Below are 115,343 nucleotides of genomic sequence, written 5' to 3'. Positions count from 1 at the left end.
CGCGCGCCGCGTTCGAGATCTGCTCGCCCGCCTCGCCGGACGGGGCGCCCGCCCCGCCCGATCCGACAGCGTTGGCGGGCGTGGTGCGCCCGGCCAGCAGCTCATTGTGGCGACGCGCCTCGATCAGCTGCTCGGCGGCGATGCGCTGCGGCGAGACCGCGACCGTCCCCGCCTCGATGCGGTCGCACAGCCGCTGGAGCCTGCGGTCGAGACTCGAATGCCAGCGGCGGTCGAAGACGCGCAGGATGATCGACGACAGCACGCCGCCGATCGACGTCCAGAATTTCGCGGCGGTGATATGGAGCAGCGCGACCAGCGCGACCTGCATGTTGGCCGGGTCCGCACTCGCCCCCATCGCCTGCACCGCCTTGAGCAGCGCCGCGACGATGCCGAGGAAGGTGAAGGTCAGGCCGATCGCGACGAAGATATTGGCCCACCAGGCGAGGACGCGCGTCTCGTCGCCGAGATGAAGGAAATAATCCTCGGGCCGCGCCGTCGTGCGCAGCGGGATCTCGCCCGGGTCGAGCAGCGTGCCGCGGAACTGGCGCCAGGCGTGGCGCAGCCCGCTGCCGCCGGGGCCGCCCGCCGACATCGCCGCATCGACCTGGCCGAAGGCGACCGCGAAGGCGCGCTGCGCGCTGGCGTCGTCATCGGCCTCGGCGACAAAGCCGGTGACCTCGAGCCGGTCCGACAACTGACGCGAGAAGGGGGCGTAATGGCGGCGGTAATTGTAGACGATGATCCACGCGCACCAGGCGAGCAGCCCCGAGGCGAACCACAGCGCGATATTGTTGATCGAGAACAGCGCCTCGACGCCCGCATCGATGCCGTCGAACAGCGAATTGAAAGGGTTCATGCGGTCCTGCGGCGGTTGAGCGTGCCGTCGACCTTAGCCGCTGTCCCGGATCGGGCCACGTCTTTTCGCGTGCCGCTAGCGATGCCGGTGCGCGAACAGCGCGATCGCGACACCGATCGAGACGGCGGCGCCGAGCGCGATGCCATAGGGGCCGAAGCCCGGCAGCCAGCGATCGATGGCATGGCCGAAGACATAGCCGGCGAGCGTGAAGGCCGGACCCCAGACCGCCGCCGCCGCGAGATTGAGCGTCACGAAGCGCGCGACCGGCACCCGCGATGTCCCGATCGCGACCGGCGCCACCGCACGCAACCCGTAGGCGAAGCGGAAGAATAGCACCGACGTCACCGGATGGCGCTCGATCACGCCGAGCATGCGGTCGAACGCCGGGCGCCTGCGCATCTTCGCCACCCAACGGCTCGATCGTGCATAGCGGCCGAGGAAGAACCACATCTGGTCGATCAGCAGCGACCCCGCCGTCGCCGCCGCGATCGCCGCCGATAGCGGCACGAGATGGCGATGCGCGAGGAACCCGCCCGCGATCGCGAACGGCTCGCCCTCGACGCCGGCGCCGACGAATATGGCGGGGAGTCCGAAGCGGACGATGAGCGCGTCAAGGGCCATGGCGGTGGCGTTAGGACGTCGCCGCCGCGCTGACCAGCACGCGCGTTCAGCACGAGCGCGCTACACGCTAAGCCGTCATCCTGAACTAGTTTCAGGATCCCGCACGCCACAGGCGAGACGCTTCGAAGGACGGGGATGCTGAAACAGGTTTAGCATGACGGATGGTAGCGCATTGGGATATCCATTTGCTGCCAGCCGGCCGACATCTAAGGATATCCGTGCTCAAACTCTTCTTCGACGGCGGATGCCGCCCCAATCCGGGCGCGATGGAGGCGGCGGTGTCCGTGCGCGGGGTCACGCATCACTGGCCAGCGCTCGGCCTCGGCGACAATAACGACGCCGAATGGCACGCGCTGATCCACGCCGCCACCCTTGCCCGGTCGCTCGGTGCCGCCGACGTCGTGCTGGTCGGCGATTCCGCGCTGGTGATCGCGCAGGCGAAGCGCGTGCAGCCCTGCCGCGCGCCGCGGCTCGAGGCGCACCGCCTCGCCTTCGATGCGGTCGCGACCGGCTTCGATCGCGTCCGCTTCCGCCAGGTCGCGCGCTCGCACAATCTGGCGGGCAGCGCGCTCGAACGGATCAGGGCCGGTCTTTTGGACGCGACCCTGATCGTCCACGGCTGAGGTTCAGGCCGCCGCCGTCGCGCGGTCCGGCAGTTTCCAGCCGGGCCGCGGAAAGTGGCAGGTATAGCCGTTGGGGATGCGCTCGAGATAATCCTGATGCTCGGGCTCGGCCTCCCAGAAATCGCCCGCGGGCGAGACCTCGGTGACGACCTTGCCCGGCCACAAACCCGACGCGTCGACGTCGGCGATCGTGTCTTCGGCGACCGCCTTCTGCTCGGGCGACCGATAGAAGATCGCCGAGCGATAGCTCGCGCCCATGTCGTTGCCCTGGCGGTTCTTGGTCGACGGATCGTGGATCTGGAAGAAATATTCGAGGATCGCGCGGTAGCTCGTCGCCGCGGGATCGAAGACGATCTCGATCGCTTCGGCATGGTTGCCATGGTTGCGATAGGTGGCGTTGGGCACCTCGCCGCCCGAATAGCCGACGCGGGTCGAGAGCACGCCGGGCTGTTTGCGGATCAGATCCTGCATCCCCCAGAAGCAGCCGCCTGCCAGAAGCGCGGTTTCGGTGGTCATGCGATTTCCTCCACTTGGGCCAGATAGGCGCCATAGCCTTCCGCCTCCATGTCCGCGCGCGCGACGAAGCGGAGCGACGCCGAGTTGATGCAGTAGCGCAGGCCGCCACGATCGCGCGGACCGTCGGGGAAGACGTGGCCGAGATGGCTGTCGCCATGCTTCGAGCGCACCTCGGTGCGGAGCATGCCGTGCGTCACGTCGCGCAGCTCGGCGACATTGGCGGGCTCAATCGGCTTGGTGAAGCTCGGCCAGCCGCAGCCGCTCTCATATTTGTCGGCGCTCGCGAACAGCGGCTCGCCCGAGACGATGTCGACATAGATGCCGGGCGCCTTGTTGCCGAGCAGCGGCCCGGTACCGGGACGTTCGGTGCCGCTTTCCTGGGTGACGCGATATTGCTCGGGGGTCAGCGCGGATACGGCTTCGGGGGTCTTGCGATAGTCAGCCATTTTAGGTCTCCCGTTCGATCCCCAAAATGGTGCGCCGCTGTGCGCTTGTCGAGGTCGTGCGCGATCAAAAGCTGTTCCCCGGCGAAAGCCGGGGCCCAGAGTTGCAAGCGCGGCGCCTGAAGCGCTGGACCCCGGCTGTCGCCGGGGAACAGGACTCAGGCCTTCTTGGTCGACGCCGCGTAAATCTCGTCGATCGCGGTCTCGAGCGTCGCATCGAAGGTTGCATCGTCCTGGTCGACGCGCAGATCGCCAAGCAGCGCGCGCGAGAAGCTCGCGATCATGCCGTGGTTCTCGGCAAGCTTGGCGCACGCATCGGCGCGCGAATACCCGCCCGAAAGCGCGACGACACGCATGACATTCTTGTGCGCGATCAGCGGCGCGTACAGATCGGCCTGCTCGGGAATGGTCAGTTTGAGCATCACCTGTTCGCCCTCGGGCAGCGCATCGAGCCCCTTCTTGAGCTCGGCGCAGAGGATCGCCTCGGCGCCGGCCTTGTCGGGGCTCTTGATCGAGACTTCGGGCTCGAGGATCGGGATCAGGCCGTGTTTGGAGATCTGCGCGCCGATCTCGAACTGCTGCCTGGCGATCGCGGCGATGCCGGTCTGGGAGGCCAGGCTGATCGTCGAGCGCATCTTGGTGCCGAACACGCCAAGCCCGACCGCGCGCGCGAGCAGTTCGTCGAGCCCCGCAATCGGCTTCATCAGGCTGACGCCGTCGGCCTCGGCCTCGAGACCCTTATCGACCTTGAGGAAGGGGACGATGCCGCGCTGTTCCCACAGATAGGTCGGCACCGGCGTGCCGTCCGCCTCGCCGTCCATGGTGCGCTCGAACAGGATCGCGGCGATCACCTTGTCGCCGGTGAAGGCCGGCGCGGTCATGATCCGCACCCGCATCGCATGCATCAGCGCGAACATCTCGGCGTCGCCCGAATAGCTGTCCTCGGGAATGCCGTAGAGCTTGAGCGCGCCCGGCGTCGAGCCGCCACTCTGATCGAGCGCGGCGATAAAGCCGCCCTTATCGGCCATCTGGCTCGCCATCTTCTGCGTCGTCACGTCATTGGTCATGAGGGTCATACTCGCTTGAGATGGGGCTTTTTGATGGGCCCGGGAGAGGATCGCGGCTCTTGCACCAAAACTTGCCGCACCGCGCAAGCGCCGATCGTATCGGCAACGCTGTCATCAGATCGGTAGTGAAATGGAACTGACTTATGTCGTCAGCTATTGTGCAAAGGGTCGTGACGACGGCATAACGACGTCCGCGGCTCGCACCGGTGCCGGTAAGGAGAGACTGCCCGATGGACCCTGGACGCAAGGCGTTGCTGGGCGAGCTGATCTCCGAGGCCGTGGCGATCCTCATCGTCATCAGCTTCGGCTGCTCGGTCGCCGGCATGTACATCCTCTACGACCCCAGCCCCTATAAGACCGCCTATTGGGGCGTGTGCATCACCTGGGGCATGGCGGTGTCGATCTCCATCTACGTCACCGGCGCGGTGTCGGGCACGCACGCCAATCCCGCGGTGACATTGGCGCTCGCGGTCTATCGCGGCTTTCCCTGGTGGAAGGTGGTGCCCTATTGGTGCGCGCAGGTGATCGGCGCCTTCCTGGGCGCGGCGCTGGTCTATGCACTCTACTACAACGTCATCGACCATTTCAACGCGACCGAGCACCTCACCCGTGCCGCGGGTGGCGCCGCCGGCGTGTTCTTCACCGCGCCCGGCACCGCGGTGACCCCGATGAAGGGCTTCATCGACGAGATCATTCTCACCGGCTTGCTGATGTTCGGCATCTTCGCGGTGACCGACGAGTTCAACACCATGGCGCCGCAGGCCAATTTCGGTGCGCTGGTGATCGGGCTGCTGGTCGCGATCATCGGCGCGTCGGCGGGCTATCTCGAGGCGTGGGCGCTTAACCCCGCGCGCGATTTCGGGCCGAGGACCTTCGCCTGGCTGATGGGGTGGGACGCGTCCGCCTTCCCCGGTGTCGGCAATTATTGGTGGGTGCCGATCGTCGCGCCGCTGATCGGCGGGCTGATCGGCGGCGGCGCGCAGCATCTGCTGATCCGCCCCTTCCTGCCGCGCGACAAGCCCGCGGCCGGCCCGCAATGATCCAGGAGAGCTAGACCGTGAGCGACACCATCATCCTGGCCATCGACCAGGGCACAACCTCGACACGCAGCATGACCTTCGGCACCGACGGCGTGCCGCGCCACAGCGAACGCCACGAGTTCGAGCAGCATTATCCCAATCCCGGCTGGGTCGAGCACGACGCGGAGGACATCTGGCGCGACACGGTGGCGACGATGAAGGCGGTCGCCGAGAAGGACGGCGGCACGATCGCCGGAATCGGCATCACCAACCAGCGCGAGACCGTCGTCGTCTGGGATCGCAAGACCGGCGAACCCGTCCACAACGCGATCGTCTGGCAGGACCGCCGCACCGCGAAATATTGCGCGCAGCTCGAGGCCGACGGCTGCGAACCGCTGGTCCGCGAGCGCACCGGGCTGATCCTCGACCCCTATTTTTCGGGGACAAAGCTCAAATGGATCCTCGACGAGGTCGACGGCGTGCGCGCCCGCGCCGAGAAGGGCGAACTCGCCTTCGGCACGATCGACAGCTTCCTGCTGTGGCGGCTGACCGGTGGCAAGGTCCATGCGACCGATGCCTCCAACGCCTCGCGCACGCTGCTGTTCGACATCCACAAAGGCGCGTGGGACGCCGATATGCTCAAGATGCTCGACATCCCCGAGAGCCTCCTCCCCGAGGTGAAGGACAATTCCACCATCTTCGGGGAGACGACGTCCGATCTGCTTGGCAAGAGCATCCCGATCGGCGGCATGGCGGGCGACCAGCAGGCGGCGGTGGTCGGCCAGGCCTGTTTCGCGCGCGGCGACGCCAAGTCGACCTATGGCACCGGCTGTTTCGTGCTGCTCAACACCGGCGACGAGGCGGTGACCAGCAAGAACGGCATGCTCACCACCATCGCCTATCAGCTGGACGGCAAGCGCACCTATGCGCTCGAAGGCTCGATCTTCGTCGCGGGGGCTGCCGTGAAATGGCTGCGCGACGGGCTTGGGCTCATCAACCGCGCCGCCGACACCGACGACATGGCGACCAAGCTTGACGGCAACGACGGCGTCTACATGGTGCCGGCCTTCGTCGGCCTCGGCGCGCCGCATTGGGATCCCGACGCGCGCGCGTCGATCACCGGGCTCACCTTCGCTGCGACCGGGTCGCATATCGCCCGCGCCGCGCTCGAATCGGTCGCCTACCAGACCGCCGACCTGATCGACGCGATGGTCGCCGACGGCGCGCGCGACGCCCGCCAGATCCGCGTCGACGGCGGCATGGCGGCCAACGACTGGTTCTGCCAGTTCCTCGCCAACATGCTCGACACCGAGGTCGCACGCCCCGCCAATATCGAGACCACCGCGGCGGGCGCGGCGTTCCTCGCCGGCATGGCGGTCGGCGTGTGGAACGGCATCGACGAGATTTCTGCGGCCTGGAAGGGCGAGCGGACGTTCACGCCCGACATGACCAGCGACGCGCGGGCCGGGCTCAAGGACGGGTGGCAGGAAGCGCTGAGCCGGACCCGCTCCAAGATCGAGGCGTGACCAGCATGAGCGATACCGATTTCGATCTGCTGGTGATCGGCGGCGGCGTCAACGGCACCGGCATCGCCCGCGATGCGGCGGGCCGCGGCCTGCGCGTGCTGCTTGTCGAGCGCGACGATCTGGCGGAACATACTTCGTCGGCGAGCACCAAGCTGATCCACGGCGGCTTGCGCTATCTCGAATATTACGAGTTCCGCCTCGTCCGCGAGGCGCTGGCCGAGCGCGAGAAGCTCCTCGATGTCGCCCCGCATCTGATCACGCCGATGCGCTTCGTGATGCCGCTTGCCAAGGGGATGCGACCGGCCTGGCTGATCCGCATGGGGCTGTTCCTCTACGACCATATCGGCGGGCGGACGCGGCTGCCCAAGTCGATCGGGGTGCGCCTCGACAAGACCAAATGGGGTGCCGGGCTCAAGCCGATCAGGCGCGGCTTCGTCTATTCGGACGGCTGGGTCGACGATGCACGGCTGGTCGTGCTCAACGCGGTCGACGCCGCCGAGCGCGGCGCCGACATCCGCACCCACACGAGCTTCGAGCGCGCCCGGCGCGAAGGCGATCGCTGGGTCGCGACGCTGGGCGACGGCAGCACCGTCACCGCGAGCGCGATCGCCAACACCGGCGGGCCGTGGGTCGGCAAGGTGCTCGAGGACATGCCGCAGGCGCATGCCGAGAACCCGCCGCGGCTGGTCAAGGGCAGCCACATCATCGTGCCCAAGCTGTTCGACGGTGCCCATGCCTACATCCTCCAGAACGAGGACAAGCGCATCGTCTTCGCGATCCCCTACCAGGACGATCTCACGCTGATCGGCACCACCGACAAGCCGTTCGAGGGCGACCCGTCCGCGCCCAAGATCGACCCCGACGAGACCGACTATCTGTGCGCGAGCGTCAACGCCTACTTCACCAAGCAGGTCGGGCCGGCGGACGTCGTCGGCAGCTATTCGGGCGTGCGGCCGCTGTTCGACGACGGCCACGCCAACGCCTCCGAGGTGACGCGCGACTATGTGCTGCGGCTCGGCACCGAGGAGTCGCCGCAGGTGCTATCCGCCTTCGGGGGCAAGATCACGACCTACCGGCGCCTGTCCGAACATGCGCTCGAGAAGCTGGCGCCGTTCCTGCCCGCGATGGCGAAGCCCTGGACGGCGGGCGTGCCGCTGCCCGGCGGTGATCTGCCCAACAGCGATTTCGCCGCCTTTCTCAAGACGGTGCGTCAGCGCTGGCCGTTCCTCGACGAGATCAGCGCGACGCGGATGGCGCACGCCTATGGCACGCGGATCGATCGCGTGCTGGGCGAGGCGACGTCGCTCGACGATCTCGGCCACGGCCTCTCGACGCGCGAGGTCGACTATCTGGTCGAGCACGAATGGGCGCACAGCGTCGATGACATCCTGTGGCGGCGGACCAAGCTTGGCCTCCACGGCGGCGACACGCTGCGCGCGGCGGTGAGCGCCTATCTCGCGCGCCGTGCGAAACAAGCCGCAACGCCCCTGTAATCAGATCCGTTCGCACTGAGCGACGTCGAAGTGCGTGTTGCGAGCGCAGCGCGCGAAACATGTCCTTCGACTTCGCTCAGGACGAACGGGTGTTTTGTGAAAGCGTATACCGTGTCTGATACCCTCTTCCCCGACCATCGCTTCGCCGCTTTCCTGTTCGACATGGACGGCACCATCCTGAGCTCGATCGCCTCCGCCGAGCGCGTCTGGTCGGCATGGGCGCGCGATCATGGCCTCGACGTCGCGGCATTCCTGCCGACGATCCACGGCGTGCAGTCGGTCGAGACGATCCGGCGGCTCGGCCTGCCCGGGGTTGATCCGGTCGCCGAGGCGGCGGCGATCACGGCGACGGAGATGGACGATGTCGACGACATCGATCCGATCGCGGGGGCGGCGGCCTTCCTCGCGTCGCTCCCTGCGGATCGGTGGGCGATCGTCACCTCGGCACCGCGCCTGCTCGCCGAGCGACGGCTCGCCGCGGCGGGCCTGCCGTTGCCGCCGCTGTTCATCACCGCCGAGGATGTCGAACGCGGCAAGCCCGCGCCCGACTGCTTCTTCCTCGCCGCCGAGCGCCTCGGAGTCGCGGCCGAAGACTGTCTGGTGTTCGAAGATGCAGCGGCGGGGATCGCCGCGGCCGAGGCGGCGGGCGCCGCTGTAGTGGTGATCACCGCGACACATGCGCATCCGATGGCAACGGCGCATGTGGCGATGCGCGATTATGAGGCGCTCACCGTGGACATGGATGCGGCTGGGACGCTTGGACTCGTCGAAGCCTGACCGTTCCCCGGCAATCCTAGAACAGCCCCTCGATATGCCCCGCGCTATCGATGCGGATCGTCTCGGCGGCGGGTTTGCGGGGGAGCCCCGGCATCGCCATGATCTCGCCGCAGATCGCCACGACGAAGCCCGCGCCTGCTGCCAGCCGGACCTCGCGGATCGGCACGACGTGGCCGACCGGCGCGCCGAGCGCCGTCGGGTCGGTCGAGAAGCTGTATTGCGTCTTGGCCATGCACACCGGCAGATGGCCGTAGCCCGCCTCTTCCCAGGCGCGCAGCTGCGCCAGGATCGCGGGCGACGCGCTCACCGATGCGGCGTGATAGATGCGCGTCGCGACCGCCTCGATCTTGGCGAGCAGCGGCAGTGCGTCGGCATAGAGCGGTGCGAACTCGGCGTCGCCCGCATCGGCCAGCGCAGCCACCGCCTCGGCGAGCTCGGCGGCACCCGCGCCGCCTTCCGCCCAATGCCGGCACAGGATCGCGCGCGCGCCCTGGACCGCGGCGCCATGCTGGATCACCGCGACCTCGGCGTCGCTGTCGGTGACGAAATGGTTGATCGCCACCACGACGGGCACGCCGAACAGCCGTACATTCTCGATGTGGCGGAACAGATTGACCGCACCGCGTCGTACCGCCTCGACATCCTCATGCGCCAAGTCGGCCTTGGCGACGCCGCCGTTCATCTTGAGCGCGCGCACCGTCGCGACGATGACGACGGCTGCGGGCGCGAGCCCCGCCTGCCGGCACTTGATGTCGAAGAATTTCTCCGCGCCCAGATCGGCGCCGAAGCCTGCTTCGGTGACGACATAGTCGCCGAGCGCCAGCCCGGCGCGCGTCGCGATTACCGAATTGCAGCCATGCGCGATATTGGCGAACGGCCCGCCATGGATGAAGGCGGGCGTGCCCTCGAGCGTCTGGACCAGATTGGGCTTGATCGCCTCGGCGAGCAGCACCGCCATCGCGCCGTCGGCCTTGAGGTCGCGCGCGGTCACCGGGCGCTTGTCGCGCGTATAGGCGACGACGATGCGGCCGAGTCGCGCTTCCATGTCGGCCAAGTCCTCGGCAAGGCAGAAGATCGCCATCACCTCGGAGGCGACGGTGATGTCGAAGCCGGATTCGCGCGGGAATCCGTTGGCGGGGCCGCCGAGCGACTGGACGATGTCGCGCAAGGCGCGGTCGTTCATGTCGAGCACGCGGCGCCAGACGACGCGGCGCACGTCGATGTCGAGCGCATTGCCCCAGTGGATATGGTTATCGAGCATCGCGGCGAGGAGATTGTGCGCGGCGGTGATCGCGTGGAAGTCGCCGGTGAAGTGGAGGTTGATGTCCTCCATCGGCGCGACCTGTGCATGGCCGCCGCCGGTGGCGCCGCCCTTCTGCCCGAAGCAGGGCCCGAGCGAGGGTTCGCGCAGACACAGCACGGCGCGGCGTCCCGACAGCGTCAGCGCATCGGCAAGGCCGACCGAGGTGGTGGTCTTGCCCTCGCCCGCCGGCGTCGGGTTGATCGCGGTGACCAGGATCAGCTTGCCCGGTGTCACGGTCGCCTGCTGCTGCTGGAGCCAGCCCCCGTCGATCTTGGCCTTGTAGCGACCGTAAGGCTCGATGGCCTCGTCGGGGATGCCAAGCTTTCCAGCGATCTGCGCGATCGGCTGGAGGGTGGCGGCACGGGCGATCTCGATGTCGGTCGTCATGGCGCCCGCTTAATCGGGGCTGGCCGCCAAAGCCAGATGCCGCACGCTCAGGGTTCGAGAATCGCGACCGGTGTGTCGTCGTTGCGTCCGCGCCCCGCGAACAGCAATCCTGCGATGCTGAGGACCGCCGCGCCCGCCAGATAGCCGCCGACCGGCGCGAGCCCCCCCCTGTCGGCGATCATCTTGGCAAGTGCCGGGGTGAGGCCGCCGCCGATGATCCCGCCGATGTTGAAGGCGAGCGAGGTCCCCGTATAGCGCACCTGGGGCGGAAACAGCCCCGGCAGCCAGGCGCCGAGCGGGCCGTAGACGAAGCCCATCGCGAGCAGCCCGAGCGAGAGGAAGGCGAACACGCCCGTCATCTGGCCGCCGCCCAGCAGCGGCGACAGCAGCGCGCCGACGAGGATCGTAGCGAGGCAACCGACCGCCAGCACGCGGCGCGGACTGAAGATGTCCGACAGCCAGCCCGCCGCGACGATCCCCACCGCCATGAACAGGATCGCGCCGAGCTGCGCCTTGAGAAAGGCCTGGCGTGCATAGCCGAGCGTGGTCGTGCCGTAGCCGAGCGCGAACGCGGTCGCGATGTAATAGAGCGCGAAGCAGGCGACGACGCCCAGCGTCCCCGCGACGGTGACGCGCAGATGCCCGCGCAGCACGTCGGCGATCGGCACGCGCGGCGGCGGCGACTCCTCAAGCGCGGCGGCGAAGGCGGCGGTCTCGGTCAGCTTGAGCCGCACCCACAGGCCGAGCCCGACGAGCAGCGCGCTCGCCAGGAAAGGGATGCGCCAGCCCCAGTCGCGAAACTGGTCGGGAGTCAGCCAGGCGCCGAGCGCGAGGAAGAAGCCGTTCGCAGCCAGGAAACCGACCGGCGCGCCGATTTGCGGCGCCATGCCGAAGCGCCCACGCCAGCCCGGCGGCGCATTTTCCACCGCGAGCAGCGCCGCCCCGCTCCACTCGCCGCCGAGCCCGATACCCTGGCCGAAGCGCAGCAGGCAGAGCAGCGCGGGCGCGATCCAGCCCGCGGTCGCGTAGGTCGGCAGCAGTGCGATCGCGGCGGTCGAAAAGCCCATCAGCAGCAGCGAGGCGACCAGCGTCGACTTGCGCCCGATGCGGTCACCGAAATGGCCGAACAGCGCGCCGCCCAGCGGCCGGGCGAGGAAGGCGAGGCCGAAGCTCGCATAGGAGGACAGCAATTGCGCCGAGGGCGAGCTGCCCGGGAAGAACAGCGGCCCGAACACCAGGCTGGTCGCGGTCGCGTAGATGTAAAAATCGTAGAATTCGACCGAGGTGCCGACCAGGCTCGCCAGCAGGATGCGCTTGATCTGTCTACCGTCGGTCACCGCATCCACGCCCGTCGCCCCCGTTGCCGTTTCGACCGGATTGGGGACATCGCGCGCGCGCGTCAATCCGCGTGGCCGATCATCGCCCTGCTGCCGGTCACCGGCCGGCCGCTAGACATTGGTCGCAGGCGCGCGGCAACAGTGACCAACCGTTAATCCCGATGATCGCAGACCGGTGGCAACGGCAATCGGGAGATGGGCCCATGAGCTACATGCACGCGCGACGGGTCCTGATCGTCGAGGACAATGCCATGATTGGCGAGCATATCTCGGCGATCATCGAGGAAGCGGGCGGCGTCCCGCTAGGGCCGGTCTGCACCACCGAGGAAGCGCAGGACGCGATCGATAACCGGACGCTGCTGTTCGATGCCGCCGTGCTCGACCTGCGGCTCGACGGCATGTCGCTGATGATCGCCGACCAGTTCCGCAAGCTCGGCGTCCCGTTCGTGTTCGCGACCGGCAGCCGCAACGAGATTCCGTCCGCCTATGGCGACCATCCGGTGTGCGAAAAGCCGTTCACGGCGATCGGCCTGCTCGATGCGCTGGAAACCGCGATCGAGGCACGGGCCGCGGTGTCGCTCGCCGTTCTCGATAAGGGTGCAGATTCCGGCCGCAAAGCTTCCCCTTCGTCGTCATCCCGGACTTGATCCGGGATCCATAGCGCAGCGCCCATTGATCGAGCGCTGCGCGTATGGATTCCCGCCTGCGCGGGAATGACGGGTCACAGGGCAACGCTACTCCGCTGCCACTGCCGCGACCTCGTCGCTGAGCGGATGCGAAAGCCGCGTTACCATCTCCTTCGGGCAGACCTGCCAGATGCGCTTGCGCCAGTGTGCCCAGTCGGCGAGCACGGTGTGCGCCCATTTGCTGTCGGTGCGCCGCGCATGCTCTTCGACCATGTCCTTGCAGACCCCCTCCCAATGCACCGAGGCGAAGCGCTGCCACAGGATGGAGTCGGGGTTGGCGTGGCGCTCGAACGCGCCGTCCTCGTCGAGCACGAACGCCATGCCGCCGGTCATGCCGGCCCCAAAATTCTCGCCGACATGGCCGAGGATCACCGCGACACCGTTGGTCATATATTCGCAGCCGTTCGCGCCGCAGCCCTCGACCACGACCTTGGCGCCCGAATTGCGCACCGCGAAGCGCTCGCCCGCCTGGCCTGCCGCGAACAGCGATCCCGCGGTCGCGCCGTAGAGCACGGTGTTGCCGACGATCGCATTCTTGCGGCTGTCGAGCGGCGAGGAAACGGTCGGGCGCACCGCGATGATCCCGCCCGACAGCCCCTTGCCGACATAGTCGTTGGCGTCGCCGAACACCTCCAGCGTCACCCCCTTGCACAGGAAGGCGCCGAGCGACTGCCCCGCCGAGCCGCGCAGACGGACATGGACGTGGCCGTCCGCGAGATGGCTCATGCCGAAGCGGCTGGTGATCTCGGACGAGAAGCGCGTGCCGACCGCGCGGTGCGTGTTGCGCACCGAATAGGTCAGCTGCATCTTCTCACCGCGCTCGAACACCGCGCGCGCATCCTTGATCATCTGCGCGTCGAGGCTGTCGGGCACGTCGTTGCGGAAGGTCGCGATCGCGAAGCGGCGTTCGTGATCGGCGGCATCGACCTTGGCGAGAATCGGGTTGAGGTCGAGATCGTCGAGATGCTCGGCACCGCGGCTGACCTGGCGGAGCAGCTCGGTGCGGCCGATGATCTCGTCGAGCGAGCGCACGCCGAGGCGGGCCAAAATCTCGCGCACTTCCTCGGCGATGAAGGTCATCAGGTTGATCACCTTCTCGGGCGTCCCGACGAATTTCTGGCGCAACGCCTCATCCTGCGTGCAGACGCCCACGGGACAGGTGTTCGAGTGGCACTGGCGCACCATGATGCAGCCCATCGCGACCAGCGACAGCGTGCCGATGCCGAACTCTTCCGCCCCCAGGATCGCGGCGATGACGATGTCGCGCCCGGTCTTGAGGCCGCCGTCGGTGCGCAGCTTGACGCGGTGGCGCAAGCCGTTGAGCGTCAGCACCTGGTTGGTCTCGGTAAGCCCCATTTCCCACGGCGTGCCGGCATATTTGACCGAGGTCTGTGGGCTCGCGCCGGTGCCCCCGACATGGCCGGCGACGAGGATCACGTCGGCATGCGCCTTGGCGACCCCCGCCGCGACCGTGCCGATACCCGCCGACGACACCAGCTTGACGCACACGCGGGCGCGCGGGTTGATCTGCTTGAGGTCGTAGATGAGCTGCGCCAGATCCTCGATCGAATAGATGTCGTGATGCGGCGGCGGCGAGATCAAGGTCACGCCGGGCGTCGAGTGGCGCAGCTTGGCGATAAACTCGGTGACCTTGAAGCCGGGCAATTGCCCGCCCTCCCCAGGCTTGGCGCCCTGCGCCACCTTGATCTCGAGCTCCTCGGCCGAGCCCAGATATTCGGCGGTGACGCCGAAGCGGCCGCTCGCGATCTGCTTGATGACTGAGTTGGCGTTGTCGCCATTGTCATAGGGCTTGTAGCGGCTGCTGTCCTCGCCGCCTTCGCCCGACACGGCTTTCGCGCCGATCCGGTTCATCGCGATCGCCAGCGTCTCGTGCGCCTCGGGGGAGAGCGCGCCGAGCGACATGCCCGGCGTCACGAAGCGCTTGCGGATCTCGGTGATCGCCTCGACCTCGTCGATCGGGATCGCCTCGCGCGCCCAGTTGAACTCGAGCAGGTCGCGCAGATAGACCGGCGGCAGGTCGCGCACCCCGCGCGAGAATTGCAGATAGACCGAATAGCTGTCGGTCGACACCGACGACTGCAGCAGGTGCATCAGCTGCGCGGAGTAGGCGTGCGTCTCGCCGCCCGCGCGCTGGCGGTAGAAGCCGCCGATCGGCAGCGTCGCGACCGCCGCATCCCACGCCTTCTCGTGGCGCAGCAGCGCCGAGAGCTGGAGCGAGGCATAGCCCTCGCCCGAGATCTTGGCGGGCATGCCGGGGAAGAGATCGTTGCACAGCGAGCGCGAGAGCCCGACCGCCTCGAAATTATAGCCGCCGCGATAGGAGGAGATCACCGCGATCCCCATCTTCCCCATGATCTTGAGCAGCCCGTCGTCCATCGCCTTGCGGTAGCGCGCGAGGCAGTCGTCGAGGCTGCGCTCGCCGAACAGCCCGCGGGCTTGCCGGTCGGCGATCGCGGCCTCGGCGAGGTAGGCGTTGACCGTGGTCGCACCGACCCCGACCAGCACCGCGAAATAATGCGTATCGAGGCATTCGGCCGAGCGCACGTTGATCGACGCGTAGGAGCGCAGCCCCCGCCGCACGAGATGCGTGTGCACCGCGGCGGCGGCCAGGATCATCGCGATGCCGCAGCGGTCCGCGTCGGCATGTTCGTCGGTGAGGAAGAGTTCGGAGCGCCCCTCGCGCACCGCCTGCTCCGCCTGGCGCCGGATTTCGGCGATCGCGACGCGCAGGCCATCGGGCCCGCCTTCGGGATCGAAGGTGCAGTCGATCTCCGCCGCGCTTGCGCCGAAATGGCTTTTCAGCGTCGCCCAGTCGCGCGAGGTCAGCACCGGCGAGGGCAGCACCAGCACGTTCGACTGCACCGGCCCGGTGTCGAGGATGTTGGCGAGATTGCCGAACCGCGTCGACAGGCTCATCACCCGCGTCTCGCGCAAGCTGTCGATCGGCGGGTTGGTGACCTGCGAGAAGTTCTGCCGGAAAAACTGGCTGATCAGCCGCGGCTTGTCCGAGATCACGGCGAGCGGCGTGTCGTCGCCCATCGATCCGATCGCCTCCTTGGCCTCGTCGACGCAGGGCGCCAGGATCAGCTCCATGTCTTCCATCGTCATACCGGCCGCGACCTGGCGGCGGATCAACTCGGGCCGCGCGTAGCTTGCGTCGGCCGCGTCCTCGGGCACGGGGAGGTCGGCGAGCTGCTGGAATTCCTTCACATATTCGCCGAACGGATGCTCGGCGGCGAGCCGGTCCTTGAGTTCGGAGTCGGTGAACAGCTTGCCCTGGTCGAGATCGACCGCGATCATCTGCCCCGGCCCGATCCGGCCCTTGGCGATGATCGTGCTTTCGGGGACGACGACCATGCCGGTCTCGGAGCCCACGATCAGCAGGTTGTCGGCGGTCAGCGTCGTGCGGAGCGGACGCAGCGCGTTGCGGTCGACGCCGGCGACGACCCAGCGCCCGTCGGTCATCGCGAGCGCGGCGGGGCCGTCCCACGGCTCCATCACCGAAGCGTAATAGGCGTACATGTCACGATGCGCCTGCGGCAGGTCGACGGCGTTCTGCCAAGCCTCGGGAACGAGCATCAGCTTGGCGGTCGGCGCGTCGCGGCCGGCGCGGCAGATCGCCTCGAATACCGCATCGAGCGCGGCGGTGTCGGAGGCGCCCGCCGGGATCAGCGGCTTGATGTCTTCGCTATGCTCGCCGAAGGCGATCGCGGCCATCTTGATCTCGTGGCTCTTCATCCAATTCTTGTTGCCGCGCACCGTGTTGATCTCGCCATTGTGCGCGAGCGTGCGGAACGGCTGCGCCAGCCACCATTGCGGAAAAGTGTTGGTCGAATAGCGCTGGTGGAAGATCGCGAAGCGGCTGACGAACCGCTCGTCGAGCAGATCGGGATAGAAGGCGGACAATCCCTCGGCGAGGAACAACCCCTTGTAGATGATCGAGCGGCACGACAGCGAGCAGATGTAGAAGCCCTGGATCTGCGCCTCGATCACCTTGCGCTCGATCCTGCGGCGGATCAGATACAGGTTCTTCTCGAACTCGGCGGCGTCGACCGCTCCGGGCAGCGGGCCCTGGATCATGATCTGCTCGATCTCGGGGCGGGTGAGCATCGCCTTGTCGCCGATCACTGAGACGTCGACGGGCACCTGGCGCCAGCCATAGATGGTGTAGCCGAAATCGATGATCTCGCTCTCGACGATCGTGCGGCAGCTCTCCTGCGCGCCCAGATCGGTGCGCGGCAGGAAGATCATGCCGACGCCGAGCCGGCCCTGACCGGGCTTGTGCCCGCCATTCTCGATCGCGTCGTCGAAGAAGCGCACGGGCAGCTCGACATGGAGGCCGGCGCCGTCGCCGGTCTTGCCATCGGCATCGACCGCGCCGCGGTGCCACACTGCCTTGAGCGCATCGATGGCCGCCGAGACGACACGGCGCGAGGGCTGGCCGTCGGTTGCGGCGATCAGGCCGACGCCGCAGGCATCGCCCTCGAATTCGGGGCGATACATGCCGTGCTCGGCGAGGCGGGCATGTTCGGGGGTGGGGAAATGGGTCATCGGTTCGTTCGGATCCCGGAAGATGTCGTCGCTCATGCTGCCACCGCCTCCAGCTTGGCCGACTTGGCCTTTTCCTTGAGCCAGGCGTGCATCCGCGCGCTGACGTCGCGGCCGTCGCGCACCGCCCAGACGACGAGGCTCGCGCCCCGTACGATGTCGCCCGCGGCGAACACGCCGGGCATCGAGGTCTGCATCGTCTTGTGGTCGACGCGTAGCGTGCCCCAGCGCGTCACCGAAAGCTCGGGCGCGCCGAACATCTGCGGCAGGTCCTCGGGATCGAAGCCCAGCGCCTGGATGACCAGATCGGCATCGAGCCGGAACTCGCTGCCTGGATCGAGCTCGGGCGCGCGGCGGCCGGAGGCGTCAGGCGCACCCAGCCGCATCCGCGAGGCGCGCACGCCGCTGACCTGCTCGCCCGCCTCGAACGCGTCGGGTGCGGAGAGCCAGACGAATTCGACGCCCTCTTCCTCGGCATTGGCGACCTCGCGCTGCGAGCCGGGCATGTTGGCGCGGTCGCGGCGGTACAGGCACTTCACCGACTTGGCGCCCTGGCGCACCGCGGTGCGCACGCAGTCCATTGCGGTGTCGCCGCCGCCGACGACGACGACATGCTTGCCCTCGGCGTTGAGGGCACCACTGTCCCACTCGGGCACGCTGTCGCCGAAGCCCTTGCGGTTCGACGCGATCAGGAAGTCGAGTGCCTTGATCACACCCGGCGATCCGACCCCCGGCGCCTTGATCTCGCGCGCGCGGTAGACGCCGGTCGCGATCAGCAGCGCGTCGTGCCGCTCGCGCAGCTGCGCCATCGTCGCGTCGCGGCCGACCTCGAAACCAAGATGGAAATGGATGCCCGCCTCGCGCAGCCGCTCGAAGCGGCGCGTGACCACCTCCTTCTCGAGCTTGAAGCCGGGGATGCCGTAGACCAGCAGCCCGCCGGCGCGATCGTGGCGGTCGTAGACATGCACCTTATAGCCGTGGCCGCGCATATATTCGGCGGTGGTGAGGCCTGCCGGGCCCGCGCCGACGATGCCGATCGACTGGCCCTGTCGGTCGCGCACCGGCACGATCGGTTCGACCCAGCCTTCCTTCCATGCGGTGTCGGTGATGAACTTCTCGATCGCGCCGATGGTGACCGCGCCGTGGCCAGAAAACTCGATGACGCAATTGCCCTCGCACAGCCGATCCTGCGGGCAGATGCGGCCGCAGATCTCGGGCATCGTCGAGGTCGCCGACGACAGCTCATAGGCCTCGCGCAAGCGGCCTTCGGCGGTCAGCCGCAGCCAGTCGGGGATATGGTTGTGCAGCGGACAATGGGTCGAGCAATAGGGCACGCCGCATTGCGAGCAGCGCCCCGCCTGTTCCTGCGCCTTCGCATCGATATAGGCGCGCGTGATCTCGGCGAAATCCTCGGCACGAATGTCGGGCGCGCGCTTGTCGGGATAGGCTTGGCCTGTCCCCACGAACTTGAGCATCGGATTATCAGCCATTCGAACCCTCCATCGAGGGCACGAAAAGCATAGTCCGCGGGGTTAGTCACGACAGAATCGAGACTTAGGACAGGATAGCTGTCCCACTTTGCTCGTAATAGTCTCCGGGTGTTTGCGACGCTACCATAAGCGCAACCTGATAATACCGGTTCGGACCTATTGTGTGGTGAGCCAGATCAAAGCCGCCGTCCCGGCGATGATCCGGTACCAGGCAAAGGGGCCGAAGCCGCGCCGCGAGACGACCGCGACGAACGCCCGCACGACAACCAGCGCCACAAGGAAGGCGGTGACGAAACCGATGGCAATCTCGGCCCCGCCGACATGCGCGACTCCGACGGCCGCAGGCGGCGCCTTCTTCGCTAGTTCCACCACCGTGGCTCCCAGCATCGTCGGGATCGCAAGGAAGAAGCTGAACTCCGCCGCGGTGCGTCGTTCGACGCCGAGCGACAATGCTCCCAGGATCGTCGCGCCCGAGCGGCTGACGCCCGGAATCATCGCGAGGCACTGGATGAAGCCGATGCCGATCGTCGTCGGAACCGGAATATCCGCGACGCCGACGATATGCTGACGCTTGGCAAGCCGCTCGACAATCAGGATCGCGATGCCGCCGACGATCAGGGCGACGCAGACCAGCTTGGGTTTGGTCAGCAATAGTTCGATCTTCTTGTGCAGCGCCAGACCGATCACCGCGGCGGGGACGAACGCGATCAGCAGGTTGCGCACGAAGCGCCACGCGCCCGGCGTGCGATGGACCAGTCCCGTGAGCACCGCCCAAAAGGTCCGCCAATAGAGCACGACGATCGCCAGGATCGCGCCGAGCTGGATGACGATGTTGAACGTCGCCCATTGGTCGGGGTCATAGCCGAGCAGCGCGCCGGCGAGAATCAGATGCCCTGTCGAGGAGACCGGCAGGAATTCGGTCACCCCCTCGACGATGCCGAGCAGGATGGGCTGGAGAATCATCATCGGCACGGATCTCGTTCGCTGGAGTCGAGAAAGGAGGAGGACCGGCGCACAAGCCGGTCCGTGATCGGATCAGGACGCCTTGCGCTCGGCGCCGAAACGGCCCGACCGGCGATAGCGCACCAGCCAGGTCGGCGCGACGCTGTCGAGCGGGGTCGGCTGCAGCCCGAAGGCGGCGAAACCCTCGGCACCCGGCGTGACGATATTGTCGCGCTGGAGCATCAGCCACTGGTCCTGCGTGATCGGCGCGCCGGGCAGGAAGCCGGCCTTGGCGATCATCCCGCCGAGGCTGTCGGGGAGCTCGAGGAAGGTCGGCGCGCGACCGATCATCTGCGCGATGCGGCGGAGCAGGTCGCCCATCGCGATCACCTCGGGGCCGCCAAGCTCGAAGGTCCGGCCTGCGAACGTCTTGCCGTCGAGCGCAGCGGCCGCGACCGCCTGGGCGACGTCGGCGGCGAACACCGGCTGGAAGCGCGTGCCGGCGCGCAGGATCGGCACGGCGGGGGCGACCTCGATCATCCGGGCGAAACGGTTGACGAAGGCGTCTTCGGCACCGAACACGATCGACGGACGAACGATGATCGCGCCGGGAAAGGCCGCGCGCGCCGCCGCTTCGCCTTCGGCCTTGGTGCGGCCATAGAGCGACTTCGATTCGGGATCGGCGCCGATCGCCGAAATCTGCACCAGCGTCTCGGCGCCAGCCGCGCGCGCCGCGTCGGCGACGTTGCGCGCGCCATCGACATGCACCGCCCGCAAGGGCCCGGCGAGCAGCCCGACCAGATTGATCACCACATCGCTGCCCTGGACGGCGCGGTCGATGCTCGCGCGCTTGGTGACGTCGCCGGCGATGAACTGGGTTTGGCCGAGCCCACCCTGGGGTTTCAGGAAGAAGGCATGCTTGGGATCGCGCGCCACGATGCGCACCCGCGCGCCGCGCTTGAGCAGCGCTTGCGCGACATAGCGCCCCAGAAATCCGCCGCCGCCGATCAGCGTCACCAATTGCGTCATCGCGCGCGTCCATCCTCAAAGAAGCTTTAATTCGTCGTCGGCCGCTCTGCCTCTGCGCGCGACGCAACGCAAGACCGCCATTGACAAGCCGCGCGACCCGCCGCTATCGGCGCGTCTCCCCGACCTGCCCAGGTGGTGGAATTGGTAGACGCGCTGGCTTCAGGTGCCAGTGACCGCAAGGTCGTGAAGGTTCGAGTCCTTTCCTGGGCACCAGGGCCCCCTTCTCAGGGGGTCCCAAAAGCTCCCCCAAATGAAGATGATGCGTCCGCCTTGGGTACGGTGCTCGGGTCGGGCCGTCGCGGTCATAACCGGGATTTCAGCGGTGACCGCTGGCGGACGTTTCGTGTCTCACCGTCAGGGCAAGCGCGACAACCCTATACGCGAGAACACGCTTAATTTGGCTCTGCAGCGGCATGGTTTCGGGGGGAAGCATGACCCCCATGGCTTCCCCGCAATGGCGAGCATGCTTCACAACGAAAGCGGCGCGTGAACTCTGGGCGCGATCAAGAGGCAGTTCGGCCATATCGATGGAAACAGCGGACGGCGCGTTTACCTGGCGCAGGCCCTACACGATGGCGTGGCAGGCTCGCACCGCATCATCGGCGACTGCCGGGCAGTGGATGGTTGCGACGCGCAGAGGGCAACCGATTCCGGCGCAACGTCAGGGCGGAAGCAGCTCGAACCGCCCGTCATCGCGAGGCGCGCAGCGCCGTGGCAGTCCAGATGCCGGGCTGGATTGCTTCGCGGCGCTCGCAATGACCGCTGTTGGGGCGAAAGCCGTCCGGCAGTTCCGCGGCGGCGCAGCCCCATAATCAGACGTTCAGGCCCCTTTTTGACACGTTCCAGGTTTGAACATCCATTCAGATACAAACGCTCATAATTTGTCGACGGCGGCTGTTTCCGAGGACGCAAGAGCATCAACACTAGGCTGGGACGCTGGTAGGAAGGACGACCGCCGACCATTTAGCCTACGCCAATGATCCATAATATATGAGGTTAACCGGATGCGCCCACCATTCCCATGGTAGCCAAATAACGGACGGTTTCGAGTTCGAGGTCAATCGACTCAATCGGCTACGCCACAGGGCGCGAGTAGGAATGACGACAAGCAGCAGACAGGCCAAGATATGGTCTAGCAAAGTTGCACCTATGATAAGGATTCACGTCTATCGAAGACGTGGCAATATGGATGTTTCTGCCCGTTAATTTCAGCAATATCCGCCGGACGAGCAAGAGAGGGATAGCAATCGAACCGCACGGCACCAGATCACGGCGGCCAAGACCCAAATCCGCAGACCCCAGATTTGCTCGCAGCTGCGCAGCTTTCGACATTCATGCATGCCGCCCTCTTGTTTGACCGAGACCTCGCGCGCATCGTGTGTCGTCCGTTTGGAGGTGCTGCATGAACCCGACCATCACCGGCTTCGCGCAATCGCCCGATCGCGGGCGGGGATTGGCGCGAGATATGGCGGTCCGATGGGCGCTCGAGGAGGTGGGCCAACCTTACGATGTCCGCCTGCTATCCTTCGCCGCGATGAAGGAGCCGGCGCATCGTAGGCTGCAGCCGTTCGGGCAAATCCCGACGTTTGAAGACGGCACCCTTACGCTTTTTGAGTCGGCGGCGATCGTGCTCTACATCGCGGACACGCGTCCGGGGCTGTTGCCCGGCGATGCCGATGCCCGCGCGCGCGTGATCGCATGGATGTTCGCCGCGAAGAGTACGCTGGAGCCCCCGGTGGTCGAACGGAGCATGGCGTTGTTGTTCGAAGCAGATCGACCGTGGCATGCGGAACGTCTGAAGATGCTCGACGACCGTGTGCGCACGCGACTGGGGGATCTCGCGAACTATCTGGGAAGCCACGACTGGCTGGAGCGGGAATTCAGCGCGGCAGACGTCGTGATGGTTACCGTTCTTCGCCGGCTGGGTGGATCGGGGCTGCTGGAAGAAGAACCGACGATCTCCGATTACGTAGCGCAAGGTGAGGCGAGACCCGCATTTCAGCGCGCGTTCGAGGCACAGCGCGCCGTCTTCACTGCTGCAACGACATAAAATGAGGACGGGATTCACCTTGTACCCACATCTGTGGTTCATGCTATAAACACAAAAAATTATTCACCAGCGGTCATCCGCGAAAGTTCTCTTACTTTTCTAAAGCAGCCACTCGCTCATGTCGTGGTCTGTCATCATAATTTGCACGGACGGTAGAAAGCTCAATCCAGACCGGACGCTCGCCGATTTTCATAACTGCAACCAAACAAGCGACGTGGCGCTGCGCCACGCCCCGCGCGAACTGCTTGCCGGCTGGTTGCCCGGCACGATCTTCATGGCGGCGTGCTTCGGCCGATTATGGGCACTCGGCGGGAATCGCATCGCGGTGGGTCATTGGCGCCACGCCTTCCCAACCCTCGTTCGAAGCCTGTATTTCAGCCGTGCTCGAGGAATTAGCGTTCCGCCGACGCACGCGCTGGCGTCGCTGTCGTTCAAGGCGGCAAGCTATTCGGGCATGTTCGCGCCGCTGACCGACGAGGGCCGTGCACGTCATGCGAGATCTCGCGCCGTGCGACCAAGATGATCGAGCGCGAAACGATCGTCCCGCGGCCCGACCCGCGCGGCTTCGGTCTCTACGGCGTCGGCGAGCGCATTATGGTCTCGCCTCGCGCAGCGGGAAAGGAAAGATCGTGGGCGATATTCGGACACCAGCGGAACCATCGCTCGACCAAGCCGAAACAAAGCCCGACATTTGAAGGGTGAATGACCACTAGCGGACCTTCAGAGATCCGAGACCGCTCCTCAATTCCTGCCGTTCGTTCGGATTTCGATTCCGGCGAAATCATGTTCATGCCGGACGCGGACCGCATTCGCGGCTAGTCTCTCAATTGCCATCGGCGTCGACCATGAACACGATCGGCCTACCGCGTGACGTCGGCTCCCAACCAGCCGCCAAAGCGGCGCGCACGCACCGCGAGATCGTGGCGTCATCCAGTTGGAGACGACCGCGCGGCAACCCCTTCAACAGCCGCTTGGGCGGCGGAAATTCCAGCAATGCTTCGCGCTTGGCATCCCGCTGGAGAATGGAAATCGTCATTCCCTTCCAGCCTTCCTCATCCGACAGATGCGGTTCGCGCTGAAGGTACCAATCGTACGATATGCCATCGACATCTACGGTGCCGGCATTGCCTGGGGAGTTCGCCATATCGTCGGCATTAGCATGCCAACCGCACCGAAGCACAGGTGCGGGCTCCCCCCCGAGGCGCTGGCGATGCCCGCTTGCTGACCGACGCGATCGCGGCGCGCTAAGCCGCGCCTTACTCCGGCACCCTAGCATCGTCGATTGACGGATGTTTGGGCCGATCACTCAACGGCCGACCCTAGCTGAAGCAGGAAAGCCGATTGTCGGCTTCCGAGTGATGCTAGCGGGCGCTGCCTCTCCAGCTGCGGTGTGAGCCTAGAGACATAGCCGCAACCGACCGATATGAGCCCAGGATGGCTCGGCTGCTCCTGTTCAACAAACCCTCCGGGGTCTTGTCGCAATTCACCGACCGCGGATCGCCAACGGTTCGGTCGACCTTGTCGGACTTCATTGCGGTAAAGGGCGTCTACCCCGCCGGCAGGCTCGATCGGGACAGCGAGGGCCTCCTGCTGTTGTGCGACGACGGGCGGCTGCAGGCGCGGATTGCCGATCCACGCTTCAAGCTGCCCAAGACCTACCTCGTGCAGGTCGAGGGCAATCCGCAGGAGCCCGATTTGGAGCGCCTGCGGCAGGGCGTCCGGCTCAAGGATGGCATGACCCTGCCGTCCGATGTGTCCCGCATCGACGAGCCCGCCCTGTGGCCGCGCGATCCGCCGATACGCCAGCGCAGGGCCATCCCCGACAGCTGGTTACAAATCACGATCCGCGAGGGGCGGAACCGGCAAGTGCGCCGAATGACGGCGGCGGTCGGGTTGCCAACCCTAAGGCTGGTGCGCTGGTCGATCGGCGACTGGGCTGTCGCCGGTATCGCGCCGGGCCAGTTCGAGGAACGGTCTAGTCCGGACGAGAGCAGCAGTGGCACGCATGACCGATGACGCAGTGTGGCCAGCGAGGTTGAGCCGGTTGGCGAGGGTGCGGATCAAGGCCCCACCGTCCGCCGTTGCCGCCGCTCATGTGACTAGAGGTCGCACAGAAGGCCTTTGACGCTTTCCGCCTGACCCGTACGAGCGCCGGATTGGTTGCTTCCATCGTTTCGCGTTCGGGGCTTCCCCCCGCAGTTCGTTCAAAGGCCAATCGGCAGGGTTTTCGACTCCAATGAATTATCGTCATTCCTTCCATGCGGGCAACAGCGCCGATGTTGTGAAGCATAGCCTCTTGATCGCTCTCGTCCGGGCCTTGCAGCGCAAACAGGGGGCGCTGACCCTGATCGACACCCATTCCGGTTGCGGGCTCTACGACCTTGACGGCGATCAGTCGCAACGCACCGGCGAGGCCACGCAGGGCGTGCTGCGGATCTTTGCCGACGCGAACCCTTTGCTCAACGACTACCGCGCCGCCGTGCAGGCGGTAAACGTCGAGGCCGAGCCGCAGCTCTACCCCGGATCACCGCGCATTCTCGCGCAATGTCTGCGGCCGGAGGACGTTCTGATCCTCAATGAGAAACATCCCGAGGACGCCCGGGCCTTGCGCAGCGCGATGCGCGGCACAGCCGCTGCCGTCCATGAGCGCGACGCCTATGAGCTTTGGCTGGCGATGCTCCCGACCCGCACCGGGCGCGGCGTGGTGGTGGTCGACCCTCCGTACGAGCAGACCGACGAACGCGCCCGTAGCACAGCCACCCTTGCCGCCGCTTATCGCAAATGGGCGCATGGCGTGACGGTGATCTGGTATCCGCTGAAAGACCCCGCGACGCATTGGCGGTGGAAGGAACAGTTACGTACGCTCGGCATCCCCAAATTCTTGACCGTGGAGCATTGGCTGTATGACAGGGTTCAGCCCGGCCTCTACAACGGCGCGGGTCTTTTCATCGTCAACCCGCCATATGCCTTCACACAAGCGCTGCCGCCTCTGTTGGAAGCCCTCCGCGCCGCGCTGGCGCTGGAAGGGCATAGCGGCGAGATAACAGCTGAGTGGCTGGACGATTAAACTAACCTCGCATCGCTGCCTTGTCCCGAAGGAGGAATTACGGATCGCCTGATTCAATCGACAGACTCCGCTGCGGCTGGCGTTCTCTCAGGCGGCGCTGAACGACTGACTGACCGCTAGCTGCCGCAACTGGATAGGATCCACAACCGGCCATTCTATTGCAAGCCAGCCGTTTTCTAGAACCGGACATTGGTCCATCTAGGTTTCATAAGCAAAGTTTGACCTGCCTTGCTGTCCTATACCCGCTGCCATCCGGACGACGATGGCCGCTACAACGTCGTCATCGGGCCCTATGGCTATTCTGACTCCGGGCGGGTGGTCTCGACGACCTGATCACCCGCGACAGCGCCTGACGATGCCCTACGATCACATGATCCGGTCCCGTCCGGCGATTCGCGATAGACACGATGGTCGCGGCCGACATCGAACGCCGTGAACTAACGGTGCGCACATCAGGGCGTCTCGGCGGTCTCGCCGGCGGCCGGCCGGCGCCGCTGGGCAGGTAGGACAATACGCGCTGGCAGGGTTTGGTCAACAACCCCAAGCGCGCGTCACCGAGAACGCCGCGCCGCGCGTCGTACGGTCTCGACACGGTCCTCTGCGGCAAGCTTGCGCCAACGGTCGAACCGGCTCGCCGTCAACGTGCCGTCGCCGATCGCTGCCCTGACCGCGCAGCCCGGTTCGCGCTCGTGGGCGCAGTCCGAGAAGCGGCACTGTTGTGCGACGAGCAGAAAGTCGTCGAAAACCTCCGATATGCCGGCGGCCGCGTCGGACAGCTGGAGTTCGCGCATGCCGGGCGTGTCGAGCAGCCAGCCGCCAAGGGGAAGGCGATGCATTTCGCGCACCGTCGTCGTGTGCCGCCCGGTATCGTCGCCAGCCCGGATCGCCTGGGTCGCGATGCTGTCCGACCCTCGCAGGCTGTTGACGAGCGTCGACTTGCCGACCCCGGAGGAGCCCAGCAGCGCGACGGTGTCGCCCCTGCCGCACCAGGCCGCAAGACGCGCTACGCTGGCCGGATCCCGGCCGTTGACGGTTTCGACGAGCAGGCCCGGCTCGATGGCGCGCGCAGCGGCGGCGAACCCGTCTGCGGCATCGGTCAGGTCGGTCTTGGTGAGGACAACCACGGGATGGACATCCACCTCCCGTGCCAGGACGAGATAGCGTTCCAGCCGCGCAACGCTGAAATCCAGATTGCACGAGGCGACGATGAACAGCGTATCGATGTTCGCGGCGATCATCTGCGACTTGCGCGGATCGCCCGGCGCACGGCGCGTGAACAGGTTGATCCGGGGGAGGACGCGCACGGCTTGCAGCGTGTCCGCGTCGATCAGCAGCCAGTCGCCGACCGTCGGATGATCGTCCTGTGGTCCGGCACCGGCGATATAGGGCACGATCGAATGCCGTGACCCCGCGCCGGCGACATCGATCTTGCCGCGATGCACCGCCATCACCCGGACAGGACGGCAGGCCGCCGCCTCCTCGTCCGAGACATGCGCGCTGAACGGCGCCTTCCACCCCAGGTCTTCCAGGGTCTCGTTCGTCGCGATCATAAGGCGGCAACATCTTTCATTGGCGTCCACTCGGCCGATCGAAGGTGAGCACCATGCCCGACTCCCATCATCATCCCGCCGACATACACCCAAAACGTCGAAACAGGGCGGACAGCATTGCGGGATCCGGATGCGAACCGCATTGAGCCAGCATCCGACAACACCGCTCGCTACGCAGCGGGTCGCGTCCCCAGCAGGAGCGGCTGTGCGGTCGCCACCTCGCCGCGAAGCCAGCCGATGAATGCCTCGATCCGCGCCAGCCGCCGCATGTCGCGGTGCACGACGAGCCAGAACGACCGCTTGATGTCGGCAACGTCGCGCGTGACGCGGACGAGCGCGGGCAGCGCGTCTCCGATGAAGCAGGGCAGGATGCCGCACCCCGCCCCGCTCGCAATCAGGCTGGCCTGCGCATTGATGCTCGAACTGCGAAGCGAGGGCTCCAGCTGTCCATCGACCTCGGCGAGATAGCGCAGTTCGGGGGCGTAGATCAGGTCGGGAACATAGCCGATCAGCCGGTGCGCGCGCAGCGCCTCGATGCTGTCGATGGCACCGGTCACGCGCAGATGATCGCGCGCGGCATAGACGCCCAGCCGATAGTCGGTGAGCTTGGCCGCGATCAGCGGGCCGCCGCGCGGCCGCGCGAGCATCACCGCGACGTCTGCCTCGCGGCGCGAAGGATTGAGAAAGCCGGTCGAGGCGATCAGGTCCACCGCGATGCCGGGATGCGCGGCCGCAAATCCGGCAAGCCGCGAGGCGACGAAATGCGTGCCGAACCCTTCCGAGACACTCAGCCGGATCGTGCCTGACAGCGCCGCCCCTTCGCTTGCCTCCTGCTGAATCGCGCGTGCTTCGACTTCCATGGCCTCGGCATGCGCGAGCAGTCGGTGGCCGGCATCGGTCAGCATCAGGCCGGCGCGACCATGTTCGAACAGGCTTGTACCCAGAGCGCGCTCCAACCGTTGCAGCCGCCGCGACACGGTGGTGGCATCATTGCCGACGGTCTTGGCTGCCGCCGCCGACGATCCTGACGCCGCAAGCGCCAGGAATATCCTCATGTCATCCCAATTCACCTCTGCGGCCATACGGCAATTCTACAGAAGCTGAATGAAAAAGCGCGCGGCTGCAGGCAGCAATGCCGAGGCTGCGGCGAACAAGGGATCAGGCGGGGCCGGTCCTCGAACGAGGCCACGAGGATTCGGGCGGGATCGCGTCGGCCGGCGCACGCACACATTGACCCTCATGGTCCGCGGCCCTGCCGACTCTTCCGCGCGCGCCGAGCCGATCGTCTTCGTGGTGAGCAAGGCGGTCATCCGCGCTTCCGGACAATGGCCCCGTCAGTCCCGCCGGCCGCGCCCGCGACCCCCGTTTCGCCGTCGCGGAGTCGGCGGTCATCCGCGTCATAACTCCGCACGCTCGCACCATAATGATAGGCTGCCCAGAAACCGGTCAGCGACAGCGCAAGCAGTGCATAGCGCAACGACTCGGCATTGCTATGCAACCGCCCCGACAGATGGTCGCTGATCGCGCCTACGACGAGCGGCGCGACGATCAGATTGGCGACATTGGCGCACAGCAGGCTGATCGCCATGCCCTGCGCGCGCATCGAAGGCGGCAGGAAGTTGAGCAGCAATGCCATTTGCGGCCCGGTATAGAGATAGACCGCCGGCACGACGAGCCACAGCATCGCGGTCGCGATGCGCAGCGAATGCGTCCAGTAGATCGCGAAGGACGGGATCGTCGAACAAAAGACGATCACGGCGAGGAAATAGGCGATGCGCCGCGGCTCGCGCATCGCCGGCAGCGCAAGGACCGCACCCGTCGCCAGCGTCGCGGCAATCCCGGCCCACAGATAGATCGTCCCCACACGTGCCCCCGCCTCGGCGGCCGTCAGACCGTAGGCGCGCTGCAGGAAGGTCTGCGTCCAGTACATCAGCCCCCAGCCCCACAGGCAGATCACCGTGCCGGCGGCGTTGATGTGCCAGACCGACCGATGCGTGCACAGATAGCGGATCGTGTCGCCGAGCGGCGCCTGCCGGGTCGCCGCCGGCGCGATCGTCTCATAGCGGCCCCGGCGCGGCTCGCGGATCGTCAGCAGGACGAGCAGGCCAAGCAGCACGCCCGGCGCGCCGAGCACCAGGAAGGCCGACCGCCAGCTATGAAATTGATCGACGATCCGGCCCGCGACGGTTGATCCGAGCCACGCGCCGAGCGGCGAGCCCAGCGCAAAGATGGTCAGCGCCAGCGCGCGGCGATCGCGTGGAAAATAGTCGGCGATGATCGACGTCGAGGGTGGCGTGCCGCCCGCCTCGCCGACGCCGACGCCGATCCGGATCGCCATGAACTGCCAGAAATTCTGGGTCAGCCCGAGCAGCGCGGTCATCAACGACCACAGCATCATCGCTGCCGAAATGATGTTGCGCCGGTTCGCGCGATCCGCGAGCTGCGAGATCGGCAGGCCGACCAGAATGTAGAACAGCGCGAGCGACACGCCGGTCAGCCAGCCGACGCCGGTATCGGTCAGGTTGAACTCGCGCCGGATCGGCTCGAGCACGGTCGAGACGACGTAGCGGTCGGCGATGTTGAGCGCATAGACCAATCCCAGCACCGTCACGACATACCAGCGGGCGGCGTCGGGCCGAGGCGCCGTCGCCGCGGCGACTTCGGGACCGGGCAACGTCGCTGCGGCTGGGGTCATGTGGATCCGATCGGCGCCATGGGCAAAGCAGGAGATACGCTGACGCTGTCGGCACCGATGGCGTTGCGCCACAAATCGATGAGTGCCGGGGCGTAGCTCGCCGCGCAATAGACGTCGCAGCGATCCTCGCCGGTGACCGCGATCCGCACCGCGACATGATGGAGGACCGTCGCGGCGACGGCACCCGGACCGAAGCCGGGATCCTCGGCGTCGAACAGTCCGGCGACCATCAGCAGGCCGCGCCACCCCGGCCCGGTGATCGTCGCACGGACCAGTCCCCCACCGATCGGTGCTAAGGCGCCGCGATCGGCGATGGCCGCTTCAAGCTCCGCGCCGCGGTCGGCGGCCCCCAACAGCCACCAGCGCCGCGGCTCGACCTTGAGCATCGCGATGCCGCCGATCAGGGTCGTCGCATCCGCGTCGCTCCACAGGTCGAGCGCGATCACGTCGCCGGCGGGCGCCACCGCAATGGTCACGCGGTCAGCCACGGTAGCGCGCCCCTTCCGGATCGTAGAACAGCGGCGCGGTGACGGTGACGGCGACATCCATGCCCCGCGTCGGCGAGGTGGCGATCAGACGCGCGCCGAGGCGGCTACGGCCGCCGGACAGCAAGGCGAGCGCTATCCCGCCATTCCCCAACACCCGCCCCGCCGCCGAGGTGACATGGCCTTCAACCCGCGCCCCGGTCTCGGCGACCAGCATCGCACCTTCGGGGATCGCCTGCGGCGCCTCCAGCCCGACGAGCTGCAGCCGATCGGGGGCTGACAAGGCCGGTCTCCCGAGCGCCTGCGCACCGACATAGCCGCCCGCCTTGCGCAACATGCGGTCGAGTTGGAGGTCGTGCGGCGTCGTGCGCCCGTCCGCCTCGGCGCCAATCACAATATGCCCTTTCTCGATTCGCAAGAATTCGAGCGCCTCGAGGCCGTAAGGGCAGCCGCGCCGTACCCCGGTCGCGCGATCGAGCGCATCCCACACCGGGCCGGCCTCGACGCCCGGCGCATAGACTTCGAAGGCGCGCTCGCCGCTGTAGCTGGCGGCGAGGATCAGGACGCGTACGTCCGCGATCGACGCCTCGGCAAGCCCCATATGCGCCGGCGGCGGCTCGCCGGTCAGCCCTTCGAGAATGTCGGCGGCGAGCGGCCCGGCGAGCGCGATCCCCGCGAAATGCTCCTGCTGCGCCACGACGGAAACCCGCAGATGCGGTGCGAGCACGCGGTGGACATAGCTCAGATGCGCCTCCATCCGATCCGCGCCGCCGGTCGAGCTGGTCAGCAGATAGCGCGTGTCGCCCAGCCGCCAGACGGTGCCGTCGTCCATCACCATGCCGTCCTCGCGCAGCATGAAGGTGTAGCGGCCGCGCCCGACGCCCAGCTTCGCGACGCCGGTCGCGCAGACCATCTCGAGCAGCGCGACGGCGTCGGGTCCCGACACCGCGAACTTTGCGAGCGTCGAGACGTCGACGATGCCCGCGCGAGTCCGCACCGTGCGCGCCTCGCGGACCGCCGCGTCGTGCAACGATTCGCCGACGAGCGGATAGGCGCGCGGCCGGTGCCAATAGCCCAAAGGCTGCCAGATCGGTGCCCGCGCCTGATGGCGGTCGTACAGCGCGAGCCGGCGGGAAGGCGCCGCATGGCCGCCGCCATCGGGCCCGGCCAGCACCCCCCAGCGTCACAGGCGTGAACGGCGCGCGGAAGGTGGTGAGGCCGGCCTGCGGGATATCGACACCCGCCGCCGAGGAGAGCCGCGCCAGCGCCGCCATGTTGCTGGTCTTGCCCTGGTCGGTCGCCATGCCGAGCGTCGTATAGCGTTTGAGATGCTCGACCGAGCGATAGCCCTCTTGCCACGCCAGATCGATGTCGGCGGCGGTGACGTCGTTCTGGAAGTCGATGAAGCTGTGCTTGGGATCGGCAAGGTCCGCCGTGGTCGCGGCGATCGGCGAGACCTCGCCCGCGGCGGCGCCGACGCTGCTGATCGCCTGACGCGATGCGCCCGGCACGAACGCCTGGATGTCGGCGCGCCAATCGAGCGTGCCGCCGGCCTGGCTGTGCAGGTGGACGACCGGGGTGAAACCACCCGACATCGCGAGCAGATCGGCGGCGAACCGCTGCCGGATGCCGCCGATCTCGGCCTCTACGGTGGCGAGATGGTGGCTGCGGCCACGCGTCGCGACCGGCGACGCCTTCGCGAAAACCGGAAAGCGCGTCGCGGGCGTCGCGTCGCGTGAATCGAGGATCGCGACGACCTCGCCGCCCGCCGCCGCGACCGCCTCGGCGGTGGCATAGGCGTTGTCATTGTTGGTCGCGATGACGACGCGCCGGCCGGGTAGCACGCCGAAGCGCGCGATATAGGTGCGCACCGCCTGCGACAGCATGACGCCCGGGCGGTCGTTGCCGGCAAAGGTGAGCGGCCGCTCGATCGCGCCGGTGGCGAGGATGATGCGCTTGGCGCGGACGTGCCACAGGCGTTGCGCCGGCCGGCCAGGCGGAGGCACCGCACCGGGCTCGACGAGACGCTCGACGAGCGTGACGAAACCATGATCCCAGACGCCCGTCGCCGTAGTGCGCGTCAGCACGCGGACATGGGCGGGCAGACCCGCCACCCCCTCCCCGTTCGTGTCGAGCAAAGTCGAGACACCCGGCGCCCCGCGTGCGGCCGGTCCCTCGACGGCGCTCGGGACGAACGGGGATGAGGCGCTCACATCGCCGCCCAGCACGCGATCCTGCTCGACCAGCATCACCCGGCCGTCCGCCGCCGCCGCCGCCGCGCGCCCGGCCGATCCGCCACCGACGACGAGCACGTCGCAGAAGGCGGCGCGATGTTCGTAGCGGTCGGGATCGGCCGCGGTCGGCGCCCTGCCCATGCCCGCGGCGCGGCGGATGAAGCGCTCGTAGACCATCCAGCGCGACGGCGGCCCGAAGAAGGTCTTGTAATAGAATCCCGCCGGCAGGAATCGCGCCGCCAGCCCGTTGAGCGCGCCGAGATCGAAGCCCAGCGACGGCCAGCGATTCTGGCTGCGCGCCACCAGGCCGTCATAGACGAAGACGTCGGTGGCCTTCGTATTGGGTTCGGTGCGGCCGCCCTCGCCGACCGTGACCAGTGCGTTGGGTTCCTCGACGCCCGCCGCCATGATCCCGCGCGGCCGGTGATATTTGAAGCTGCGCGCGACCAGTCCGATGCTGTTGGCGAGCAGCGCCGCCGCCAGCGTGTCGCCGGGCCGTGCGCGCAGCGGCCTGCCGTCGAAGGTGAAGCGCATCGTCGCGCTTGCGTCGTCGCCGATCCGGCGCGGCCCGGTCACGAATGGATCGCCGGATCGAACGCGGCGACGCTGGCGATCTCGTGCGTCTGCCGGTGGCGATGCAGGACAAGCCATTGCCGGCAGCCGAACCCGTGCCGCCACAGCTCGTCGTCAAAGCCGCGCGGATTTGCCCGCGCGTAGAGCCGCGCCACCGCCTCGTCTTCGGCCATGTCGAGCGTGACGATCGAGTCGAGCGTGCGCTCATAGGCGAACTCGGCTTGCGCGCGCGGACCGCAATGGGGGCAGTCGATCCGCATCATCAGCGCAGCTGCGGCATCGCGCCGACCCCCGCTTCGTCGATGGTCGCGCCTCGGCAAAACGATCGAGCGCGAACGGCGCGGCGAGGCGGTGCGCAGCCCCCGTCGCGAGCAGATGCGCGTAGACGAACCCCGAGCCGGGCGTCGCCTTGAACCCGCCATAGCACCAGCCGCCGTTGAGATAGAGGCCGCCCACCGGCAGCGCCGAGATGATCGGCGAGCCATCGAAACTCATGTCGGTGGTGCCCGCCCAACAGCGCGCCATCCGGAGCCGAGACAGCGCCGGCACCAGTGCGATCGCCTCGGCCGCGGCGCGCTCGATCCGTGGCGGCAGGCCGCGCTGCGCATAGCTCGGGAACTGGTCGGGGTCGCCGCCGAGCACGATGCCGCCCTTGTCCGATTGGCTGATATAGCAGTGCAGCGACTGCGACATGATCACCGTGTCGATCATCGGCTTTACCTGCTCGGTGACGAAGGCTTGCAAGGTCTGCGCTTCGATCGGCAGCGTGATGCCGGCGAGCGCCGCCACCGGCCCGCTATTGCCCGCGACGCAGATACCGACCCGCCCCGCCCCGATCTTTCCTCGCGACGTTTCTACACCGGTGACGCGGCCGCCCGACTGGACGATGCCGGTCACCTCGCAATTCTGGATGATGTCGACGCCGAGGCTGTCCGCCGCCCGCGCATAGCCCCACGCCACCGCATCATGCCGAGCGGTCCCGCCGCGGCGCTGGATCAGCCCGCCGTGGACCGGGAAGCGCGCGTCGGGCGACATGTCGAGCAGCGGGACCAGCTTGCGGACCTGGTCGCGCGTCAGCAACTCGGCGTCGATCCCGTCGCATCTCAGCGCATCTCCGCGCTGCGCCAGCACCGTCATGTCGCTGTCCGAATGGCCCAGGAACAGCGCGCCACGCGGCGAAAACATGACGTTGTAATTGAGTTCGTCGCTCATCCCCTCCCACAGGCCGAGCGCGAAATCGAACAGATCGTGGAGCGGCTTCTGGCGGTAGTTGGAGCGCACGATCGTGGTGTTGCGGCCGGTGTTGCCGCCGCCAATCCAGCCCTTCTCGAGCACCGCGACATTGCGGATGCCGTGAACCTTGGCGAGATAATAAGCGGTCGCAAGCCCGTGCCCGCCGCCGCCGATGACGATCACGTCGTAATGCGTCGTCGGTTCCGGGTCGCGCCACGCCCGGTCCCAGCCGCGCTGCCCGGTGAGCCCGGCCTTGAGCAGTGCGAGCGCCGAATAGCGCGTCATGCCGCCCACCCGCGCCGTTCGCGCCAATCCGGCTCGAGCGTCGCAAAGCGCGCGAGGCCGAGCTTGGCGATGTCGGCGAAGGAGCAGACGCCGTCGACGACGAGATCCCGGATCGCATGGCCGCTCGCCGGCGACAGGCCGAAGCCGACCCCCGACATCGTCGCCACCGTGACGTTGCCGGGATCGCGCAACCGGTCGAGGATCGGCCGACCGTCTGGCGTATTCTCGACGATGCCGGCCCAGGAGCGGATCACGTTGAGACGCGCGGCCTTGGGAAACATCTCGGCGACGCGCCGCGCGAGATTGCGCGCCAGCGGCGAGACCGGACGGTCGGCTGGTCCGTCGGGGGCAGTCGCGATCCACTCATGCGGGCCGCCGCCGAAGGCGAGATTGCCGCGCAAGGTCTGGCGTCCGTAGAGCCCGTTGCCGTCGACCCCGCCGATCGCCATCATCGGCGCGGGCTCGGTGACGATCATTTCCGCACGCGCCGCGGCGACCGGAAGGTCGATCTTGAGCGGCGCGAGCAGCATGCCCGATTGCGGCCCCGCCGCGACGACCAGCGCGTCGCACGCGATACGACCGCGCGGCGTCTCGACCGCGACGACGCGCCCGCCCGCGGTCGCGATGGCGAGCGCCGGGCAATGCTGGAGAATTCGCCCGCCCAGGTCCTGCAGCGCCCAGGCATAGGCCTGCACCGTGCGCTGCGGATTGGCGTGGCCGCCGAAGCGCAGGTGGATGCCGCCGAGACAGGTCTCGTCGGTCAGCGGCACCGCCGCCTGCGCCTGCCGGCTGTCGAGATCGTCGACCCGATAGCCCATCGCGCTGCACATCCGGCCGACCGCGCGATAATGGTCGAGAAGCGCCGGATCGCGCTGGATGATGATCCGCTCGCGGACATATTCGGTCGGATAGCCGAGCAGATCGTCCATCTGCGGCCACAGCCGCTGCTCCTCGGCGAACAGCGGGCTCTGGTAGTGCGACGCGCCGCCGCCGTTGCGGCCCGAGGCCTCCCAGCCGACGATCCCCTTGTCGAGCACGACGACGTCGATCCCCGAGCGCGCCAGCCACCAGGCGGCGCTGAGCCCGGTGACGCCCGCACCGATCACGACGACCGATGCGCCCCTGGGCGTGTCCGCCTCAGACATGCATGGTGCCGCCGAGCCCGGAGACGTGCTCCGCCTCCTCGGGGGTGCCAATGATCGCATAGGGCGTCCACTGCGTCGGGATGCCGAACCAGACGTCCCAGCCCGCGGTCATCGCCGCGCTCTCCTGCCAGTCGGCGAGCACGCCGAGCGGTACCGGGCGGACCGGCGTCCGCACCGTCGCGACGGGCACGCGGTCGAGCGGCACGCCCTGCTGCTCGGCAAGCAGGCAGGCGACCTGCTCGCGGCATCGCCGGCCCTGACAGACGCCCATCCCGGCGCGGGTCAGACGCTTGATCTGGTCGGGATGCGCAGGGCCATCGTTCAGCAGGCTCGACAGCGAACGCGCCGCCATCGCCACAGGGCGGTCGAGATAGCGCGGCGGCTGAACGCCGATCAGGTCGGCACGCGCCACCGCCTCGCACTGGCAGACGATCGTCTCGGGCGGGGCGTGGCGGCCGACTGCCGCCGACCAGGCCTGGAGATAGGCGGGGTCGGGGCGCACGACGCTGGCGCAGTCGCCGACGCGCGTGATCGTCTCGCCCGGCGCTACTCCGGCAGCCTCCAGCAATTCGGTCGCCGGGATCGCACCGATCGCGAGCAGCAGCGTATCGCAATAGACCTCGACCTGCCGCTTATTCGCGACCGCCGCGAGCGTGACCCGGTCGACACCGTCGATCCCGCCGTCCGCCGCGACGATCGTGTGGCCGAGAAACAGCGGAACGCCCGCGGCACCCACCCGCTCGGCAAGCGCCGACGGTCCCTGCACCGCCTCGGCGACCTCGACGATACCGAGCACGGCGATGCCGTGCGCCAGCGCGAGCAGCGCGGTCTCGAGCGCCAGCGCGCCCGATCCGGCGATCAGCACGCGGCGGCTGGCCAGCGCGTCGTAGCGGGTCAGCAGCGCGGCGAAGCCCTGCGCGCCCATCACGCCCGGCCGGTCCCACCCCGTAAAGCCGAGCACGAGGTCGCGCGCGCCCGTCGCCAGCACGAGGCGGTCGAAGCCGATCATCGTCGCGCGCTCGGCGTCGGCGATGCCGAGCATCGGCGCGGGCAGAGCGCGCATCGCCGGGCCGTTCACGTACAGACCCCAGGCGGCGGTGCCGAGCCGCACGTCGACCCCCGCCTCGATCGCCGTCTCCAGCGCCGGATTGCTGGCCACGATCTGCTCGATCATGCGCGCGGGCTGCTGCACCGCCGCCGTCATCCGCCCGCCGTAGAACAGCGGCACGTCGGTGCCGATCAGATCGCCGCGTACCGGATTCTCGTCGACGAGCAGCACCGTGGCGCCCTCGGCCGCCGCCGCGATCGCCGCCGCCGTCCCCGCCGCGCCCGCGCCGACCACGACCACGTCGAAGCGCGCGTCGGGCGGCAGCAGTTTACCGTCGATCGCATGGACGTCGACCGCCGTCATATCGCGTCCAGCGCGCGCGACAGGTCGGCGATCAGGTCGTCGACATGCTCGATGCCGACCGACAGCCGCAGCGTCGCATCGGTGATGCCGCCGGCGAGACGCTCCTCGGGCAGGATCGCATAATGTGTCGTCGTCGCCGGGTGCGTGATCAGCGTCTCCGAGCCGCCGAGGCTGACCGCGAAGCGCAGCAGCCGCAGCGCGTCGAGGAAGCGGAACGCCTCGGGCTCGCCGCCCGTCACCGCGAACGAAAAGGTCGATCCCGCCGCCCGGCACTGGCGATCATAGACCCTGCGCTCGGGCGTGCCCTCGGCAAGAAAGCCGAGATAGGTGATGCCGGCGACCTTGGGATGGTCGCGCAGAAATTCGGCGACGTGCCGCGCATTTTCCATCGCGCGTTCGGCGCGCAGATGCACCGTCTCCATCGAACGCAGCAGCAGCCAGCTCGTATAGGGATCAAGGTGGCTGCCGAGCGTCGTGCGCAGCAGCCGCAGCGGCTGGATCAGCGCCGCCCTGCCCGACACCCCGCCGGCCAGCAGGTCGCTGTGGCCGCCGCAATATTTGGTGAGCGAGGTCAGGCACAGATCGACGCCGAGCGCGATCGGGCGCTGCATCAGCGGCCCCAGCAGCGTGTTGTCGATCACGACGAGCGGGCGCACCCCCGTCCGCACGCCGATCGCATCAGCGAGCTCGACGACCATCGCGATGTCGACGATGGCGCCCGTCGGGTTGGCCGGGCTCTCGATCAGGATCAGCTTCAGGGGCCCGCTCGCAAGCGCCCGCTCGGCCGCCGCCATCATGTCGGCCCGGTCACAGCCATCGGCGAACGTCGCGGCATGAACGCCGAATTCGGGCATCAGCCCGGTATAGAGACCGTTGGTGCCGCCGTAGATCGGCCGGCTGAACACCATGCTGTCTCCGGGCCGCAGATGCGCAAGCGCGATCGCGCTGTGCGTCGCCATGCCGCTGTTGAACACCGCCGCGGCCTCGGCGCCGTCCAGTGCGGCGAGCCGCGTCTCGACCATGTCGAGATTGGGATGGCCGAGCCGCGCATAGATGTGCCCGGGGCGACCGACCTCCGGGCCGGTGCCGTCGAAATAGGCCTGATGAATGTCCTTGGCCTGGCGCGCCGAGGCATAGGCGAAGGTCGAGGTCATGTAGATCGGCGGCTTGGCGGCGTTGGACGCTTCGGCTGGCTCATAGCCCGCCCGCACCGCCAGCGTCTCGGGGTGCAAGACCGGGTCTTCGGCCGCGCTCATGCCGCCATCCCGTCGAGATAGGCGGCGGCGGTCGCGCAATACCAGTCGACGAAGCCGAGCGTCAGCGACTCTGCCTCGGTGCTGTACGGCCCCGGCCTATAGCCCGGCGACAGCACGCCGCGCTGGTTGTTCTCGGCGAATTCCTTGTCCTGCAGGTTGGTCTGCGTCCACAAATGGGTGAGCGTCTCGATGTCATAGTCGACGCCCTCGACGGCATCCTCATGGACCAGCCATTTGGAGACGACGTGCGTCTCCAGCGCCGAGACCGGCATCGCGGTGAAGGCGAAGCTGTGATCGGCGGTCGAATGGCAGAAATTATTGGGTTCCAGCGCCCAGCGCAGCGATCCGGTATCGCCGCCACCCGCCGCGCACATCAGCTTGGCGACCGCGAAGCCACCATCGGTGGTCATCGCCACGGTGCCCGGATTGAGCGGGAAGCGCACCGCCTGCCACCAGTCCTCGCCTTCCGGCCCCATCGGCATGCCGAGCGCGGCCATCCGTTCCTCGAACGCTCGCGACTCCTCGAGATCGCCGAAACTGGCCGACACGCCGACCGGGAAGGTGCGGGCCAGCTCGGGATGGCCGCTGGCGCAATGATAGCATTCGCGGCCGTTCTCCATCACCAGCTTCCAGTTCGCCTGCTCGACCAGCGTCGACCTATAGGCGAGCTTGGCGTGCGCGAGATCGTGGGGGGCAAGCAGCGGTGTCAGCGTGCGACGCATCGTCTCGATGTCGGGCGGCGTCTCGGCGAGGCAGACCAGCAGCGCGCCGGCGACCGCGGCGACATGCACCGGCCTCAGCCCGTGATCGGCCTTGCGGAAATCGTCGGGCATGCGGCTGGCGGCGAGCAGCCGGCCGTCGAGCGCATAGGTCCAGCTGTGATAGGGGCAGACGATCCGCGCCGCATTGCCGCTGCCTGGCGCACACAGGATCGAGCCGCGATGGCGGCAGCTGTTGTGGAAGCCATGGAGTTCGCCGTCGCGGTCGCGCACGATCAGGATCGGCCAGCGCCCGACGGTCAGCGCGAGATAGTCGCCGGGCTTGCGGACCTCGGCCTCGAAGCCGGCGAACAGCCAGGATCGGCCGAACACCGCCGCCATGTCGAAATCGAACACGGCGTCTTCGACATACAGGCCCTGGGGCAGCGAATGCCCTGCCGGCCGCGCCTGCAGCAATGCCGCGATATGCCCGAGGTCCACCAGAATCTCCCGACGAGGCGATGGCGCAGGTGACATGATCGCGGGCGTCTGTGGAAATCGCATTTCGGCATGGCGGCATATCGAATAGTCCAGCCGCCGGAGCAGGCCCGCCGTGCGCCGCCGGCGCCAGGTTGCGTCGCCGCACGAAACGCGCTGTTATCGCGGCGACCACGACATCCGGGGGCAACGATCATAGCCAGGACGCAACCCGTCGATGCGCGCGCAAACCGGCGCTGGCTGCCGCTCAACGCCCTGCGCGCGTTCGACGCGGTCGGGCAGCGGCTGAGCTTTACCGCGGGGGCGCAGGCGCTCAACGTCTCGCAGAGCGCGGTCAGCCGGCACATCATCAGCCTCGAGGAGCTGCTTGGCCACAAGCTGTTCGATCGCTCCGGCCCGACGCTGGCGCTGACCGCAGCCGGTTTGGCACTGCTACCCGAGGTCAGTCGGTCGTTCGACCGGATCGAGCAAACGTTGAACGCGATCGGTCGCGATCCGCACGCCGGCCGCCCGATCAGCCTCCACGTGCCTCCGTCGCTGCTGCAGCAGGTCGTCATGCCGATGCTCCAGGCCTTCCACGCCGCGCATCCCGACATCCGCATCGACATTTCGAGCTCGACGGCGATCGGCCTGCCCGGCGCCGAGACCGACATGGCGATCGTGTTCGACCGGCCAAGCATCGATGACCGCGTCACCGATCTGCTGTGGATGGTGCGCGTCGCGCCGGTCTGCTCGCCGCACACCGCGGAACGGCATCAGGGCAAGCCGCTCGGACAATTCCTCGCCGACAACCACCTCCTGCATGTCAAGCTGGACTGCCAGCCCCGCGGACTGTTGTGGAATAGCTACGCCAACCAGTGCCGGATCGCGCTCGATGTCGATCGCGGTCTTGCTTTCGAAACCAATTTGCTGGCCGTCCACTATGCGATGCATTCCGATGGCGTCGCTCTCGCCGATATCGACATGTTCGCGCCGGAGCTCGCAGCGGGCCGGCTCAGCGCGCCCTATGATGCCGTGATCTATGACGGGTTTGGCTATTATCTGAAGTTGCGGCCCGACGATTTGTCCGATCCGGCGATCAGCCTCGTCAGGCGCTGGCTGATAGCCCGTTTCGCCGAGCGCCGGACGGGTCAGGCGAACGGCGGATAATCTCGCCACCGACGGCCTGCGCTCGACCGTAGGCGCGCACCTACAGGATCCGGCGCAGCAGTGGTTGACCGGTGCGGATCGATCGCCCGTCGGCGATGCCATCGGCCACCGCGAAGCCCGGCGGCACGAACATGATGATCGTCGAGCCATGCTCGAACCAGCCCATCTCCTCGCCCTTGGCGATCGGCTCGGCGCAGACGATGCGGCGCGGCCCGCCCTCGCGCAGCGCCTTCTCCGTGTCGAGGAAGGCGAGGCGGATGCTCGCGACCAGGATCGCGGCGACCGGCACCAGCAGGATCGGTTCGCCGCCGGCGGCAAGCCGCGCTTCGATCACCGCGCGCTCGTTGCGGCAGAACAGCCGCTCGACGCGCTTCAGAGCGATCGGGTTGACGTTCCAGCAGTCGCCCGAGAGATAGGTTACCGCGTCGACCTGGATGTCGTGCGGCGCATGGAAGCGGTGATACATCGCCGCGGTCAGCCGCAGCGTGACGAAAGTGCCGTCGCGGAAGCGCTCGACCACCGCCGGGTCGGGGATCAGCTCGCCGAGCCGATAGGGGAAGCCCTTGACCTGATAGAGCCGATCGCCGTCGATACGACCGTGCGCGCCGACGACCGCGTCGCACGGGCTGGCGAGGATATCGGGGTCGGGATCGGCGGGCCGCGCACCGGGCACGAGTGCGCGCGTAAAGGCGTCGTGGAGGCTGGCGAAGCGCGGCGTCGCGGCATCGGACAGGTCGACGTCCGAAAAGAAGCGCCACGCGCGGATCGAGAGATCGCGCAACAGCGGCTGCCGGATCCGGCTGAACCGCCCCATCGCCTGCGTCGCGAGACGACGCGGCAGGCGGTTGGTCAGCAGGAAATTGACATCTTCTTGGAGCAGCAATCGCATCAGGCGGGCGCGCACTGTCATGCGCGCGTCACGCGCTTGGGGTGGAGAGAGGCATGACCATCCTGCTCTTCACCGGTCTCGCCGGCGCCGCCGGCCTGGGCCTCGCCGCCACCAAGGGCCGCACCCGCCTCGCGCTGTCGCGTGCCAAGCACCGGTCGCTGACCGGGCATGTCCGGATGGGCAAGCGCGTCGCCGGGCTGATCCCCTTTTACGACTATGGCGAGGACCGCTTCTTCCGCGCCGACGATGCCCCCGACGCCGTCGCCGCGCAACGCCGCGCCGGCTTCGCGGGGCTCGCGGCGCTCTATGCCGAACGCTACGCCCGGACGCGCGCGCTGACGGCGGAGACACGCGCGGGCCTGTCCGACCTGCAGTTCACCGGCACCTACCGCGTGCCGTTCCAATTCAGCCGGATCGTCCGCGAACATCTTGGCACGGGCGCGTTCCTCGAACGCTCCGATGGCCCGGTGGTGACCGATCTCGACGGCAATCGCTTCCATGACCTGACCGGCTCCTATGGCGTCAATCTGTTCGGCTACGATGTCTACAAGCAGACGATCGCCGAGGGGATCGCCTCTACTGCTGCGCTCGGGCCCGTGCTGGGCGCCTATCATCCCGTCGTCGCCGACAATGTACGACGGCTCAAGGCGATCTCGAAGCTCGACGAAGTGTCCTTCCACATGTCGGGCACCGAGGCGGTGATGCAGGCGGTGCGGCTGGCGCGCTATCATACGCGGCGCAAGCGCGTGGTGCGGTTCGCGGGCGCCTATCATGGCTGGTGGGGCGACGTGCAGCCCGGCATCGGCAACCCGATCGCCGCGGACCATACGCTCACGCTCGCCGAGATGTCCGAGGCCACGCTGCGCGTGCTTTCGCACCGGCGCGACATCGCCTGCGTGCTGGTCAATCCCTTGCAGGCACTGCACCCCAACAAGGGCGCGCCCTCCGACGGCACGCTGGTCGACAGCAGCCGCGCCGCCGGCTTTGACCGGGAGGCTTACACCGACTGGCTGCGCAAGCTGGCGGCGGTGTGCCGCGCGAGCGGGATCGTGCTGATCTTCGACGAGGTGTTCGTCGGCTTCCGGCTTGGCGTCGGCGGGGCGGCGGCCTATTTCGGCGTCGCGCCCGACATGATCACCTATGGCAAGACGCTGGGCGGCGGGCTGCCGGTCGGCGTGCTGTGCGGGCGCGCGGCGCTGATGAAGCTGGCGCGACGACCGCCCGGTCGACATCTGCTTCGCGCGCGGCACCTTCAATGCGCATCCCGCGGTGATGGGCGCGATGGACGCCTTTCTGCGGCGGCTCGAGACGCCCGAGGTCGCGGCGCTCTACGACGGCCTCGATGCCCGCTGGGACGCGCGCGCGGACACATTCAACACACGGATGGCGGCCGAAGACCTGCCGGTGCGCGTCGCGCATCTCTCGACGATCTGGACGGTCACCTATGCGCTGCCGTCGCGCTACAATTGGATGCTGCAATATTATCTCCGCGCCGAGGGGCTGGCGCTCAGCTGGGTCGGCACCGGGCGGCTGATCTTCAGCCTCGACTATGACGACGCTGCCTTCGCCGAGGTGGTCGAGCGGTTCGTCGCCGCGGCGCGCGCGATGCGGGCCGACGGCTGGTGGTGGCAGGCGCCGGGGGTGACGAACAAGGCGCTGCGCCGGCAGGTGCTGAAGGAGACGCTGCGGGCGAAATTGGGACGTTGACAAGCTTTTCGTAACCACCCGTTCGTCCTGAGTAGCCATTGAGCGAAGTCGAAATGGCGTATCGAAGGACTGGCCCGCCACGCCACCATCCTTCGATACGGGCCTTCGACTGCGCTCAGTCCCTACTCAGGACGAACGGTGGTTTTTTAGGCTGCGATCCGATCGTGTTCGTCGATCCGCTCGCCCTTGAGCAGCCGGACCGGCGCGCTTTTGTAGATCTTGAAGTCGTTGAACGGGTCGGTGACGATCTTGGTCGCCCAGACGATCCCGGTCTCGATGTCGCGCTGGACGAACAGCTGAAGCGAGCGGAAGACGATCGCGCTCACGCCGAGCCCAGCCAGCCGATCCCGACGTGGCGCAGGGTGCCGACGAAGCCGGTCGGCGCCTCGAGCGTACCGAACAGGCTCGGCTCGAGCACGAGCACGATCGGCACCGCCGCCCAGATGCTCATCAGTACCCATTTGCGGAACAGATTGTAACCGACCTTCACCTCTTCCTTATAATGGTGGGTGACCTGGTTCTCGTGATCGTAGCCCTTGGGCTCGAAGAAGAAGTGGCCGGCCTGGCGGCTGGTCATCGCGACGCCCCAGGCGAGCAGGCTGGCGATCGCCGGATCCCTGAACAGCAGCGCATAGGCGGTGAGGAAGGTGCAGGCGCTGACGAAGTGCAGCGACTGGTTGACCAGGCTGTGATGATAGAAGCGATGGTCGTCCCAGCGCTGCTCGGCGAGCTGCGCGCGGAACCCCGCCGACCCGTCGTCGGCCTCGAACTGCAATTTGCGGAGCGCGGGCATCAGGCGTTCCCTTGTATCGCGTCGTGCTTGGCGTAGCGGACCAGCGAGAAATGGCCGAGCGGCGGCAGCGCGCGCTTCTCGACCAGGGTGACGTCGCGGCGGTCCTTCGCCCAGTCGGTATAGAGTTCGAACGGGAAGTCGGTGCGGAAGCCCAACCGGCTGGTGACCGGCATCAGCCCCTTCTCGATCGTCTTGCGGATGCCCGCCTCGGCGCCGACGCGGGTGGTGATGATGATCTCGCCGCCGGGCTTCACGACGCGCGCGAATTCGTCGAGCGCCCGTTCCGGATTGGGCACCGCCGAGACGACATATTGCGCGACCACGACGTCGAAGCTGGCGTCGGCGAAGTCGAGTGCCTCGGCGTCCATCACCGCGATCGCCTCGACATTGGCGAGACCGAGCTTGCGGACGCGCTGGCGCGCCTTGGCCAGCATCGGCTCGGAGATGTCGACGCCGTAGAGGCTGCTCGACGGCGAATAGCCGGGCAGCGAGATGCCGGTGCCGACGCCGACCTCCAGGATGCGCCCGCCAAGCCGCTCGGCGGCGCGGATCGCGGCGGACCGGCCCTGTCGGAACACCGGCCCGAAGACGAGATCATAGACCGGCGCCCAGCGACCATAGGCCTGCGCCACGCCATCGGTGCTCATTTGCGTTGCCATCGCTCGCGCTACTCCTGTGCCGGGCGCGCGGCGCACAACAGTCCGCGCCGCCTATTCGAGCGGGTTTCGCAGTAGTGCGTTTCAGTTCGACGACAGCATCAAGACAAAGTGACGACGACGCAAGCGTAAGAAAGATGTCATCGCCGCTTCGCCCAATCGTCTTGATCGATCGATATAGCAAATGCACCGGACGGCCCCGCCGTCGCAGACCGGAGCAGTGCATGGCCCCGACCACGCAGCCGATCACCGCGCGCAGCGATCCCCGCCCGCGTCGCCCCGTCGCGCGCAAGGCACCCTTGCCTGCCTGGCTCGGCGAGGCCGAGCCGCGCGACCGCCATGCGCCGCGGCTGCGCTTCCGCACGGTCTTCATATCGGACACGCATCTCGGCACGCCGGGCTGCAACGCCGCGCTGCTGCTCGATTTCCTCAAGTCGATCGAGTGCGAGACACTGTATCTGGTCGGCGACATTGTCGACGGCTGGCAGCTGCGCAAGGGCTGGTACTGGCCCGCCGCGCACAACGACGTCGTGCGCTGCGTGCTCAAGATGGCCAAGCGCGGCGCGCGCGTGATCTATATTCCCGGCAACCACGACGAAGCCTTTCGCGACTTCACCGGGCTGCATTTCGGCGACGTCGAGCTGTTGCCCGAGGACATCCACGTCACCGCCGACGGTCGCCGCCTGCTCGTGCTGCACGGCGACCAGTTCGACAGCGTCGTGATGTACGCGCGCTGGCTCGCCTTCCTCGGCGACAGTGCCTACACGATGCTGCTCAAGAGCAACGCGCTCGTCAACGGCGTGCGCAAGCGCTTCGGCCTGCCCTATTGGTCGCTCGCCGCGCATCTCAAGAAGCGCGTCAAGAATGCGGTCGCGTTCATCTCAAAATATGAGGAGGTCGTGGCGCAGGCGGCGGCCGAACGCCATGTCGACGGGGTCGTCTGCGGGCACATCCATTCCGCCAAGATCCGCCAGTTCGGCGCGATCACCTATTATAATGACGGCGATTGGGTCGAGAGCTGCACGGCGCTGGTCGAACATGCCGACGGCACGATGGAGATCGTCGACTGGGCCGAGCGCCGTCGCGAGGAGGTGATGCGCGAGCGGGCGGCCGCCGCGAAGCCGGTCGCGACCACGCCCATTATCGTCGATCCGATCCCGGCATGAGCCTCGCCCGATGAGGATCGCACTGGTCAGCGATGCCTGGGCGCCGCAGGTCAATGGCGTGGTGCGCACGCTGACGACGACGGTCGCGCGGCTGCGCGCACTCGGCCATGCGGTCGAGACGATCACCCCCGACCAGTTCGCCACCGTCTCCTGCCCGACCTATCCCGAGATCCGCCTCGCGCTGCTCGCCGGCCCCGCAATCGCGCGGCGACTGGCGGCGTTCGGCCCCGAAGCCGTGCACATCGCGACCGAGGGCCCGCTCGGCTGGGCGACGCGGCGCTGGTGCCTCGATCGCGGCTTCCCCTTCACCACCTCGTTCCACACGCGCTTCCCCGATTATCTGGCGATGCGCACCAAGCTGCCCGCCGACTGGTTCTGGCCGCCGGTCCGCCGCTTCCACGCGCCCGCCGAACGGGTCTATGCCGCGACGCCGACGCTTGCGGCGGAATTGCACCGCCGCGGGCTGGCGCGCACGCATCGCTGGTCGCGCGGCGTCGACCTGACCCTGTTCACCCCCGACGGCGCGCCGCATCCCGCCTTCGCGGATCTGCCGCGCCCGATCCATCTCCATGTCGGCCGCGTCGCGGTGGAGAAGAATATCGAGGCGTTCCTCGCGCTCGACGTGCCCGGCAGCAAGGTCGTGGTCGGCGAAGGCCCGGCGCTGGCGACACTGCGCGCGCGCTATCCCGCTGTCCATTTCCTCGGCGCCCTGCATGGCGCGCCACTCGCAGCCGCCTATCGCGGTGCCGACGTCCTTGTCTTCCCGAGCCGCACCGATACGTTCGGCCTCGTCATGGTTGAGGCGCTGGCGAGCGGCACGCCGGTCGCCGCCTATCCGGTGCCCGGGCCGCTCGATGTGCTCGACACGCCTACGGTCGGCGTGATGGCGGAGGATCTCGGCACCGCCGTCAGGATCGCGCTGGGCGCCGACCGCGAGGCCTGCGCGACCGCGGGCCGCCGCTACGACTGGTCGGTCTGCACCGCACAATTCCTCGACGGCCTCGTGCCGCTCGCCCAGGCCGTCGCCGCCTGACAGTAGCGACGAGGTCCGATCGCGGACATGTGACCGCATCGTCATGCCCTCGCCGTACCTGATGATGTCGACACCGTGATCGGCCAGGTCGGTTCGAACGGCAGGCGAGTGGATGTCCGTATCTGCGAGACAGGCGCAGCGCGAAGCCATGCGCGTCCATCTCGCCAGAGGCGCGCGTGTCGCTCAGAAATGCAGTGTCGCGCCCAGCCTGATCGTGCGCGGACGCTGCGGCGTGATCTGGCGCGCGGCCAACACGCCGAACGGGTTGCCGAGCGCGAACATGTTGCCTTTCGCATCGAGCAGGTTGGTCGCGTCCAGAGAAAGCGTGGCGCGACCAATCGGCACGCTGGCCCCAATTGCGGTGTCGACATAGCGGCCCTGGTGGAGGTCGAGCACCGGGCCGACGCCCAGTCGCGACCGTCCGACATAGCGTGTCGATGCCGATAGCGAGACCGGGTGGCCGGCGAGATCGACCGACGTGCCGACACCGAGCCGCCCGACGAAATCGGAGATGTTGGGCAGGCTTGCATCCGCTTCGCCCGCGAAGCCCGCGGCGGGCCTGGACAGGCTGCTGTCGTTGACGAACAGCGCACCATCGATCGTCAGCGCAGCGAACGGCCGCCAGCTGCCTTGGGCTTCGAAGCCGATGATGCGGCCCGAGCCGATGTTGGTGGTGTAGGGCAAGCCTGTCGCGTCGATGAGGTCGGCCTGTATATCCGCCCAGTGCGTGTAGGAGACCGCCGCGGACAGACGCAGGCGGTCGTGCGGGGCGCCCCAGCGCGCGCCAATCTCCCAATTCGAGACGCTGTCGCCCTCGAAGCGCTGCGTCGCGGCGCCATCGACCGAAAGGCCGCCCGGCCGGAAGCCTTCCGAATAGCGTCCGTAGACCGACAATAGCGAGTCCGGCTTCCACAGCAGCCCCAGCGACGGCAGCAGAGATGTGGCGTGGCGACGCGGTTCCGCGCCTTCGGTGGGTTTGTCGAGCGTATGGTCGCTCAGCCGCGCATATTCGATCCGCCCGCCCGCGGTGACGAACCAGCGTGACCCCAGGCGAAGCGTGCCTTCGCCGAACAGCGAGGCCTCTTCGGCAAGGTCGCGCGTGCCCGCGATCCGTTCGCAGGTGCCAGGCGGGCCGAGCGTGCGCGTCAGGGTGTCAGCATTGCGGAGCAACTCGACACCCATCACCCAATTGCTGCCGTCGCCATAGCTGCGCGACAGCCGTGTCTCGTTGGTCAGCAGCGTGATGTGGTTCTGCTCCTGATAGCGGAGCGGCATCGCAGGGATCGTGCTGGCATCGTAGGTCGAGTTGACGTCGTGCCGCACGATCGAACTCGCCGACACCAGGAGCGCGGCGCCGATGGCGTGGCGGACGGTCAGACTGCCCAGGCTGTAGTCGTTGTCGAAGGGCTGCGCGATCGCGCTCGATCGTTCGAGGGACGGCAGGCCGCGCTCGGCATATTGACCGTCGCGGCTGTTGATGCCCTGCACCACCCCGCCGAGATCGATCGTCCAGTCCGACGCGGGCTGGTAGCGCAGCGTCGCGCGCGCACCGTCCGTCCTGGTCCGGTTGATATCTGTGAGGCCACGGGAGGGATCGTCGATATAACCGCCGTCGATAGCGGCGTAGGCAACGACGCGCAGCGCAAGCCGGTCGCGCACCAGCGGCAGGTTGACGATCGTCGAGACGTCGCCGCCGGGCGCGCCATGCGCTCCGAGCGATCCGCCCGCGCCGACATCGAGCGAGGTCTGCGATAGGTCAGGCGAGGTCGGCACCAGCCGCACGATCCCGCCCAGCGAACCGGCGCCGTAGAGTGTGCCCTGCGGACCTTCGAGCACCTCGACCGCGGTGATGTCGTAGACCGCAAGATCGGGATCGGGCGCGTTGTAGTTGAGCCGGACGTCGCCAAGATATTGGCCGACCGTCGCCTCGGTCGGGCCGTTGAAGCTTGAATCGGCGATGCCACGCACGAACAGCTTGTCGCGGCCGGGGCCGAGATGCGTCGAGGTCAGCACGGGCACCTGATCGACGAGCGCGTCCGATCCATGCACGCGCCGGTCCGGGCGGATCGCCGCGGTATCGACGAGCGAGACGCTTCCGATATATTGGTTCAGCGACGCGGCGCGCTTGCTTCCGGTCACGACGATGTCGGATATGGAGGCCGCTGCCAATATGCGGGGCGGCGGGGCCGCTGAGCCGACTGGTTTGGTACGGATCCCCTGGCGACGGACGATCCGAAAGGTCTGCGGATCGATCTCGACGTCGTCCGCGTCCGTGCCAGCGAGCAGACGGTGAAGTGCCGCAGCTGCGGTCATCCGGCCGGCAATCCCCGGCACCACAATGTTCGCGAGCGCCGGATCGGTGAGCCCGATGGTGACGTTCGCCTGCGCGCCGATGGCGAGCATCGCCGAGCGCAGGTCGCTCGCCGGCACCGCGATGGCCGGGCGGCGCGCAGCCGCGGCCGGTGCGGCCGAAGCCAGCATCGTCATTCCCGCCACGACCGCACCCGCGCGCCTCACCGTGTCGGGGGCACCATGCGCCAGCCAGCCCCAACGGGCTCAAGCTCGACACCCATCACCGCCCCCATCCTGCGAAGCGTCAGCCCATGATCGGGATCGATCATGACGACGCCGCTGAAGCGTCGCTGCGCCAATTCGGGGGCCACCGCAACCGGACGCCCGATTGCGCGCGCAACGTCGCGCGCGACCTGTGCGAGTGTGGCATCCCGATAGGAAAGTCGCCCCGTCCGCCAGCCGCCGACCTCTTCCGAGGCCACGTTCCTGACGATTGCCGTTCCCCCTTCGACATGGATGGCGCGGGCGCCGTCGATCCGGACTGCGGCGCCATCGGGGTCGAACAGGACAGCGCCCTCCTTCACGGCAAGATCGGTGACGGCGCCTTGCCGCTGGACATCGAAGGCGGTGCCGACATCGCGGAATATGGCATTGCCGGCGTGCACCTCGAAGGGATGTGCCGCGTCATGCGTCACGGTGAAGAAGGCCTCGCCGGCCTCCACGGTTGCGACCCTCGGTGCGGCGGGATCGAGCCGGATGCGCGTTTCGCCGTTGAGCGCGATCCGCGTGCCATCGCCGAGTGTCAGCGAGCGATGCTCGCCGGGGCCGGTGCGCAACTCGTAGGATCGCGCACCGTGGAGGCGCAACGTCGGCAGCGCGACCACGCCGACGATCCCGGCGGCAATCGCGAGACCGGCGAGGCTGCCCCGATACCGGCGGCGCGGCGCGACCGGTGCCACATTGTCGTTGGTGGGGCGTGGCAGGCCCTCCCAGCGGCCGGCGGCCTGCAGCCCCTCGCTCGCCTCCGAGACGATCGCCGAGGCCGCGTCGAAGGCTGCGGCATTGCGCGTGTCGGCCTCGAGCCATGCGAGGTGCGCGTCCCAGCCGACGAATTCGGGATCGTGCAGGCGTCGCACCCAGTCCAGCGCCTCGTCGGCGCGGCGGCGGTCTTCGACGGTCATGCCGCGCCTCCTTTGCCGTCTATGGGCACGTCATGCGCGAACAGGTCGGTCCGGGGCAGCGAAGCGATGGCACGATAGGCCTTTTGCAGATGCTTCTCGACGGCACTCAAGCTCAGCCCGAGTTCCGCGGCGATGTCGCGCTGCGGGATCTCGTCGATGCGATGGCGGCGGAAGATATGGTCGGTTCGCGCGCCCAGACCGCGCAGCGTGGCTTCGACGCGGCGGAGCTTCTCGCGCGCGATCAAAATGCGTTCGGCGGCGGGCGCCTCGTCCGCCTCGCCCCCGGCCTGCACATCGTCATGATAGGCCGTATCGCGGCGGCCGCGGCGTACCTCGCTGCGTCGTCTGTCGAGCAATAGATTATGCGCCATGCGGTACAGGTAGGCGCGCGGATCGGTGGCCATGTCGGTACTCACCGTCTGCACGCGGATCCAGAGATCCTGCAAACAGTCCTCGGCCTCCTCGCCGGCGCCACGCGCGCGCAGGTAGCGCAGCAATTGCGCGCGATGCGTCGCGAATGCTGCAGCGAGGCCGTCGCCCGCCATGCCTGCCTGATCCCTCACCAACGTCGGGCGCACGATAAGCGCCCGCGCCGGCCACCTCGTAGGGCCGATCGCCGATCGTGCAAGCATCACCATCCGCCGCGGCCGACGTGAGCGAAGCAGTGCGTGCCCAGTATCTCCATGCATTCCCCGTCGGACCGGCGGATGTTCCGGTCATCCGTCGGAAGAGGAGACGTCCGCACGCACCGAAACCCGCAGGGGCGGCCGCGTAGAGTACGGATCGTGCCTCGCCGCGGCGTCTATCGTCTATTGCAGCACGGAGACCCATCATGATCATATCGTCCCAGCCGGGCGCAGGCGGTCGCGGTCTCGGCAGCCTCTCCGTTGCGCTGGCGCGCTTCTGCATGTGGAGCAGCCGCTGCAATCGAAAACGCGCTAACATTCGCCGGACACGCGACACGACGCGACGCTTCGGCTCCGCATCAAAGGTCTAGCAACGATCGGCCGCCTCGGGCGCAAGCGTCAAGCGGCACGCCGATGCCGTACGACCTCGCCATAGGCGCCAAAAAGATCGGCGAAATGCGCGCCCATCGTTCGCGTCGCGCCGGCTTGTCTGCGGGCGTGCGCGCCGACCGTCGCGACGTCGCGCCCGATCAGCCGCTCGATCGCGCGCGCCGCCGACGCGGCGTCGCCCGAGGCATACAGCTCGCCGCCGGCCTCGCGCGTCTGGTCGCAGGCCCCTCCGCGATCGGGGGCGATCAGCGGAAGCCCCGATGCGCGCGCTTCGGCCGCTACGAGGCAGAAGGTCTCCGCCTCGCATCCATGGATCAGCGCATCCGCGCTCGCCATCAACTGCGCGAGCGCCGGTCGATCGGTGATCGGCGCGAGCGTCAACACATGCGGATTGGCGCCGACCGCGCGCAGCACGCGGGCACGATCCCGACCGTCACCGACGAGAACAAGCCCGATCGGATGGACGACCCCGGCGCGTGCGCAGGCATCGACGACCAGCGGCCAGCGCTTTTCCGGCGCATGCCGGCCGACGCCGATCAGCAGCGTCGCCTTCGCATCGAGCCCGCAGCGCGCCAGAAGCTCGGTGCGTACCGCTAGATTGCGCAGCGCCGGCGAGAACTCGCCGGTCGTGATGCCGAGCGGGTGGGTCACCACCTGCCTCAGTCCGCCCTCGCGCAATCGTTCCGCAAGGCTGTGGCTCGGGCTGACGACCAGATCATACCGCGCGTCCAGTCGCCGCAGATGGCGCCAGAACCAACCGAAGCTGCGATCGATCGTCTCGCGTCGGGCGACCATGCCGAACCAGCGATAGGCGTAGGCCGCGAGCGGATCGGCATGCATCACCAACGCGCGCGGCGCGGCCCCCTGCCAGCTCGCCACCGCCTCGGCGGCGCGCCATGGCGACGAGGCCTCGACGAAATCGGGGCGTAGCGCATCCAGCGCGGCATGGATCGCGGCATTGTCGGCAAAATAGCGATAGGCGCGATCGAGCGGGAAGCGCGGCGACGGGATGTAGATGATGCGCGCGTTCGCGCCGCGCCGTTCGACCCGATGCGCTTCGCCGGGCGCCAGGATCACGATCTCATGCCCGTGCGCCGCACCAGCCGCCAGTTTGCGATCGATGTAGGTCTTCACGCCGCCGCCGCGGGGCGCATAGAAGGCGCAGACGTCGACGATCCGCATCGCTATTGCCCGCGTCGGGTCGCGGCGAGTTCGGCGACACCCAGCGTCACGCCAATCGCGAGATGGGCGACGAGAAACAGGCTCGCGATCAGCGTCATGGCTTCGGCGGTCGGCGAATTGCGGCCGATCAACAGCAGCGTGAGACCGGCAAACACAAGTTCCTTGTCGGGGATCAGCGGCAGGCGCGACACCAGAAGCCGCAGGGTTGCCAGCATGAGCCACGCCGACAGCGCGACCGTCGGTAGCAACAGGTGCCACATCGCCACCGAGAGCAGCAGGATCGTGACGATCCGCGCGAGATGCAGCGCGGCAACGCGGACGAGCGCCGCGCGCGGAAGACTGAACAGGCGACGCCTCAGCAGCAGGGCGACCAGCGACGTCAGGATGATCACTGCGACCGACGCGACCAGCGAGCGCAGATGCAGACCCGACGGCAGCACCGCCAGTGTCGACCAGCCAGCGACCAGCACGGCCAGCGTGACGACATTGCCGAGCATGGCGGACAGGATTGTGACGTCCTTGAGCGCGCCGAAGGGAGCGGCGACGATCTCGGCATGACGGCGCGCCCAGCCGTAGAAATACACCTCGCCGATATAGCCGAGCAGGATCTCGTTGCCGACCTGCTTGCGCAACAGCGGCATGATCCCGCCCAGCGGAAGCCGCCACAGGCCACGGAAAATCAGCCATTCGCTGACCGGCTGCGCCATGTAGCAGGCGGCGAACGCCGCCCAGAACAGCGGGTCACTCGGGAGCATCGACCAGATCCGCGCAAAATCAATGCCGCCGATCTGGACCAGCACCGCCGCGACGATGGCTAATGAGATCGCGGGGCCGAGCCATTGCCGCCAGCGCGGCACCTCGGCGACGAGCGCCTCGAGCTCTCGCGGAGCATTGATCGGATCGCGAACCCAGCCAGACCCCGACCCGTCGACCGCCAAGCCAAGCGGCTTCACTGCGCGTCTCCGACAAGAAGGTCGGCATAACGCGCAACGCGTCGCTGCCGGCAGGCGGCGGAAAGGGTCGCGTCGATGCTCGCAAGCAGGGCAGGTACGCCGGTGTCCCCGGGATGGACCGCGACGCGCAGCGTGTGGAGTGGGCGCAAGGCGGTGCGCGCCACTGCCGCGAACCCCAGCGAGCTTCGGATCCGCCGCGTGCTTCGGCTCGCCCAGGTCACGACGGGGCCGCGGGCCAGTACGGCGCCACCGACCGGGCTCCAGACCCGCATATGATCCTCGGCGATCGCAAACCCGGCGTCGCCCAGCGCACCGCGCGCGCCATAGCCGTAGAGCCACGCCGGTGCGATGAAACCGGCGACGGGGCGACCGGTGATGTCCTCGAGCAACTGGCGCCCGGCAACCATGCGGCGAAGTGCCTCGGTCCGGCCGAGCCCCAGGAACTCCCCCTCGCCGGCGGTCATCCTGCGCGCCTTGAACCGTGCGGCTGAACCCTGGTGGACACTGTCGTCGCGATGCGTCCAGCCATGCACGAACATCTCGACGCCGCTCTCCGACCAGGCCCTCAGCTTCGCCTGGAACGCGCGCGCGCCGGCCAGCGGCGCCTCGCCCCAATGGTCCGGCACGACGAGCATGGCATAGCGCGGCGATCCCAGATGGCGCTCGATGCGATCGGCGAGTTGATCGACTTGGTCCTCGAACAGCGGCCCGACGTCGTGGATCGACGCCAGCAAGCGCCGAGGCACCGCCCCGGCATCCGCACGCGACGCGTCAATCCCTGCCGCATCTGTCACCGGTCTGATCTCCATGATCGCCAGACGTTGCGATGCCTCCGAAACAGCAACAGCATGAAGACTCAAGATAACGATTTTTCATGATCAGCCCGATCGCCGCCTCGCGGCGGACCGGCAGGTGTCCTGCCGCTGATCGCACGCGAACGTGAGCCGAGGCGTCAGCGACATCCACCGCTGGACAGCCGTGGCGATTCGTAGATAGAATACGATATTCGATTTGAGGATAGTCATGGCTGTGGCAATGCGGCGTCGCGAGCTCCTATCCGGAGCGCCAATATTGTGTCTCGGCAACGGTTGGCCTCTGAACCGCGCGCTTGCGCGCGCGACATCGGAGCCAGACGGCCGCCGCTGGGCGTCTTCCTCCCTGGTCGTTGGTCTCACCTCGTCGTCACAGGTACTGCGATCGCTTTCGCCCGCCATCACGCCGGGTTTCGACTTCGCGCCCGATCGCCATGCGGAGATAGCAGCGGGCGACTATGCCCTCGGCGACATCGACATCCGCTTCCGGTCCGATGGCATGTGGCGGGATATTTCGACGGCCTTCCGTCGCATACCGGTCATCCCGCTGCCCGCGGAGCACGGCAGTATCGCTGCGGCCGATCTCTCGCCGACGCTCCCCGCGGGCTTGCCGTTTCGCATCGAACGGCGATGGCTTTTCGACGGTGATGCACTCGTCCTGCGCTTCACGTTGCGCAACCTCACGACGTCGCCCGTCGACATCGGCGGTGTCGGCTTCGCCATGCCTTTCGACAACATATTGACCGATCGAACACTCGAGCAGGCCCACGCACATGCGAGCTTTGCAGACCCGTATGTCGGGCTAGACGGCGGCCATCTCCAGGTAACGCGCTTGAACGGGCAAGGTCCGGCATTGCTGATCATTCCAGAGCCGGGAACGCCGTTCGAGGCCTGGATGCCGATCGCCGACGGTAAAGCAACCGATGGCGGAGCTGCGCTGCTCAAGGATCGGACCAAGCGCAGCCTCACATTCGAGGGGTTCTACCGCTGGATGGTGGCAAGCCGGGGTTTCGCGGACCGCGAATGGCAGGGTGCCGAACAGTGGAACGAGCCAAGCGGATTTACGCTCGCACCCGGCGAGGAACGTCGGTTCGGCCTGCGCATCATCCTGGCCCCCAACATCCGATCCATAGAACGGCGGCTGGCCGAGGCGGGGCAGCCGGTGGCGGTGGGCATACCCGGCTATGTGCTGGCGCCTGATCTTACTGCCGACTTGTTCGTCAAGTCTCCGCACGGGGTGGCGGGAATCGACGTATTCCCGCTGGGCGCGATCACGATTGAGCAGATCGCAGCAACCGGTGCGTGGCAGCGCTTCCGTTTGACCGGGCTACACTGGGGCCGCGCACGCGTCACACTCCGTCATGGAGACGGCAGCCGCCAAAGCGTCCATTATTTCGTGACGAAGCCCGCGCGGGAAGTAGCCGCCGATCTCGGCAAATTCCTGTTCAGCCGGCAATGGTTTGAGGATCCGGACGATCATTTCGGCCGAAGTCCGTCGGTGCTGAGCTACGACCGTGAAAAGAACGCTCTGGTCACGCAGGAAAAGCGCGTCTGGATCGCCGGGCTGAGCGACGAGGGCGGCGCCGGATCTTGGCTTGCCGCGATCATGAAGCAACTCGATAATCCCGAGGCCTCCGAACTCGCCAAATTCGAGCGGTTCCACGTCGAGGTGATCGAGCGGCATCTCCAAGTGCCCGACGGGCCGCTCCGTGACGGCGTCCGCAAGAGCCTGTTCTGGTACGAGCCATCCCATGCCTCGGACTATGATCCCGCGATCGACTGGACGGGCTGGTCGAGCTGGAACGTCGAGGAAGCGCGATCGATCGTGCGGTCCTTCAACTACGTCCACGTTGCCGCCGCACAATGGGTGCTCTACCGGCTCGCTCGCAACCGGACGGGTCTCGTCACGGCACACAACTGGCGCTGGTATCTCGACCGCGCAGCACGCACCGCGCTCGCCATGACCCGGTTTGCCCCGCAATATGTCGGCTTCGGGCAGATGGAAGGCGACGTGCTGGTCGCACTCCTCGCTGACCTCCGCCGCGAGGCGATGACCGCGCAGGCAGACGCACTCGAGGCCGACATGCAGAGGCGAGCGGCACGATGGAGCGCGGAGGCCTTTCCCTTCGGCAGCGAGATGCCGTGGGATTCGACCGGCCAGGAGGAGGTCTATGCCTGGATGCGCCACTTCGGCGACGATGCGAAGGCCGTCCTGACGCGCGAGGTGATCCTGGGGTATGACCCCCTCATCCCGCATTGGGGCTATAACGGCAGCGCGCGGCGCTATTGGGATTTCCTGTTCGCGGGTAAGACCGCGCGCATCGAGCGGCAGCTCCACCATTATGGATCCACGCTCAACGCGCTGCCGCTGTTCGACAGCTATCGCCGCGACCCCGACGATATTCATTTGCTGCGCGTCGCCTACGGCGGGTTGATGGGATCGCTCACCAACATCGATCGAGAGGGGTTCGGCGCCTGCGCGTTCCATTCCTATCCGGACATGATGCGGTTCGACGCCTATTCGGGCGATTACGGGATGAGCTACTTCGGTCATGCCTTCGGGACGGCCAGCTATCTGGTGAACCATCCCGAATTCGGCTGGATCGGTTTCGGTGGGGATGTCCGCGCGGACGGGGCGAGCATTCGCCTCGTGCCCAAGGACAGCGCTCGGACGCGGATCTTCATCGCGCCTGCGAGGCTGTGGCTGGTGCTCGAAGCCGGCCGTTTCGTTGCTGCGCGCTTCGATACTGTAAGCGGCGAGGTCGCGCTCGTCTTCGACGCTCGGGACGCTACCACGCGGGCGGCGCGCTTGGTCATTGAGGGTAAGGGTTATACCGCTTCCGCACCGCTTTCTATCGAAAGAGGCGCGCATGTCGTGCCGCTGTCCGACGACACGACGATGATCCGGCTGGTCCGCGCATGACCCGCGACGCGACCGTCAGCCACCCCCGCGGCTTGGCCATTCTGTCCGGCACGGAGGCGTGGGAAAGATTTTCCTTCTACGGCATGCAGGCGCTCCTCATGCTCTACATGGCCACGGTGTTATTGCCGTCCGGCGGCGGCCGGGTGATTTGGGGCTTCGCGCTGTTCCGGACGTGCGTGGAGGCGGTCACGGGGCCTCTTTCCGACCAAGCGCTCGCGTCGCAGATTTTCGGGCTATATACCGGCCTGGTCTATCTCTCCCCGCTGATCGGCGGGCTCGTCGGCGATCGCCTGCTTGGTGGCCGCCGCACTGTCCTGCTTGGCGCGGGGCTGATGGCGCTCGGCCATTTCCTCCTCGCCTTCGACGCCAGCTTCCTGATCGCGCTCGCCGCGCTGATCTGCGGTTCGGGCTGCCTCAAGGGCAATATAGCGACCCAAGTCGGCAGACTTTACGCGCCAGACGACATGCGGCGCGACCGCGCCTTTCTGCTGTTCAACTTTGGCATCAACATCGGCGCCTTCGCAGGCCCGCTGGTCTGCGGCTCGATCGGCGAGACGCACAACTGGCATCTCGGCTTCGCCAGCGCCGGCATCGGCATGCTCGTCGGCATCGCGATCTACGCCGCGGGCTGGCGTCATCTTCCAGCCGACCGACCACGCGGCCGCGACGCGGTGCGCGAGGCCGGACAGGCGGGCGAGGGGCGCCGGATCGCCGCGCTGCTCGGGCTCGTCGCGGTGTCGCTCTGCTACAATGTCCCGTTCGGGCAGGGCTATGACGTTTTCCCCTTGTGGATCCGGGACGCCGCGGACCGCCATGTCGGCGGGTTCGAGATTCCCGTCGCCTGGTATTTGTCGAGCGACGGGCTGATAACGGTGCTGTCGACGCCGCTGGTGATGTTCCTGTGGAAACGCCAGGCGGCGGCTGGGCGCGAGCCGCGCGTCGCCTCCAAATTCGCGATCGGCTGCGCGATGATGGCGGCAGCGGACGGATTGCTCGCGCTGTTCGCATATGCTTGGCCGACCCCGCACGCGCTCGGCGCCTTCTGGGGGTTCGGCTATTTCCTGCTGTCCTCGTCCGCCTATCTGTATGTGATGCCCGTGCTGCTTGCCGCGGTGTCGCGCGCCGCACCGGCGCGGCTGACCGCGACGCTGATGGGTGTCGCCTATGCCGGCCTGTTCGTCGCCAATCTGACCGCAGGCTGGCTCGCGCGCTTCTACGCACCGCTCGGCCCGACGCGCTTCTGGATGCTGCAGGCGGCGATCGCGGCGGCCGGCGTGCTGATCGCGCTGGTGCTCAGAAGGCCGCTCTCCGCCCCCCTCTATCCGACCCGCGAGGCCGCATGAACCGCCGTGATTTCCTGCAATCCTCTGTCGTCGCCACCGCGGCCCTCACCAGCGAAACACTGCGCGCGGCGCCGCTACCGATCCTGCCGGAAAGCGCGCTGGCAGGGCACACGCATCTGCTCGACGTCACGATCGACGGCACGCGCTTCGCGGTGTGGGAGGATCTGCGCGATCCCGACGGCGCGATCAGCTTCTCGTCGGCCTCGGGCGCGCTGCAGCTCGCCAAGCGGACCGAGGCGATGTTCGCCACCGCCGCGCCCGCGCATCTTGGCCTGCGAATGCGCGACATCGCGCTCGCCGACGCCGACCTGCTCGCCGACGCGCTGCTCGCCGGCGGCGGCGACCCCGATCCCGACCGGGTACGCGACGCCGCCCCGCCGAGCGCGTCGAACTTCAAGGCCGACGAGATCGGCGCGCGGCTGCCGTGGACGACGCTGGTCGGGACCAAGCAGGCCGAGGACACGATGCCGGTGATGCGCAACGGCCGTACGCGCACCTACCGCCCCGAGCACCGTTTCCCCGAGCTGTCCGGCGACGACGTCGCGCTCAAACGCCGCGAGGGGCTGCTCGGCGGTTGGCTGCCGGCGGTGCACAAGGTCATCCCGCGCAAGGCGGGCGGCGTCTGGGATATGATCGTCTTCGCGGATACCGACGCCGACAATCGCTTCATCGTCGAGACCTGGCATCGCACGCTGCATGTCGAGCAGGGCAAAATCGTCGCTGCCGACTATGGCCACAGCTACGCCCCCTATCCGCCTCGCCGCGAGCATCCGACGCCCGAGGCCTTCTACACCGCGCTGTTCCGCTTCGCGCGGAGCTGGCAGGCCGAGCTCGCCGAGGGCACCTCGGCCACGCTGCCCGATCCGGAATGGACCGACATGGTCGATCACGCCTTCGCCAAGGAGCTGATCGTCCGCCCGAACGGCGTCTGGCCCAAATATGGCGCGGTCGACCGCGACTATTACGGCTCGGAATATGACGGCTTCCAGGACACGTTCACCAGCTCGCTCTACGCCAATCTGCTGTGGGGCCGTTTCACGCAGGCCCGCGCGGTGCTCGACCAATATTTCACCGCCTTCGTCCAGCCCGATGGCCTCGTCGACATGCGCGGCCCCGAAACCGCGCAATATGGCCTCACGCTGGCGCTGCTCGCGCGCTACCTGCAGCTGACCGGCGACGTCGCGACGCTCGGCCGGCACCGCGACAAGATCCGCGCGACCGCGACGCTGCTCGCCGAGTTGCACGACCAGAGCCTCGCTTTGTCCGTTACCGACCGCGGCTACGGCCTCATCCACGGCTGGAACGAGTCCGATTCCTGCCTCCATCCCGATCCGACGATCTGGTGGAAGCCCTATTGGGCCAATTCCGCCTTCGCGGTCCGCGGCTGGCGCGAGATCGCCGCGGTCTGGCCTGCGATCGGCGGCACGTCCGCCGATGCGCGCGACTGGTCAGCGCGCGCCGATCGGTTGCAGGCGCAGCTCGTCCAGCGGCTTCGCGCCAATATCCGCCATGACCTCAAACCACCCTATGTCGGCCCACTGCCCGGTGTCAGCGAGACCTTTCGCGAGGCGCTGACGCGCGAGACCGAATCCGAACAGGGCTGGCCGCATCGAGCCTATGCCGAGCTGCTCCAGCCCGGCGTGCTGCCCGCGGACCTCGAGGCGCTGGTGATCGACTGCCTGCGCGGGCATGGCGGCACGACGCTGGGCGTCGTTGCCAATATCGGGCGGCCCAATGCCGAGAGCCGCGATATCCTTGGCTTCATCTCCTACGGCTATGCTGAGGCGCTGCTGCGGCAGGACCGGATCGAGGAATATCTGTTGTTCCTCTATGCGCACCGTTTCCACGCGCACACGCGCGGCAGTTGGATGGGCGGGGAGGTCTCGGGGATCAACGGCGATCTCGCGCTGTTCTGCATTCCCGCGCAGCTGACCATCCCGACGCTGGTCCGCTGGATGCTCGTTTATGAGGATGCCGATGCCGACCGGCTCCATCTCGCGCGCGCCGTGCCGACGCGCTGGATCGCATCGGGCCGGCCGATCGCGATCGCCGACGCGCCGACGCGCTGGGGCCCGGTCGGCTTCTCGCTGCGCGCGACGTCGCCCCAGCTCATTGAAGGCGAGATCCAGCTTCCGCCGCGCGCGCCGCGCGAGACGCGCCTGCGCATTCGCTTCCCCAAGGGCCAGATAATCCACCGGGCGACCGTCGCCGGAGCCCCGGTCCGTATCGAGGACGGCCGAGACATTATCTTGCTCTCGCAAGGGCCACGGCATCGACACATCCGGGTCGACATCGGGTAATGCGATTGTTTCGAATAATTTCGCCCGTTATATCGTATAATATATTTGACATCATGCTGCGATCATGATGGATTGCCCCCACAAAGCCTCAACGGCGAAGGGGAAATCCATGCGAAACTATACGGCTGCGACCAGACGCAATGCCGCGATCGGCGCCTTGGTTACGGCGTTATTGTCGTCGACCACTTATGCGCAGGTGACGCCCGTGCCGACTGCGGCGGATGCCTCGCCCAACAATACCGGCGACAGCTCGAACGAGATTCTCGTCACCGGCACGCGCATCAAGCGCCCCGATCTGCAGAGCAATAGCCCGCTGACGACGGTGAGCGACCAGGAGGTCAAGCTCGAGGGCGCGACCAATATCGTCGACGTGCTCAATCGGCTGCCGCAGTTTACCGCCGATGCCAACGAGAACGTCTCCAACGGCTCGAACGGCACCTCGCAGGTCAATCTGCGCAACCTCGGCTCCAGCCGCGTCCTGACGCTGATCAACGGCCAGCGGATGATGTCGTCGCAGGCGATCGATCTCAATTTCATCCCGTCGTCGCTGGTCAAGCGCGTCGACGTCGTCACCGGCGGCGCCTCGGCCGTTTATGGTTCGGACGCGCTGTCGGGCGTGGTCAATTTCATCATCGAGGATCATCTCGACGGCCTGCGGATCGATGCTCAGACCGGCATCGACCAGCACGACAATGGCAACAATTATGTGCGCGGCGTTAACCGCGCGGCGGGCTATACCACCGCGCCGGACACCGTGCTCGACGGCGGTAAGCAGAACGTCAACGTCGCCTATGGCAAGAATTTCGCCGACGGCCGCGGCAACATCACCGTCTATGGCGGCTATCGCCAGGCCGATCCGGTGCTCGAATCGACCCGCGACGTCTCGAGCTGCGCGCTCAATCAGCTCGACACCGCCGGCACCGGCCTGGTCTGCGGCGGTTCCAGCACCTCGACCTACGGCACCTTCCTGCCGCTGACCGGCCCCAGCGCCGGAGGTCAGTATCTGACCAATTCGAAGGACGGCTCCAAGACCTGGGTGCCCTACGACAGCAGCTACGCCTATAATTATTCCCCGAGCAACTACATCCAGCGCTCCGACAAGCGCTACACCGCCGGCGCCTTCGGCAAGTTCAAGATCAGCCCCGCCGCCGAACTCTACGGCAGCTTCATGTTCATGCGCGATACGACCTTCTCGCAGGTCGCGCCCTCCGCGCTGTTCCTCGGCAGCAGTTTCACGCTCAACTGCGACAATCCGCTGATGAGCGCGCAGCAGGCGACAACGCTGTGCGGCGCGGCCGCGGGCACCAACGCCACCGAGCAGACGCTGATCGGCTACCGTCTCAACAGCGACTTCTCGCGTCGCGACGATCTGCGCCACAACGACTTCCGCTATACCGCGGGCGTCCGCGGCGATATCGGCCACGGCTTCAGCTATGACGTGAACTATCTCCACTCGCTGGTCCGCTACAACGAGACCTATTTGAACAATGTCGACACCATCAAGGCGCAGCGCGCGATCGATGTCGTCAACGTCAACGGCACGCCGACCTGCCAGTCGGTCGTCGACGGCAGTGATCCGAGCTGCGTGCCGATCAACATCTTCCAGTCGAACGGCATTTCCTCGAGCCAGGCGCAATATCTGTTCGCGGACAGCAACACCGCCGAGCGCGACACGCAGACCGTCATCTCGGCGAGCATCACCGGCGATCTCGGCACCTTCGGCCTGACCAGCCCGTGGGCGACGCGCGGCGTCAACATCGCGATCGGCGCCGAACATCGCCACGAATCGCTGATCTACACCGCCGACGCGGTGGCACAGGAAGGCGGCGCGGTGCCGACCGACGGCCGCATCACCGTCAACGAGGGCTATGGCGAGATCGAGGTGCCGATCCTGCAGGACATGCCGTTCGCGCATGAAGTGTCGATCGACGGCGGCGTGCGCTATTCGGCCTATCACAATTCGCAGAGCTCGACGGGCTTCGCCTCCAACTACAATGTCTACACCTACAAGGCCGAGCTCAACTGGGCGCCGACGACCGACGTCCGCCTGCGCGCCAGCTACAACCGTGCGATCCGCGCGCCGAACATCAGCGAGTTGTTCGGCTCGCAGGGCATCGGCAACGTCTCGTCCGATGATCCCTGCGCCGGTGTCAAGCCCACCGCGACGACGACCGCCTGCGCGCTGACCGGCGTTTCCGCCGCACAATATGGCAAGATCCCTCAGTGCCCGGCCGACACCTGCGACGAGCTCTACGGCGGCAACGCCAAGCTCAAGCCGGAAAAAGGCGACACCTACACGATCGGCCTGGTGCTGACCCCCCACCAGATTCGCAACTTCTCCTTCTCGCTCGACTATTACCACATCAAGGTGAAGGACTATATCAGCTCGATCGCGCCCTCGCTCGCGATCAGCCAGTGCATCTCGACGGGCGATCCCTATTATTGCAGCCTGTTCCACCGCGATCCGCAGTCGGGCGCGATCTTCGGGAGCACGACGGCCGGCGGCTACATCGTCTCGACCACCTACAACACCGGCTATCTCCAAACCTCGGGCCTCGACTTCGACACCGACTACACGCTGGGCATCGGCAAGCACGGCAAGATCAACTTCAACCTCGTCGGCACGCTGCTGCTGCACCAAGTCGCGGAACCGCTGCCGGGTCTCGGCTCCTATGACTGCAAGGGCTATTACGGCTATACCTGCGGCGAGCCCAACCCGACCTGGCACCATGTCGCGCGCATCACCTGGCTGATCCCGGGCGACGCCTCGCTGTCGCTGGCCTGGCGCATGATTGACCGGACCAAGCTGTCCAGCCTGTCGAGCAACAGCTTCCTCACCGGCGTGGGCAGCCAGATCAACAGCCACATCCCGACCTACAACTACTTCGATCTGGCCGTGACCAAGACCTTCCCGCACGGCCTTCAGCTGCGCGCCGGCGTCAACAACATCGGCGACAAGGATCCGCCCGCGATTGCCTCCGGCATTCTCGAATCCTTCGGCAACGGCAACACCTATCCGGGCGTCTACGACACGCTGGGCCGCACGATCTTCGTCGGCGCGACGGTCAACCTCTGATAGCGAGTGCGGGCCGGCCCGGTGCCGGCCCGCCACCGGGAGTTTCTACGATGACCGACCGCGTCCACCGCCGCGACCTGCTGAAAACGGGCGGCGCGGTGAGCGCGGTCGCTCTACTGCCGGCGATGGCGCGAGCAGCGCCTGCCGCCATTACGGCGCCCTTCCCGCGCCGCGTCGTGCCGCTCGATCGCGGCTGGCGCTTCCACCTCGGTCACGCCGCCGATCCGGCCAAGGATTTCGGCTTCGGCACCTCGCACGATACCTATGGCAAGTCGGGCGACGTCGGCACGCCGGTCGCCGACGCGAGCTTCGACGACAAGGAGTGGCAGCCGGTCGACCTGCCGCACGACTGGGCGGTCGATCTGCCGTTCGAGCAGTTCGGCCCGCCGGGCTCGGATCTCGATCGCACCGGCGCCTATCAGGGGTTCAAGCCGGTCGGCCGGCTGTGGCCCGCGACCAGCGTCGGCTGGTATCGCCGCACGCTGCCGATCGCGGCCGAGGACGCCGGCCGACGCCTCGCACTCGAATTCGACGGCGTCTCGCGCAACTGCCTCGTCATCCTCAACGGCTTCGTCGTCGGGTCGAACGAGAGCGGCTACGCACCCTTCCGCATCGACATCACCGACTTCGCCAGACCGGGCGAGACGAACATGCTCGTCGTCCGTTGCGACGTCAGCCTCGGCGAAGCCTGGTCCTATGAGGGTGCCGGCCTCTATCGCCACGTCCGGCTGGTCGAGACCGCGCCCGCGCATATCCGCCAATGGGGTGCGACGGTGCGATCCGAAATCCTCGGCGCCGACGCGCGGCTACGCATCGCGACCGAGATCGACAATGACGGCCCCGCGGCCAGCGCGCGCGTGCGTTCGACGGTCACCGGACCCGACGGGCGCATCGCGGCCACCCTGTTGTCGGAGCCGATCGCCCTGCCCGCCTGGGGCAGCGTCACCGTCCCGCAGGAGACGATGATCGCACAGGCGGCCCTATGGTCGCTGGAGACGCCGCAGCGCTACACGCTGGCAAGCGACATCGTCGTCGCCGACGCCGTCGTCGACCGCGACGAGACCCGGTTCGGCATCCGCAGCATCCGCTTCGATGCGGACCACGGCTTTTTCCTCAACGGCAAGCCGGTGAAGATCAAGGGCACCTGCAACCACCAGGATCATGCCGGCGTCGGCTTCGCGGTGACCGACAGCCTGCACGTCTGGCGGCTCGAGCAGCTCAAGGCGATGGGCAGCAACGCCTATCGCTCGACGCATCACCCCGCCAACAGCGCCATCCTCGACGCCTGCGACCGGATGGGCATTCTCGTCATGGACGAGACCCGGCAGATGTCGAGCGATGCGGAAGGCATGAGCCAGCTCGACCGGCTGGTCCGCCAGGGTCGCAACCACCCGAGCGTCATTCTGTGGAGCATCGGCAACGAAGAGATCCACCGCGGCACCGAGACCGGCGCGCGGATCGCCGAGACGATGAAGCGTCGCGTCTACGAGCTCGACGGCACGCGCCCCGTCACCGAGGCGTTTAACGGCAAGTTCGGCCAGGGCGCCTCACGCATCCTCGACGTGCAGGGCTGCAACTATTTCCTCGGCGAGGTCGACCCCTTTCACGCCGCGCACCCAACCACGCCAATGATCGGCACCGAAGTCGCCAGCACGGTGATGACGCGCGGCGAATATGTCCGCGACGACAAGGCCGGCGTGGTGCCCGCCTACGACACCGACTTCCCGCGCTGGGCGACCACCGCCGAGACCTGGTGGAGCTTCTACGACGCGCGGCCCTTCCTCGCGGGCGGCTTCGTGTGGACCGGGTTCGACTATCGCGGCGAGCCGACACCCTTCGAGCGCTGGCCGGAAAACGCCTCCAATTTCGGCCAGATGGACAGCTGCGGCTTTCCCAAGGACGACTACTGGTATTACCGCGCCTGGTGGGGGCCGGACCCCATACTCCATCTCTTCCCGCACTGGACCTGGCCCGGGCGCGAGGGCAAGCCGGTGCCCGTCTGGGTGCACAGCAATTGCGAGGCAGTCGAGCTGTTCGTCAACGGCCGCAGCCTCGGCCGCAAGAGTGTCGAGCGCAACCGCCACCTCGAATGGCAGGTACCCTACGTACCCGGCCGGATCGAGGCGCACGGATTCCGGGCCGGGCAGCGCACGCTGATCGCGACGCGCGAGACGACCGGCGCACCGACGCGTGTCAAGTTGTCGAGCGATCGCCGCCAACTCGCGCCCGGGGAAGTCGCCGTGGTGCGCGCCGCGATCCTCGACACGCACCGCCGCGAGGTACCGACTGCGTCCAATCACGTCGTCTTTGCGCTGTCGGGCGATGCCAAACTGCTCGGCGTCGGCAATGGCGATCCGCGCAGCCTCGAGCCCGACCATGCCACCGCCCGCTCCGCGTTCAACGGGCTGTGCATGGCGATCGTCCAGGCCGGTGACCGCGGCGGCACGATCCGTCTGACCGCCTCGTCCGACGGGCTCGCCGCCGCCATGCTGCCGTTCATCGGCACCGGCGCGTGACGATCATGCGAGGGCTGCTGTCGGCATTCATCGCGCTGACCCTCGCCGCGCCGGCCGCTCCTCGGACCGCGATGGGCGGCGTCTGGCTCTTCCCGCGATCGGCGGAATTTCCCGGCCTGCGCATGCTACGCTTGTCACGCGACGCCGGCGGCTGGCGCGGGTCGGTCACCACCGACTGGTATGGCGACGTGCCGATGCGCGCGCTTGCCGTCACCGGGGGCACCGCGCATTTCCTGATCGACAACGGCAATCCGCGCCTGCCGCCGCGGCCATGGACCGCAACGATCGACGGCACGCGCCTGCGCGTCACCGGCGACATCTGGGAGCGCCACGTCGAGTCCGCGCTCCGCCGCGGCACCGCGACCGACGCCACCCGCCTCGCCTTCCCGCGCGCGCCGCTGCCTGCGCCCGTCACGCTCGCCGCCGACGGCCTCGCGCCGACCCCGCCAATGGGATGGTCCAGCTGGAACCGATTTGCCGCCGCGATCGACGACGCCACCGTCCGCGCGATCGCCGATCACCTCGTCAGCTCCGGCCTGCGGGATGCCGGCTATCGCTACGTCAACATCGACGACGGCTGGCAGGGCACGCGCAGCGCCGACGGCGCGATCCGCGCCAATGCCCGCTTCCCCAACATGCCAGCGCTTGCCGCCTATGTTCATACGCGAGGCCTGAAGCTCGGCCTCTACAGCTCGCCCGGGCCGAAGACCTGCGCGGGTTTCACGGGCAGCTACGGTCATGTCGAACAGGATGCGCGGACCTTCGCGGCATGGGGCGTCGACTATCTGAAATATGATCTCTGCTCGGGCGAGGGCATTTTCCGCACCGCCGCCGAGGTCAGGCTCGCCTATCAGCAGATGGGGCAGGCGCTGCGCGCGACGGGTCGGCCGATCGTCTACAGCCTGTGCCAATATGGCCGCGACCGCGTCGGCACCTGGGGCAGCGGCGTCGGCGGTCATCTCTGGCGCACGACCGGCGACATCGCGGACAATTATGCCGCGATGGCGGCGATCGGCTTCGACAAGGACGGCGACGCGGCCACCGCCGGTCCCGGCGGCTGGAACGATCCCGACATGCTTGAGATCGGCAATGGCGGGATGAGCGAGGACGAATATCGCACGCATATGACGCTATGGGCGATGCTGGCCGCGCCGTTGATGCTCGGCAACGACGTCCGCACGATGTCGCCGGCGACGATCGCGCTGCTCGAAAGTCGCGGCGTGATCGCGATCGACCAGGATCCGCTCGGCCGGCAGGCGCGGCGCATCCGCAAGGATGGCGACGCCGAAATCTGGGCGCGGCCGCTCGCCGACGGATCGGTCGCGCTCGCGCTGTTCAACCGCGGCACGACCGCGCGCGACATCGGCTTTACTCTACAGGATGCGGGCCTCGCGCGGATCGCAAGGCTCGTGGACGTGTGGGCCGGCGTTCCCGACAGCCCGACACGGCGGACCTGGGAGATCCCCGGCCATGGCGCGATGCTGTTGCGGCTTACGCGGGCACCGTAAGCAGGACAGTGACTGCGTCGACCGGGTCAGACTGTGGGAACCGGCTTGGGCGTGAACAGGCGCACGCCGAAGACCGGCCCCGCCGTATGCCCGACGTGCGGCTGGAAGCGGACGGTGACGCTCGGCTTGCCGCGGGTCAGCGCTTCGGGCAGCGGATAGTCGACGTCAACGAACTGACCGGGTCTGAGCGCCTCGAGCTGCTGCGTCGCGATCGTATGGCCGTCGATCTGGATGTCGAAGGCGCGCTTGCGCTCGTCGCCCCAGTAGGTTGCCTCGAGCAGGAGGGGGCCGGGGCGGGTTTTCATCACGAACTGGAAGAAGCCGCCGCTGCGGGCATCGCGTCCGTTACGGCCGCGATAGACCACCGGATAGGAGATGTCGGAGGTCAGGCCGTGATCATGTTCGGGTTGCATCTCGCCAAGATGCATGACGTCGACCGAGCGCGCCGCGAGATCGGCAAGCCGCGCCTGCTCCGCCGCGAACGCGACCTTCTCGGTTTCCCAGCCGGCATCGGTGAACCGCTTGAAATAGACTGCGCTGCGTCGGTCATAGGCGCTGTAGAAGGGACCGAAACGCATGTCCGCCGGTCGGCCCAGCCCCTTCGTATGGTAGAGTGCCGGCTGCGCCGGATCCGCGCGGAAGCCGGCGAGGATGTCGTTGCCGACCAGCGCCGGTGCTGCGCCACTCACGACCGGCAAATCGGCTGCCCCCAGATCCGCCGCGAGCACCAGCGGCCCGCGCAGGATGGCGATCGTGTCGGGATCGTCGGAGGTGGATTCCATGCGCAGGTCCATCGGCAATGTCATCGTCACGATATCGCCCTCCTGCCAGCGGCGACGTACGACCGCATAGCCGGCCGCACGTTCGGCCTCGACCGGCTGCCCGTTGACCGCGATCGCGGCCGACGTCGACCAGCCCGGCACGCGTAGCGCGATCGCAAAGGCACCGACCTGCTTCAATGTCGCCAGTCTCAGCGTGATCTCGCCGTGATAGGGGTAGGCGGTGGTGAGCTCGATATCCGCGCCCTTTGCCGCCCAATGCGCGCGAGATGGAATGAAGAGATTGACCAGAAGCGCCGCCTTGCCCACCCAATAGATGGACTCGCCATGCTTGGCGTGGCTTTCCATTCCCGAGCCGACGCAGCACCAGAAATCCTCGGTCGGCGACGACCAATCGCGTTTGATGCCCGACATCAGCGGCGTCATATAGGTGAACATCCCCGTCTTGGGGTCATGTGCTGCGAGGATATGGTTGAAGTGGGTCCGTTCATAATAGTCGAACAGTGCAGCGTCAGGCTGCTGCCAGCCGTAGATATGCCGGGTCAGCTTGAGCATATTATAGCTGTTGCAATGTTCGCAGGTCTGCTCGGTGATATGCTGGGATATTGCATCGGGAGCGAAGAAATATTCGCGATCGGCATTGCCCCCGATGACATAGCTGTGATGGCGCGTCACCGTGTCCCAGAAGAAGCGCGCGCCGACGCCGGGGGTCGCGCGGCCGGTGATCTCGTGGATGCGCGCGAGGCCGATCAGTTTTGGAATTTGGGTGTTGGCGTGGATGTTGGGCAGATCGTCCTGCCCGCGCTCCAACGGCACGAGCACCGCATTGTCGTGGATACGCTCGGCAACGGCCATCCATTGCGGATCGCTCGTGCGCGCCGACAATTCGGCGAAGCTCTCGTTCAGTCCGCCATATTCGCAGCCGAGCATCGCCTGCATCTGCTCGTCGCTCAAGGCGGCGAACAGCCGCTGGAAATAGCGCGCCAGCCCGATGGCGACGTCGAGCGCCTGTCGATTGTCGCAATGCAGCTGTGCATCGAGCAGACCGGCAAAGGTCTTGTGGATATTATAGAGTGGCGACCAGGCGCCGTTGAGATCAAAGCCGCCGGAGCGGATGTCGCCGCGCGCGATCTCCCCGAATATCTCCTCGCCGTCGACACGGCTGCCGTCTTTGCGCTTGCGCAGCAAGCCCGCAACATAGCCGTTGCCGCGCGCCCGCTGGCAAGCGGCGAGCTCTGCGACGATGTAGTCGACGCGGCGCCTGGCCTCGGTGTCGCCGGTCTGCGCATGGATCAGCGCGAGCGCGGAAAGATAATGGCCGAGCGTGTGGCCGGCGATCGTGTCGCCCTCCCAACCGCCATAAGCCGCGGCCTTTGGCGAAAGCCTCGCGCCGGTCCGGAAATTGTGCAGCAGGCGATCCGGGTCGAGCGATGCCAGATAGCGCTGGTTGGCGTTCACAGCATCCAGGAAGGGCGACGGCAGCAGACGCACCGCAGCGAGCGGTAGCGGTTCGACGCGGTCAGGCAGCAGCCCCGGACTGGCCGCCAGCGCAGCAGATCCACGCGCGCTGAGACCGCTCGCCAACGCCACGATGCCGGCCCCCGTCAGCCATTCCCGCCGTGTTCCCGCCAACGCCTCGCGCACCGCACTCTCCTTGCCTGTCACAAGAATACGATATACGATCCTTGGCATATTGCAAACAGGGGCAGGTCGCATGCAGGCTTTCAAGGCGGGACTCTTGGCGATGATGACCGCATCGGCACTGACCATGGCGAGCGCAGGGATCGCTGCCCAGACCAGTGAGGACGCCCGGTTCACCGCGATCTATTCGGCCGAATGGACCTGGCGGGAGCATCAGCAGGCCGACGACGAGGACAGCGGCGATCGCATCTCCGCACACCTGCCCGACGTCGGCCCGGCGGCGCAGGCGTCGCGGCTCGAGCGGTGGTCGACCGTGATGACGCAACTCGCCACGATCGACGCGACCAGGCTCAGCCCCGAGAACCGCATCAATTTGCAAATCTACCGCAACCAGATCGCCACGCTGCTCGCCGCACAGCGCTACCGCGACTATGAGAAGCCGCTCAACGCCGACACGAGCTTTTGGGGCAATGTTGCGGGTTCGGCGCGACAGAGCTTCAAGACCGAGCAGGATTATCGCCACTATCTCTCGATGCTGGGCGAAATGCCGCGCTATTTCGCGCAGCAGATCGCCAATATGAAGGCCGGCGCGGCGCGCCGCTTCACGCCGCCGAAGATCACGCTCGAGGGTCGCGACGCCACGGTCACGCCGATCACCGACGCAAAGACGCCGCAGGACAATCCATTCTATGCGCCATTCCGCACGATGCCGGCGACGATTCCGGCGGCGACGCAGGCCGACTTGCGCGCGGCGGCGGTGACGGTCATCGCCGAGGCCGTCGTGCCCGCACACCAGGCGCTGCTCGCCTTCCTGCGCGACGACTATATTCCGCATGCGCGCACCGCGCTCGACGCCTATTCGCTGCCCGACGGCAAAGCCTATTACCAATCGAAGATCCGCGAGTTCACCACGCTCGATCTGCCGCCGCAGCAGATCCACCAGATCGGCCTCGACGAGGTCGCGAAGATCCATGCCGAAATGCTCGACGTGATGCGCCAGGTCGCCTTCAAGGGCGACCTGCCCGCCTTCCTCGCCTATCTGCGCACCGATCCGCGCTTCTACGCCAAGACGCCGCAGGATCTGCTCGATCGCGCCGCCTGGATCGCCAAGACCTTCGACGGCAAGGCCAAGAGCTGGTTCGGTCGTCTGCCGCGCAGCCGCTTCGCGATCATCCCGGTGCCAGACGACATCGCGCCCTTCTACACCGGCGGACGCGGCGGGCCGGGCGTCTATTTGGTCAACACCTACAATCTTCCTTCGCGCCCGCTCTATTCGCTGACCGCGCTGACGCTGCACGAGAGCGCACCGGGCCACGCCTTCCAGATGCCGCTCGCCGCCGAGAACAAGGATCTGCCCCCCTTCCGCCAGCAAGGCTACATCTCGGCCTATGGCGAGGGCTGGGCGCTCTACTGCGAAAAGCTCGGCGTCGAGATGGGCATGTACGACACGCCCTACGATCGCTTCGGCATGCTGAGCTACCAGATGTGGCGCGCGGCGCGGCTGGTGGTCGACACCGGCATCCACTCGATGGGCTGGAGCCGCGAGCAGGCGCAACGCTATCTCCACGACAACACCGCGCTCGCCGATCACGAGATCGAGACCGAAGTCGATCGCTACATCGCATGGCCCGGTCAGGCGTTGAGCTATTATCTCGGCGAGAAGGCGATCCTGGATTCGCGCGCCAAGGCCGAAAAGGCGCTAGGCGCCAAATTCAACATCCGCGCCTTCCACGATACCGTGCTGCAGCTCGGCTCGGTGCCGCTGCCGGTGCTGCAGGCGCGCGTCGACCGCTTCATCGCCGAAGGCGGCAAGGGCCCCTATCCCGACGAGGAATGAGGACGCGCCTCGTCAGGACAGTCGATCGATCGCGGCCTGCGGCTGGGTGAACCAGCGCGGGCCTTGGTCGGTCATGTAGAAATGATCCTCGAGCCGCACGCCGAAGCGATCGGGCATCACGATCATCGGCTCGTTCGAGAAGCACATGCCGGTATCGAGCAGGGTGCGGTCGCCGCGGACCAGATAGGCCGGTTCGTGAATCGACAGGCCGATGCCGTGGCCGGTGCGATGCGGCAAGCCGGGCAGGCGATAATCCGGTCCCAACCCACCCTTTTCGAGTATCGCGCGCGCGGCGGCGTCGACGGTTTCGCACGGCGCGCCGGGCACCGCTGCGGCGAAGGCGGCGGCCTGCGCTTCCTTTTCGAGATCCCAGATCGCACGCTCGTCATCGCTGGGCTTGCCGAAAGTGTAGCTGCGCGTGATGTCCGAATGATAGCCTTCGACCGTGCAGCCGGTGTCGATCAGCACAAGGTCGTCGTCCGCAAGGCTCTGTTCGCCGGGCAGACCGTGCGGAAAGGCGGTGGCCCGACCGAACTGGACGATGCAGAAGCTCGATCCCGAAGCGCCCATCGCGCGGTGCGCCTGATCGATGAAGCGCTTGACCTCGGTGGTCGTGATCCCCGGCGCCAGCATACGCGCGGCGCGGTGATGGACCTCGAGGGTCATGTCCTTGGCCTGCTGCATCAGCGCGATCTCGGCGGCAGACTTGCGCATCCGGCAACCATCGATCGCCGGCGCGCCATCCACCAGCGCGACGCCGGGGGCCGCGTGGCGCAGCCGCTCCGCCATCTGGAAGGGCAGCGCCGGGTCGATCGCCAGCGTGGCGGCGCGCAATCCGACCAGCGCATCGGCGATCAGCGCATGGGGACTGTCATCCTCCTCCCAGAGGCGGATATCGACGTCGATCAGCAGATCCGCCTGCAACGAGCCCAGTTCGAACCGCGGACAGACGACCACAGGCTCGCCGCGCACCGGCAGCAGCATCGCGACCAGGCGCTCGGTCGCCCCCCATGGCACGCCCGCGAAATAGCGCAGCGAGGCGCCCGCGGCGATCAGCAGCGCATCCGCGCCCATTGCCGCGGTAAGGGCACGCGCACGCTCGATCCGTTGCAGTCGCTCGGCCCGCGTGATCGCTGGCGCCTTTGTGGCCCAGGGGGTGATGCTCGCCAATTCGGCCGCTGCGGTCGATCCGCCTATGCTCATGTCCGCTGTCCTTGTTTGTCGAACCGCCCAATATCGAACGGGCGTGTGTCTACAGGCGGCGCCTCGTCCGCGACCAGCGCGGCGATGATCTCGCCGGTGATCGGCGCCAAGGTGAGCCCAAGATGTTGATGGCCGAACGCATACAACAGGTTCGGTGCCCGGTGGCTGCGCCCGATCGCGGGCAGATAATCGGGCAGCGTCGGCCGCGATCCCATCCAGCGGTCGAACGGACCGCGCATCGGCAGTCCCAGCGCGGCGACGTGCCGCTCTAGCCGCTGCCATTTGGCCTCATCCGGTGGCGCATCCGGATCTCCCAGCTCGACGAAGCTCGCCGCCTGCACGCACTCCGCATAGCGGGTGACGATCATCGCGCGATCCTCGAACACGACGGGCGGCAACTCCGCGGGCCAATCATGGCTGCGCGTACGGATATGATAGCCTCGCTCGGCGACGATCGGCGCCGCGTGGCCAAGCGGCGCGATCAGACGGCCCGAGCGCACGCCGGCTGCGAGAACGATATGATCCGCCTCCATCGCCACACCGTCGACCATCACGCCGGCACGCGCACCGATCGCGACCAACTCCGCCCGTCCGCGCACGATCGTGCCGCCCGCCGCGACCAGCGCGGCTTCGAGCGCATCGGCAAGCCGATCGAGATCGGCGACCTGTCCGCTGTTTGTAAAGCGGATGGCGTCGATCGACGCCGACCGCGTCAGCCCGGCAAGCGTCGTCCGTTCGCCCTGATCGATATCGCGGAAGCGCGCGGTCCCGGTATCCGCTGTCTGCCACGCCACCCTGCCCCGCGCCGCCGCCGCTTGCGATCCCCACAGAACGTAATGACCGTCTTCCCGCAGCAGATCGGGTTCGGGCAGTGTCGCGGCGAGACGCTGCCAAGCCGGCATCGCCGCACCCGCCAAAGCGGACAGGGCGGCCTTGCCCGCCTCGAAACGCCGTGGCGTGGCGGCGCCCAGCATCCGCCACGCAAACGGCGCCCAGGCGCGATACTGACCGGGGGGGAAAGCCAGCGCCCCGCCGCGCGAGAATAGACGTCCGGGCGCCGAGCGGATCGCTGCATAGGAGGCGAGCGGCCCGACCTGCTCGATCGCGATGTGCCCGGCATTTCCCCACGAGGCGGCGGTACGCGCTACGTCCGCGTCCACGATCGTGACGGCCAGGCCGCGTCGGGCTATCGCCAACCCGCTGGCCAATCCGACGACGCCGCCGCCGATGATGATAGCGTTGCGGTCCATATCCTGCCTTGATGCCCCGGCGGATCTATCGTATACGATATATCGATGCAATGGAGAAGCTGGATGACTTCGACGCCTGCCGGCTTTTCCCGCGAAAATCAGCATGATCGCGCTGCATCCTAGTGGCGGAACCGTTCGCGCTACGGCATAGTCCTCCACTTCCTGATGGAGTTCCAAAGACGATGAGCATCGTCGTTCGCACCTTGTCCGAACAGATTTTCAGCATCGTCCGCGAACAGATCGTCACGGGGCAATTGCCTGTCGACCAGGCGATCCGCCAGGATGCGCTCGCCAACGAACTCGGTGTCAGCAAGATTCCACTCCGCGAGGCTCTGGCGCGGCTCGAGCAGGAGGGGCTGCTCGTCAGCCAGGCCAATCGCGGCTTCTTCGTCCGCCCGATGTCGGCCGAGGAAGCCGAGGAAATCTTCGCGCTACGGCTGTCGATCGAACCGGCCGCTGTCGCCGCGGCGGCGCTGGCCGCGACCGAGCAGCAGCAGAAGATCGCGTCGGAGACGCTCGCGGCGCTCGACCAGGCCGCCACCGCGCAGCTCGACGAAGTCGCCGCGCGCAACCGAGACTTCCATATGGCGCTGGTTCGCCCCAGCGGCAAATTGCTGACCACGCAGCTGATCGAGCGGTTGCAGGTGCTGTCGGAACGCTATGTCTACAAGCACCTCGAGCCCGCCGGCCGCGAGGATCGCGCGCATCTCGAGCACGACATTCTGATCAGTGTCTGGCTGGCACGCGACGCCAAGCGAGCCAAGGCGCTGGCCGCCGCGCACATCAGCGGGACGCTTGCCGACCTCCGGCGGCAACTCGGCCGGTGACCACCGCGTCGGGCCCCGCGCCGCCGCCTGGCTGAACCCGACCGCTTTCCGTCTTCCACTATCAGGATCACATGATGATCAAGACCGCCGTGCGAGCCCGCGCGCTCGCGCTCGCGCTGTTATGCGTTCCGAGCAGCCTCGTGGCTGCCCCCGACGAGGCCGCGTTCACGCGCTCGATCGGATTGCGCGACAGCTGGGAATATCTGACGCGCGAGGTCGCATGGCCGGCGCATTGGATGGCCGACGGCAGCCATTTCGCCTATCGCAAGACCGTCGAGGGCGGGTTCGCGTTCGAAAGCGTCGACGCGCACACGCTCGCGAAAGCCCCCGCATTCGATCAGACGAAGCTCGCCGCAGGGCTGAGCGCCGCGCTGGGACGGACGATCGCACCGCTCCGCCTTCCCTTCTCCGAATTCGACTATGTCGATGGCGGGACGGCGATCCGCTTCGAGATCGACGAGGACGGCTGGCGCTGCACGCTCGCCGACGATCGCTGCGCGCTTGAGCCGCACCACCGACGCCCGCGCGGCTTCGGCGTGGTGCGCGATCTCTCGGTGCCTGCCGCCAACGAACCGCAGCGCTCGCCAGATGGCCAATGGGAAGCCTTCGTGCGCGACGACAACCTCGTCGTCCGCCGCCCCGGCACGCAGGCCGTGACCCCACTCAGCACCGATGGCTCGACCGGCGACTTCTACGATCCCGAGACGCTGGCCTGGTCGCCCGACAGCCGTCGGATCATCATCTACCGCGTCCGCCCCGGCTTCGCCCGCCATGTGCTGCGCGTCGCCGCCGCCCCGGAGGGCCAGCGTCAGCCCGCGCTACGCAGTCAGCTCTATCCCAAGCCGGGCGACGCGATCGATCAGGAACAGCCGGTGCTGTTCGATGTCGCGCGCCATCGCGAGACGGTGATCGACGCCGCGCTGTTTCCCAACCCCTATGAATTGTCGGCGCCGCGCTGGCGCAAGGACGGCGCGAGCGTCGCGTTCGACTATGTGCGGCGAGGCTTTCAGCAGGCGCGTGTGATCGCAGTCGATGCCGCGAGCGGCGTGCCGCATGCCGCTATCACCGAGGACGCCAGGACCTTCGTCTTTGCCGACCGGCGCTTCTCGCACGATGTGGACGGGCTCGGCGACGAGATCGTCTGGGCGTCCGAGCGCGATGGCTGGAACCACCTCTATCTCGTCGATGGCCGGACCGGACGCGTGAAGAACCGCATCACCACGGGTGACTGGGTCGTGCGCGACGTCATCAAGGTCGACGATGCGAAACGCCAGGTCTGGTTCGCCGCAAGCGGCATGCGTCCCAGCGAGGACCCGTATTTCAAACATTATTACCGGATCGATTTCGACGGCCGAAACCTTAAGCCGCTGACCCCTGCCAACGCCGATCACGACGCCAGCTTCTCGCCCGACATGACGCTGTACGTCGACACCTATTCGCGCGTCGATCTGCCCACGATCAGCGAGTTGCACCGGTCGAGCGATGCCGCGCTGGTCGCGACGATCACGCGCGGCGACGACCGCCAGCTCCGCGCCGCGGGCTTCAGGCCACCCGAGGTGTTCGTCGCCAAGGGCCGCGACGGCAAGGCCGACATCTGGGGCGTGGTGGTCCGGCCGCACGACTATGATCCGGCCAAGACATATCCGGTGATCGAGAACATCTACGCCGGTCCGCACGACAGCTTCGTACCCAAGGATTATTGGCCGTTCGGTTATCATTCGGGCGGCGACAAGGTGATCGGCATGCAGGAGCAGGCCGATCTCGGCTTCATCGTCGTCCAGATCGACGGCATGGGCACTGCCAACCGGTCCAAGGCCTTCCAGGACGTCGCCTGGAAGAACCTGGCGGACTCGGGCTTTCCCGATCGCATCGCCTGGCACAAAGCAATGGCGGCGCGAGATCCCTCCTACGACATCAGCCGCGTCGGCATCTACGGTGCCTCGGCGGGCGGGCAGAGCACGCTCGACGCGCTGCTGTTCCACGGCGATTTCTACAAGGTCGGGGTCGCCTATGCCGGCTGCTACGACAACCGCATGGACAAGATCAGCTGGAACGAACAGTGGCTCGGCTGGCCCGTCGATCAAAGCTATTCGGCGGCCTCCGGCGTCGACAATGCGTGGCGGCTGACCGGCAAGCTGCTGCTGATCGTCGGCGAGCAGGACAGCAATGTCGATCCCGCCTCGACCGGACAGGTGGTGGATGCGCTGATCAAGGCGAACAAGGATTTCGATCTGCTGGTGGTGCCTGGCGGCGAGCATACCGTCGGTCGCTCGACCGGCCCGATCGACTATGTCGCGCGCCGCCAGTTCGGGTTCTTCGTCCGCAACCTGCTCGGCGCGCCGTCGCCCGACTGGAACCAAAAGGAGGCCAAGGCGCCATGATCCGCTTCGCCCTCGTCGCCGCGCTGCTGGCATCCGCGCCGGTGCGTGCTTCGCGTGTCGATGACGTGGTGACGGCGTATGAAGCGCTCGGCCGCCAGGCCAGCGCCGACGACGGCCCCGGCTGGCCGGACATGCGCAAGGCCGCCGCCGACCGGCGCGCGCAGGCCTCTGCGGCGCTCAGGACTCGGCTCGACACCGCACCCGCCTCGCCCGCGGGCAGCGAGGAGGCATTGACCCGCCGCTTGCTCGACTGGCGGCTGGGCATCGAGATCGAAGGTGCGCGCTGGGACGAGGACCGCATCCCGTTCGACAATGGCGACGGCTTCTTCAACACCGCCAACTATGCCGCGATGACCACGGTAATCCGTAACGAGGCGGACGCGAAAGCCTGGATCGCGCGTATTCGCGCTTTCCCCGGCTATTACGACCAGGAAATCGCCAACATGCGCCGCGGGCTGGCGACCGGCTTCGTCCAGCCGCGGCGCACGGCAGACGCCGTGCTCGCCATCCTCAAGATCGCCGCCGATCAGCCCGCCGACGCGAGCCCGCTGTTGTCTCCGTTCAAATCCCTGCCCGATACCATTCCCGCCGACCGGCAGGCGGCGCTACGCCTCGCGGCGCGGCAAGCCGTCGTGGACGCCGTAAAGCCCGCACAGGCGCGCATGGTCGCGTTCTTCGCGCAGGATTATGTCCCGCATGCGCGCGCCGCCTTGGGTGTCGCCAGCCTGCCCGATGGCGCCGCCTATTACGCCTTCACCGTCCGCCGCTCGACCACCACCGACCTTACTCCGGACCAGATCTTCGCCTTGGGCGAGACAGAAGTGGCGCGGATCCGTTCGGCAATGGCAGTCGAGATGCGCGCCACGGGCTTCACCGGCACGCTCCCCGAATTCCTCGTTAAACTGCGCACCGACAAGCAATTCTACGCCCCCGATCTCGAGACCTACATCGAAAAGGCCAGCGAGATCGGCAAGCGGATCGACGGCTTGCTGCCGCTATGGTTCGGTACGCTCCCGCGCCTGACCTGGACGATCCGGACCAAATCACCCGAGATGGAGGCGTCGTCGGGCGGCTATAATCTGGGCGATCCCAGCAAGGGCGTACCCGGCACCGTGATGGTCGGCCGGTCCTCCTACGGCGACCCGCTGTTCGGACTGCCCGCCTGGATCCTCCATGAGGGCGTCCCCGGACACCATCTGCAGATCGCGCTAAGCCAGGAACGCACCGATCTGCCCGCTTTCCGACGTCGCGACGAACCCACCGCCTTCATCGAAGGCTGGGCGCTCTACTCCGAGCAGCTTGGCGAAGAGATGGGCGTCTACCGCACGCCCTATGAGCGCTTCGGCCGGCTGTCGTTCGACATGTGGCGCGCCTGCCGGCTGATCATGGATGTCGGCCTCCACGCCAAGGGATGGAGCGCCGATCAGGCGATGCGTTGCCTCGAGGACAACACGGCATTGCCCGAGCGAGTGGTGAAGGGCGAGACCGAACGATACATCGCCTGGCCTGCGCAGGCGCTCGCCTACAAGATCGGTGAGTTGCAGTTCCTGGCCGAGCGTCGACGCGCTGAGCAGGACTTGGGCGCGCGTTTCGACATCCGCGCCTTTCATGACGCGGTGCTCGACGATGGGCCGATGCCGCTGTCCGTGTTGCACGATCAGGTCAGCCGCTGGATCGCCAGCCGGCTGGCGACGAAGGCGCTGCCCTGATCGACGCGCCTCAGATCTTGACCGCCGCGCGCGTCAAGACGCTGCGCGAGCGGCTATAGGCGAAATAGACGGCGAGCCCGAACAGGTTCCAGAGCAGGAAGCGCACGAGTGTCTTCTCGGGGAGCGAGAACAGCAGATAGAGGCAGCCGAGGATCGCCAGCGTGCCCACGACATAAGGCTGGGGGCAGCGGAACACGCGCGCGGCATCCGGCGCGCGGCGGCGCAGGATCATCATGCACCCGCCAACCGCGATGAACGCGATCAGCGTGCCGGCATTGGCGAGTTCGGCGATCTCGTCGAGCCGGAAAAAGCCGGCGACGGCCGCGACGAACAGCCCGGTGATCCCGGTGACCAACACCGGCGATCCGGTCCGCTTCGACACCTTCGCCAGCACCGGCGGCAGCAGCCCGTCGCGCGCCATCACGAAGAAGATGCGGCTCTGCCCGTACATCATCACCAGGATCACCGACGGCAGCGCGACCAGCGCCGCCCCCGCGATCGCCCAGGAGGCAAACGGGTGGTGCAGCGTACGCAGCACCAGCGCCAGCGGCTCGGGCGAATTGCCGAGCGTCGCGAATGGCATCGCGCCGATCGCGGCGATCGCGACGAGGATGTAGATCGTGGTGCACAACGCCATCGATCCGATGATGCCGATGGTGAGGTCGCGCCCAGGATTGCGCGCTTCTTCTGCCGACGTCGCTACCGCATCGAAGCCGTAGAAGGCGAAGAACACGATCGCGGCCGCCGCCATCACGCCCTTGGTGCTACTGCCGTCGGCATGGCTGGCGAAGCCATAGGGCATGAAGGGATGGAGGTGCGTCGCATCGAAGGCGGGCAGCGACAGCGCGACGAAGGCGCTGAGCGCGACCAGCTTGATCACCACCAGCACGATGTTGAGCGTCGCGCTCTCGCGCGTGCCCGCCATCAGCATCCCCGCGATCGCCAGCGACACCAGCACCGCCGGCAGGTTGACGAGGCCGCCGGCATGCGGACCATTGAGCAGCAGCGCGGGCAGGTGCAGCCCGGCCGACTGCAGCCAGCCGACCAGATAGCCCGACCAGCCGACCGCGACCGTCGAGCAGGCCAGCGAATATTCGAGGATCAGGCTCCAGCCCACCACCCAGGCGAGCGTCTCGCCGACCACCGAATAGGTGTAGGTATAGGCGCTGCCCGCGGTCGGGATCATCGTCGCCAGCTCGGCATAGGCAAGCGCGGCGCAGGCGCAGACCGCGCCGGCCACGAAGAAGGCGAGGATCACCGCGGGTCCGGCGCGCTCGGCGCCGACGCCGATCAGCGTATAGATGCCGGTGCCGACGATCGCGCCGACCCCCATCGCGATCAGATGCGGCCAGGACAGCGTCGCTTTGAGGCGATGGGCCGCATCGGGGTCGATACTGCGTGCAATCGGCTTGATCGGCCCCAAAACGCCCATTCACACATCCTCATGGTTGCAGTCAGACGACGGAGAATCCCGACCAGAAAGGATCCTCGCGATCGATCCAGATCGTGTTGAACCCGGTCGCGGTCGCCGATCCCTCGATCGAGGGGATGATGCCGGACACGCCGCCGACGTCCACCGCCGCCTCGACGCGGCCGACGAAGCGGCTGCCGATATAGCTTTCGTGCACGAAGCGATCGCCGACCGCGAGCACGCCCTTGTGGACGAGATGCGCCAGCCGCGCCGAGGTGCCGGTGCCGCACGGGCTGCGATCGATCGCCTTCTCGCCGTAGAACACCGCGTTGCGCCCGTCCGCGCCCTCACCCTTGGGCTTGTCCGCCCATAACACATGGCTGACGCCGCGGATGCGATCGTCGAGCGGATGCACGGGTTCGAACGCTGCCTGCACCAGCGACCGGACCGTGCGGCTGAGCGCGACGATGCGCGACGCGCCGAGATCGTCGAGCCCGACATAGGCGCCCTGCGGCTCGATGATCGCGTAGTAGTTGCCGCCATAGGAGACGTCGACGCTAAGCGGACCGAAGCCCGGCACGTCGATCTTAATCCCCGTCGCTGCCACATAGGCCGGCACGTTGCGGATCCGGACCCAGCGGACGCGGTCGCCCTCGGCACCATATTCGATGTCGATCAGCCCGGCAGGCACCTCGATGCGCAACCTGCCGGGCTCGCGCGGCGTGATCAGGCCGTGTTCGAGCCCGAAGGTGACCATCCCGATCGTACCGTGGCCGCACATCGGCAGGCAGCCCGAGGTCTCGATGAACAGAATGCCGCAATCGGCGTCCTCGCGCGTCGGCGGATAGAGGAACCCGCCCGACATCATGTCGTGCCCGCGCGGCTCGAAGCAGAGGCCGGTGCGGATCCAGTCGAAGCGGGCAATGAAGTCCGCGCGCCGCTCGATCATCGTCGCGCCCCGGAGCAAGGGCGCCCCGCCCGCCACGAGGCGGACGGGGTTGCCGGCGGTATGACCGTCGATGCAAAAGAAGGTGTGTCGCATGGCTTCTCAGGCCGCCTTCGCAGTCCGCTTGCTTGGCTGCGTCGCCGCAGCCTCTTCAACCCACTTGATCACCTCGGCCCGGCGCTGCCCGGTGAGCGGCAGCCGCGGCATGCGAACGCGCTCGCTGCCGCGGCCCATGATCTGCTCGGCGAGCTTGATCGACTGGACGAGATCATGCTCGGCATCGAGATGGAGCAGCGGCATGAACCAGCGATAGATGTCGCGTGCCTCCTGCCAATTGCCTTCGTTGAACGCCGCGACGAGGCGGACCGACTCGACGGGGAACGCGCTGGTCAGACCGGACACCCAGCCCGAGGCGCCGAGCATCAGCCCTTCGAGCGCGATATCGTCGAGCCCCGCCATCACCTCGTAGCGGTCGCCGAAGCGGTTGAGCATATCCGTAAAGCGGCGCGGATCGGGCGCGCTTTCCTTGACCGCAACGATATTCTTGACGTCGGACAGTGCGTCGAGCGTCTCGAAATCGACATTGACGCGGTAGGCTGGCGGGTTGTTGTAGAGCATGATGGGCAGCGAGGTGGCGGCGGCGACCGCGCGGAAATGCGCCTGAAGCTCAGCCGGGCTCGGCACATACACCATGGCGGGCAGCAGCATCAGCGCATCGACGCCAAGCTTCTCCGCATCGCGCACATAGTCGATAGCGCGCGCCGTCGTGAACTCGGATACGCCGGCGACCAACGGAGCGCGGCCGGCAACAGCTTCCACCGCACCCTTCAGGATGGCGCGCTTTTCGTCAGGCTCGAGCGAATTATTCTCGCCGCAGGTGCCAAGCAAGATCAGGCCATCGACGCCATCGTCGACCAGCGCGACCTGAACTCTCTGGGTCGCATCCCAGTCAACCGAGAGATCGTTGTCAAACTGCGTCGTCGCCGCGGGATAGACGCCTTTCCAAAGCGTCCCGTCAAACGTCATAATTCCAGTCCTCCAGCGCATCATTCGTATACGATATTCCATATAATAAGGGTCGAAGTTTGGCAATACCCTCATGTGTGTCGCGATCGCAACGCCACGCGTTTGACTGAGAGTGAACCACGAGCCGATATCCCGCTTTCGACCCATTCACGCTATGACGATATCCGGGAAAGCGCGTTTTCGCGCTCAGATGCGGCGGCGGCGCGAGCAGATCACTTGTACCGGTTGGACGGCGCACCCCGCGTTCCCGCGTTCTTGTGCGCTCTAACTGGCGAGCAGCCGGAACGCCGTCCGGCCGCTTCTCGCGCGGTAGACGGCCGGTCGCCGCTCGGTCTCGTCATTCGGCTTGCGGAAGTCGCATCCCAATTGCGGTCATTGCTTCGTGGATAGGATATTCAGAAGCCGTCCCGGCGCCGATTTTGCCTATCGTCGCGGTTTCGATCCTGGCGATCGTGCCGATGATGCCATCCGCTGCAGAACCTTCTATTGATCAGTCCGATCGCTGCGTTCGCCCTTCAATATCTGCTTGGCGATGGCGCTTTGTTCCATATATGCCGTTCGATCCGGGATCGTCTTGTAGAGCGCTTTGAGAAAGCGGCGATCGGCATCCGTCAAACTTGTGGGCCGGGGTTCATCCGGATTGGAGGCGAATAGGGCCATGATGCTGTCCAGCCCTGAGAAGTCCGTGGACAGATCGGGCGTCGTTACCGAGACGTAAGCGATATAATCCGCCAGCTGCAGAAGTGTCACGTCACTTAGTTTCGTCTCGTCGATGATGATCGTCTTGGACAGCACGTCCTCGCGGGTGCCGGGGCTAATAAGGCTATCGCTGTAAACCATGTTTGTCGCCCCAAAGGGCACCCCTGCACCGCTTACGGTTTCGCTTGCCGTCATCCATCGCACCGTCCGAGGCGCTTCGAGCGCGGTTACGATAGAGGGTTGCAGCAATCCGTTGTGATTGACGTTCCCCACAATCTTGGGACGCGCCTCTACCAACGCCTTTGCAAGTGCGTCCGCCTGATCGGTCAGGGTGATGTAGAGATTGACATGACAACCGGGACGGCGAACCGGAAGCTTGATCGACCGCGCGAGAACCGAGACGCGATCATTGATGAAGCTTGCATATTTCTCGCTGATGCCGTCAATGCCTATGCAGATCGGCTCGTTCCACCGAGATATCTGTCTACCCTGCACGGGCTTGGCGATCTTCTTGACGTAATTGCGCACCACCGGAGCGGACTGACCGTTTACCGTGATGGATTGACTTGCGGCAGCCTCGGGCGCGACCTGCGCAACGCTGCGCGTTTCGTAGCAAAGACTAGCTAACGCGATTCCGCCTGCCGCAAGGAAACGTGCAAAACGAGTCTTCATAGATGATCTCCCGTGAAACGCGCCGCCCTCGTATCCGAACTACATACAGCCTATAATCGTTGCCCGCCTTAGCTTATCGACCATTACTCCCCGGGCCAAGCCTTCTCGCCAACTTAGCGCATGCCGACGACGCTTGTTCTGTCACGACCGCAGCCGAGAGCGGACTGTTGCTTCACCACCAAGCTTCGACGTCCTGAAGTCACGCGCTGCGGGCGTTCCGACATCCAACCGACGGGTATCGAGCGGCAATCTGCAGGGCGCGCAGCTTCCCAACGTCGACCAGCCGACCCAGTAAGGGCTCTCCATTCGCCGCCGTCATGAAGCGAGTTGATCGGCGACCAGTCTTCGCGACGCAACCCATCAACCCGCTCGAACTCGCCCGCGCTCACCCCGTGACGACACCGAGGTCCCGAGTACGGGCGTGACCAGCTATCGGGCCATAATAGCCACCGATCTGGCGACCCTCCCGTTCGAGCATGGCACGGATATCCCCGGCATGGGGCAGCGGCGTCAGGATCGTAGAAAAATCACCGCAGGCCAACTTGCAAAACGCCCGACGTCGCTCCGGTTTTGATCGGCCGGGCTGAATTTCCCGCCGCATGCAAGGGCGCCGTCGGCACGATCGGCGAGATGCGCAAGCAATCGGCAGTGGTGCTGCCACGAACATATTCACTCGTGACGCATCGCCCACGCCGGTGCGGCGCGGCTTGCCCGGCGCGATTGGCCGATCACCGTCAGCACCGCGATCGCCACCGCAAGCAGGGTCGCGGCGCCGAAATAGAGCGGCGACAGCGCCACCCGGTCGTCGAAGCCCGCCAGCCAGGTGCGCATCGCGACGAACGCAAGCGGCCAGGCAAGCAGATTGGCGATCATCACCGGTCGCAGGAACTGGCCGATCAGCAGACGCACGATGTCGCCCGACGAGGCACCGAGCGTCTTGCGGATGCCGATTTCCTTCACCCGCCGCTGGGTGTTGAACGAGGCAAGCCCCCACAGCCCGACGCAGCCGATCAGCACCGCCAGCCCTGCGCCGATCGCGAACAATCGCGTCGCGCGGTCGTCGGCCTGGTAGAGCCTGCCGAGCCTGGCGTCTGCGGTGTCGCCGTCGAAGGGAACCTGCGGCACCATCTGCTGCCAGAGCGTCCGCACGCTTGCCAGGATCGCGCGCGGGTCGCCGCTGACCCGCAGCGACGCGACCGGATCCGACGGCAAGTCGCGCTTGTAGACGTAATAGGTCGGATCATTGGGCAGTCGTGGCGACAGGAAGCGCAGATCGGGCACCACGCCGATGATGGTCAGCGGATTGCTCCCGCCGACGGTCTTGCCGACCGCATCCGCCGGTGTGCGGAAGCCCAGCGTCGCCACCGCCTTCCTGGTGATGACGATATTCTCGGCCACCCCCTTAGCCCGCTTGGTGCCGTCGTCGCTGCCATGCGCGTCGTCGAACAGGCGGCCGGCGATCGGCTTGGTGCCATAGACATCGAAGAAGCCCTGCCCGGCCTCGATCCAGCGCAGCGACGGCCCGTTGCCGGGCTTGCCGGGTAGCGGCACATTGTCGGCGTTGTTGGTGCCGCTGCCGCCGGCCATCTGGTTGGCGATGCCGACCGCGGTGATGCCGGGCAAGGTGCGCATCGCGGCAAGCACCGCGTGCGCCTGCGCGGGCGTGACATTGCTGTCGCTCAGCGAGGTGACAAGGAGCAGGCCGTCGCGCCTGAAGCCGAGATCGGCGTTGCGGACGTGACGGGTCTGCGCCACCAACACGAAGGTGCCGATCATGAACGCGATCGCGAGGCCGAACTGGACCACCACCAGCGTCTCACGCATCCGCGTGCCGGCGCGACCGCCGCCGGGCGCGCGCGCCGAGGCGAGCACCGACGCCGCCGGGAAGCTGGACAGCAGCAAGGCAGGATAGGCGCCCGCCACGATGCCGACCAGCAGCGTCAGCCCGATCAGCGCGGGCACGATCTCCGCATAGGGGATGGTCAGCGACAGGCCGCCGGCGGCGTTGACCAGCGGTAGCCCCAGTTCGGCGAGGATCAGGCCGCCCAGGGCTGCAACCGCGACCATCAGCACCGCCTCGCCGAGGAACTGGCGGATCAGCGCGCCGCGATCGGCGCCCAGCACCTTGCGGATCGCAACCTCGCGCGCGCGCAGTCCGGCGCGGGCGGTGGCGAGATTTACATAATTGATGATCGCGATCAGCAGAGTCAGCAGGCCGACGATGCCCAGCGTCGCGACGGTGATCTTGCGGCTCGCACTTTGCTGTCCCTGCGGCTCGAGATGCTGGCGCGCGATCGGCAGCAATGTCAGGTTGACGGTCTTGTGCGCGTCCTTGCCGAGATCCTTGAAGCCGCGGCGATCGATGAACGGCGGCAGCTTCTGCGCGAAGGACCGCGCGTCCGCAGCGGTCGCGAACCGCAGATAGGTGCTGATCGAGGTGCTGCCCCAATGATACCAATAGGGATTGGGCACCGTTTTGGGCAGCGGCAGCAGCACCGAGAATTGCAGTTCGGTATCTTGGGGCAGATCCCTGAACACGCCGGCGACGCGGTAGACCTGCGGCGAGTCGACCGCGATCGTCAGCGTCTGTCCGATCGGATCGCTCGTCCCGAAATATTTGCGCGCGGCGGTCTCGCTGATCAGCGCGCTGGCCGGACTCGCCAGCGCGGTGTCGCCGCGACCGCTCAGCATCGGCAGGTCGAACACGCGGAAGAAATTCGGATCGACCTGCGCGATGTCCTCGGTGGTTGCACCACCGCCACGCAGCACGCTGCCGCCTTTCTCGCCGCCGCGGATACGCGTGCCAACGAGACCGGGAAAATCCTCGCGCATCTGATCGAGCAGTCCGCCCATCGTGTTGGGAAAGGCACCGTTGAACGGACTGTCGGGAATATGCCATTCGGTCTGGACGAGATAGACCTGGTCGTGGCGCGGCAGCCAGGTCTCGAAGCCGGTTTCGAAGCGAACGTAAAGCGCGAGCACCAGGAACACCGCAATGCCGACCGCCAGTCCGCCTACGTTTAGCGCGGCATACAGCTTGTGGCGGGTGAGCGAGCGGTACAGGGACAGCAGGGCGAAACGGTTCATGGTGACGCTCCCTTCAGATCGCGCGGAGCGCGGAGGCAATGACGCGGCCGTCGAGCATGTCGATGCGGCGCTTCGCCATGTCGGCGTGGCTGGGCGAATGGGTGACCATGACGATCGTCGCACCGCCCTCGTTGAGCCCGGCCAGGATGTTCATCACCTGCGCGCCATTCTCGGTGTCGAGATTGCCGGTCGGCTCGTCGGCGAGGATCAGCTTGGGATCGCCGACGATCGCCCGCGCGATCGCGGCGCGCTGCTGCTGACCGCCCGACAGCTGGTGCGGATAGTGTCGCGACCGGTGCGCGATCCCGACCCGGTCCATCGCCTCGGCGACCCGCGCGCGCCGCGCTTGCGCCCGCGATCCGCGATAGGCGAGCCCGAGCGCGACATTCTCCTCGACGGTAAGCTCGTCGATCAGGTTGAAGCTCTGGAAGACGAAGCCCAGCGTCTCGGCGCGGAAGCGGGCCAGCGCGGGTTCGGCGAGCGCGGCCAGCTCCTGCTCGCCGAACCGGTAGCGGCCGCCGGTCGGCCGATCGACCGTACCGAGGATGTTGAGCAGCGTCGACTTGCCGCATCCCGACGGGCCCATGATCGCCACGAACTCTCCGGTCTCGACCGCGAGATCGACGTCGTAGAGTGCGGTGGTCTCGACCTCCTCGGAGACATAGCGGCGTTGGACGGAATCGAGACGGATCATGCGGAAGCCCCTGCACCGTTGGCGGTTGCACGGAGGAACGGTTTGGTCATCATGGCGCCAGTGTCCGCCAGGCCGCGCGAAAAGCGAAACCGCCATGAATGAACGACTTTTCGACCCCTTGCCCAACACGCACCGTCCAGTTGTGGACGCGATGTCCGCGAATGGACGCTCGAATTCCGTGTCAAGCCGGCGCCGCATACTGCTGGTCGACGACGACCCGGCGATCGGGCGCGCAATGACGATTTTGTTCGAGATGGCGGGCTATGCGCTGGACGTCGCGACGACGCCCGATGAGGCCTACTCCAGGCTGGCTGCGGCACGCTACGACGCGATCCTGCTCGACCTCAATTTCACCGCGGGGCGGACCGGCGGCGACGAGGGTCTGGCCTGCCTCGATCGGATGATGTGCGACGACCCGAACGCCTGCATCGTCGTCATCACCGCGCACAGCGGCATCCGCATCGCGGTCGCGGCAATGCAGGCCGGCGCGCGCGATTTTATCATGAAGCCGTGGCGCAATGCCGAACTGCTCGCCAAGGTCGAGGCCGCAACCGCCCGGATTGCGCCGCGGACGCCACCGGAACCGCTGCGCGCGTCCTCCGCCGCCACCGGGATTGCGTCGCTGCTCGGCGACAGCCCCGCCATCGGCCGCGTGCGCGATCTCGTTCGTCGGATGGGGCCGACCGAGGCCGGGGTCGCGATCACCGGTCCCCCGGGATCGGGTCGCGGGCTCGTCGCCAGCGCGCTGCACGCCGCGTCCCGAGATGTTCGGCCGGCGCGACTGATCGATCTGCGCGATGACGCGATGTGGAAGCAGTTGGATGCGGCGGACGGGACGGTCGTGCTGCGCCACGTCGATCGCCTCGACGACCTCGCGCAGTCCCGGCTGCTCGCGCGGCTGCATCCGGCGACACGCACTATCGCGATCGCCGACAGCCTGCGCGATCTCTCGCCGGCGTTGCGCAGCCGATCCGCGACCGTCGAGATCGCGGTGCCGCCGCTTCGCCAGCGCGGCGGCGATGCGCTGCTGCTGGCGCGGCATTTCGGCCGGATCGCCGCCGAACGCCATGGTCGGGCGCGCCCGCACTTCACCCCCGCCGCCGAAGCCCTGATCCTTGCGATGCCATGGCCAGACGAGGTGCGCGGCCTCGCGCTCGCGGTCGAACGCGCCGTGCTGCTCGCGACCGATGCCGTCATTGACGCTGCAGTGTTCGCGCCACCCGCGATCGCAGACGCGCGCGTGACGGCCCCGCCCGCCTTCGACCTGTCCGATACCGAGAAAGCGGTGATCGCCGCGGCGTTGCGTGAGCACCATCATAATGTGACCCGCGCCGCAGCGGCGCTGGGGCTGAGCCGCGGCGCGCTCTATCGCCGGATGGAGCGGCATGGCCTCTAGCCGGGAAGCAGGCTTGGTCGGCTCGGGGCTTGCGCTGTTCGCGCTCGGCGCCCTAACCTTCGCCGCATGGCGCCACGGACTGTGGGCAACCGTCGCGGGTCTGATGCTGGCGGCAGCGTGGCTGACCCTGCTGACGCCGAGCCTTGCGCCCGCCGGGCGCGGCGGACCGCCGCCCGCGAGCGGGGCCGCCGGGGATGACGAGGTGCTACCGCTCCGCCTGCTCCTCGACCAACTTCCGGTGCCGCTGCTGCGCGTCGTCGCCGACGGCGTTCATGCGCTCAACGGCGCCGCCCGCACGCTGTTCGCGACCGACGATCGCGTACTGGCCGTACCGCCCGCGTTGGTCGATACCAACGATGCGCATGTCGTCCACGAGGGCCGCCGCTTCCGCATCGATCGGGTGGTGGGTGGCGTATCTGCACGGCCACTCTCGATCGTCGCGCTGATCGACGTCGAGGCCGAAGCGCGTACCGCCGAGGCGCGCGCGACCGCCGACATGATCCAGGTGCTGGGTCACGAACTGCTCAACGGCCTCGCGCCGATCGTCTCGCTCGCCGAAAGCGGACTCGCGGTCATCGCCTCGTCCGCGACCGCCGACGCCTTGCTGACCGACATACTGGGCACATTGGCGCGCCGCACCGACGGGCTGCTTCGCTTCGCCGAGGCCTATCGCCTTATGGCGCGGCTGCCCGATCCGACCCGCGCGCCGGTCACGCTGGCGGCGCTCGCCCATGATCTCGCGCGGCTGTTCGCGGGGCGGCGGGGCGACGCGGTCGGGTTTGGCGTCGATGTCCCGGTCGATGCGACGGTCGCGATCGATGCCGCCCAGATCACCCAGGCGGTCTGGTCTTTGCTCCAGAACGGTGCCGAGGCGGCGCTCGAGGCGGGTGGCATAGCCGTAGTCGGTCTCGCGATATGGCACGACAGCGGGCGAGTGCGGATCGATGTCACCGACACGGGACGCGGCTTGGTGGGCACCGACATCGACCGCGCCTTCCGGCCATTTCATACGACCAAGCCCGCAGGGACCGGCGTCGGATTGAGCCTCGCGCGGTGGATTGCCCACGCCCATGGCGGCGATGTGCGACATGTGGCGCAGGACCGAACGACCTTCCGACTTGAGATCGCCGGTTGATGCAGCGTGAGTCAGGACAATTGCATATCCTGCTCGATGAAGTTGGCGAACGCACGTGCCTTCATGCTGGCGTTGCGGCCTGACGGGAACACCACCCAGAGGCCAACGGGCGGGAGTGCCCAATCCGAGAGCACGCGCCGCACCGTGCCGGCTGCCAACTCTCGGTCGAACATCCATTCCGACGCGATCGCGAGCCCCATCCCCGCGAAGACCGCTTCGCGAACCGCCTCCGCCGCGTTGCTCCGCATGCGACCCTTGATCGTGACGATCTTTTCCGACGCACCCTGTTTGAACGACCACACGGTTCCGCCGCCCCGCTGGTCATAGATCACCGCTTCGTGTTCGATGAGGTCCGCGGGCGTCTGCGGTTCGCCCCGCGCAGCGAAATAGGCGGGCGCCGCCAAGACGACGCGGGGCCCCTGCCCGATCCTGCGCGCGGTCAGCGAGGAATCCCGGAGATCGCCCATCCGCAGCGCGACGTCGATACCGGCCTCGACCAGATCGACATTGCCGTCGTCCAGCAACACCTCGACGTCGAGCGCGGGGTGGAGCGCCATGAACCTCGGCAGGCGCGGTACGATATGAAGCCGCGCGAACGTCACTGCGCCCGAGATGCGCAGCCGGCCGGTGAGCGCGGCGCCGACGCCCCGCGCCTTGGATACGGCCTCGTCCGCTTCCTCGACCGAGCGCTTTGCATGCTCGAAGAAGTTTTCGCCTGCCTCCGTGGCCTTGAGGCCCTGCGTCGTGCGCAGGAGGAGCTTCACGCCGATATGCTCCTCGAGCTGGGCTATCATCTTCGAGACGGCCGGCTGACCGACGCGAAGCTGGCGCGCCGCAGCCGTAAAGGAGCCGGTGTCGACGACGCGGACAAACGCATCCATGGCGGCAAGGCGATTCATGAGCATTCCTTCTGCGAGGGTGACGGCGGGGGCCATCGCTTCTCTATATTCCAAACCGGAATACCGATTAGTCCGCTCGTCCGTCTACCGCGCTATCCGCAACCGCCTATTTCCGGGGTCCTGCGCCGGCACCGATCGTCGGGACTGCGCGCAACGGACATCGAAGGACCGAGACATGGGCAATAAGCTTGAGGGCAAGATCGCCGTCGTCACCGGGGGCAGCGCGGGCATCGGGCTTGGCATTGCCAAGGCCTTCGCCGCTGACGGCGCACAGGTGTTCATCACGGGCCGCCGCCAGGCAGAGCTGGACAAGGCCGTCGCCGAAATCGGCAATGGGGCCGTCGGCATCCAGGCCGATGCGTCCAGCCTCGCGGATTTCGACCGCCTCTACGCGACCGTCAAGGCGAGCTACGGTCACATCGACGTCCTGGCGCTGAACGCTGGCTTTTTCGATTTCGCCAAGCTCGGAGAGGTTACCGAGGACCATTTTGACAAGACCTACAACACCAACGTGAAGGGCATGCTGTTCGGGTTCCAGAAAGCGCTCCCGCTGCTGTCGAACGGAGCCTCCGTCATCCTCACCGGCTCAATCGCTGCGTTCAAAGGCATGCCGTCGCTATGGGTCTATTCGTCGACCAAAGCGGCGGTCCGCAACATGGTGCGCGCCTGGATCCTCGAGACCAAAGGCCTCGGCATCCGCATCAACGTACTCAATCCAGGTCACACCCTGACGCCCGGCTTCAGCAACCTCTTGCCGGCGGAAGCGCACGCCGGCGTCATCGACACGATCCCGCTCGGCCGGCTCGGCAGCGCCGAGGATCTGGGCAAGGCCGCCTTGTTCCTGGCCTCCGATGACAGCGCCTATGTCAACGGCATCGAGTTGGACGTGGATGGGGGCGCGGCACAATATTGACGTCCCCGCCGCGGCGCTGGCTTTACGCCGCGCCGCGGGCTCCGCGACACCCGAACCGAGCAGACGGGCCTGCTCAGGCAGCAAACCGATGATCGCAGTCCATGCCTTCGCGCCCCCTAACGGTCCCGGAATTCCGATCATGCTCGACGACCTCCGCCGCCCTCACGACGGGAAGGCAATCAACCTCCGGTCCGATCGCTTGGGTTCGCGCTCCGGGCGCGTATTAAGAGCCGCCCGACTTTGCCATCATCCGCTCGGCCATCGCCAGATGCGCGGTAATGATCGGCAAGGCCGAGGCAGCCACCTGCCTTACAGCAGGGCTATCCCCGTTTGTGACATATTGCTGGGTCGTGGTCAGCGCGGAGCGATGGGCCAATACCTGCTGCTTCCAGTAGACGCGATCGAAGTCCGGCTCTTTGACGCTTTGCAGGGCGGCGAGCAAAGGGGCCTGATCTGCACCAACATCCATCGGTGCGGGCATCAGCCCGGCCTTAGCGGTCGCTTGCTGAAGCGCGTTGCTCAGCCGGCTGTGATCCTGAAGCATCTTGTGCGCGAAGGCCTGAACCTGCGGATCATGGCTTTGGGTAAGCGCCGTTTCGGCCTCGAGCTTCTCGAACGCATCGGACTGCCCCGCCGACTGGACATATTCGCGAGTCTGGCGTGATCCGGTCTGCTGGGCAAGCGCCGCCGCGGACGCGAGGACGGCGATTGCGGTGGCACCGGCCAAGATTGCACTGCGCATCATGGCTGCCCCTGTCCGCCGCCGGCACCATAGATGTTGCCGGTCGTATAGCTGCCATCATCCTCGGCGAGTCGAACGTAGATGCCGGCAAGCTCTGCCGGCTGGCCCGGACGGCCTAGCGGTGCGGTGGCGCCGAACGTCACCACCTTGCCGGGCTGCGCGCCGCCGGAGATCTGTAGCGGCGTCCAGATCGGACCCGGCGCGACGCCGTTGACCCGGATGCCCTTGCTTCCAAGTTGCTTGGCGAGCGACTTGATATAATTCATCGTGGCTGCCTTGGTCTGCGCATAGGCGTAGAGATCCGGAGAGGGATCATAGGCCTGCTCGGACGTGGTGCCGATGATCGCCGATCCGGGCTCGAGATGCGGCACGGCCGCCTTGATGATCCAGAAGGGTGCATAGAGGTTGGTCTTCATCGTCCGGTCGAATTCCTCCGTGGTAAGATCGAGGATCGACGGCACCGATTGCTGGCGCCCGGCATTGCACACGACGATGTCGAGGCCGCCGAGCGCCGACACGGCTTGCTGCACCAACTGCTGGCAGAAGGCCTCGGAGCGGATGTCGCCGGGGATCGGCGCGGCTTTCTGACCGGCGCGGCGGATCAGGTCGACGACTTCGCGCGCATCGGGCTCCTCCTCGGGGAGATAGTTGATCGCGACATCCGCACCCTCGCGGGCAAAGGCGATCGCTGCCGCCCGGCCCATGCCGGAATCGCCACCGGTAATGAGAGCCTTACGCCCGCGCAGGCGGCCGCTACCGACATAGCTTGTCTCGCCATGATCTGGGCGAGGCTCCATCCGGCTCGCAAGCCCGGGCCAAGGCTGCGATTGCACCGTGAAGGGGGGCTTGGGGTATTTGGTCCGCGGGTCCTGCTTGCCGCCACGGGCGGCCGCCACGTCCTGCGCAGACGACGGGGATGCCATCGCGGCCGCTGCTCCCAAGGTTGCAGCGGCGGACATGATTTGGCGGCGCGTCGTCTCGGTCATGATGCTTCCTCTCGAACGATCGCACAACATGCGAGCCCGCGTGGAAGTTTCGCCGCAATCGCAACCCCTTGATCAATCCGGCATGGCAGCGCTTGTCGGCGCACGATGCCGCTGAAGCCCGTCCTCGGTGCGACGGAGCGCGTTCGACGCATTGACCTGTTCCGCGACGTCGGCCGCGCGTCGGGCCGCGGCCACTTAGCCGGCGCGCGCTGAGGCGACCGACTGCAATATTTCGATCCTGCCGCGCACATGCTTGCTGATGGGCGGCGCCCCGGCTTCGCATTCGCGCCGTGAATGGCGCCCATCCAAGAAGGCGGTGATCCGTCTTTCTCTCACAAGGTGGAAGCCACATTCTCAAAATCAGCCAGTTATTCTCCAGGATGGAATGAAGCATCTGCTCATCGGCGGGCGGTCGCTCGCATCACAGGAGATTAGACATGGCTCGCTTGCACATTCCGACGATCGCCGAAGCGCCGGCAAAATCCCAGCCGATCCTCGAAAACTATGTGAAGGTGCTCGGCCTCGTGCCGAACTTCTTCGCGCTGATCTCGCAATCGCCCGACGCATTGAAGGCCATTGCCGACATGCATCAGACGCTGGGCAAGAGCCTGGGGCACAAGACGCGCGAGCGGATCCATATCATGACCGCCGAGGTGAACGGCTGCAGCTACTGCCTGACCGCGCATACCGCCCTGGGTGCCAAGTTGCACCTGTCGGCCGAGGACATGGAACTCAACCGCGACGGACACTCGACCGATCCGCAGGCCGATGCCGCGCTCCAGTTCGCCTACAAGGTGGCCAAGGGCCGCGGTCACTTCGACGCGTCCGCAGTGGAGGCGGTGCGCGCGGCCGGCTTCACCGATCAACAGGTGATCGACATCGTGGCGGAGACAGCGTTCAGCTTCATCACCAACATCTTCAACAATACGTTTGCGACCGAACGCGACATGGCCTTCCCGCCGAAGACCGTGCGACAGGCTTCCTGATCGAGCGATCGGGCCGGGCGGCACCCGACGCCCGGCTCGCGGGCAAAGCCTCAGGTCTGACGGGCGATTTGCTGCGCGATGGCGCGTAGCCGATCGTGCAGCCGAGGGGCGACGAAGTCGAGAAACGCCCGCAGCTTCAATGGCTGCTGCAGGTGCGGGGCGTGCACGAGGTGCACCGGCAAGGGTGGCGGCGCGAAGTCGCCGAGGATCGGGACGAGCTTGCCCTCCCGCACGCTGTCCTCGGCCTGATAGGACAGAACGCGCGCGATGCCAAGGCCGGCGGCCGCGCCGTCGGTCACGCCGCTGGCCGTGTTGACCGAATAGCGCGGAATGATCCTAACCTGCCGTGCCGCTCCGGTGGCGTCGACGAACGGCCACTCGCGGTGGCGCTGCAGCCCCTCGAACGCGATGCAATTGTGGTCGGGCAACTGGGTCGGCTCGCAGGGTTTGCCGCGCCGGCTGAGATAGTCCGGGCTGGCGCACACGACCCAGCGTATCTCTCCCACCCGCCGCGCGACGAGCGCGCTGTCCGGGAGCTGACCGATCCTGATCGCGACATCGACATGATGTTCGACCAGATCGATCGTGTTGTCCGATAGCACCAGACGGACGCTGACCTCGGGATAGGCGCCGAGGAAGTCGTGCACGATCGGCGCGATGTTGAGCTGGCCGAACAGGATCGGTGCCGTCACCAGTAGCTCCCCGCGCGGCGCGCGATATTCGCCCGAAACCGTCCGCTCCGCCTCCGCCAGTTCGTCGAGGACGCGGCGTGCCGATACGACATAGGCGGTCCCGACCTCGGTCAGTAGGAGCCTGCGGCTGGTGCGCACCACGAGCTGCGAGCCGAGCATCGCCTCGAGGTCCGAAACGCGCCGGCTGACCGTTGGCAGGGGCACGTTGAGCGCGCGCGAGGCCGCCGACAGGCTGCCGCCATCCACCGCCGCGATCAGCGTGCGCATCGCTTCAAATCGGTCCATGTCGCCTCTCGAAAAACGGAAGTCTGCGTTTCGGGGATAACGGCTGCTGCGGTCATGTGGAAGGCGGTACCTCCCCTCTCGGCGCCTTATGGGCCAAGCCGATCAAGGAGATCCCCGATGCCCGTCACCTTCAACACCGTCGATGTCGACGGACTGACGCTGTTCTATCGCGAGGCCGGCAACCCGGCTCACCCGACAGTGCTGCTCCTTCACGGCTTCCCGAGCGCCAGCCACATGTTCCGCGACCTGATCCCGGAGCTCGCCGACGACTTCCACGTCATCGCTCCGGATATGCCCGGCTTCGGGATGACGGAGCAGCCCGGCCGCGACCGGTTCGCCTACACCTTCGCGCACATCGCGGACGTCGTTCACCGGTTCACCGAGGTGATCGGGCTAGAGACATTCGCGCTCTATGTCTTTGACTATGGCGCGCCGGTCGGCTTCCGCCTGGCGGTCGAGCACCCGGACAAGGTCAGCGCAATCGTCACCCAGAACGGCAACACCTATTTGGAGGGCGTCTCCGAGGCGTTTGCGCCGATCCAAGCCTATTGGAATGATCCGAGCCCGGAAAATCGCAACGCGCTACGCAGCCTTCTCGCGCCGCAGACGACGCTGTTCCAGTACAGCCATGGGGTCGCCGACGCGTCCAAACTGTCCCCCGACGGCCGCAATCTCGACGACTTCTACCTCGCGCGCCCCGGCAACGACGAGATCCAGCTCGACCTGCTGCTCGATTACCGCACCAATGTCGCGCTGTACGGCACGATCCAGGCGTATCTGCGCGCGCATCAGCCGCCGCTCCTGGCGATCTGGGGAAAGAGCGACCCTTTCTTCATCCCGCCGGGCGCCGAGGCGTTCAAGCGCGACGTACCCGCAGCCGACATCCGCTTCGTAGACAGCGGCCATTTCGCGTTGGAGACCCACGCCGGCGAGATTGGCGCCGCCATGCGTGAATTCCTTGGTCGGCATCTCGGCTGATCCTCGCCTCGGGCGGCGTTGCCCCTGCCGCCCGGTTCCCTCATCTTGGCTATCAGGAGTTCTCCGTGACCAATCCGACCGACATCGTCCGCCGCTTCTACGACCGTCTCTCAGCCGGCGACGCGCCAGGCGCGCTCGCGCTGATGGCGCCCGACATCGAATGGATCACCATGTGGCACTATAAGGTCGAGGGCCGCGGGCCCGAGCGGGTCGCAACAGGCCTGTTCGGGCCGCTGACCGCCGAGTGGTCAAGCTTCTCGATTGTCCCGACCGAATTTGTGACCGAAGGCAACACGGTGATCTCGCTAGGCGCCTTCACCGGCCTGCACGGCGCGACGGGAAAGCGAGCCGATGCGCGCTACGCGCATGTCTGGACGATGAAGGGCGATAAGATCACCCGGTTCCGGCAATATATCGACACGCTGGCGATCGCCGAAGCGCGCCGGTGATGACGCGGATGAGCGGCTGCGTGAATCACCGGCAGGTTCTGGAGAGCTGCCATCGTGCGGGATGAAGATCCGGTTTGTTGATCCCGGCACGCGCGTCAGGCAGCGGCATCGATCTCTTCGAACGCCTTCATCATTGCTGCCTTGGCGACGTTCGACGCGGGGAGTCCGCAATATGGTATCGATGAATAGAATATCTCTTCGATTTCGGTGCGCGTCAGACCGTTCGCCAATCCCATTTTCGTGTGATGCCCGATCTCATCGAATTGCCGCAGCGCGATGAGCATGCCAAGTACCGCGCAACTGCGCAATTTGCGGTCAAGCTGATCGCGCGCCCAGACGGTGCCAAAGGCGAACTCCATCGCCCATTTGGCGCCTTCGACGCCAAAGCTGTCGGTCTGCATATAGGTGATCGCGCCATCAGCTGCGGCATCGCCAAACACATCCCGAAAAATCTCGAGGCCTTTCTCACGCGACGACGTCATGGAAATCTCCCTGTGTAAGATGAAACGAGTCAGCGCTTCAGGTCGAGGCTTTCCAGGATAGCGCGACGATTGCCGCGGTTCGCCTCAAAGCGCGCCAGGTCGGGATCGCCGGACAGGATCGCCGATATGATCCTTGTCCGTCCGAGCTTCCACCGGGCAATGGCATCGTCGTCGCGCAACAGGTGCAGGGTCTGCGTTTTGCTCACCCCAAGGGTCACGACGGTCAGCAGCCTGAGCAATGGCCAATCAACGATCGTGAAGAGACGATCCTGAAGGTCGATCTCGAAGGCGCCGCAGTCGATGTTCGTCTTGCACGTGCCGACGCGGCGCAGAAGCGTGTCCATATCCTGCCGTGCGCCGTCGTCGACCCGCTCTGCCGCAGCAGCCGCCAGCTCGTTGAACAACAGCGACGTGAGGTTCATCGCTTCCTCGAACGACGACGGGTTGGCCCGCACATAGGCCGCGATCGATCGACCGACCGCCGCCGAATCGGGCCGTGTGCCATAATATCCGCCCCCCGGGCCACGCCTCGCTTCAAGTAACCCCTCATGCTCGAGCACGCGTGCGGCCTGCTGGATCGTCACGGTTCCGACGTCCAGCGCGTTTGTCAGATCGTGCAACGACCCGATCCGGCTGCCGGACGGCGCTGCGAAGACCATGTCGCGCAACCCGTCCGCAGCCGTGGCGACCAGCTTGGTGCGTGCCTTCCGTGGTTCAGCCATACACCGCCTCCTTCGGTCTTGTATATCCTAGCATAGATATTGCCGTGGCGATGCTCGGATCGGGATATCCTTTGGCTGGACCTGCAAGATGTATGCATAGTATCTGATGCCATGCCAATGAGCGAAGAGCTTGGCCGCGATCAGCGGACCCCATGCAAAAGGATAGGAGTCGCGATGGCCTTCCAGCAGCCGGCAGTTGAATCGCTTCCACGCTATCCGCTCATCATTGGCGGCGTGCTCGAAGAACGCGGCGTCGGCGAGACATTTGCCCACATCTATCCCGGCTCGGGCGTCGTCACCCGCGAAATCCGCGCGGCAGGCCCGGCGGACGTCGAGCGTGCCGTGGAAGCGGCGCAGGCAGCGTTTCCCGCTTGGCGGTCGCTCAGCGGCGACAAGCGGCGCGACCTGATGTTCAAGCTGGCCGCGATCATCGAGGCGCAGGCGCAGGAGATGGCGCCGCTGCTCACCGCCGAGAACGGCTCGATCATCCTGGCCGGCCCGCATATGTCCTACGACGCGGCGCAGAAATTCCGCTATTATGGCGGCTGGTCGGACAAGATCGAGGGCCGGACGGTCGCGACCTGGGGCGGTGCGGCGCACGACTATGTCGCCTATGAACCGTATGGCGTCGTCGGCGTCATCGTGCCGTGGAACGGGCCGCTGTTCGCCACCACGATGGTGCTGGCACCGGCGCTCGCTGCGGGCAATTGCATCGTCCTCAAGGCACCGGATCTCGCGCCGTACAGCGTCATGCGTCTGGCCGAACTGATCCGCGATGCGGGCTTCCCGCCGGGCGTCGTCAATCTGGTGACGGGCGGCGCCGCGGTCGGCGCGGCGATGGTGTCGCATCCCGGGATCGGCAAGATCGAGTTCATCGGCAGCGGCGCTACCGCGAAGACGATCCTGGCCAACGCTGCGCAATCGCTCAAACCCGTCGGCCTGGAATTGGGCGGAAAGTCCGCGGTGATCGTATTTGCCGATGCCGACCTTCAGCCTGCCGCCAAACGCGGTCTATCCGGTGCCGTCAGCGCCAACGGCCAAGGCTGCGTCAACGGCACGCGTCTGCTCGTCGAGCGTCACATCTACGAGCCCTATCTGCAGATGCTGGAAGCGATGGCCGGTCATATCAAGGTCGGCGATCCCTATGCGGCAGATACGATCATGGGGCCGGTCATCTCGGAGACCGCGCTCGGCCGGATCTCGGGCATGGTCGATCGCGGGATCGCTGCGGGCGGCAGGGTGGTCGTGGGTGGCGAGCGGCTGGGCGGCGATCATGCGCAGGGCTATTTCCTTCCGATCACGGTGCTCGCCGACGTCGACCCCACCAGCGAGATCGCGCGGACGGAAGTGTTCGGGCCCGTCCTCGTCGTGACGCCGTTCGACAGCGAGGAAGAGGCGATCGCGCTCGCCAATGACAGCGACTATGGCTTGGGCGCCTATGTTCACACGACGAACCTCGCCCGTGCGCACAGGGTCGCGGCGCAGATGCTGGCGGGTCAGGTCCAGGTCAATGGTGCGGGCGAGGCGATGACGCCCTGCGTCCCGTTCGGCGGCATGAAACATTCGGGCCACGGGCGTCTCGGCGGGATCGAGGGACTACGCGAATTCCAGCAGGTCAAGAACGTCTGGATCAACCTGCAGGCCTGAGACCGGCATCGGGCAAGGGCCGAACGATCTCGCGGGCCGGCAACACTAGGAATCGCACAACATGGCATTTTCTCTCGATCAGTTTCGCCTCGACGGCAAAGTCGCGATCGTCACGGGGGCGGGCGGGCGCGGCAACTCGATCGGCCGGGCCTATGCGCTCGGCCTCGCCGGCGCCGGCGCGGCCGTCATCGTCGCCGACATCCAGGCGGACGGCGCGAAGGTCGTTGCGGACGAGATCACCGCACATGGCGGACGCGCGGTCGCGGTGCGCGTCGACATCACCGACCCCGCCTCGGCACGCGCCATGGTCGATACCGCCACGTCCGCGTTCGGCGGCGTCGACATCCTCGTCAACAATGCCGCGTTGATGGCGGAGCTCGGGCATCAGCCAATCGCCGATGTCGCGATCGAAGATTGGAACCGCACGCTGAACGTCAACCTGACGGGCGCCTTGATCTGCTGCCAGGCGGCGATCCCCGCAATGCGGGCGCGGGGTGGCGGCCGGATCGTCAACCAGACGTCGGGTGGCGCGTTCCCGGCCGTCGGCATCTACGGGATCAGCAAGCTCGCGCTTGTCGGCTTGACCACGACACTCGCCAAGTCGCTGGGCAAGGACGGGATCACCGCCAACGCGATCGCGCCTGGCAATGTCACGTCCGATGCCGGCAAGCAGCTTGTACCGGACGACTCGGCATTTCTGCAGTTTCTCAAGATGACGGTTGCCGGCCGCGCCCAGGGTGAACCGGATGAACTGGTCGGTGCGCTCCTGTTGCTGTGCTCGGACGCCGGTGCGTGGATCACGGGCCAAACCCTGCATGTCGATGGCGGTTGGGTCTTGAGGCCCTGACGGCATGAAGTTTGGGCGCCGAGCGAGAGGGTAGCGCAGACCGTGTGTCGCACGCTCCCCGACACCGCCTGATCACGACGGGAGTTCTGTTCGTGATACACCGTTGGGCTGGTGTGCCCGATGATCTGCGGTGCATCGATGTTCGCTATCAACTGTCGACGTATAACGCGGGCCTACGGCCCATCATCTGTGGACGCACTTGGCGCTTCGATCATCCCAACGTCGGTCCGTCAGATCGATGCGTCGGCCGATGCGCGCAGCAAGCCGAGACATGATGTGTGACGCGAATACTGCATCCGCCGCAGGGATGATCGAATATTGACGATAGTAGACTGTCAATGCGCACAGGTTGCGAGTTCAGAGTCGGCAAGAATGCGTTGGCGCGGCTATGCCCAGACCTCCGAGCAGCGCTGGACAGCGATCTTCGGCCCGATCATTTGAAATGTATCCCGACACCCGCCATGGCGCGCTGCCGGGCGGTATGATCGTCATAGTTGGCATAGATATATTGTGCCGAGACGTAGAGACCGGACAGCGGACCGTTGAAGCGGCTTCCCATCGCATATTCGACGCCGCCGCCGACCTGATAGCCATCGGTCCGGCCATGATTGTAATAGCCCTTCTCCGGGCCGACGATGCTGCCGTTGACATAGAAGATGTTGGACGTCGGATCGAACCGCTTGCGCTGTTCATTGCTGACATAGCCGCCCTTGCCGAAAACCAGAAGGTTGGGCGTGATCAGATAGCCGAGCCGGACCGCGGCGCCATATTCCTCGAACGACTTGTCGCACACCGAACCGCCGTTGACGCCGGCGGAGCAATTCTCAGAGAAGTTGTTGGCGCGCCAGTAGCTTGCCTCCGGCCCGACGACGATCCGGTTCGCGATCACGCCGTCGAAGCCGACCGTGGCGCCATAGCCGAGCTTGTTGTTGTGAATGCCCTGCGACTGGAAACGATCGCCGCCGACATTGCCCTCGACCCGGAAGCCGCGAAAGTCGGAGCTGATGTCCTGCGCGGTCGCGGGGGCAGCCTGGATCGCGATCGTGGCGAGTGCGGCAATGGTTAGAATACGCATGATAGACTCCCTGTTCTGGTTGGGTATGGGTAACGTCGACGTCACGCGACCGGTGCCGCCGCGGCAGGATTGCCGCCGTCGCCGATCCATTCGATCGCGGCGATCCGGCGTCGCCCGTCGCGCCGCTCGAGTTGCACGACGATGTCGATCATCGAGCGCGCATAGGCGATCGTGTCGGCGCGCGAGAGGCCGAGGCCCGCCTGCATCACCATCAGCGCAAGCTGTTCGAGCGCCCCCGACGGCGAATTGGCGTGGATCGTGGTGAATGAGCCGGGATGGCCGGTGTTGATCGCGCGCAGGAAGCTGACCGCTTCGCGCCCGCGCAGTTCGCCGAGCACGATCCGATCGGGGCGCAGCCTGAGCGCGGCCTGGAGCAGGTCCTCGGTGGTGATCCGCGCCTCGCCCGTCTCGCCCTTGACCGCGACGAGACCGAGCCCGTTGGCGCAGCGCAGCCGGATCTCGGGCGTGTCCTCGACGAGGATGATGCGCTCATGCGCGGGCACCTCGCCGAGCAGCGCGTTGAGGAAGGTGGTCTTGCCGGTCGAGGTGCCGCCGCTGACCAGGATCGTGCGGCGCTGCGCGATCGCCTGGCGGAGGAAGCCGATCGGGTCGGCCTGCTTGTCGCGCATCGGCGCGGGGTCGGTCGCCGCCAGCGCGCCGCTGTCATAGGCGTCGAGCGGCAGGTCGACCATGCGGTGCCGCCGAATCGCCATCGCCCAATGGTCGCGCGTTGCCGAGGGCGCGACGAACTGGACGCGGGCGCCGTCGGGCAAGGTCGCCGAGAGCAAAGGTTGCTCGCGGTTGATGCCCTGATGGCTTACCCGCGCGATCTGCTCGGCGAGCCGGCGGATATGGCGATCGTCGACCTCGGGCAGAAGCACGCGCTGCATCGCGGGCATCCCCGCCGCCTCGACCCACATTTCGCCGGGCCGATTGATCAGCAATTCGGTCACGTCCTCGCGATCGAGCCAGGCGCGGAACGGCGCGAGATAGGCGTCGAGGAAGACGCTGCCGCTGTGTTCGCCGGCGTCGATCGTCTGGAGCGCGACGGTCATCGCGACTGCGCCACGGGTGCAACGGTCGAGAAGTCGAGATCGCGCGCGGTGAAGACGCGGATCGGCTGGCCTTGCGGCACCTTGATCGTCGGCGGGATGGCCGTGTCGCGCTGGGCGGCAACCGACGCCGCGCTCTGCCCGCCCCCCGACAGCACGACCGACGTCCCGCTGCTGCCGAGCGCGCCCAGGCCGCCGACCACCGAGAGCAGCACGGCGGACCCGAAGCGCTGCATGAAATGCCCGTCGACCTTGCCCGCCAGCCCCGAATTGCCCGCGAAATCGACCGCGGGCGAAGCGAGCGCGACCGAGGCGCCGTCGGGGCGGATCAACCGCGTCCAGATCACATAGGCGCGCGTCTGACCGGCGGCGAGCCCGGACTTATACTGGCCGATCAGCCGCGACGAGCGCGGAATCAGCACCTGCTTGCCGTCGAACGAGCGCACGTCGCGGCTGACCAGCGCGCGGACATAGCCAGGCAGGTCGGTGTCGATCGCGGTCTCGAGCACGGCCGGGATCAGCGTGCCCTGCGTCACCGTCATCGACGGGTCGCTGAGCTGCTGCGCGCTGGCGACCTGGACCTCACCGTCGCCGACACGGTTGGCGAATTGGTCATTGTCCGAGCCGCCGCCGGCAGCGCCGGGGTGGGTAGCGGTCGTCGCGCCAGGCAATGGCGCGGTTGCGGCCTGGGCGGCGGTCTGGACCGGTGCGGCGCCGGTATCGAACACCATGACCGGCGCCGGAGAAGGCCTCGCCGTCGGGGTCATCGCGATCGACGGCACCGAGGGCATCATCAGCGATCGCGGTGCGGTCGCCTGCGGCGCCACCGGAAGCGTCCCGGGCAACAGCGGCGCGGCGACCGGCAATGTCGGCTGCGAAGCCTGGGAATGCGGCAGCGCGCGGTGGCCGCTCATCGACCAGAAGGTCAGGCCACCGAGCAGCAGCGCGATGCCGCCGCCCGCGACGAGCCCGAACGAATCCTTTTTCGCGCGGTTGCCCGCGACGATGGGGAAGGCGTTGCGGCTGGCGTCGACCAGCGAGCGTTCGTCGAGCAGGCTGCGCGGATCGATCTCGCCCAGCCGCTGGAGGATCAGCCGGTTGGGCGTCGCACCGAGCGTGCGGGGGGTGTCGTGGCTCATGGCCGACCGTCCGCGACATGCGCATAGGGCCGGCCCGGGGTGACCGCATCGGCGAGCGTCGCGGGCCGAGCGGCGGCGGTGGGCGGGTCGGTGCGTTCGGGCGGCGGGCCGTGCGGCACCGGCGTCAGCGTCGCGATCTGCTTGCCCTGGCGCAGGATGAGCTGATCAGGCACGCCCTCGACGACGATCGTGTCACCATGCACCGTATAATTGACCGGGCCCTCGATCCCGTTCGACTCGCGCACGAGGATCGCAGGCAGCGTCGCGTCCTTCGGCCATTGCAGATAGGTCGAGTGACCGTCGTCGAACGAGCGGTCGGGCAGCAGATGCTTGTCGCCGCGGCTGGCCCAGGCGAAATTGAGCGCTGCCGGGTCTGGCGCGGGTGGCGACGGCGGGGTCGCGACGATCGTCGTGGCCGCGGCGATCTCGGCGGCGGCGAGTTTGGGTGCCGGCGCGTGCGGAGGCGTCGGATAGCGGAAGCGGAGCATGTAGACCGCCGGTGTCGACGCCGCGCTGACGAGGTCGAACAGATAGGTATGCTGGTCGGTCACCACCGTCATGTTGGTCCGTGCGCGCGCACCAGCCGGTTTGACGAACAGCAGATTGGCGCGCTTGTTGGGCGTGACCTGCCAGGCGGCGGAGTCGCCGACCGCGACATTCTCGATCTTCTCGTCGTCGGCGAAGACGATCGTCGACTCGATCCCGGCGTGCCCGTGTAGGACCACGACATCGCTACCCTGATAGTCGCGCGTCGCGATACGGGGGTCGGCGTGCGCCAGCGTCGGGGCCAGCGCGAGCATGGATAGGAGGCGGCGCTTCACGAGATCTGCTCCTTCGAACGGACAGCGGGCTGCGCGCGGAAGCGACTGCCGAGACCCTGGACACGATGATCGATGCGGGCGGGCGGCGGCGCAGCCCCCGCGATCGGGATGACCTGCGCCGACTGGCGGGCGCGTCCCATGCCGCCGCCCGATCCGCCGCTGCTGTCGGCCGGTGCCGGCAGCGAGGCGACGATGCCGCGGACGCGCTCGTCGCTGGGCGATGACGAGGGACCGCGCGCGGCGCCACCCTGGATCAGCATCGGCGGCGCGCCGGACACGGACGTGGCGGAGCCGGAGGCGGCGACGCTATCCCGGAGGTCGCGATCGGCGCCGAACAGGCGCCAGCCCGACACTAGAGTCGTCGCGGTCTTGATCGCCATCACCAGCAGCGCGCAATAGACGCTGCTGCCGAGAAACAGCACCGCGACCGCGCGGCTCGACGGCTGACCGCCCTCGCCCGCGATGCCGCTGACGATCGGTTCCATCGCGACCACCGCGCCGCCACCGATCAGCACCGCGAACAGCGGCACGCAGGCGAACAGCACGACGCCCTTCAGCCAGCCCTCGAACAGGCCGCGCGTCCCCTTGAACAGCGACAGCACGATGAACACGGGCCCCAGCGCGAGCATGGCGGCGAGCGCGATCTTCGACGTGACCAGCACGCCGACGGTGCCGAGCAGCAGCAGCAGGGCCGACAGCCACAGCACGGTCGAGGCGGAGAAGCCGCCGACCAGCGTCGTCGCCGGCGTGATCCCGGTCTCGGTCGTCGGTGCGGGCTTGGCGGCCGCCTGCGCGGCGTCGGCGACCGCGGCGAACAGACGGTCGAGACGATCGGCGAAGGCGGTGGTCGCCGAGCCGTGCGTACCCGCGACCAGCGTCGCGACCTGATCCGGCGCGCCGGTCGCCAGCGTCCAGACGACATTCTGATAGGCCGCCCACGACGTCGCGAAGGTCAGCACCAGCCCAAGCGTCAGCATCCGCGGGGTCAGCGCCGCGACGCCGATCCGGGTGCGGCCGGTGAGAAGGCCGATCGCAAACAGCGCGACATAGATGGTCAGCAGCAGAGTCAGCGCGGTCAGCAGCCGCCCGTCGGCGCCGAACAGCCGGCCGAAGGCATAGGCGGTCGCCTCGCCGGTGCGGCAGTCGACGCTGCGCAGCGCGGCGGAGATGCCGGCCGAGCCGCCCGACATCAAGGAGGGGCAGGCGATCACTCGGCTGCCTCGGCATAGGGCGGCGCGTCCGGCTCACCCGCCGGCCAGGGCTGGCCGGTCAGCAGCGGATACCAGCGCGCGGGTTCGTCGCCGACCTGGCCGCGCAGCATGTCGAGCCGACGGACGCTGGCTTCGCGGCCCGACAGCACGGTCAGCAGATCGGGCTGACCGGCGAGATCGAGCCGCGCCACCACCGAATGATTGGCATGGCGGACAAGGAAGCAGCGGCTGTGCGCGGGCAGCTGTCGGATCAGTTCGAGTTCATGCTCGGACAGGCCGAAGCCCTGGCAATAATCCTCCGCGCGCGCCTTGGGATTGGGCGTGAAGATCATCGTCGCGGTCTGTTCGACCAGCGCGGAGGCGATCCGGCTGTCGAGCGCGTCGCGCGCGGACTGGGTCGCGAAGCCGACGATCGCGTTGCGCTTGCGCAGCGTCTTCAGCCAGTCGCGGATGCGCGCGGCGAACACCGCGTCGTCGAGCGCCTTCCAGCCCTCGTCGATCAGGATCATCGCGGGCTCGCCGTCGAGCCGCTCGTCGATGCGGTGGAAGAGATACATCATCGCCGGCGTGCGCAGCACCGGGCTGTCGAGCAGCGCGGTCATGTCGAAGCCGATGATCCGCGCCTCGAGATCGAGCCGGTCGGCAGCGTTGTCGAACAGCCACGCCTGCGCGCCATTGCCGATCCACGGCTCGAGCCGCGATCCGAGGTCGCCGGGCTCGGGCCGACGCGCGCCGCCGAGCAGTTCGCGGAAATAGCGCAGGCGGCGGAATGCGGGTTCGGCGTCGAAACAGGCATCGACCGCGGCGGCGATCGTCGCGGTCTCCTGGGGACCGTCGACCTGCAGCATCACGCCCAGCCAGTCGCGCAGGAAAGCACGGTTGACCGCGCTGTCGGGCAGCTGGAGCGGATTGAGCCCGCTCGGCTCGCCCGGCAGCAGGCGGCTGTAGGTGCCCCCGGAGGCGCGCAGGAAGATCTCGGCGCCGCGATCCTTGTCGAACAGGATGGTGCGCGGCGTGAAGCGCTGCGCCTGCGCGGCGAGGAAGTTGAGCACCACGGTCTTGCCCGAGCCCGACGGGCCGATGACCGTGAAGTGCCCGAGATCGCCCTCGTGGAAATTGAAGAAATAGGGCGTGGCGGCGGTGGTCTCGAGCACGGTGACCGCCTCGCCCCAATGATTGCCCTGTCCGCGCCCGATCGGCAGCCCATGCAGCGACAGGAAGCCCGCGGCGTTGGCGGTCGAGATCAGCGCGCGACGGACGATATAGGCCTCGTTGCCCGGGAACTGGCCCCAGAAACAAGGTTCGAGGTTCAAGTCCTCGCGCACCGCGACCGCGCCGATGTCGGCGAGCGCGGCGCCGGCGGACGCCATCGCCCCGTCAAGCGCGGTGATGTCCGCAGCCCGGACCAGCAGGGAGAGGTGGTGGTCGCCGAACCCGGCCTGGCCCGCACCCAGCGCGTCGCGCGCCGCGAGCATCTCGCGGCGTTCGGCCCCGGCCTCCTCGTCGGCCGAGCGCAGGCGGCGAATGGCGAGATCGATCCGTTCGCGCGCGACCTGGCGGTCGGCGGGCGCGAAGCTTTCGGTCAGCACCAGTTCGTGCGGCAGGCGCAGGATATTGTCGATCAGCCCGGCGCGGGTCGCATCGGGATAGTCCTTGATTGAGAGCATGCCGGCAAAGTCGCGCCCGGCCGCGCGCCGCGCCTCGATCGCCTCGAGCCCGAAGCTGACCCGCGCATAGGGAATGTGGTGGCCGAGATCGACATCGTCCTCGGGCAGCAGCACCGGGCGCATCTCGCCATTGTAGATCGCGGACAGCATCTCGAGCGGCTCGGAACAGCGTCCCCCGGCGCCATCGTAGACGCCGAGCGCCCGCGCGCCATAGGGCTCGAGCGCCGCCATCAGCGCCGTGCACGCCGCATCGAGCGCGCGCGCATCGCCGATGTCGGTCTCGGCCTCGCTGCCGGCGAATTTGCGGCGCAGGCGATCGGCCCAGCCGGTCTTGCCGCGCGCGGGGCGCCGCAGAAGTGTCACGACCTGCTCGTTGACGAACAGCCGGCGCTCGTCGAGCCGGGCCTGCCAGCGGGCGTTGACCAGCGCGGCGAAGGGTTCGTCGAAGCCATTGTCGAGCGCGACCGCGACCCGCCTGCGGATGACGTGATGATAGACGACGAAGCGCGCGTCGAGCACCGAGCGCAGCATCGTCTCGCGGACGCCGAGATGATGGTCGAGCGCGTCCGAATCCTCGGTTTCGAACGGCAGGCCGGGCACCTGGATCATCCGCATCAGCGATCCGTCGCGCAGCCGTAGCATGTGCGCGTCGAGATGGCGCGCGTAGGGCAGCCGGTCGCCCGCCTTGGCTTCCTTCGCGCCCCATGCCGCGGGGCCGATCCACTTCTGCTTCGGACGAGACATTCCGTCCCCCTTCTGCGCCGTCATGGCGCGTAGCTGTTGCAGCCCCAGCGCTTCCAGTTGCGGACGCGCGGGCAGCGGCTGACCTTGGTGAGCCAGAGATCGAAGATGCGTGGCTCGCGCAGGCAGGCGAGATAGCCGGCGCCGTGGACGACGAGCGCGACGGGCAAGGCCAGGAAGCTGCGCGTCATCAGGAACGCCTCGGTGGTCACCGCCGCGTTGATCACGAAGAAGCTGTAGGTCACGCCCGCGAACATCTGCGGACGCGTCAGCGCGCGAAATACGGGCGCGCGCGCCAGCATCAGTGGGTCACCGCCGCGGTGGACTGGATGCCGGTGACGATTGCCGAGGCACCGAACAGGACGAAGCAGCCGACGATCACGGTCGCGCCGAAGCGCCAGTTCATGCGGCCGGTCAGCATCATGAAGCCGACCATCGCGACCGCGATGACCGCGACCGCGGTTGCGACGTTGCCGAGCAGCGTACCCTGAAGCCAGCCGAGCGCCGCCACGATCGGGCCCGAGCCCGCCGGGTCAGCCGCAGCCTGCGCAAAGGCCGCGCTCGGCGACAGCAGCGCGGCGAGCGCCATCGCACGTTTGATCATCGTATCACTCCTAGGCTGATGACGGTGGGTACGGCGGACGAGACGGCGCCCAGCCGGCCGATGATGGTCGAGACATAGGCGCGGGTCTCGGCGATGGCGGGGACGCCGCCCGCGCGCAGCACGCGGCCGGGACCGGCGTTATAGGCGGCCAGTGCGCGCTCGACGTCGCCATCGAACAGATCGAGCATCTGGCGCAGATAGCGGGCGCCCCCGGCAAGATTGGCGGCCGCGTCGCGCGGATCGACCTGCATCGCGCGCGCGGTCGCGGGCATCAGCTGGGTCAGTCCGATCGCGCCCTTGGTCGACAGCGCGGTTGACCGCCAGCCGCTCTCGCGCCCGACCAGTGCCGCCAGCAGATCGGGGCTGAGCCGGTATTGCGACGCGGCCATCGCCAGCGATTGCGCGTAGCCCGCCGGCATTGCCGGCGCCTCGACCAGCGTGACCGCGGCGGCCGGCACCTCCGGCGCGGCCTCCGGCGTGTCGCCCGCGATCGTCGCGACATCCTCGGTCCAGACGACCGCCGCCACGCCCGAACGCGTCTTCACTGCGCCGTCGCCGGCGACCTCGAACACGTCCGCATGCGCCGCACCGACGCCTAGCGTAGCCGCCATCGCGATCGCTCCGAGGCCGACGACGCGCCTCACCACAGGCTTCCCAGCAGCACGAGGTTGAGCCCGATCACCGCAAACGCGACCGCCCATGCACCCCATTTGAGCACGCCGCGGCTCGCGAAGCGGCCCATCATCGCGCTGTCGGAAGTGAACCGCACCAGCGGTACCACCGCGAACGGCAGTTGCAGGCTGAGCACGACCTGACTGAGCACGAGCATCCTGGCCGAGCCATTGGCCCCATAGATCGCCGCGACGACGGCCGCGGGGATCACCGCGAGCAGCCGCGTGATCAGCCGGCGGCTCCAGGCCGGCATCTTGAGGTCGACGAAGCCCTCCATCACGATCTGCCCGGCGAGCGTGCCGGTGATTGTCGAGTTCTGCCCCGAGGCAAGCAGCGCGACCGCGAACAAAACGCTCGCCGCGCCCGCGCCCATCAGCGGGCTGAGCATGCGGAAGGCGTCCTGAATCTCGGCGACGTCGGTCATGCCGGCTTTGTGGAAGGTCGAGGCCGCCAGGATCAGGATCGCGGCGTTGATGCCGAAGGCGAGCATCAGTGCGACCGTGCTGTCGATCGTCGCGAGCTTGACCGCCTCGGCCTTGCCTTGGGGCGAGCGCTCGAACCGCCGCGTCTGCACGATCGACGAGTGAAGGTAGAGATTGTGCGGCATCACCGTCGCGCCGAGAATGCCGATCGCGAGATACAGCGTGCCTGGGTTGGTGAGAATATCGGCATGCGGTACGAACCCGCCGGCGATCCCGGCGACCAGCGGCTGAGCGAGGATCAGCTCGACGATGAAGCAGCCCGCGATCAGCCCGAGCAGCGCGATGATGAACGTCTCGAGCTTGCGGAAGCCGTGCTTCTGCAGCGCCAGCACGATCAGCACGTCGGCGGCGGTGAGGCAGACGCCGATCACCATCGGAATGTGGAACAGCAGTTGCAGCGCGATCGCGGTGCCAATCACCTCGGCGAGATCGCAGGCGACGATCGCCACTTCGCACAGCAGCCACAGCGCGACGCGGGTGCGCCGGCCATAATGCTGGCGGCAGGCCTGGGCGAGATCGAGCCCGGTGACGATGCCAAGCCGCGCCGACAGCGCCTGGAGCAGCATCGCCATGAAATTGGCGACGAGCACGACAGAGAGAAGTTCATAGCCATAGGCCGAGCCGCCGGCGACGTCGGTCGCCCAATTGCCCGGGTCCATATAGCCGACCGCGACGAGGTAGCCGGGGCCGGAGAAGGCGGCGAGCTTACGCCAGAACGCGCCCTTGCCCTGCGGCACGGCGATCGAGCGATTGACCTCCGACAAGCTGGCACCCTGCGGCGCGGGCCGGCGGATGTCGACGGGTATGTCGAGGGCTACAAGCGCATTCATGTCCACCCCTCCCATCCTGGCCTGCGGGACGGCGTGAACCGCCCCGCAGTCGCGTTCATGCGCCGCCGACGGTGCTCATGTTGATCGTCCCGTTGACCCCGTTCGGGAAAAAGCCGCCCTTCTGTGCGGCGACGTTGGTCAGATAGACGATGTCGAGCACCTGGCCGGTGGTGCGGCTGTAGACGATCGAATTGCCGTCGGTGGGCACGAGGTTGGCGGCGCCGGAGGAATCGGTGAGCCCCTGGTCGTCGTCGCTCGGGCCGTCGAGGCTGTCGCGTGCGTCGGAGATCTTGTTCGCCGCGGTGATCAGCGTCGGCGCCTGGATGCCCTTGCCGTAGAGCACGGTGCGCACCAGCCCGGCGTGATAGGCTTCCGCTGCAAGGATTCCGGCGGCGGCCTCGAGATAGGTGCTGCTCTTGATCAGCGGCGAGGCGCCCTTGTAGGCGGTGACGCCGACGTCCTCGAAGATGAACGCGCCGAGCAGGAAATTCTCGTCGCTGGCATAGGGATCGAACACCTGGCCCTTGGTGATCAGCCCGGCGGCGACCGCCGCGCTGGAGAAGGCGCTCGTCGCGCTCGCGCTGATGTCGATCGCCGGCTGCGCGACCGCGGCGCCGCCGAGGGCGGAGCGCAGGAAGGCGACGTGCGCCATCTCGTCGCCCGCGATCTCATTGGCATATTGCTTGACGATCGGATCGGTGAACGCGACCTGACGGCCGCCGGCGACGGCGCCCTGGGTGCCGGTACCGCCGAGCATGCTTTGCGGCAGCCCCGCGCCGGTGGTCGCATAGACGTAAAATTGCGCCTCGAGATATTCGAGGTTGAGCGCGAAGTTGAGGATGTCGCCATCGCCGATCACGGTGGCGGGCGCCGGGGCCGTAGTCTTGTCGTCGCCGCCGCAGCCGGCGAGCAGCGACGAGCCCGCGATCAGCGCGGTGCCGGCGCCTGCTACCTTGAGAAATTTCCGCCGTTCGTCGCGTCGACGCGCCTGGCGCTCGAGCACTTCGGCGATGAGATGATGCTGGTTCATGGCAATGCCTCCCTTGGCTCGCGTTTTTAGTTTGCGGCGCTCATCGTGATGTTGCCGTTCATGCCCGCCGGGAAGAAGCCGCCCTTGGCGACCGCCGCCTTGTTCAGATAGACGATGTTGAGCACCTGGCCGGTCGAACGGCTGTAGGCGAGCCCGTTGGCATCGAGCGGCACGATGTTGCTGGCGTTGCCGATCGGCGCGATGCCCTGGTCGTCGTCGGTCGGCCCGTCGAGGCTGTCGCGCGCGTTGGAAATCGCCTCGGTCGCCTGGATCAGCCCGAGCGACGGCGTCTGGATGCCCTTCACGTAGAGCGACGTCCTGACGATGCTGGCATGATAGGCCTCGACGGCGAGAATGCCGGCGGCGGCCTCGGTATAGGTCTTGTTGGTGATCAGCGGCGCGGCTCCCTTATAGGCGGTGACGCCGACGTCCTCGAAGATGAACGCACCGAGCAGGAAGGCCTCGTCGCTGGCATAGGGATCGAAGCTCTGCCCCGCGCCGATCAGCCCGGCGGCGCGTGCTGCGCTCGAGAAGGCGCCATTGGGATCGGTGCCGACATCGATCGCCGGCTGCGATACCGCCGAGCCGCCGAGCTGCGTGCGCAGGAACGTGACGTGATTGACCTCGTCGGTCGCGATTTCCTTGGCATAGGCGGCGACGACGGGATCCTTGAACGCGACCTGCCGTCCGCCGATGACGGCGCCCTGAGTCCCCGTCCCGGTCAGGATATTGGCCGGCAGGCCGGTGCCGAACACCGCATAATGATAGAATTGCGCCTCGAGATATTCGAGATTGAGCGCGAAGTTGAGAATGTCGGCATCGCTGATTGCTGCGGCCTGTGCTGCGCTCGACAATGTCGAGGCCACCAATCCGCCCGCAGCAACCGCGCCGAAGGCACGGAAGAAGGATCGCCTGTCCTCGCGTCGTTTGGCACGATCTTCGAGCACGTCGATGATCTGGTCCTGGTCGGTCATCCGAAAGCCTCCCTTGATTTGTTTGGCGAAGGCTCGCACCGATTTCCCGGCAACGCCAGCAGCGGCTTGGCTGGGTACGGCAGCGTACATAAGCCCTCCGCCATCGCAGATTGAATGTCTCGCGAACGGACCGAACTTAATTGTCGCTCGTTCAATCCAAAGCGCACTTGCCGCGTATCTTCGGCGAACGTTGGGGAAGTTCGCGATATGCTGATGCGCTCGAGCCAGTTTGGGACGATGACATCCAGCAGGAATATCCTGCTGCAGACCTTGGACCGCAGCGATCGGGAATTGCTGGAGCCGCACTTCGAAGAGATTGAGCTGAAACGCGGCGAGGTGCTGATCCAACCCGACGAAGCGCTCGACTTCGTCTATTTCCCGAATTCGGGCATTTTCTCGGTCGAGGAGTGCATTGGCCGCCGCCGGCATATCGAGATTGCTGTCGTCGGGCATGAAGGATTGCTTGGCTGGCCAGCTCTTCTTGGATGTGCGCGCTCGTGCCACTCGGCTGTCGTTCAGGGCCATGACGGATCGGCGTTGCGGATCGGCGTGCGAAGCTTCCTCGATGCCTGTCGGGAGAGTGGCACCCTCAGAATGGTCCTATTGAGCTTCGTGCAGACCATCATCCTGCAGATGGCGCGCGCCATTGCATCGCACCTCGATCATTCCCTCGATCAGAATCTCGCCCGGTGGCTGCTGATGCGCCACGATCGCGTCGATGGTGACGAACTACATGTCCGCCACGAAGAGATTGCGGACGCGATCGGCGTCCGTCGTGCCAGCATCACTGATACGATGCATGTTCTGGAGGGCGATCACCTTGTCCGATGCAATCGCGGCCGCCTCGTCATCCGCGACCGCCGCGAACTGGAACGCGTCGCCGGCGAAGCTTATGGACATGCGGAACGACAGTATCGAACGATGATCGCGCCGTTCGGCAAGCTGCCGGCCGATTTTTCATTGTCTTAAGACCGATCGATCCGGGCAACGCGGAGGGTGTGTCAAGAGCAAGTGCCGATGCGCGCCTAAACCGACTCGAACGGCCTAAGCTCAGGACCCATTGGTCATAGCCAGAAGATGACGGTGGCCGCGAGCGCGACGGCGGCCAGGAAGACGGTCGGGCATCGGTCATAGCGGGTAGCGACACGGCGCCAGTCCTTCAGGCGTCCGAACATGATCTCGATCCGACTGCGACCTCGGTAGCGGCGCTTGTCGTATTTGACGGGTTGGCTGCGCGATCTCGCCCCGGGATGCACGCTTTGATGCCCTTCTCCTGAAGCGCATTCCTGAACCAGTCGGCGTCGTAGCCGCGGTCGCCGAGCAGCCACTGCGCCTTGGGCAGGTCGTCCAGCAGGGCTGCCGCGC

At 67.1% G+C, this 115,343-nt stretch carries 94 protein-coding genes, 1 tRNA gene and 4 pseudogenes (1 of these 99 running past the window's edge); 36 read left to right on the top strand and 63 right to left on the bottom strand.

Features of this window, described 5'->3' with window-relative positions:
- Together Q0326_RS07805 and Q0326_RS07800 are read right to left on the bottom strand one after the other, a co-directional pair.
- A protein-coding gene (locus Q0326_RS07805) for a hypothetical protein (protein WP_298688860.1) crosses the window boundary here: on the bottom strand, positions 1 to 856 show its 5' portion. Its footprint begins 632 nt before the window's first position; the window shows 856 of its 1,488 coding nt (coding positions 1–856); the start codon lies at positions 854 to 856; its stop codon lies beyond the left edge, outside the window.
- Between the two features lie 75 nt (positions 857 to 931).
- Positions 932 to 1,477, bottom strand: a complete 546-nt coding sequence (locus tag Q0326_RS07800) for a DedA family protein (protein ID WP_298688858.1) — start codon at positions 1,475 to 1,477, stop codon at positions 932 to 934.
- A 218-nt stretch (positions 1,478 to 1,695) separates the two neighbouring features.
- Here Q0326_RS07800 and Q0326_RS07795 point away from each other — a divergent pair, with 218 nt between their 5' ends.
- Positions 1,696 to 2,100 (top strand): reverse transcriptase-like protein, encoded by a 405-nt coding sequence (locus Q0326_RS07795; protein ID WP_298688856.1) that lies wholly within the window; start codon positions 1,696 to 1,698, stop codon positions 2,098 to 2,100.
- A gap of 3 nt (positions 2,101 to 2,103) precedes the next feature.
- Here the strand turns inward: Q0326_RS07795 and msrA are convergent, their stop codons facing one another.
- The 3 genes from msrA to Q0326_RS07780 form a co-directional block, all read right to left on the bottom strand.
- Positions 2,104 to 2,616 (bottom strand): peptide-methionine (S)-S-oxide reductase MsrA, encoded by a 513-nt coding sequence (msrA, locus tag Q0326_RS07790; protein WP_298688854.1) that lies wholly within the window; start codon positions 2,614 to 2,616, stop codon positions 2,104 to 2,106.
- Positions 2,613 to 3,062, bottom strand: a complete 450-nt coding sequence (gene msrB, locus Q0326_RS07785; protein WP_298688851.1) for a peptide-methionine (R)-S-oxide reductase MsrB — start codon at positions 3,060 to 3,062, stop codon at positions 2,613 to 2,615. Before msrB ends, msrA begins: the two co-directional genes overlap by 4 nt.
- Before the next feature lie 155 nt (positions 3,063 to 3,217).
- Positions 3,218 to 4,126: a fructose bisphosphate aldolase gene (locus Q0326_RS07780; protein WP_298688849.1), complete on the bottom strand. Its 909-nt coding sequence runs from the start codon at positions 4,124 to 4,126 to the stop codon at positions 3,218 to 3,220.
- Between the two features lie 230 nt (positions 4,127 to 4,356).
- Here Q0326_RS07780 and Q0326_RS07775 point away from each other — a divergent pair, with 230 nt between their 5' ends.
- The 4 genes from Q0326_RS07775 to Q0326_RS07760 all read left to right on the top strand — a co-directional run bounded on the left by Q0326_RS07775 (position 4,357) and on the right by Q0326_RS07760 (position 8,941).
- Positions 4,357 to 5,166 (top strand): MIP/aquaporin family protein, encoded by an 810-nt coding sequence (locus tag Q0326_RS07775; protein WP_298688847.1) that lies wholly within the window; start codon positions 4,357 to 4,359, stop codon positions 5,164 to 5,166.
- A 17-nt stretch (positions 5,167 to 5,183) separates the two neighbouring features.
- Positions 5,184 to 6,671, top strand: a complete 1,488-nt coding sequence (gene glpK / locus Q0326_RS07770) for a glycerol kinase GlpK (protein WP_298688845.1) — start codon at positions 5,184 to 5,186, stop codon at positions 6,669 to 6,671.
- A 5-nt stretch (positions 6,672 to 6,676) separates the two neighbouring features.
- Positions 6,677 to 8,164 (top strand): glycerol-3-phosphate dehydrogenase, encoded by a 1,488-nt coding sequence (glpD, locus tag Q0326_RS07765; protein WP_298688843.1) that lies wholly within the window; start codon positions 6,677 to 6,679, stop codon positions 8,162 to 8,164.
- Positions 8,165 to 8,275: 111 nt separating this feature from the next.
- Positions 8,276 to 8,941: an HAD-IA family hydrolase gene (locus Q0326_RS07760; RefSeq protein WP_298688841.1), complete on the top strand. Its 666-nt coding sequence runs from the start codon at positions 8,276 to 8,278 to the stop codon at positions 8,939 to 8,941.
- Between the two features lie 16 nt (positions 8,942 to 8,957).
- On the opposite strand, the gene Q0326_RS07755 is transcribed toward Q0326_RS07760, so the two are convergent.
- On the bottom strand, positions 8,958 to 10,631 hold the full coding sequence (locus tag Q0326_RS07755) for a formate--tetrahydrofolate ligase (RefSeq protein WP_298688839.1): 1,674 nt from the start codon (positions 10,629 to 10,631) through the stop codon (positions 8,958 to 8,960).
- Between the two features lie 47 nt (positions 10,632 to 10,678).
- A complete protein-coding gene (locus Q0326_RS07750; protein ID WP_298688837.1) occupies positions 10,679 to 11,968 on the bottom strand; it encodes an MFS transporter in 1,290 nt (429 codons plus the stop codon).
- Positions 11,969 to 12,039: 71 nt separating this feature from the next.
- Between Q0326_RS07750 and Q0326_RS07745 the strand changes: the two genes are divergently transcribed.
- Positions 12,040 to 12,615, top strand: coding sequence for a hypothetical protein (locus Q0326_RS07745; RefSeq protein WP_298688835.1), 576 nt, complete (start codon positions 12,040 to 12,042; stop codon positions 12,613 to 12,615).
- An 87-nt stretch (positions 12,616 to 12,702) separates the two neighbouring features.
- Here the strand turns inward: Q0326_RS07745 and gltB are convergent, their stop codons facing one another.
- The 4 genes from gltB to Q0326_RS07725 all read right to left on the bottom strand — a co-directional run bounded on the left by gltB (position 12,703) and on the right by Q0326_RS07725 (position 20,684).
- Positions 12,703 to 17,226, bottom strand: a complete 4,524-nt coding sequence (gene gltB / locus Q0326_RS07740) for a glutamate synthase large subunit (RefSeq protein ID WP_298688921.1) — start codon at positions 17,224 to 17,226, stop codon at positions 12,703 to 12,705.
- Positions 17,227 to 17,258: 32 nt separating this feature from the next.
- Positions 17,259 to 18,713, bottom strand: a complete 1,455-nt coding sequence (locus tag Q0326_RS07735) for an NAD(P)-dependent oxidoreductase (protein ID WP_298688833.1) — start codon at positions 18,711 to 18,713, stop codon at positions 17,259 to 17,261.
- 156 nt (positions 18,714 to 18,869) lie between these two features.
- Complete coding sequence (locus Q0326_RS07730) at positions 18,870 to 19,679, bottom strand: undecaprenyl-diphosphate phosphatase (protein WP_298688831.1); 810 nt, start codon at positions 19,677 to 19,679, stop codon at positions 18,870 to 18,872.
- Between the two features lie 69 nt (positions 19,680 to 19,748).
- Entirely contained in the window at positions 19,749 to 20,684 is a 936-nt protein-coding gene (locus Q0326_RS07725) for a complex I NDUFA9 subunit family protein (RefSeq protein ID WP_298688829.1), read from the bottom strand.
- Between the two features lie 126 nt (positions 20,685 to 20,810).
- Here Q0326_RS07725 and Q0326_RS07720 point away from each other — a divergent pair.
- The 3 genes from Q0326_RS07720 (at position 20,811) to Q0326_RS07710 (ending at position 23,257) form a co-directional block, all read left to right on the top strand.
- A tRNA-Leu gene (locus Q0326_RS07720) sits at positions 20,811 to 20,897 on the top strand.
- 1,189 nt (positions 20,898 to 22,086) lie between these two features.
- Positions 22,087 to 22,734: a glutathione S-transferase family protein gene (locus tag Q0326_RS07715; protein ID WP_298688828.1), complete on the top strand. Its 648-nt coding sequence runs from the start codon at positions 22,087 to 22,089 to the stop codon at positions 22,732 to 22,734.
- A gap of 118 nt (positions 22,735 to 22,852) precedes the next feature.
- On the top strand, positions 22,853 to 23,257 hold the full coding sequence (locus Q0326_RS07710) for a hypothetical protein (RefSeq protein ID WP_298688826.1): 405 nt from the start codon (positions 22,853 to 22,855) through the stop codon (positions 23,255 to 23,257).
- Between the two features lie 300 nt (positions 23,258 to 23,557).
- Here Q0326_RS07710 and Q0326_RS07705 read toward each other — a convergent pair whose 3' ends face one another.
- The gene (locus Q0326_RS07705) at positions 23,558 to 23,878 is read right to left on the bottom strand and encodes a hypothetical protein (protein ID WP_298688825.1); all 321 of its coding nucleotides are present in this window, start codon (positions 23,876 to 23,878) and stop codon (positions 23,558 to 23,560) included.
- Positions 23,879 to 24,168: 290 nt separating this feature from the next.
- Here Q0326_RS07705 and Q0326_RS07700 point away from each other — a divergent pair, with 290 nt between their 5' ends.
- Positions 24,169 to 24,750 (top strand): pseudouridine synthase, encoded by a 582-nt coding sequence (locus tag Q0326_RS07700; RefSeq protein WP_298688823.1) that lies wholly within the window; start codon positions 24,169 to 24,171, stop codon positions 24,748 to 24,750.
- A gap of 220 nt (positions 24,751 to 24,970) precedes the next feature.
- Positions 24,971 to 25,801: a 23S rRNA (adenine(2030)-N(6))-methyltransferase RlmJ gene (gene rlmJ, locus Q0326_RS07695; RefSeq protein WP_298688821.1), complete on the top strand. Its 831-nt coding sequence runs from the start codon at positions 24,971 to 24,973 to the stop codon at positions 25,799 to 25,801.
- A 551-nt stretch (positions 25,802 to 26,352) separates the two neighbouring features.
- On the opposite strand, the gene rsgA is transcribed toward rlmJ, so the two are convergent.
- From rsgA to Q0326_RS07665, 6 genes and pseudogenes are all read right to left on the bottom strand, one after another.
- Positions 26,353 to 27,351 (bottom strand): ribosome small subunit-dependent GTPase A, encoded by a 999-nt coding sequence (rsgA, locus tag Q0326_RS07690; RefSeq protein ID WP_298688818.1) that lies wholly within the window; start codon positions 27,349 to 27,351, stop codon positions 26,353 to 26,355.
- Between the two features lie 170 nt (positions 27,352 to 27,521).
- Complete coding sequence (locus Q0326_RS07685) at positions 27,522 to 28,406, bottom strand: LysR family transcriptional regulator (protein WP_298688816.1); 885 nt, start codon at positions 28,404 to 28,406, stop codon at positions 27,522 to 27,524.
- A gap of 251 nt (positions 28,407 to 28,657) precedes the next feature.
- Positions 28,658 to 30,046 (bottom strand): MFS transporter, encoded by a 1,389-nt coding sequence (locus tag Q0326_RS07680; protein WP_298688814.1) that lies wholly within the window; start codon positions 30,044 to 30,046, stop codon positions 28,658 to 28,660.
- Complete coding sequence (locus Q0326_RS07675; RefSeq protein WP_298688812.1) at positions 30,043 to 30,534, bottom strand: sarcosine oxidase subunit gamma; 492 nt, start codon at positions 30,532 to 30,534, stop codon at positions 30,043 to 30,045. Before Q0326_RS07675 ends, Q0326_RS07680 begins: the two co-directional genes overlap by 4 nt.
- Positions 30,527 to 31,705: an aminomethyltransferase family protein gene (locus tag Q0326_RS07670; protein ID WP_298688809.1), complete on the bottom strand. Its 1,179-nt coding sequence runs from the start codon at positions 31,703 to 31,705 to the stop codon at positions 30,527 to 30,529. The genes Q0326_RS07675 and Q0326_RS07670 overlap by 8 nt, the downstream gene beginning before the upstream one ends.
- A gap of 61 nt (positions 31,706 to 31,766) precedes the next feature.
- A pseudogene (locus Q0326_RS07665) lies at positions 31,767 to 31,895 on the bottom strand (hypothetical protein); the annotation flags it as partial.
- On the opposite strand from Q0326_RS07665, the gene Q0326_RS07660 reads away from it, so the two are divergent.
- The gene (locus Q0326_RS07660; protein ID WP_298688807.1) at positions 31,884 to 32,270 is read left to right on the top strand and encodes a hypothetical protein; all 387 of its coding nucleotides are present in this window, start codon (positions 31,884 to 31,886) and stop codon (positions 32,268 to 32,270) included. The pseudogene Q0326_RS07665 and the gene Q0326_RS07660 sit on opposite strands and share 12 nt — an antisense overlap.
- 141 nt (positions 32,271 to 32,411) lie before the next feature.
- Here the strand turns inward: Q0326_RS07660 and Q0326_RS07655 are convergent.
- The 7 genes and pseudogenes from Q0326_RS07655 to Q0326_RS07625 form a co-directional block, all read right to left on the bottom strand.
- Positions 32,412 to 33,299: pseudogene (locus tag Q0326_RS07655) on the bottom strand (2Fe-2S iron-sulfur cluster-binding protein); the annotation flags it as partial.
- Positions 33,300 to 33,337: 38 nt separating this feature from the next.
- Positions 33,338 to 33,601, bottom strand: coding sequence for a sarcosine oxidase subunit delta (locus tag Q0326_RS07650; RefSeq protein ID WP_298688805.1), 264 nt, complete (start codon positions 33,599 to 33,601; stop codon positions 33,338 to 33,340).
- Positions 33,601 to 34,856 (bottom strand): annotated as a pseudogene (locus tag Q0326_RS07645) (sarcosine oxidase subunit beta family protein). The gene Q0326_RS07650 and the pseudogene Q0326_RS07645 overlap by 1 nt, the downstream one beginning before the upstream one ends.
- Positions 34,853 to 36,001, bottom strand: a complete 1,149-nt coding sequence (locus tag Q0326_RS07640) for an FAD-binding oxidoreductase (RefSeq protein ID WP_298688803.1) — start codon at positions 35,999 to 36,001, stop codon at positions 34,853 to 34,855. The pseudogene Q0326_RS07645 and the gene Q0326_RS07640 overlap by 4 nt, the downstream one beginning before the upstream one ends.
- Positions 35,994 to 37,412, bottom strand: a complete 1,419-nt coding sequence (locus tag Q0326_RS07635; protein ID WP_298688802.1) for an NAD(P)/FAD-dependent oxidoreductase — start codon at positions 37,410 to 37,412, stop codon at positions 35,994 to 35,996. The genes Q0326_RS07640 and Q0326_RS07635 overlap by 8 nt, the downstream gene beginning before the upstream one ends.
- Positions 37,409 to 38,668, bottom strand: a complete 1,260-nt coding sequence (locus Q0326_RS07630) for a cystathionine gamma-synthase family protein (protein ID WP_298688800.1) — start codon at positions 38,666 to 38,668, stop codon at positions 37,409 to 37,411. Before Q0326_RS07630 ends, Q0326_RS07635 begins: the two co-directional genes overlap by 4 nt.
- Positions 38,665 to 39,867 (bottom strand): aromatic ring-hydroxylating dioxygenase subunit alpha, encoded by a 1,203-nt coding sequence (locus tag Q0326_RS07625; RefSeq protein WP_298688799.1) that lies wholly within the window; start codon positions 39,865 to 39,867, stop codon positions 38,665 to 38,667. Before Q0326_RS07625 ends, Q0326_RS07630 begins: the two co-directional genes overlap by 4 nt.
- 69 nt (positions 39,868 to 39,936) lie before the next feature.
- On the opposite strand from Q0326_RS07625, the gene Q0326_RS07620 reads away from it, so the two are divergent.
- Positions 39,937 to 41,013, top strand: coding sequence for a LysR family transcriptional regulator (locus tag Q0326_RS07620; RefSeq protein ID WP_298688798.1), 1,077 nt, complete (start codon positions 39,937 to 39,939; stop codon positions 41,011 to 41,013).
- Between the two features lie 40 nt (positions 41,014 to 41,053).
- Here the strand turns inward: Q0326_RS07620 and asd are convergent, their stop codons facing one another.
- The gene (gene asd, locus Q0326_RS07615; protein ID WP_298688796.1) at positions 41,054 to 41,923 is read right to left on the bottom strand and encodes an archaetidylserine decarboxylase; all 870 of its coding nucleotides are present in this window, start codon (positions 41,921 to 41,923) and stop codon (positions 41,054 to 41,056) included.
- A 32-nt stretch (positions 41,924 to 41,955) separates the two neighbouring features.
- On the opposite strand from asd, the gene Q0326_RS07610 reads away from it, so the two are divergent.
- Together Q0326_RS07610 and Q0326_RS07605 are read left to right on the top strand one after the other, a co-directional pair.
- Positions 41,956 to 43,455 carry an aminotransferase class III-fold pyridoxal phosphate-dependent enzyme gene (locus Q0326_RS07610; protein WP_298688794.1) on the top strand — a complete coding sequence of 500 codons (1,500 nt, stop codon included), beginning with the start codon at positions 41,956 to 41,958 and terminating at the stop codon, positions 43,453 to 43,455.
- Complete coding sequence (locus Q0326_RS07605; RefSeq protein ID WP_298688792.1) at positions 43,373 to 43,609, top strand: hypothetical protein; 237 nt, start codon at positions 43,373 to 43,375, stop codon at positions 43,607 to 43,609. Before Q0326_RS07610 ends, Q0326_RS07605 begins: the two co-directional genes overlap by 83 nt.
- 146 nt (positions 43,610 to 43,755) lie before the next feature.
- On the opposite strand, the gene Q0326_RS07600 is transcribed toward Q0326_RS07605, so the two are convergent.
- The 3 genes from Q0326_RS07600 to Q0326_RS07590 are packed head-to-tail and all read right to left on the bottom strand — an operon-like array spanning position 43,756 to position 45,049.
- Positions 43,756 to 43,935 carry a hypothetical protein gene (locus tag Q0326_RS07600; protein WP_298688790.1) on the bottom strand — a complete coding sequence of 60 codons (180 nt, stop codon included), beginning with the start codon at positions 43,933 to 43,935 and terminating at the stop codon, positions 43,756 to 43,758.
- The gene (locus Q0326_RS07595) at positions 43,932 to 44,402 is read right to left on the bottom strand and encodes a hypothetical protein (protein ID WP_298688788.1); all 471 of its coding nucleotides are present in this window, start codon (positions 44,400 to 44,402) and stop codon (positions 43,932 to 43,934) included. The genes Q0326_RS07600 and Q0326_RS07595 overlap by 4 nt, the downstream gene beginning before the upstream one ends.
- On the bottom strand, positions 44,402 to 45,049 hold the full coding sequence (locus tag Q0326_RS07590; RefSeq protein WP_298688786.1) for a methyltransferase domain-containing protein: 648 nt from the start codon (positions 45,047 to 45,049) through the stop codon (positions 44,402 to 44,404). Before Q0326_RS07590 ends, Q0326_RS07595 begins: the two co-directional genes overlap by 1 nt.
- 233 nt (positions 45,050 to 45,282) lie before the next feature.
- Here Q0326_RS07590 and Q0326_RS07585 point away from each other — a divergent pair, with 233 nt between their 5' ends.
- Together Q0326_RS07585 and Q0326_RS07580 are read left to right on the top strand one after the other, a co-directional pair.
- Positions 45,283 to 46,224, top strand: a complete 942-nt coding sequence (locus Q0326_RS07585) for a UDP-2,3-diacylglucosamine diphosphatase (protein ID WP_298688784.1) — start codon at positions 45,283 to 45,285, stop codon at positions 46,222 to 46,224.
- A 10-nt stretch (positions 46,225 to 46,234) separates the two neighbouring features.
- Positions 46,235 to 47,257 (top strand): glycosyltransferase family 1 protein, encoded by a 1,023-nt coding sequence (locus Q0326_RS07580; protein WP_298688782.1) that lies wholly within the window; start codon positions 46,235 to 46,237, stop codon positions 47,255 to 47,257.
- 183 nt (positions 47,258 to 47,440) lie between these two features.
- On the opposite strand, the gene Q0326_RS07575 is transcribed toward Q0326_RS07580, so the two are convergent.
- The 6 genes from Q0326_RS07575 to Q0326_RS07550 all read right to left on the bottom strand — a co-directional run bounded on the left by Q0326_RS07575 (position 47,441) and on the right by Q0326_RS07550 (position 54,675).
- Complete coding sequence (locus Q0326_RS07575) at positions 47,441 to 49,738, bottom strand: TonB-dependent receptor (RefSeq protein ID WP_298688780.1); 2,298 nt, start codon at positions 49,736 to 49,738, stop codon at positions 47,441 to 47,443.
- 32 nt (positions 49,739 to 49,770) lie between these two features.
- Positions 49,771 to 50,730: a FecR domain-containing protein gene (locus tag Q0326_RS07570; RefSeq protein ID WP_298688778.1), complete on the bottom strand. Its 960-nt coding sequence runs from the start codon at positions 50,728 to 50,730 to the stop codon at positions 49,771 to 49,773.
- The gene (locus Q0326_RS07565; protein ID WP_298688776.1) at positions 50,727 to 51,275 is read right to left on the bottom strand and encodes a sigma-70 family RNA polymerase sigma factor; all 549 of its coding nucleotides are present in this window, start codon (positions 51,273 to 51,275) and stop codon (positions 50,727 to 50,729) included. Before Q0326_RS07565 ends, Q0326_RS07570 begins: the two co-directional genes overlap by 4 nt.
- A 480-nt stretch (positions 51,276 to 51,755) precedes the next feature.
- Positions 51,756 to 52,928, bottom strand: coding sequence for a glycosyltransferase (locus tag Q0326_RS07560; protein ID WP_298688774.1), 1,173 nt, complete (start codon positions 52,926 to 52,928; stop codon positions 51,756 to 51,758).
- A 2-nt stretch (positions 52,929 to 52,930) separates the two neighbouring features.
- Positions 52,931 to 53,881 carry a hypothetical protein gene (locus Q0326_RS07555; RefSeq protein ID WP_298688771.1) on the bottom strand — a complete coding sequence of 317 codons (951 nt, stop codon included), beginning with the start codon at positions 53,879 to 53,881 and terminating at the stop codon, positions 52,931 to 52,933.
- Positions 53,878 to 54,675, bottom strand: a complete 798-nt coding sequence (locus tag Q0326_RS07550; RefSeq protein WP_298688769.1) for a polysaccharide deacetylase family protein — start codon at positions 54,673 to 54,675, stop codon at positions 53,878 to 53,880. The genes Q0326_RS07555 and Q0326_RS07550 overlap by 4 nt, the downstream gene beginning before the upstream one ends.
- Positions 54,676 to 54,904: 229 nt before the next feature.
- Between Q0326_RS07550 and Q0326_RS07545 the strand changes: the two genes are divergently transcribed.
- From Q0326_RS07545 to Q0326_RS07520, 6 genes are all read left to right on the top strand, one after another.
- Positions 54,905 to 57,616 (top strand): DUF5695 domain-containing protein, encoded by a 2,712-nt coding sequence (locus Q0326_RS07545; RefSeq protein ID WP_363303827.1) that lies wholly within the window; start codon positions 54,905 to 54,907, stop codon positions 57,614 to 57,616.
- Positions 57,613 to 58,959, top strand: a complete 1,347-nt coding sequence (locus tag Q0326_RS07540; protein ID WP_298688766.1) for a peptide MFS transporter — start codon at positions 57,613 to 57,615, stop codon at positions 58,957 to 58,959. Before Q0326_RS07545 ends, Q0326_RS07540 begins: the two co-directional genes overlap by 4 nt.
- Positions 58,956 to 61,259, top strand: coding sequence for a hypothetical protein (locus tag Q0326_RS07535; protein ID WP_298688764.1), 2,304 nt, complete (start codon positions 58,956 to 58,958; stop codon positions 61,257 to 61,259). Before Q0326_RS07540 ends, Q0326_RS07535 begins: the two co-directional genes overlap by 4 nt.
- A gap of 109 nt (positions 61,260 to 61,368) precedes the next feature.
- Positions 61,369 to 64,335, top strand: a complete 2,967-nt coding sequence (locus Q0326_RS07530) for a TonB-dependent receptor (protein ID WP_298688762.1) — start codon at positions 61,369 to 61,371, stop codon at positions 64,333 to 64,335.
- A 50-nt stretch (positions 64,336 to 64,385) separates the two neighbouring features.
- Positions 64,386 to 66,851 carry a beta-galactosidase GalA gene (gene galA, locus Q0326_RS07525; protein WP_298688760.1) on the top strand — a complete coding sequence of 822 codons (2,466 nt, stop codon included), beginning with the start codon at positions 64,386 to 64,388 and terminating at the stop codon, positions 66,849 to 66,851.
- A gap of 5 nt (positions 66,852 to 66,856) precedes the next feature.
- Positions 66,857 to 68,359 (top strand): glycoside hydrolase family 27 protein, encoded by a 1,503-nt coding sequence (locus tag Q0326_RS07520; protein WP_298688919.1) that lies wholly within the window; start codon positions 66,857 to 66,859, stop codon positions 68,357 to 68,359.
- Positions 68,360 to 68,385: 26 nt separating this feature from the next.
- Here Q0326_RS07520 and Q0326_RS07515 read toward each other — a convergent pair whose 3' ends face one another.
- Complete coding sequence (locus Q0326_RS07515) at positions 68,386 to 70,782, bottom strand: glycoside hydrolase family 127 protein (protein ID WP_363303824.1); 2,397 nt, start codon at positions 70,780 to 70,782, stop codon at positions 68,386 to 68,388.
- 100 nt (positions 70,783 to 70,882) lie between these two features.
- Here Q0326_RS07515 and Q0326_RS07510 point away from each other — a divergent pair, with 100 nt between their 5' ends.
- A complete protein-coding gene (locus Q0326_RS07510) occupies positions 70,883 to 72,616 on the top strand; it encodes a DUF885 family protein (RefSeq protein WP_298688758.1) in 1,734 nt (577 codons plus the stop codon).
- 12 nt (positions 72,617 to 72,628) lie between these two features.
- On the opposite strand, the gene Q0326_RS07505 is transcribed toward Q0326_RS07510, so the two are convergent.
- Both Q0326_RS07505 and Q0326_RS07500 read right to left on the bottom strand, forming a co-directional pair.
- A complete protein-coding gene (locus Q0326_RS07505) occupies positions 72,629 to 73,819 on the bottom strand; it encodes a Xaa-Pro peptidase family protein (protein ID WP_298688756.1) in 1,191 nt (396 codons plus the stop codon).
- Positions 73,816 to 75,069, bottom strand: a complete 1,254-nt coding sequence (locus Q0326_RS07500; protein WP_298688754.1) for an FAD-binding oxidoreductase — start codon at positions 75,067 to 75,069, stop codon at positions 73,816 to 73,818. Before Q0326_RS07500 ends, Q0326_RS07505 begins: the two co-directional genes overlap by 4 nt.
- A 182-nt stretch (positions 75,070 to 75,251) precedes the next feature.
- Between Q0326_RS07500 and Q0326_RS07495 the strand changes: the two genes are divergently transcribed.
- The 3 genes from Q0326_RS07495 (at position 75,252) to Q0326_RS07485 (ending at position 79,986) form a co-directional block, all read left to right on the top strand.
- Complete coding sequence (locus Q0326_RS07495) at positions 75,252 to 75,896, top strand: GntR family transcriptional regulator (RefSeq protein ID WP_298688752.1); 645 nt, start codon at positions 75,252 to 75,254, stop codon at positions 75,894 to 75,896.
- Between the two features lie 74 nt (positions 75,897 to 75,970).
- Positions 75,971 to 78,277, top strand: coding sequence for a DPP IV N-terminal domain-containing protein (locus tag Q0326_RS07490; protein WP_298688750.1), 2,307 nt, complete (start codon positions 75,971 to 75,973; stop codon positions 78,275 to 78,277).
- A complete protein-coding gene (locus Q0326_RS07485; RefSeq protein WP_298688748.1) occupies positions 78,274 to 79,986 on the top strand; it encodes a DUF885 domain-containing protein in 1,713 nt (570 codons plus the stop codon). The genes Q0326_RS07490 and Q0326_RS07485 overlap by 4 nt, the downstream gene beginning before the upstream one ends.
- Before the next feature lie 10 nt (positions 79,987 to 79,996).
- Here the strand turns inward: Q0326_RS07485 and Q0326_RS07480 are convergent, their stop codons facing one another.
- The 6 genes from Q0326_RS07480 to Q0326_RS07455 form a co-directional block, all read right to left on the bottom strand.
- Positions 79,997 to 81,418 (bottom strand): amino acid permease, encoded by a 1,422-nt coding sequence (locus tag Q0326_RS07480; protein WP_298688746.1) that lies wholly within the window; start codon positions 81,416 to 81,418, stop codon positions 79,997 to 79,999.
- A gap of 22 nt (positions 81,419 to 81,440) precedes the next feature.
- Complete coding sequence (locus tag Q0326_RS07475; RefSeq protein ID WP_298688744.1) at positions 81,441 to 82,439, bottom strand: 4-hydroxyproline epimerase; 999 nt, start codon at positions 82,437 to 82,439, stop codon at positions 81,441 to 81,443.
- 6 nt (positions 82,440 to 82,445) lie between these two features.
- The gene (locus Q0326_RS07470) at positions 82,446 to 83,369 is read right to left on the bottom strand and encodes a dihydrodipicolinate synthase family protein (RefSeq protein ID WP_298688742.1); all 924 of its coding nucleotides are present in this window, start codon (positions 83,367 to 83,369) and stop codon (positions 82,446 to 82,448) included.
- Positions 83,370 to 83,852: 483 nt separating this feature from the next.
- A complete protein-coding gene (locus tag Q0326_RS07465; RefSeq protein WP_298688740.1) occupies positions 83,853 to 84,740 on the bottom strand; it encodes a hypothetical protein in 888 nt (295 codons plus the stop codon).
- A gap of 669 nt (positions 84,741 to 85,409) precedes the next feature.
- Positions 85,410 to 87,827, bottom strand: coding sequence for an ABC transporter permease (locus Q0326_RS07460; protein WP_298688738.1), 2,418 nt, complete (start codon positions 87,825 to 87,827; stop codon positions 85,410 to 85,412).
- A gap of 13 nt (positions 87,828 to 87,840) precedes the next feature.
- A complete protein-coding gene (locus Q0326_RS07455) occupies positions 87,841 to 88,521 on the bottom strand; it encodes an ABC transporter ATP-binding protein (protein WP_298688736.1) in 681 nt (226 codons plus the stop codon).
- 94 nt (positions 88,522 to 88,615) lie between these two features.
- On the opposite strand from Q0326_RS07455, the gene Q0326_RS07450 reads away from it, so the two are divergent.
- Complete coding sequence (locus Q0326_RS07450) at positions 88,616 to 89,917, top strand: response regulator (RefSeq protein WP_363303820.1); 1,302 nt, start codon at positions 88,616 to 88,618, stop codon at positions 89,915 to 89,917.
- Positions 89,907 to 91,052, top strand: a complete 1,146-nt coding sequence (locus Q0326_RS07445; protein ID WP_298688731.1) for a HAMP domain-containing sensor histidine kinase — start codon at positions 89,907 to 89,909, stop codon at positions 91,050 to 91,052. The genes Q0326_RS07450 and Q0326_RS07445 overlap by 11 nt, the downstream gene beginning before the upstream one ends.
- Positions 91,053 to 91,063: 11 nt before the next feature.
- Here the strand turns inward: Q0326_RS07445 and Q0326_RS07440 are convergent, their stop codons facing one another.
- Complete coding sequence (locus Q0326_RS07440) at positions 91,064 to 91,951, bottom strand: LysR family transcriptional regulator (protein WP_298688729.1); 888 nt, start codon at positions 91,949 to 91,951, stop codon at positions 91,064 to 91,066.
- Positions 91,952 to 92,126: 175 nt separating this feature from the next.
- Between Q0326_RS07440 and Q0326_RS07435 the strand changes: the two genes are divergently transcribed.
- Complete coding sequence (locus Q0326_RS07435; RefSeq protein ID WP_298688727.1) at positions 92,127 to 92,864, top strand: SDR family oxidoreductase; 738 nt, start codon at positions 92,127 to 92,129, stop codon at positions 92,862 to 92,864.
- Positions 92,865 to 93,087: 223 nt separating this feature from the next.
- On the opposite strand, the gene Q0326_RS07430 is transcribed toward Q0326_RS07435, so the two are convergent.
- Positions 93,088 to 93,609: a DUF4142 domain-containing protein gene (locus Q0326_RS07430; protein ID WP_298688725.1), complete on the bottom strand. Its 522-nt coding sequence runs from the start codon at positions 93,607 to 93,609 to the stop codon at positions 93,088 to 93,090.
- Positions 93,606 to 94,592, bottom strand: a complete 987-nt coding sequence (locus Q0326_RS07425) for an SDR family oxidoreductase (protein WP_298688723.1) — start codon at positions 94,590 to 94,592, stop codon at positions 93,606 to 93,608. Before Q0326_RS07425 ends, Q0326_RS07430 begins: the two co-directional genes overlap by 4 nt.
- A gap of 446 nt (positions 94,593 to 95,038) precedes the next feature.
- Here Q0326_RS07425 and Q0326_RS07420 point away from each other — a divergent pair, with 446 nt between their 5' ends.
- Complete coding sequence (locus tag Q0326_RS07420; RefSeq protein WP_298688721.1) at positions 95,039 to 95,578, top strand: peroxidase-related enzyme; 540 nt, start codon at positions 95,039 to 95,041, stop codon at positions 95,576 to 95,578.
- A gap of 50 nt (positions 95,579 to 95,628) precedes the next feature.
- On the opposite strand, the gene Q0326_RS07415 is transcribed toward Q0326_RS07420, so the two are convergent.
- Positions 95,629 to 96,555 carry a LysR family transcriptional regulator gene (locus Q0326_RS07415; protein ID WP_298688719.1) on the bottom strand — a complete coding sequence of 309 codons (927 nt, stop codon included), beginning with the start codon at positions 96,553 to 96,555 and terminating at the stop codon, positions 95,629 to 95,631.
- A gap of 117 nt (positions 96,556 to 96,672) precedes the next feature.
- On the opposite strand from Q0326_RS07415, the gene Q0326_RS07410 reads away from it, so the two are divergent.
- Positions 96,673 to 97,533 carry an alpha/beta hydrolase gene (locus Q0326_RS07410; RefSeq protein ID WP_298688717.1) on the top strand — a complete coding sequence of 287 codons (861 nt, stop codon included), beginning with the start codon at positions 96,673 to 96,675 and terminating at the stop codon, positions 97,531 to 97,533.
- 65 nt (positions 97,534 to 97,598) lie between these two features.
- On the top strand, positions 97,599 to 97,982 hold the full coding sequence (locus Q0326_RS07405) for a nuclear transport factor 2 family protein (RefSeq protein ID WP_298688715.1): 384 nt from the start codon (positions 97,599 to 97,601) through the stop codon (positions 97,980 to 97,982).
- Positions 97,983 to 98,077: 95 nt separating this feature from the next.
- Here the strand turns inward: Q0326_RS07405 and Q0326_RS07400 are convergent, their stop codons facing one another.
- Both Q0326_RS07400 and Q0326_RS07395 read right to left on the bottom strand, forming a co-directional pair.
- A complete protein-coding gene (locus Q0326_RS07400) occupies positions 98,078 to 98,464 on the bottom strand; it encodes a carboxymuconolactone decarboxylase family protein (RefSeq protein ID WP_298688713.1) in 387 nt (128 codons plus the stop codon).
- A 29-nt stretch (positions 98,465 to 98,493) separates the two neighbouring features.
- Entirely contained in the window at positions 98,494 to 99,186 is a 693-nt protein-coding gene (locus Q0326_RS07395) for a transcriptional regulator (protein ID WP_298688711.1), read from the bottom strand.
- Positions 99,187 to 99,360: 174 nt separating this feature from the next.
- Between Q0326_RS07395 and Q0326_RS07390 the strand changes: the two genes are divergently transcribed.
- Together Q0326_RS07390 and Q0326_RS07385 are read left to right on the top strand one after the other, a co-directional pair.
- Positions 99,361 to 100,833 carry an aldehyde dehydrogenase family protein gene (locus Q0326_RS07390; RefSeq protein ID WP_298688709.1) on the top strand — a complete coding sequence of 491 codons (1,473 nt, stop codon included), beginning with the start codon at positions 99,361 to 99,363 and terminating at the stop codon, positions 100,831 to 100,833.
- A gap of 61 nt (positions 100,834 to 100,894) precedes the next feature.
- On the top strand, positions 100,895 to 101,680 hold the full coding sequence (locus Q0326_RS07385) for an SDR family oxidoreductase (protein ID WP_298688707.1): 786 nt from the start codon (positions 100,895 to 100,897) through the stop codon (positions 101,678 to 101,680).
- A 433-nt stretch (positions 101,681 to 102,113) separates the two neighbouring features.
- Here the strand turns inward: Q0326_RS07385 and Q0326_RS07380 are convergent, their stop codons facing one another.
- The 12 genes from Q0326_RS07380 to Q0326_RS07325 are packed head-to-tail and all read right to left on the bottom strand — an operon-like array spanning position 102,114 to position 113,978.
- Positions 102,114 to 102,755: an outer membrane beta-barrel protein gene (locus Q0326_RS07380; protein ID WP_298688705.1), complete on the bottom strand. Its 642-nt coding sequence runs from the start codon at positions 102,753 to 102,755 to the stop codon at positions 102,114 to 102,116.
- A 41-nt stretch (positions 102,756 to 102,796) separates the two neighbouring features.
- Positions 102,797 to 103,810 (bottom strand): P-type DNA transfer ATPase VirB11, encoded by a 1,014-nt coding sequence (gene virB11 / locus Q0326_RS07375; RefSeq protein WP_298688703.1) that lies wholly within the window; start codon positions 103,808 to 103,810, stop codon positions 102,797 to 102,799.
- Entirely contained in the window at positions 103,807 to 104,946 is a 1,140-nt protein-coding gene (locus tag Q0326_RS07370) for a TrbI/VirB10 family protein (RefSeq protein WP_298688700.1), read from the bottom strand. Before Q0326_RS07370 ends, virB11 begins: the two co-directional genes overlap by 4 nt.
- Complete coding sequence (locus tag Q0326_RS07365) at positions 104,943 to 105,767, bottom strand: TrbG/VirB9 family P-type conjugative transfer protein (RefSeq protein ID WP_298688698.1); 825 nt, start codon at positions 105,765 to 105,767, stop codon at positions 104,943 to 104,945. The genes Q0326_RS07370 and Q0326_RS07365 overlap by 4 nt, the downstream gene beginning before the upstream one ends.
- Positions 105,764 to 106,978 (bottom strand): type IV secretion system protein, encoded by a 1,215-nt coding sequence (locus Q0326_RS07360; protein WP_298688696.1) that lies wholly within the window; start codon positions 106,976 to 106,978, stop codon positions 105,764 to 105,766. The genes Q0326_RS07365 and Q0326_RS07360 overlap by 4 nt, the downstream gene beginning before the upstream one ends.
- Positions 106,975 to 109,389 (bottom strand): VirB4 family type IV secretion/conjugal transfer ATPase, encoded by a 2,415-nt coding sequence (locus Q0326_RS07355; RefSeq protein ID WP_298688694.1) that lies wholly within the window; start codon positions 109,387 to 109,389, stop codon positions 106,975 to 106,977. The genes Q0326_RS07360 and Q0326_RS07355 overlap by 4 nt, the downstream gene beginning before the upstream one ends.
- A gap of 20 nt (positions 109,390 to 109,409) precedes the next feature.
- Positions 109,410 to 109,688 carry a type IV secretion system protein VirB3 gene (locus tag Q0326_RS07350; RefSeq protein ID WP_298688692.1) on the bottom strand — a complete coding sequence of 93 codons (279 nt, stop codon included), beginning with the start codon at positions 109,686 to 109,688 and terminating at the stop codon, positions 109,410 to 109,412.
- Positions 109,688 to 109,990 (bottom strand): TrbC/VirB2 family protein, encoded by a 303-nt coding sequence (locus Q0326_RS07345; protein WP_298688690.1) that lies wholly within the window; start codon positions 109,988 to 109,990, stop codon positions 109,688 to 109,690. Before Q0326_RS07345 ends, Q0326_RS07350 begins: the two co-directional genes overlap by 1 nt.
- A complete protein-coding gene (locus Q0326_RS07340) occupies positions 109,987 to 110,601 on the bottom strand; it encodes a lytic transglycosylase domain-containing protein (protein WP_298688688.1) in 615 nt (204 codons plus the stop codon). The genes Q0326_RS07345 and Q0326_RS07340 overlap by 4 nt, the downstream gene beginning before the upstream one ends.
- A 29-nt stretch (positions 110,602 to 110,630) precedes the next feature.
- On the bottom strand, positions 110,631 to 111,974 hold the full coding sequence (locus Q0326_RS07335; RefSeq protein WP_298688686.1) for an Nramp family divalent metal transporter: 1,344 nt from the start codon (positions 111,972 to 111,974) through the stop codon (positions 110,631 to 110,633).
- Positions 111,975 to 112,029: 55 nt separating this feature from the next.
- A complete protein-coding gene (locus Q0326_RS07330) occupies positions 112,030 to 113,004 on the bottom strand; it encodes a ferritin-like domain-containing protein (protein ID WP_298688684.1) in 975 nt (324 codons plus the stop codon).
- A gap of 26 nt (positions 113,005 to 113,030) precedes the next feature.
- Positions 113,031 to 113,978 (bottom strand): ferritin-like domain-containing protein, encoded by a 948-nt coding sequence (locus tag Q0326_RS07325; RefSeq protein ID WP_298688682.1) that lies wholly within the window; start codon positions 113,976 to 113,978, stop codon positions 113,031 to 113,033.
- A 207-nt stretch (positions 113,979 to 114,185) separates the two neighbouring features.
- Here Q0326_RS07325 and Q0326_RS07320 point away from each other — a divergent pair, with 207 nt between their 5' ends.
- The gene (locus Q0326_RS07320; RefSeq protein WP_298688680.1) at positions 114,186 to 114,947 is read left to right on the top strand and encodes a Crp/Fnr family transcriptional regulator; all 762 of its coding nucleotides are present in this window, start codon (positions 114,186 to 114,188) and stop codon (positions 114,945 to 114,947) included.
- Positions 114,948 to 115,042: 95 nt separating this feature from the next.
- Here the strand turns inward: Q0326_RS07320 and Q0326_RS07315 are convergent.
- Positions 115,043 to 115,343, bottom strand: a pseudogene (locus tag Q0326_RS07315) (transposase); the annotation flags it as partial.

Source organism: uncultured Sphingomonas sp., assembly GCF_937859915.1.
Taxonomy (GTDB): Bacteria; Pseudomonadota; Alphaproteobacteria; order Sphingomonadales; family Sphingomonadaceae; genus Solisphingomonas.
The sequence above is the reverse complement of the archived record's forward strand: the minus strand, read 5'-3'. Positions and strand labels throughout refer to the sequence as shown.

Excerpts from the sequence above, each read along its gene's own strand:
- Q0326_RS07800 (WP_298688858.1), bottom strand. The coding sequence starts at position 1,477 with ATGGCCCTTGACGCGCTCATCGTCCGCTTCGGACTCCCCGCCATATTC.
- msrA (WP_298688854.1), bottom strand. The coding sequence starts at position 2,616 with ATGACCACCGAAACCGCGCTTCTGGCAGGCGGCTGCTTCTGGGGGATG.
- msrB (WP_298688851.1), bottom strand. The coding sequence starts at position 3,062 with ATGGCTGACTATCGCAAGACCCCCGAAGCCGTATCCGCGCTGACCCCC.
- Q0326_RS07780 (WP_298688849.1), bottom strand. The coding sequence starts at position 4,126 with ATGACCAATGACGTGACGACGCAGAAGATGGCGAGCCAGATGGCCGAT.
- Q0326_RS07775 (WP_298688847.1), top strand. The coding sequence starts at position 4,357 with ATGGACCCTGGACGCAAGGCGTTGCTGGGCGAGCTGATCTCCGAGGCC.
- glpD (WP_298688843.1), top strand. The coding sequence starts at position 6,677 with ATGAGCGATACCGATTTCGATCTGCTGGTGATCGGCGGCGGCGTCAAC.
- Q0326_RS07755 (WP_298688839.1), bottom strand. The coding sequence starts at position 10,631 with ATGACGACCGACATCGAGATCGCCCGTGCCGCCACCCTCCAGCCGATC.
- gltB (WP_298688921.1), bottom strand. The coding sequence starts at position 17,226 with ATGACCCATTTCCCCACCCCCGAACATGCCCGCCTCGCCGAGCACGGC.
- Q0326_RS07735 (WP_298688833.1), bottom strand. The coding sequence starts at position 18,713 with ATGGCTGATAATCCGATGCTCAAGTTCGTGGGGACAGGCCAAGCCTAT.
- Q0326_RS07730 (WP_298688831.1), bottom strand. The coding sequence starts at position 19,679 with ATGATGATTCTCCAGCCCATCCTGCTCGGCATCGTCGAGGGGGTGACC.
- Q0326_RS07725 (WP_298688829.1), bottom strand. The coding sequence starts at position 20,684 with ATGACGCAATTGGTGACGCTGATCGGCGGCGGCGGATTTCTGGGGCGC.
- Q0326_RS07715 (WP_298688828.1), top strand. The coding sequence starts at position 22,087 with ATGAACCCGACCATCACCGGCTTCGCGCAATCGCCCGATCGCGGGCGG.
- Q0326_RS07710 (WP_298688826.1), top strand. The coding sequence starts at position 22,853 with ATGTCGTGGTCTGTCATCATAATTTGCACGGACGGTAGAAAGCTCAAT.
- Q0326_RS07705 (WP_298688825.1), bottom strand. The coding sequence starts at position 23,878 with ATGGCGAACTCCCCAGGCAATGCCGGCACCGTAGATGTCGATGGCATA.
- Q0326_RS07700 (WP_298688823.1), top strand. The coding sequence starts at position 24,169 with ATGGCTCGGCTGCTCCTGTTCAACAAACCCTCCGGGGTCTTGTCGCAA.
- rlmJ (WP_298688821.1), top strand. The coding sequence starts at position 24,971 with ATGAATTATCGTCATTCCTTCCATGCGGGCAACAGCGCCGATGTTGTG.
- rsgA (WP_298688818.1), bottom strand. The coding sequence starts at position 27,351 with ATGATCGCGACGAACGAGACCCTGGAAGACCTGGGGTGGAAGGCGCCG.
- Q0326_RS07685 (WP_298688816.1), bottom strand. The coding sequence starts at position 28,406 with ATGAGGATATTCCTGGCGCTTGCGGCGTCAGGATCGTCGGCGGCGGCA.
- Q0326_RS07680 (WP_298688814.1), bottom strand. The coding sequence starts at position 30,046 with ATGACCCCAGCCGCAGCGACGTTGCCCGGTCCCGAAGTCGCCGCGGCG.
- Q0326_RS07650 (WP_298688805.1), bottom strand. The coding sequence starts at position 33,601 with ATGATGCGGATCGACTGCCCCCATTGCGGTCCGCGCGCGCAAGCCGAG.
- Q0326_RS07640 (WP_298688803.1), bottom strand. The coding sequence starts at position 36,001 with ATGTCTGAGGCGGACACGCCCAGGGGCGCATCGGTCGTCGTGATCGGT.
- Q0326_RS07635 (WP_298688802.1), bottom strand. The coding sequence starts at position 37,412 with ATGACGGCGGTCGACGTCCATGCGATCGACGGTAAACTGCTGCCGCCC.
- Q0326_RS07630 (WP_298688800.1), bottom strand. The coding sequence starts at position 38,668 with ATGAGCGCGGCCGAAGACCCGGTCTTGCACCCCGAGACGCTGGCGGTG.
- Q0326_RS07620 (WP_298688798.1), top strand. The coding sequence starts at position 39,937 with ATGGCGGCATATCGAATAGTCCAGCCGCCGGAGCAGGCCCGCCGTGCG.
- asd (WP_298688796.1), bottom strand. The coding sequence starts at position 41,923 with ATGACAGTGCGCGCCCGCCTGATGCGATTGCTGCTCCAAGAAGATGTC.
- Q0326_RS07610 (WP_298688794.1), top strand. The coding sequence starts at position 41,956 with ATGACCATCCTGCTCTTCACCGGTCTCGCCGGCGCCGCCGGCCTGGGC.
- Q0326_RS07605 (WP_298688792.1), top strand. The coding sequence starts at position 43,373 with ATGCTGCAATATTATCTCCGCGCCGAGGGGCTGGCGCTCAGCTGGGTC.
- Q0326_RS07595 (WP_298688788.1), bottom strand. The coding sequence starts at position 44,402 with ATGCCCGCGCTCCGCAAATTGCAGTTCGAGGCCGACGACGGGTCGGCG.
- Q0326_RS07590 (WP_298688786.1), bottom strand. The coding sequence starts at position 45,049 with ATGAGCACCGATGGCGTGGCGCAGGCCTATGGTCGCTGGGCGCCGGTC.
- Q0326_RS07585 (WP_298688784.1), top strand. The coding sequence starts at position 45,283 with ATGGCCCCGACCACGCAGCCGATCACCGCGCGCAGCGATCCCCGCCCG.
- Q0326_RS07580 (WP_298688782.1), top strand. The coding sequence starts at position 46,235 with ATGAGGATCGCACTGGTCAGCGATGCCTGGGCGCCGCAGGTCAATGGC.
- Q0326_RS07575 (WP_298688780.1), bottom strand. The coding sequence starts at position 49,738 with ATGCTGGCTTCGGCCGCACCGGCCGCGGCTGCGCGCCGCCCGGCCATC.
- Q0326_RS07570 (WP_298688778.1), bottom strand. The coding sequence starts at position 50,730 with ATGACCGTCGAAGACCGCCGCCGCGCCGACGAGGCGCTGGACTGGGTG.
- Q0326_RS07565 (WP_298688776.1), bottom strand. The coding sequence starts at position 51,275 with ATGGCGGGCGACGGCCTCGCTGCAGCATTCGCGACGCATCGCGCGCAA.
- Q0326_RS07560 (WP_298688774.1), bottom strand. The coding sequence starts at position 52,928 with ATGCGGATCGTCGACGTCTGCGCCTTCTATGCGCCCCGCGGCGGCGGC.
- Q0326_RS07545 (WP_363303827.1), top strand. The coding sequence starts at position 54,905 with ATGGCTGTGGCAATGCGGCGTCGCGAGCTCCTATCCGGAGCGCCAATA.
- Q0326_RS07540 (WP_298688766.1), top strand. The coding sequence starts at position 57,613 with ATGACCCGCGACGCGACCGTCAGCCACCCCCGCGGCTTGGCCATTCTG.
- Q0326_RS07535 (WP_298688764.1), top strand. The coding sequence starts at position 58,956 with ATGAACCGCCGTGATTTCCTGCAATCCTCTGTCGTCGCCACCGCGGCC.
- Q0326_RS07530 (WP_298688762.1), top strand. The coding sequence starts at position 61,369 with ATGCGAAACTATACGGCTGCGACCAGACGCAATGCCGCGATCGGCGCC.
- galA (WP_298688760.1), top strand. The coding sequence starts at position 64,386 with ATGACCGACCGCGTCCACCGCCGCGACCTGCTGAAAACGGGCGGCGCG.
- Q0326_RS07520 (WP_298688919.1), top strand. The coding sequence starts at position 66,857 with ATGCGAGGGCTGCTGTCGGCATTCATCGCGCTGACCCTCGCCGCGCCG.
- Q0326_RS07510 (WP_298688758.1), top strand. The coding sequence starts at position 70,883 with ATGATGACCGCATCGGCACTGACCATGGCGAGCGCAGGGATCGCTGCC.
- Q0326_RS07505 (WP_298688756.1), bottom strand. The coding sequence starts at position 73,819 with ATGAGCATAGGCGGATCGACCGCAGCGGCCGAATTGGCGAGCATCACC.
- Q0326_RS07500 (WP_298688754.1), bottom strand. The coding sequence starts at position 75,069 with ATGGACCGCAACGCTATCATCATCGGCGGCGGCGTCGTCGGATTGGCC.
- Q0326_RS07495 (WP_298688752.1), top strand. The coding sequence starts at position 75,252 with ATGAGCATCGTCGTTCGCACCTTGTCCGAACAGATTTTCAGCATCGTC.
- Q0326_RS07490 (WP_298688750.1), top strand. The coding sequence starts at position 75,971 with ATGATCAAGACCGCCGTGCGAGCCCGCGCGCTCGCGCTCGCGCTGTTA.
- Q0326_RS07485 (WP_298688748.1), top strand. The coding sequence starts at position 78,274 with ATGATCCGCTTCGCCCTCGTCGCCGCGCTGCTGGCATCCGCGCCGGTG.
- Q0326_RS07480 (WP_298688746.1), bottom strand. The coding sequence starts at position 81,418 with ATGGGCGTTTTGGGGCCGATCAAGCCGATTGCACGCAGTATCGACCCC.
- Q0326_RS07475 (WP_298688744.1), bottom strand. The coding sequence starts at position 82,439 with ATGCGACACACCTTCTTTTGCATCGACGGTCATACCGCCGGCAACCCC.
- Q0326_RS07470 (WP_298688742.1), bottom strand. The coding sequence starts at position 83,369 with ATGACGTTTGACGGGACGCTTTGGAAAGGCGTCTATCCCGCGGCGACG.
- Q0326_RS07465 (WP_298688740.1), bottom strand. The coding sequence starts at position 84,740 with ATGAAGACTCGTTTTGCACGTTTCCTTGCGGCAGGCGGAATCGCGTTA.
- Q0326_RS07460 (WP_298688738.1), bottom strand. The coding sequence starts at position 87,827 with ATGAACCGTTTCGCCCTGCTGTCCCTGTACCGCTCGCTCACCCGCCAC.
- Q0326_RS07455 (WP_298688736.1), bottom strand. The coding sequence starts at position 88,521 with ATGATCCGTCTCGATTCCGTCCAACGCCGCTATGTCTCCGAGGAGGTC.
- Q0326_RS07450 (WP_363303820.1), top strand. The coding sequence starts at position 88,616 with ATGAATGAACGACTTTTCGACCCCTTGCCCAACACGCACCGTCCAGTT.
- Q0326_RS07445 (WP_298688731.1), top strand. The coding sequence starts at position 89,907 with ATGGCCTCTAGCCGGGAAGCAGGCTTGGTCGGCTCGGGGCTTGCGCTG.
- Q0326_RS07440 (WP_298688729.1), bottom strand. The coding sequence starts at position 91,951 with ATGAATCGCCTTGCCGCCATGGATGCGTTTGTCCGCGTCGTCGACACC.
- Q0326_RS07435 (WP_298688727.1), top strand. The coding sequence starts at position 92,127 with ATGGGCAATAAGCTTGAGGGCAAGATCGCCGTCGTCACCGGGGGCAGC.
- Q0326_RS07430 (WP_298688725.1), bottom strand. The coding sequence starts at position 93,609 with ATGATGCGCAGTGCAATCTTGGCCGGTGCCACCGCAATCGCCGTCCTC.
- Q0326_RS07425 (WP_298688723.1), bottom strand. The coding sequence starts at position 94,592 with ATGACCGAGACGACGCGCCGCCAAATCATGTCCGCCGCTGCAACCTTG.
- Q0326_RS07415 (WP_298688719.1), bottom strand. The coding sequence starts at position 96,555 with ATGGACCGATTTGAAGCGATGCGCACGCTGATCGCGGCGGTGGATGGC.
- Q0326_RS07410 (WP_298688717.1), top strand. The coding sequence starts at position 96,673 with ATGCCCGTCACCTTCAACACCGTCGATGTCGACGGACTGACGCTGTTC.
- Q0326_RS07400 (WP_298688713.1), bottom strand. The coding sequence starts at position 98,464 with ATGACGTCGTCGCGTGAGAAAGGCCTCGAGATTTTTCGGGATGTGTTT.
- Q0326_RS07395 (WP_298688711.1), bottom strand. The coding sequence starts at position 99,186 with ATGGCTGAACCACGGAAGGCACGCACCAAGCTGGTCGCCACGGCTGCG.
- Q0326_RS07390 (WP_298688709.1), top strand. The coding sequence starts at position 99,361 with ATGGCCTTCCAGCAGCCGGCAGTTGAATCGCTTCCACGCTATCCGCTC.
- Q0326_RS07385 (WP_298688707.1), top strand. The coding sequence starts at position 100,895 with ATGGCATTTTCTCTCGATCAGTTTCGCCTCGACGGCAAAGTCGCGATC.
- Q0326_RS07380 (WP_298688705.1), bottom strand. The coding sequence starts at position 102,755 with ATGCGTATTCTAACCATTGCCGCACTCGCCACGATCGCGATCCAGGCT.
- virB11 (WP_298688703.1), bottom strand. The coding sequence starts at position 103,810 with ATGACCGTCGCGCTCCAGACGATCGACGCCGGCGAACACAGCGGCAGC.
- Q0326_RS07370 (WP_298688700.1), bottom strand. The coding sequence starts at position 104,946 with ATGAGCCACGACACCCCCCGCACGCTCGGTGCGACGCCCAACCGGCTG.
- Q0326_RS07355 (WP_298688694.1), bottom strand. The coding sequence starts at position 109,389 with ATGTCTCGTCCGAAGCAGAAGTGGATCGGCCCCGCGGCATGGGGCGCG.
- Q0326_RS07350 (WP_298688692.1), bottom strand. The coding sequence starts at position 109,688 with ATGCTGGCGCGCGCGCCCGTATTTCGCGCGCTGACGCGTCCGCAGATG.
- Q0326_RS07345 (WP_298688690.1), bottom strand. The coding sequence starts at position 109,990 with ATGATCAAACGTGCGATGGCGCTCGCCGCGCTGCTGTCGCCGAGCGCG.
- Q0326_RS07340 (WP_298688688.1), bottom strand. The coding sequence starts at position 110,601 with ATGGCGGCTACGCTAGGCGTCGGTGCGGCGCATGCGGACGTGTTCGAG.
- Q0326_RS07335 (WP_298688686.1), bottom strand. The coding sequence starts at position 111,974 with ATGAATGCGCTTGTAGCCCTCGACATACCCGTCGACATCCGCCGGCCC.
- Q0326_RS07330 (WP_298688684.1), bottom strand. The coding sequence starts at position 113,004 with ATGAACCAGCATCATCTCATCGCCGAAGTGCTCGAGCGCCAGGCGCGT.
- Q0326_RS07325 (WP_298688682.1), bottom strand. The coding sequence starts at position 113,978 with ATGACCGACCAGGACCAGATCATCGACGTGCTCGAAGATCGTGCCAAA.
- Q0326_RS07320 (WP_298688680.1), top strand. The coding sequence starts at position 114,186 with ATGCTGATGCGCTCGAGCCAGTTTGGGACGATGACATCCAGCAGGAAT.